The organism is Stenotrophomonas indicatrix (assembly GCF_050573115.1).
Taxonomy (GTDB): domain Bacteria; phylum Pseudomonadota; class Gammaproteobacteria; order Xanthomonadales; family Xanthomonadaceae; genus Stenotrophomonas; species Stenotrophomonas lactitubi_A.
The window spans coordinates 276,952-388,632 of the sequence record NZ_JBNYZT010000002.1 but is presented as its reverse complement, the minus strand read 5'-3'; the positions used below and the strand labels follow the sequence as shown (position 1 = coordinate 388,632).

The 111,681-nt window shown below is 66.2% G+C and carries 108 protein-coding genes and 1 pseudogene (2 of these 109 cut by a window edge); 56 read left to right on the top strand and 53 right to left on the bottom strand.

From position 1 onward, the window contains the following. From ACQ5SA_RS07775 to murJ, 6 genes are all read right to left on the bottom strand, one after another. Positions 1-922 carry the 5' portion of a M61 family metallopeptidase gene (locus ACQ5SA_RS07775; RefSeq protein ID WP_499313842.1) on the bottom strand. The gene continues 962 nt to the left of window position 1, outside the view, so only the first 922 of its 1,884 coding nucleotides appear in the window; its start codon is at positions 920-922; its stop codon lies beyond the left edge, outside the window. A 322-nt stretch (positions 923-1,244) separates the two neighbouring features. Next, positions 1,245-2,195 carry a 4-hydroxy-3-methylbut-2-enyl diphosphate reductase gene (gene ispH, locus ACQ5SA_RS07770; protein WP_499313840.1) on the bottom strand — a complete coding sequence of 317 codons (951 nt, stop codon included), beginning with the start codon at positions 2,193-2,195 and terminating at the stop codon, positions 1,245-1,247. A 27-nt stretch (positions 2,196-2,222) separates the two neighbouring features. Beyond that, positions 2,223-2,747 carry a signal peptidase II gene (gene lspA, locus ACQ5SA_RS07765; RefSeq protein WP_499313838.1) on the bottom strand — a complete coding sequence of 175 codons (525 nt, stop codon included), beginning with the start codon at positions 2,745-2,747 and terminating at the stop codon, positions 2,223-2,225. Further along, complete coding sequence (ileS, locus tag ACQ5SA_RS07760; RefSeq protein ID WP_499313837.1) at positions 2,747-5,578, bottom strand: isoleucine--tRNA ligase; 2,832 nt, start codon at positions 5,576-5,578, stop codon at positions 2,747-2,749. Before ileS ends, lspA begins: the two co-directional genes overlap by 1 nt. After that, the gene (locus tag ACQ5SA_RS07755) at positions 5,575-6,522 is read right to left on the bottom strand and encodes a bifunctional riboflavin kinase/FAD synthetase (RefSeq protein WP_089239580.1); all 948 of its coding nucleotides are present in this window, start codon (positions 6,520-6,522) and stop codon (positions 5,575-5,577) included. The genes ileS and ACQ5SA_RS07755 overlap by 4 nt, the downstream gene beginning before the upstream one ends. Positions 6,523-6,597: 75 nt before the next feature. Then, positions 6,598-8,202 carry a murein biosynthesis integral membrane protein MurJ gene (murJ, locus tag ACQ5SA_RS07750; RefSeq protein WP_100551857.1) on the bottom strand — a complete coding sequence of 535 codons (1,605 nt, stop codon included), beginning with the start codon at positions 8,200-8,202 and terminating at the stop codon, positions 6,598-6,600. Positions 8,203-8,318: 116 nt separating this feature from the next. Here murJ and rpsT point away from each other — a divergent pair, with 116 nt between their 5' ends. Next, entirely contained in the window at positions 8,319-8,588 is a 270-nt protein-coding gene (gene rpsT, locus ACQ5SA_RS07745) for a 30S ribosomal protein S20 (RefSeq protein WP_025873851.1), read from the top strand. Between the two features lie 219 nt (positions 8,589-8,807). On the opposite strand, the gene obgE is transcribed toward rpsT, so the two are convergent. Genes obgE through rplU form a run of 4 tightly spaced genes read right to left on the bottom strand, consistent with a single transcriptional unit; the run spans position 8,808 to position 10,633 of the window. Further along, positions 8,808-9,863, bottom strand: a complete 1,056-nt coding sequence (gene obgE / locus ACQ5SA_RS07740; protein WP_025873852.1) for a GTPase ObgE — start codon at positions 9,861-9,863, stop codon at positions 8,808-8,810. Continuing rightward, entirely contained in the window at positions 9,860-9,997 is a 138-nt protein-coding gene (locus tag ACQ5SA_RS07735; protein WP_157804331.1) for a hypothetical protein, read from the bottom strand. The genes obgE and ACQ5SA_RS07735 overlap by 4 nt, the downstream gene beginning before the upstream one ends. Positions 9,998-10,040: 43 nt before the next feature. Then, positions 10,041-10,304 (bottom strand): 50S ribosomal protein L27, encoded by a 264-nt coding sequence (gene rpmA, locus ACQ5SA_RS07730; protein ID WP_089239574.1) that lies wholly within the window; start codon positions 10,302-10,304, stop codon positions 10,041-10,043. 11 nt (positions 10,305-10,315) lie between these two features. Then, positions 10,316-10,633 carry a 50S ribosomal protein L21 gene (rplU, locus tag ACQ5SA_RS07725; RefSeq protein WP_004148331.1) on the bottom strand — a complete coding sequence of 106 codons (318 nt, stop codon included), beginning with the start codon at positions 10,631-10,633 and terminating at the stop codon, positions 10,316-10,318. Positions 10,634-10,952: 319 nt separating this feature from the next. Here rplU and uvrA point away from each other — a divergent pair, with 319 nt between their 5' ends. From uvrA to ACQ5SA_RS07710, 3 genes are all read left to right on the top strand, one after another. Continuing rightward, on the top strand, positions 10,953-13,946 hold the full coding sequence (gene uvrA, locus ACQ5SA_RS07720) for an excinuclease ABC subunit UvrA (protein ID WP_499313835.1): 2,994 nt from the start codon (positions 10,953-10,955) through the stop codon (positions 13,944-13,946). Next, on the top strand, positions 13,946-14,353 hold the full coding sequence (locus ACQ5SA_RS07715; protein ID WP_499313833.1) for an acyl-CoA thioesterase: 408 nt from the start codon (positions 13,946-13,948) through the stop codon (positions 14,351-14,353). The genes uvrA and ACQ5SA_RS07715 overlap by 1 nt, the downstream gene beginning before the upstream one ends. Positions 14,354-14,453: 100 nt before the next feature. Next, entirely contained in the window at positions 14,454-15,179 is a 726-nt protein-coding gene (locus ACQ5SA_RS07710) for an enolase (RefSeq protein ID WP_499313832.1), read from the top strand. 72 nt (positions 15,180-15,251) lie between these two features. On the opposite strand, the gene ACQ5SA_RS07705 is transcribed toward ACQ5SA_RS07710, so the two are convergent. Further along, entirely contained in the window at positions 15,252-15,701 is a 450-nt protein-coding gene (locus ACQ5SA_RS07705) for a copper chaperone PCu(A)C (protein WP_499313831.1), read from the bottom strand. Positions 15,702-15,736: 35 nt separating this feature from the next. Between ACQ5SA_RS07705 and ACQ5SA_RS07700 the strand changes: the two genes are divergently transcribed. The 4 genes from ACQ5SA_RS07700 (at position 15,737) to ACQ5SA_RS07685 (ending at position 19,479) form a co-directional block, all read left to right on the top strand. Next, a complete protein-coding gene (locus ACQ5SA_RS07700) occupies positions 15,737-16,513 on the top strand; it encodes an enoyl-CoA hydratase/isomerase family protein (protein WP_499313829.1) in 777 nt (258 codons plus the stop codon). A gap of 177 nt (positions 16,514-16,690) precedes the next feature. Next, complete coding sequence (gene tesB / locus ACQ5SA_RS07695) at positions 16,691-17,611, top strand: acyl-CoA thioesterase II (protein WP_406779147.1); 921 nt, start codon at positions 16,691-16,693, stop codon at positions 17,609-17,611. 4 nt (positions 17,612-17,615) lie between these two features. After that, positions 17,616-18,119, top strand: coding sequence for a pathogenicity-like protein (locus ACQ5SA_RS07690; protein WP_499313827.1), 504 nt, complete (start codon positions 17,616-17,618; stop codon positions 18,117-18,119). Positions 18,120-18,261: 142 nt separating this feature from the next. Next, positions 18,262-19,479, top strand: a complete 1,218-nt coding sequence (locus ACQ5SA_RS07685; RefSeq protein ID WP_499313825.1) for an RNA polymerase sigma factor — start codon at positions 18,262-18,264, stop codon at positions 19,477-19,479. 51 nt (positions 19,480-19,530) lie between these two features. Here the strand turns inward: ACQ5SA_RS07685 and ACQ5SA_RS07680 are convergent, their stop codons facing one another. Continuing rightward, positions 19,531-20,094: an EF-hand domain-containing protein gene (locus tag ACQ5SA_RS07680; RefSeq protein WP_499313823.1), complete on the bottom strand. Its 564-nt coding sequence runs from the start codon at positions 20,092-20,094 to the stop codon at positions 19,531-19,533. Between the two features lie 156 nt (positions 20,095-20,250). Between ACQ5SA_RS07680 and ACQ5SA_RS07675 the strand changes: the two genes are divergently transcribed. The 3 genes from ACQ5SA_RS07675 to ACQ5SA_RS07665 all read left to right on the top strand — a co-directional run bounded on the left by ACQ5SA_RS07675 (position 20,251) and on the right by ACQ5SA_RS07665 (position 22,607). Then, on the top strand, positions 20,251-21,006 hold the full coding sequence (locus tag ACQ5SA_RS07675; RefSeq protein WP_499313821.1) for an arginyltransferase: 756 nt from the start codon (positions 20,251-20,253) through the stop codon (positions 21,004-21,006). 38 nt (positions 21,007-21,044) lie between these two features. Then, a complete protein-coding gene (locus ACQ5SA_RS07670) occupies positions 21,045-22,250 on the top strand; it encodes an endonuclease/exonuclease/phosphatase family protein (RefSeq protein ID WP_499313819.1) in 1,206 nt (401 codons plus the stop codon). A 120-nt stretch (positions 22,251-22,370) separates the two neighbouring features. Next, positions 22,371-22,607, top strand: a complete 237-nt coding sequence (locus ACQ5SA_RS07665) for a hypothetical protein (protein WP_230110195.1) — start codon at positions 22,371-22,373, stop codon at positions 22,605-22,607. 67 nt (positions 22,608-22,674) lie between these two features. Here the strand turns inward: ACQ5SA_RS07665 and purT are convergent, their stop codons facing one another. Next, a complete protein-coding gene (purT, locus tag ACQ5SA_RS07660; protein WP_499313817.1) occupies positions 22,675-23,862 on the bottom strand; it encodes a formate-dependent phosphoribosylglycinamide formyltransferase in 1,188 nt (395 codons plus the stop codon). 145 nt (positions 23,863-24,007) lie between these two features. On the opposite strand from purT, the gene ACQ5SA_RS07655 reads away from it, so the two are divergent. The 6 genes from ACQ5SA_RS07655 to ACQ5SA_RS07630 are packed head-to-tail and all read left to right on the top strand — an operon-like array spanning position 24,008 to position 27,991. Then, on the top strand, positions 24,008-24,889 hold the full coding sequence (locus tag ACQ5SA_RS07655) for an SPFH domain-containing protein (RefSeq protein WP_099819375.1): 882 nt from the start codon (positions 24,008-24,010) through the stop codon (positions 24,887-24,889). A gap of 45 nt (positions 24,890-24,934) precedes the next feature. After that, positions 24,935-25,114 (top strand): type II toxin-antitoxin system antitoxin, encoded by a 180-nt coding sequence (locus ACQ5SA_RS07650; RefSeq protein WP_005412615.1) that lies wholly within the window; start codon positions 24,935-24,937, stop codon positions 25,112-25,114. Beyond that, positions 25,111-25,290 carry a DUF4177 domain-containing protein gene (locus ACQ5SA_RS07645; protein WP_353098654.1) on the top strand — a complete coding sequence of 60 codons (180 nt, stop codon included), beginning with the start codon at positions 25,111-25,113 and terminating at the stop codon, positions 25,288-25,290. Before ACQ5SA_RS07650 ends, ACQ5SA_RS07645 begins: the two co-directional genes overlap by 4 nt. 2 nt (positions 25,291-25,292) lie before the next feature. Then, on the top strand, positions 25,293-26,582 hold the full coding sequence (locus ACQ5SA_RS07640) for an alpha/beta hydrolase (protein ID WP_499313814.1): 1,290 nt from the start codon (positions 25,293-25,295) through the stop codon (positions 26,580-26,582). Beyond that, on the top strand, positions 26,579-27,172 hold the full coding sequence (locus ACQ5SA_RS07635; protein ID WP_230110190.1) for a PH domain-containing protein: 594 nt from the start codon (positions 26,579-26,581) through the stop codon (positions 27,170-27,172). Before ACQ5SA_RS07640 ends, ACQ5SA_RS07635 begins: the two co-directional genes overlap by 4 nt. A 9-nt stretch (positions 27,173-27,181) precedes the next feature. Then, the gene (locus tag ACQ5SA_RS07630) at positions 27,182-27,991 is read left to right on the top strand and encodes a M15 family metallopeptidase (protein ID WP_499313813.1); all 810 of its coding nucleotides are present in this window, start codon (positions 27,182-27,184) and stop codon (positions 27,989-27,991) included. Positions 27,992-28,250: 259 nt separating this feature from the next. Here ACQ5SA_RS07630 and ACQ5SA_RS07625 read toward each other — a convergent pair whose 3' ends face one another. From ACQ5SA_RS07625 to ACQ5SA_RS07610, 4 genes are all read right to left on the bottom strand, one after another. After that, positions 28,251-28,622 (bottom strand): DUF423 domain-containing protein, encoded by a 372-nt coding sequence (locus ACQ5SA_RS07625; protein WP_499313811.1) that lies wholly within the window; start codon positions 28,620-28,622, stop codon positions 28,251-28,253. Positions 28,623-28,727: 105 nt separating this feature from the next. Beyond that, entirely contained in the window at positions 28,728-29,801 is a 1,074-nt protein-coding gene (locus ACQ5SA_RS07620; RefSeq protein WP_089239534.1) for a polyketide cyclase, read from the bottom strand. Between the two features lie 245 nt (positions 29,802-30,046). Continuing rightward, positions 30,047-30,688 carry a response regulator gene (locus ACQ5SA_RS07615; protein WP_025873873.1) on the bottom strand — a complete coding sequence of 214 codons (642 nt, stop codon included), beginning with the start codon at positions 30,686-30,688 and terminating at the stop codon, positions 30,047-30,049. Then, positions 30,688-31,893, bottom strand: a complete 1,206-nt coding sequence (locus ACQ5SA_RS07610; RefSeq protein ID WP_025873874.1) for a sensor histidine kinase — start codon at positions 31,891-31,893, stop codon at positions 30,688-30,690. The genes ACQ5SA_RS07615 and ACQ5SA_RS07610 overlap by 1 nt, the downstream gene beginning before the upstream one ends. A 150-nt stretch (positions 31,894-32,043) precedes the next feature. On the opposite strand from ACQ5SA_RS07610, the gene ACQ5SA_RS07605 reads away from it, so the two are divergent. The 5 genes from ACQ5SA_RS07605 to ACQ5SA_RS07585 are packed head-to-tail and all read left to right on the top strand — an operon-like array spanning position 32,044 to position 35,081. Further along, positions 32,044-32,640: a GNAT family N-acetyltransferase gene (locus ACQ5SA_RS07605; RefSeq protein WP_100551840.1), complete on the top strand. Its 597-nt coding sequence runs from the start codon at positions 32,044-32,046 to the stop codon at positions 32,638-32,640. Between the two features lie 2 nt (positions 32,641-32,642). Further along, positions 32,643-33,446 carry a septum site-determining protein MinC gene (gene minC, locus ACQ5SA_RS07600; protein WP_499313808.1) on the top strand — a complete coding sequence of 268 codons (804 nt, stop codon included), beginning with the start codon at positions 32,643-32,645 and terminating at the stop codon, positions 33,444-33,446. 36 nt (positions 33,447-33,482) lie between these two features. Beyond that, positions 33,483-34,292 carry a septum site-determining protein MinD gene (minD, locus tag ACQ5SA_RS07595; RefSeq protein ID WP_165376541.1) on the top strand — a complete coding sequence of 270 codons (810 nt, stop codon included), beginning with the start codon at positions 33,483-33,485 and terminating at the stop codon, positions 34,290-34,292. A 2-nt stretch (positions 34,293-34,294) separates the two neighbouring features. Then, positions 34,295-34,555, top strand: a complete 261-nt coding sequence (minE, locus tag ACQ5SA_RS07590) for a cell division topological specificity factor MinE (RefSeq protein ID WP_005408532.1) — start codon at positions 34,295-34,297, stop codon at positions 34,553-34,555. A 46-nt stretch (positions 34,556-34,601) separates the two neighbouring features. Next, complete coding sequence (locus tag ACQ5SA_RS07585) at positions 34,602-35,081, top strand: hypothetical protein (RefSeq protein WP_353101792.1); 480 nt, start codon at positions 34,602-34,604, stop codon at positions 35,079-35,081. Positions 35,082-35,168: 87 nt separating this feature from the next. On the opposite strand, the gene ACQ5SA_RS07580 is transcribed toward ACQ5SA_RS07585, so the two are convergent. The 3 genes from ACQ5SA_RS07580 to ACQ5SA_RS07570 all read right to left on the bottom strand — a co-directional run bounded on the left by ACQ5SA_RS07580 (position 35,169) and on the right by ACQ5SA_RS07570 (position 40,819). After that, the gene (locus tag ACQ5SA_RS07580; protein WP_089239524.1) at positions 35,169-36,413 is read right to left on the bottom strand and encodes a DUF819 family protein; all 1,245 of its coding nucleotides are present in this window, start codon (positions 36,411-36,413) and stop codon (positions 35,169-35,171) included. Positions 36,414-36,543: 130 nt separating this feature from the next. Then, positions 36,544-38,622, bottom strand: a complete 2,079-nt coding sequence (locus tag ACQ5SA_RS07575) for a S9 family peptidase (RefSeq protein WP_499313806.1) — start codon at positions 38,620-38,622, stop codon at positions 36,544-36,546. Positions 38,623-38,854: 232 nt separating this feature from the next. After that, positions 38,855-40,819, bottom strand: coding sequence for an OPT family oligopeptide transporter (locus ACQ5SA_RS07570; protein ID WP_499313805.1), 1,965 nt, complete (start codon positions 40,817-40,819; stop codon positions 38,855-38,857). A 200-nt stretch (positions 40,820-41,019) separates the two neighbouring features. Here ACQ5SA_RS07570 and ACQ5SA_RS07565 point away from each other — a divergent pair, with 200 nt between their 5' ends. Together ACQ5SA_RS07565 and ACQ5SA_RS07560 are read left to right on the top strand one after the other, a co-directional pair. Next, the gene (locus ACQ5SA_RS07565) at positions 41,020-42,168 is read left to right on the top strand and encodes an acetyltransferase domain-containing protein (protein ID WP_499313803.1); all 1,149 of its coding nucleotides are present in this window, start codon (positions 41,020-41,022) and stop codon (positions 42,166-42,168) included. Between the two features lie 79 nt (positions 42,169-42,247). Continuing rightward, positions 42,248-44,002 carry a peptide MFS transporter gene (locus ACQ5SA_RS07560; RefSeq protein ID WP_499313801.1) on the top strand — a complete coding sequence of 585 codons (1,755 nt, stop codon included), beginning with the start codon at positions 42,248-42,250 and terminating at the stop codon, positions 44,000-44,002. A gap of 55 nt (positions 44,003-44,057) precedes the next feature. Here the strand turns inward: ACQ5SA_RS07560 and ACQ5SA_RS07555 are convergent, their stop codons facing one another. The 4 genes from ACQ5SA_RS07555 to ACQ5SA_RS07540 form a co-directional block, all read right to left on the bottom strand. Then, entirely contained in the window at positions 44,058-46,043 is a 1,986-nt protein-coding gene (locus tag ACQ5SA_RS07555; protein WP_499313799.1) for an alpha/beta hydrolase family protein, read from the bottom strand. A 66-nt stretch (positions 46,044-46,109) separates the two neighbouring features. Next, positions 46,110-48,095, bottom strand: coding sequence for an alpha/beta hydrolase family protein (locus ACQ5SA_RS07550; protein WP_499313797.1), 1,986 nt, complete (start codon positions 48,093-48,095; stop codon positions 46,110-46,112). A 94-nt stretch (positions 48,096-48,189) separates the two neighbouring features. Beyond that, a complete protein-coding gene (locus tag ACQ5SA_RS07545; RefSeq protein ID WP_499313795.1) occupies positions 48,190-50,157 on the bottom strand; it encodes an alpha/beta hydrolase family protein in 1,968 nt (655 codons plus the stop codon). A 166-nt stretch (positions 50,158-50,323) separates the two neighbouring features. Continuing rightward, positions 50,324-50,959: a LysE/ArgO family amino acid transporter gene (locus tag ACQ5SA_RS07540; RefSeq protein ID WP_165376533.1), complete on the bottom strand. Its 636-nt coding sequence runs from the start codon at positions 50,957-50,959 to the stop codon at positions 50,324-50,326. 141 nt (positions 50,960-51,100) lie between these two features. Between ACQ5SA_RS07540 and ACQ5SA_RS07535 the strand changes: the two genes are divergently transcribed. From ACQ5SA_RS07535 to ACQ5SA_RS07470, 14 genes are all read left to right on the top strand, one after another. Further along, entirely contained in the window at positions 51,101-52,006 is a 906-nt protein-coding gene (locus ACQ5SA_RS07535; protein WP_089239508.1) for a LysR family transcriptional regulator ArgP, read from the top strand. A 104-nt stretch (positions 52,007-52,110) separates the two neighbouring features. Continuing rightward, positions 52,111-52,695 carry a hypothetical protein gene (locus tag ACQ5SA_RS07530; protein WP_353098488.1) on the top strand — a complete coding sequence of 195 codons (585 nt, stop codon included), beginning with the start codon at positions 52,111-52,113 and terminating at the stop codon, positions 52,693-52,695. Positions 52,696-52,773: 78 nt separating this feature from the next. Next, a complete protein-coding gene (locus tag ACQ5SA_RS07525; protein WP_353098487.1) occupies positions 52,774-53,220 on the top strand; it encodes a GNAT family N-acetyltransferase in 447 nt (148 codons plus the stop codon). 159 nt (positions 53,221-53,379) lie between these two features. After that, the gene (gene mqo, locus ACQ5SA_RS07520) at positions 53,380-55,077 is read left to right on the top strand and encodes a malate dehydrogenase (quinone) (RefSeq protein ID WP_499313792.1); all 1,698 of its coding nucleotides are present in this window, start codon (positions 53,380-53,382) and stop codon (positions 55,075-55,077) included. Between the two features lie 353 nt (positions 55,078-55,430). Further along, positions 55,431-57,629, top strand: a complete 2,199-nt coding sequence (locus ACQ5SA_RS07515; protein WP_499313790.1) for a TonB-dependent siderophore receptor — start codon at positions 55,431-55,433, stop codon at positions 57,627-57,629. 283 nt (positions 57,630-57,912) lie between these two features. After that, positions 57,913-59,556, top strand: coding sequence for a malonate decarboxylase subunit alpha (gene mdcA, locus ACQ5SA_RS07510; RefSeq protein WP_499313788.1), 1,644 nt, complete (start codon positions 57,913-57,915; stop codon positions 59,554-59,556). Positions 59,557-59,566: 10 nt separating this feature from the next. Next, a complete protein-coding gene (mdcC, locus tag ACQ5SA_RS07505) occupies positions 59,567-59,887 on the top strand; it encodes a malonate decarboxylase acyl carrier protein (protein WP_312785601.1) in 321 nt (106 codons plus the stop codon). After that, the gene (locus ACQ5SA_RS07500) at positions 59,884-60,792 is read left to right on the top strand and encodes a biotin-independent malonate decarboxylase subunit beta (protein WP_499313786.1); all 909 of its coding nucleotides are present in this window, start codon (positions 59,884-59,886) and stop codon (positions 60,790-60,792) included. Before mdcC ends, ACQ5SA_RS07500 begins: the two co-directional genes overlap by 4 nt. Further along, entirely contained in the window at positions 60,789-61,499 is a 711-nt protein-coding gene (gene mdcE / locus ACQ5SA_RS07495) for a biotin-independent malonate decarboxylase subunit gamma (RefSeq protein ID WP_353098481.1), read from the top strand. The genes ACQ5SA_RS07500 and mdcE overlap by 4 nt, the downstream gene beginning before the upstream one ends. Beyond that, on the top strand, positions 61,492-62,142 hold the full coding sequence (gene mdcG / locus ACQ5SA_RS07490; protein ID WP_499313784.1) for a malonate decarboxylase holo-[acyl-carrier-protein] synthase: 651 nt from the start codon (positions 61,492-61,494) through the stop codon (positions 62,140-62,142). The genes mdcE and mdcG overlap by 8 nt, the downstream gene beginning before the upstream one ends. After that, the gene (gene mdcB, locus ACQ5SA_RS07485) at positions 62,139-62,996 is read left to right on the top strand and encodes a triphosphoribosyl-dephospho-CoA synthase MdcB (RefSeq protein WP_499313782.1); all 858 of its coding nucleotides are present in this window, start codon (positions 62,139-62,141) and stop codon (positions 62,994-62,996) included. Before mdcG ends, mdcB begins: the two co-directional genes overlap by 4 nt. Further along, positions 62,993-63,913 carry a malonate decarboxylase subunit epsilon gene (gene mdcH, locus ACQ5SA_RS07480; protein ID WP_499313780.1) on the top strand — a complete coding sequence of 307 codons (921 nt, stop codon included), beginning with the start codon at positions 62,993-62,995 and terminating at the stop codon, positions 63,911-63,913. The genes mdcB and mdcH overlap by 4 nt, the downstream gene beginning before the upstream one ends. Positions 63,914-64,014: 101 nt before the next feature. Beyond that, a complete protein-coding gene (locus ACQ5SA_RS07475; RefSeq protein WP_499313778.1) occupies positions 64,015-65,382 on the top strand; it encodes an SLC13 family permease in 1,368 nt (455 codons plus the stop codon). Between the two features lie 104 nt (positions 65,383-65,486). Continuing rightward, positions 65,487-66,206, top strand: a complete 720-nt coding sequence (locus tag ACQ5SA_RS07470) for a GntR family transcriptional regulator (protein WP_499313776.1) — start codon at positions 65,487-65,489, stop codon at positions 66,204-66,206. Between the two features lie 136 nt (positions 66,207-66,342). Here ACQ5SA_RS07470 and ACQ5SA_RS07465 read toward each other — a convergent pair whose 3' ends face one another. Beyond that, on the bottom strand, positions 66,343-66,681 hold the full coding sequence (locus ACQ5SA_RS07465; protein WP_353098475.1) for a hypothetical protein: 339 nt from the start codon (positions 66,679-66,681) through the stop codon (positions 66,343-66,345). A 25-nt stretch (positions 66,682-66,706) separates the two neighbouring features. Next, positions 66,707-67,174, bottom strand: a complete 468-nt coding sequence (locus ACQ5SA_RS07460; RefSeq protein WP_499313774.1) for a hypothetical protein — start codon at positions 67,172-67,174, stop codon at positions 66,707-66,709. A 145-nt stretch (positions 67,175-67,319) separates the two neighbouring features. Here ACQ5SA_RS07460 and ACQ5SA_RS07455 point away from each other — a divergent pair, with 145 nt between their 5' ends. Continuing rightward, complete coding sequence (locus ACQ5SA_RS07455) at positions 67,320-68,267, top strand: nucleoside hydrolase (RefSeq protein ID WP_499313773.1); 948 nt, start codon at positions 67,320-67,322, stop codon at positions 68,265-68,267. Positions 68,268-68,271: 4 nt separating this feature from the next. On the opposite strand, the gene ACQ5SA_RS07450 is transcribed toward ACQ5SA_RS07455, so the two are convergent. The 6 genes and pseudogenes from ACQ5SA_RS07450 to ACQ5SA_RS07425 form a co-directional block, all read right to left on the bottom strand. Further along, complete coding sequence (locus ACQ5SA_RS07450; protein ID WP_346586950.1) at positions 68,272-69,546, bottom strand: MFS transporter; 1,275 nt, start codon at positions 69,544-69,546, stop codon at positions 68,272-68,274. Positions 69,547-69,687: 141 nt separating this feature from the next. Then, positions 69,688-70,804: pseudogene (locus ACQ5SA_RS07445) on the bottom strand (metallophosphoesterase). Between the two features lie 82 nt (positions 70,805-70,886). Beyond that, the gene (locus ACQ5SA_RS07440) at positions 70,887-72,425 is read right to left on the bottom strand and encodes a TerC family protein (protein WP_499313770.1); all 1,539 of its coding nucleotides are present in this window, start codon (positions 72,423-72,425) and stop codon (positions 70,887-70,889) included. 62 nt (positions 72,426-72,487) lie between these two features. After that, a complete protein-coding gene (locus tag ACQ5SA_RS07435) occupies positions 72,488-72,712 on the bottom strand; it encodes a helix-turn-helix domain-containing protein (RefSeq protein WP_100551815.1) in 225 nt (74 codons plus the stop codon). Positions 72,713-72,725: 13 nt separating this feature from the next. Continuing rightward, the gene (locus ACQ5SA_RS07430; protein ID WP_230110206.1) at positions 72,726-73,193 is read right to left on the bottom strand and encodes a DUF2975 domain-containing protein; all 468 of its coding nucleotides are present in this window, start codon (positions 73,191-73,193) and stop codon (positions 72,726-72,728) included. A gap of 186 nt (positions 73,194-73,379) precedes the next feature. After that, complete coding sequence (locus tag ACQ5SA_RS07425; protein WP_353098470.1) at positions 73,380-73,973, bottom strand: NMCC_0638 family (lipo)protein; 594 nt, start codon at positions 73,971-73,973, stop codon at positions 73,380-73,382. A gap of 131 nt (positions 73,974-74,104) precedes the next feature. On the opposite strand from ACQ5SA_RS07425, the gene ACQ5SA_RS07420 reads away from it, so the two are divergent. Continuing rightward, positions 74,105-74,416 carry a metalloregulator ArsR/SmtB family transcription factor gene (locus tag ACQ5SA_RS07420; RefSeq protein ID WP_025873922.1) on the top strand — a complete coding sequence of 104 codons (312 nt, stop codon included), beginning with the start codon at positions 74,105-74,107 and terminating at the stop codon, positions 74,414-74,416. 11 nt (positions 74,417-74,427) lie between these two features. Continuing rightward, positions 74,428-75,813, top strand: a complete 1,386-nt coding sequence (locus ACQ5SA_RS07415; protein WP_499313766.1) for a DUF2867 domain-containing protein — start codon at positions 74,428-74,430, stop codon at positions 75,811-75,813. Positions 75,814-75,855: 42 nt separating this feature from the next. Here ACQ5SA_RS07415 and ACQ5SA_RS07410 read toward each other — a convergent pair whose 3' ends face one another. After that, positions 75,856-76,287, bottom strand: a complete 432-nt coding sequence (locus tag ACQ5SA_RS07410; protein WP_499313764.1) for a pyridoxamine 5'-phosphate oxidase family protein — start codon at positions 76,285-76,287, stop codon at positions 75,856-75,858. Positions 76,288-76,479: 192 nt separating this feature from the next. Between ACQ5SA_RS07410 and ACQ5SA_RS07405 the strand changes: the two genes are divergently transcribed. Then, on the top strand, positions 76,480-77,754 hold the full coding sequence (locus ACQ5SA_RS07405; protein ID WP_499313763.1) for a hypothetical protein: 1,275 nt from the start codon (positions 76,480-76,482) through the stop codon (positions 77,752-77,754). A 50-nt stretch (positions 77,755-77,804) separates the two neighbouring features. Here ACQ5SA_RS07405 and ACQ5SA_RS07400 read toward each other — a convergent pair whose 3' ends face one another. The 5 genes from ACQ5SA_RS07400 to ACQ5SA_RS07380 form a co-directional block, all read right to left on the bottom strand. Then, entirely contained in the window at positions 77,805-78,305 is a 501-nt protein-coding gene (locus ACQ5SA_RS07400; protein ID WP_230110148.1) for a GNAT family N-acetyltransferase, read from the bottom strand. 11 nt (positions 78,306-78,316) lie between these two features. Next, positions 78,317-78,760 carry a hypothetical protein gene (locus ACQ5SA_RS07395; protein WP_499313759.1) on the bottom strand — a complete coding sequence of 148 codons (444 nt, stop codon included), beginning with the start codon at positions 78,758-78,760 and terminating at the stop codon, positions 78,317-78,319. Positions 78,761-78,832: 72 nt separating this feature from the next. Next, a complete protein-coding gene (locus ACQ5SA_RS07390; protein ID WP_499313757.1) occupies positions 78,833-80,575 on the bottom strand; it encodes a GGDEF domain-containing protein in 1,743 nt (580 codons plus the stop codon). A gap of 55 nt (positions 80,576-80,630) precedes the next feature. Next, positions 80,631-81,596: an AI-2E family transporter gene (locus ACQ5SA_RS07385; protein ID WP_499314010.1), complete on the bottom strand. Its 966-nt coding sequence runs from the start codon at positions 81,594-81,596 to the stop codon at positions 80,631-80,633. A 220-nt stretch (positions 81,597-81,816) separates the two neighbouring features. After that, complete coding sequence (locus ACQ5SA_RS07380; protein ID WP_499313756.1) at positions 81,817-82,362, bottom strand: dihydrofolate reductase family protein; 546 nt, start codon at positions 82,360-82,362, stop codon at positions 81,817-81,819. Here ACQ5SA_RS07380 and ACQ5SA_RS07375 point away from each other — a divergent pair. Further along, positions 82,361-82,984, top strand: a complete 624-nt coding sequence (locus tag ACQ5SA_RS07375; protein ID WP_499313754.1) for a hypothetical protein — start codon at positions 82,361-82,363, stop codon at positions 82,982-82,984. The genes ACQ5SA_RS07380 and ACQ5SA_RS07375 overlap by 2 nt on opposite strands. On the opposite strand, the gene arsH is transcribed toward ACQ5SA_RS07375, so the two are convergent. After that, positions 82,973-83,704, bottom strand: coding sequence for an arsenical resistance protein ArsH (gene arsH / locus ACQ5SA_RS07370; RefSeq protein WP_499313752.1), 732 nt, complete (start codon positions 83,702-83,704; stop codon positions 82,973-82,975). The genes ACQ5SA_RS07375 and arsH overlap by 12 nt on opposite strands. 17 nt (positions 83,705-83,721) lie before the next feature. Between arsH and ACQ5SA_RS07365 the strand changes: the two genes are divergently transcribed. The 4 genes from ACQ5SA_RS07365 to ACQ5SA_RS07350 all read left to right on the top strand — a co-directional run bounded on the left by ACQ5SA_RS07365 (position 83,722) and on the right by ACQ5SA_RS07350 (position 86,194). Then, positions 83,722-84,051: an ArsR/SmtB family transcription factor gene (locus ACQ5SA_RS07365; protein ID WP_499313750.1), complete on the top strand. Its 330-nt coding sequence runs from the start codon at positions 83,722-83,724 to the stop codon at positions 84,049-84,051. Positions 84,052-84,066: 15 nt separating this feature from the next. Then, on the top strand, positions 84,067-84,573 hold the full coding sequence (locus ACQ5SA_RS07360) for an arsenate reductase ArsC (protein ID WP_499313748.1): 507 nt from the start codon (positions 84,067-84,069) through the stop codon (positions 84,571-84,573). Positions 84,574-84,587: 14 nt separating this feature from the next. Then, complete coding sequence (arsB, locus tag ACQ5SA_RS07355; RefSeq protein ID WP_499314009.1) at positions 84,588-85,610, top strand: ACR3 family arsenite efflux transporter; 1,023 nt, start codon at positions 84,588-84,590, stop codon at positions 85,608-85,610. A gap of 191 nt (positions 85,611-85,801) precedes the next feature. Beyond that, a complete protein-coding gene (locus ACQ5SA_RS07350) occupies positions 85,802-86,194 on the top strand; it encodes a DoxX family protein (protein ID WP_353098463.1) in 393 nt (130 codons plus the stop codon). 40 nt (positions 86,195-86,234) lie between these two features. Here the strand turns inward: ACQ5SA_RS07350 and ACQ5SA_RS07345 are convergent, their stop codons facing one another. Then, complete coding sequence (locus tag ACQ5SA_RS07345) at positions 86,235-87,242, bottom strand: LacI family DNA-binding transcriptional regulator (protein WP_353098462.1); 1,008 nt, start codon at positions 87,240-87,242, stop codon at positions 86,235-86,237. A 95-nt stretch (positions 87,243-87,337) separates the two neighbouring features. Here ACQ5SA_RS07345 and ACQ5SA_RS07340 point away from each other — a divergent pair, with 95 nt between their 5' ends. Genes ACQ5SA_RS07340 through ACQ5SA_RS07320 form a run of 5 tightly spaced genes read left to right on the top strand, consistent with a single transcriptional unit; the run spans position 87,338 to position 91,985 of the window. After that, on the top strand, positions 87,338-88,390 hold the full coding sequence (locus ACQ5SA_RS07340) for a sugar phosphate isomerase/epimerase family protein (protein WP_499313745.1): 1,053 nt from the start codon (positions 87,338-87,340) through the stop codon (positions 88,388-88,390). A 27-nt stretch (positions 88,391-88,417) separates the two neighbouring features. Beyond that, complete coding sequence (locus ACQ5SA_RS07335; RefSeq protein ID WP_499313742.1) at positions 88,418-89,635, top strand: nucleoside permease; 1,218 nt, start codon at positions 88,418-88,420, stop codon at positions 89,633-89,635. Positions 89,636-89,647: 12 nt separating this feature from the next. Continuing rightward, entirely contained in the window at positions 89,648-90,772 is a 1,125-nt protein-coding gene (locus ACQ5SA_RS07330) for a Gfo/Idh/MocA family protein (RefSeq protein WP_049468733.1), read from the top strand. A gap of 19 nt (positions 90,773-90,791) precedes the next feature. Further along, positions 90,792-91,658 (top strand): sugar phosphate isomerase/epimerase family protein, encoded by an 867-nt coding sequence (locus ACQ5SA_RS07325; RefSeq protein WP_499313738.1) that lies wholly within the window; start codon positions 90,792-90,794, stop codon positions 91,656-91,658. Positions 91,659-91,688: 30 nt separating this feature from the next. After that, positions 91,689-91,985, top strand: coding sequence for a c-type cytochrome (locus tag ACQ5SA_RS07320; protein ID WP_499313735.1), 297 nt, complete (start codon positions 91,689-91,691; stop codon positions 91,983-91,985). Positions 91,986-91,996: 11 nt separating this feature from the next. On the opposite strand, the gene ACQ5SA_RS07315 is transcribed toward ACQ5SA_RS07320, so the two are convergent. From ACQ5SA_RS07315 to ACQ5SA_RS07290, 6 genes are all read right to left on the bottom strand, one after another. Further along, positions 91,997-92,767: a 3-keto-disaccharide hydrolase gene (locus tag ACQ5SA_RS07315; RefSeq protein ID WP_499313733.1), complete on the bottom strand. Its 771-nt coding sequence runs from the start codon at positions 92,765-92,767 to the stop codon at positions 91,997-91,999. Then, positions 92,752-93,327 (bottom strand): gluconate 2-dehydrogenase subunit 3 family protein, encoded by a 576-nt coding sequence (locus ACQ5SA_RS07310; protein WP_499313730.1) that lies wholly within the window; start codon positions 93,325-93,327, stop codon positions 92,752-92,754. Before ACQ5SA_RS07310 ends, ACQ5SA_RS07315 begins: the two co-directional genes overlap by 16 nt. Further along, positions 93,327-95,012 (bottom strand): GMC oxidoreductase, encoded by a 1,686-nt coding sequence (locus ACQ5SA_RS07305; protein WP_499313728.1) that lies wholly within the window; start codon positions 95,010-95,012, stop codon positions 93,327-93,329. Before ACQ5SA_RS07305 ends, ACQ5SA_RS07310 begins: the two co-directional genes overlap by 1 nt. Positions 95,013-95,039: 27 nt before the next feature. Then, a complete protein-coding gene (locus ACQ5SA_RS07300; protein WP_499314008.1) occupies positions 95,040-95,930 on the bottom strand; it encodes a hydroxypyruvate isomerase family protein in 891 nt (296 codons plus the stop codon). A 205-nt stretch (positions 95,931-96,135) separates the two neighbouring features. Then, a complete protein-coding gene (locus ACQ5SA_RS07295; RefSeq protein ID WP_230110125.1) occupies positions 96,136-96,711 on the bottom strand; it encodes a single-stranded DNA-binding protein in 576 nt (191 codons plus the stop codon). 195 nt (positions 96,712-96,906) lie between these two features. Then, a complete protein-coding gene (locus ACQ5SA_RS07290) occupies positions 96,907-97,299 on the bottom strand; it encodes a hypothetical protein (protein ID WP_100551789.1) in 393 nt (130 codons plus the stop codon). 113 nt (positions 97,300-97,412) lie between these two features. On the opposite strand from ACQ5SA_RS07290, the gene ACQ5SA_RS07285 reads away from it, so the two are divergent. Next, on the top strand, positions 97,413-98,444 hold the full coding sequence (locus ACQ5SA_RS07285; protein ID WP_251471879.1) for a LacI family DNA-binding transcriptional regulator: 1,032 nt from the start codon (positions 97,413-97,415) through the stop codon (positions 98,442-98,444). A 94-nt stretch (positions 98,445-98,538) separates the two neighbouring features. On the opposite strand, the gene ACQ5SA_RS07280 is transcribed toward ACQ5SA_RS07285, so the two are convergent. After that, positions 98,539-100,593 (bottom strand): ATP-binding protein, encoded by a 2,055-nt coding sequence (locus ACQ5SA_RS07280; protein WP_499313723.1) that lies wholly within the window; start codon positions 100,591-100,593, stop codon positions 98,539-98,541. Continuing rightward, the gene (locus ACQ5SA_RS07275; RefSeq protein ID WP_230110121.1) at positions 100,583-102,079 is read right to left on the bottom strand and encodes an ATPase domain-containing protein; all 1,497 of its coding nucleotides are present in this window, start codon (positions 102,077-102,079) and stop codon (positions 100,583-100,585) included. The genes ACQ5SA_RS07280 and ACQ5SA_RS07275 overlap by 11 nt, the downstream gene beginning before the upstream one ends. A gap of 311 nt (positions 102,080-102,390) precedes the next feature. Here ACQ5SA_RS07275 and ACQ5SA_RS07270 point away from each other — a divergent pair, with 311 nt between their 5' ends. The 3 genes from ACQ5SA_RS07270 to ACQ5SA_RS07260 all read left to right on the top strand — a co-directional run bounded on the left by ACQ5SA_RS07270 (position 102,391) and on the right by ACQ5SA_RS07260 (position 107,419). After that, positions 102,391-102,855, top strand: coding sequence for a GNAT family N-acetyltransferase (locus ACQ5SA_RS07270; protein ID WP_499313721.1), 465 nt, complete (start codon positions 102,391-102,393; stop codon positions 102,853-102,855). A gap of 72 nt (positions 102,856-102,927) precedes the next feature. After that, a complete protein-coding gene (locus ACQ5SA_RS07265) occupies positions 102,928-103,827 on the top strand; it encodes an ABC transporter ATP-binding protein (RefSeq protein ID WP_499313718.1) in 900 nt (299 codons plus the stop codon). Positions 103,828-103,840: 13 nt separating this feature from the next. After that, positions 103,841-107,419: a M1 family aminopeptidase gene (locus ACQ5SA_RS07260; RefSeq protein WP_499313715.1), complete on the top strand. Its 3,579-nt coding sequence runs from the start codon at positions 103,841-103,843 to the stop codon at positions 107,417-107,419. 151 nt (positions 107,420-107,570) lie between these two features. Here the strand turns inward: ACQ5SA_RS07260 and ACQ5SA_RS07255 are convergent, their stop codons facing one another. From ACQ5SA_RS07255 to ACQ5SA_RS07235, 5 genes are all read right to left on the bottom strand, one after another. Next, a complete protein-coding gene (locus tag ACQ5SA_RS07255) occupies positions 107,571-107,876 on the bottom strand; it encodes a hypothetical protein (protein ID WP_499313713.1) in 306 nt (101 codons plus the stop codon). Then, the gene (locus ACQ5SA_RS07250) at positions 107,873-108,337 is read right to left on the bottom strand and encodes a GNAT family N-acetyltransferase (protein ID WP_088101569.1); all 465 of its coding nucleotides are present in this window, start codon (positions 108,335-108,337) and stop codon (positions 107,873-107,875) included. Before ACQ5SA_RS07250 ends, ACQ5SA_RS07255 begins: the two co-directional genes overlap by 4 nt. A 117-nt stretch (positions 108,338-108,454) precedes the next feature. Continuing rightward, positions 108,455-108,841 (bottom strand): SseB family protein, encoded by a 387-nt coding sequence (locus ACQ5SA_RS07245; protein ID WP_495211337.1) that lies wholly within the window; start codon positions 108,839-108,841, stop codon positions 108,455-108,457. Between the two features lie 153 nt (positions 108,842-108,994). Beyond that, positions 108,995-110,710: an alpha-amylase family glycosyl hydrolase gene (locus tag ACQ5SA_RS07240; RefSeq protein WP_499313710.1), complete on the bottom strand. Its 1,716-nt coding sequence runs from the start codon at positions 110,708-110,710 to the stop codon at positions 108,995-108,997. Beyond that, on the bottom strand, positions 110,710-111,681 hold the 3' portion of the coding sequence (locus tag ACQ5SA_RS07235; RefSeq protein ID WP_406779112.1) for an MFS transporter. Its footprint extends 516 nt past the window's final position; the window shows 972 of its 1,488 coding nt (coding positions 517-1,488); its start codon lies off the right edge, out of view; it ends in the stop codon at positions 110,710-110,712. Before ACQ5SA_RS07235 ends, ACQ5SA_RS07240 begins: the two co-directional genes overlap by 1 nt.

Sequence of the window (111,681 nt, the reverse complement as noted above, 5' to 3'; positions counted from 1 at the left end):
GCAGCAGATCGCGCATCCAGGCATTGCTGTCCCACTCGGTGAAATAGCCCGGATCGGCGCTGTTCTCGCTGGAACGATGGTGCTCCAGTCCAATGCCGCCGAGGCGATCGGTCAGGGCAAGCAGGAATTCGTAGTGATCGTAGTGACGCGCGCCGTACAGCTTGTCGGCCTGCTGCACCAACGCACGATGCAGCTTGATCTGCGCGTCGGTCGGCTTCAGCGATTTGGCATCATCGGCGAACACGTTCAGATGCACCGGCACCTTCGCGCCGGGGTCGAGGTCGATGCGCTGGTGATGTTCGCCGGCAAACAGCGGCGAGTCGACCAGGTGGTCATAGGAAATCGGCTTGAACACCACAGTGTCGCCATCGCGGCGCGCGGTCTCCAGCGCGGTGGCATAGGCCCAACCCTTGGGCAGGGTCACGCTGGCCTGCGCCTGCAGGTTGCGCGCGTCCGTGCCGGCCGGATACAGCGAGTTGGCATTCCACTGCAGGTTGAGCATTTCCGGGGTCATCACCACCCGGCCCTGGCTGCCCCCCTGCGAGGACAGGAAATCGAAGTGGGCGACGACCTCGCTCACGCCTGCCGGCACGTCCACCTTGAACGCGTACACGTTGAACTGGTCGCGATGCCAGGCCAACGGCTTGCCGTTGGCGGTCACCCGCAGGCCGGCCAGCTTGTCGATGGGGCCGGTGGGCGAATGGTTGCCGGGAATCCACTGCGGGTACAGCAGCGTCAGCGGGCCGGGCTTGGCCGGGACGGTGGCCGTCACCTTGAAGATGCGCCGGGCCAGGTCGCGTGCGTCGACGTCAATGCGCAGCAGGCCAGGGGCGGCGGCGTCACCTGGTGGCGGGGTCTGCGCCAGCGCGGGCGTGGCCGCCAGCGCGAACAGCACGGACATCACCAGGGCACGGGTTTTCATCAGGCGACTTCCAGCAGCAGAGGATTCCCCGATGCTAGGCCTGTGAGGTGCCCAGCCCCATGGCCGAAGGTCATGGTCGGTAGCGCACCGGCCTGATACAGCAAAGCCTTACCGAGCGAGGTCGAAGGCTGACAGCATCCACGCATGGCGTGGATCTACTGGAAAGCGGAGGAATACCGGGTAGATCCACGCCATGCGTGGATGGCGTGCACCCAGAAGTCGTGCGAACCAAGGTTCGCAACCACCGGTCGAAGGTTCGCCCGCACCGGTCCAGGGTTCGCACTACCAGACGCGGATCCGCGCCCAGCCGCAGCGCTGCCGGTCAGTCAACCAGACGCAGGCGCAGCTCCTTCGGCAGCGCGAACACCATCGATTCCGGTTCGCCATCCAGCTCGCCCACGCCGCTGGCACCCAGCTCGGCCAGACGCGCCAGCACGCCATCAACCAGAACCTGCGGCGCCGACGCACCGGCGGTCACGCCGATATGCTGCTTGCCGAGCACCCAGGCCGGGTCGATCTCGTGGGCACCGTCGATCAGGTAGCTCTCCACGCCCTCACGGCGGGCCAGCTCACTCAGACGGTTGGAATTGGAGCTGTTCGGCGAACCGACCACCAGCACCAGGTCGCAGCGCTTGGCCAGGTCGCGCACGGCGTCCTGGCGGTTCTGCGTGGCGTAGCAGATGTCGTCGTTCTTCGGCCCCTGCATCGCCGGGAAGCGCGCGCGCATGGCTTCGATGATGCCGCGCGTATCGTCCACCGACAGCGTGGTCTGGGTGGTGTACGCGAAGTTTTCCGGCTGGTTGATCTGCAGCGTGGCCACCTGCTCCACGTCCTCGACCAGGTAGATCTGGCCGGTGCCCGCCTCGCGGTTCCACTGGCCCATCGTGCCTTCCACTTCCGGATGACCAGCATGGCCGATCAGCACCACGTCACGGCCGGCACGGCAGTGACGGGCGACTTCGAAGTGGACCTTGGTCACCAGCGGACAGGTGGCGTCGAACACTTTCAGGCCACGACGCTCGGCTTCCAGGCGCACGGCCTGGGAAACACCATGGGCGCTGAAGATGACGGTGTTGTTGTCTGGCACTTCGTCGAGCTCTTCGACGAAGATCGCGCCGCGCTGCTTCAGGTCATCGACCACGAAGCGGTTGTGCACCACTTCATGGCGGACATAGATGGGCGCGCCCAGCGTTTCGATCGCGCGCTTGACGATCTCGATCGCACGATCGACACCAGCACAGAAACCACGCGGGTTGGCGAGCAGCACATCCATCAGTTCAGTCTCCCGGCAGCGGCCGGCTTACGGTTTCGGGTTGGCATTATCCGCCTTTTTGGCGGACTTGCCTTCGAACAGGCCGAACAGGGCGATGCCTACGGCACCCACCACGATGGCCGAATCGGCGATGTTGAACGACGGCCAGACATGCTCGCCGACGTACCACTGGATGAAATCCACCACGTGGCCATGCACCTGCCGGTCGATCACGTTGCCGATCGCACCGCCGATGATCAGCGCGTACGGCACCGCGGCCCTCCAGTTGCCACGGGCGGTAGCACGCAGCCACCAGGCCATCAGGCCGCTGATGGCGATCGCCAGCACAGTGAAGAAATGCTTCTGCCAGCCACCGGCATCGCTCAGGAAGCTGAACGCTGCACCGGTGTTGTAGGTGCGGTACCAGTTCCAGAAGCCGTCGATGACCACCACCGGCTGGAACTCCGGCAGGCTCGACAGCACCCAGGCCTTCGACCACTGGTCCAGGCCGATGATGACTGCCGACAGCAGCAGCCAGATCAGCGCATTGGGATGCGGGCGCGGGGCGGCCATCAGAACCAGCTCCGCACTTCGCCGGCACCGGCGATGTTGGTCACGCAGCGGCCGCACAGTTCCGGGTGGTCGGCATTGCTGCCAACGTCGGCACGATGGTGCCAGCAGCGCACGCACTTGGACTTCTGCGTCGGCTGGGCGCTGACAAATACCTCGTCGGTGGTCGCCGGGCGCACCTGCACGTCACCACTGATGAACAGGAAACGCAGTTCATCGGCCAGCGGCTGCCAGCGTGCAGCCTGCTCTTCGCTGGCGGCGATGGTGATCTCCGCTTCCAGCGCGGCACCGATCGCGCCATTGGCACGCATCGGCTCCAGCACCTTGGCCACCTGCTCGCGCACGGCCAGCAGCTGATCGAAGTCGGCAGCGTTGAGCTGTGCATCGTCCGGCAGCGGCGCCAGGCCCTCGTACCAGGTGGTGAACAGCACGTGGCCCGCACGATCGCCCGGCAGGTAGCCCCACAGCTCGTCGGCGGTGAAGGTCAGGATCGGCGCCACCCAGCGGGTGAACGCTTCGGCGATGTGGTACATCGCGCTCTGCGCCGAACGACGACCATCCGAATCGGTCGGCATCGTGTACAGGCGGTCCTTGGTCACGTCCAGGTACAGCGAACCGAGGTCCACGCTGCAGAAGTTCAGCAGCAGCTGCACGATCTCGGCCATGTCGTAGTTGTCATACGCCGCCTTGATCTTCTCCTGCAGCTCCCAGGCGCGGTGCACGATCCAGCGGTCCAGCGCGACCATCTCGTTGAGCGGGCGCAGGTGCTGGGCCGGATCGAAACCGTCCAGGTTGCCCAGCAGGAAGCGGGCGGTGTTGCGCAGGCGGCGGTAGGCGTCGGCGGTGCGCTTGAGGATTTCCTGCGACAGCGACATCTCGTTGCTGTAGTCGGCCGAGGCGATCCACAGGCGCAGGATGTCTGCGCCCAGCTTGTTCATGATTTCCTGCGGCTCGATGCCGTTGCCCAGCGACTTGGACATCTTGCGGCCGTGCTCGTCCACGGTGAAACCGTGGGTGAGGCACTGCTTGTATGGCGCGCGCTTGTCGATGGCCACGCCGGTCAGCAGCGAGGACTGGAACCAGCCACGATGCTGGTCCGAGCCTTCCAGGTACAGGTCGGCCGGCTTGCCGAAGCCACGTGCGGCCAACACCGCTTCATGGGTCACGCCGGAATCGAACCAGACGTCGAGGATGTCGGTGACCTTCTCGTAGTCGGCCGCTTCGGCGCCCAGCAGTTCGGCCGCATCCAGCGAGTACCACACGTCGATGCCTTCGGCTTCAACGCGGTCTGCCACCTGCTGCATCAGCTCCACCGAACGCGGGTGGATCTCGCCGGTCTGGCGGTGGGTGAACAGTGCGATCGGCACGCCCCAGGTGCGCTGGCGCGAGATCGTCCAGTCCGGGCGGCCGTCCACCATGCTCTGGATGCGCGCCTTGCCCCAGCTCGGGAACCAGCCGACGGTGTCGATGGCGGCCAGCGCATCGTTGCGCAGGTTGGCCTTGTCCATCGAAATGAACCATTGCGGGGTGGCGCGGAACACCACCGGCGTCTTGTGCCGCCAGCAGTGCGGGTAGCTGTGGCGGATCTCGACGAAGGCCAGCAGTGCGCCGCTGTCACGCAGCACCTGCACGATCGCCTCCTGCGCCTTCCACAGGTGCTGGCCCGCCAGCACCACGTCGCCAGCCGGCGGGGTCGATTCCAGGTAGACGCCACGGCCGTCGACCGGCGTGATCTGACCAGCGTTGTACTTGTCCAGCAGGCCGTATTTCTGGCTGACCACGTAGTCTTCCTGGCCGTGGCCGGGGGCGGTGTGCACCGCACCGGTACCGTCTTCGTCGGACACGTGTTCGCCGTTGAGCACGAGGATGTCGCGCTCCAGGTAGAACGGGTGCGCCAGCAGCTGGTTTTCCAGCGCCGAGCCTTCGGCTTCACCATGCAGCACCACCGCGTCCACGCCGTAGCGCTGCAGCGAGCGCTCGGCCAGCGCAGCGGCCAGCACCAGCCAACGGCGCTTGCCGTTGTGCGCCGGGCCTTCGGCCAGCACGTAGCGGATGTCCGCACCCAGCGACACCGCCAGCGAGGCCGGCAGCGTCCACGGGGTGGTGGTCCAGATCGGCACGGCCACTTCGACATCGGCCGGCAGTCTGACACCGAACGCCTGCGCCAGCGCCTGCGCATCACGCGCGGTGTAAGCCACGTCGATCGCCGGCGAGGTCTTCTCGTGGTACTCGATCTCGGCTTCGGCCAGTGCCGAGCCGCAGTCGAAGCACCAGTACACCGGTTTGGCGCCGCGCAGCAGGTGGCCGTTGGCCACGATCTTGGACAGCGCGCGGATCTCGTTGGCCTCGAAATCGAAGCTCAGGGTCTTGTACGGGTTGTCCCAGTCGCCAGTGACGCCCAGGCGCTTGAAGTCGGCACGCTGGATGTCGATCTGCTCCTCGGCGAACTCGCGGCACTTCTGCCGGAACTCGACCGCATCGAGCTTCACCCCGACCTTGCCCCACTTCTTTTCCACCGCGATTTCGATCGGCAGGCCATGGCAGTCCCAGCCCGGCACGTAGGGCGCATCGAAGCCGGCCAGGTAGCGCGACTTGACGATGATGTCCTTGAGGATCTTGTTGACCGCATGGCCCAGGTGGATGCGCGCATTGGCGTACGGCGGGCCGTCATGCAGCACGAACAGCGGGCGGCCGGCGGCGTTGTCGCGCAGCTGCTGGTAGAGCCCCTGCTCTTCCCAGCGCGCCAGAATGCCCGGCTCGCGCTTGGGCAGGTCGCCGCGCATCGGGAATTCGGTGGCCGGCAGGTTGAGGGTGGTCTTGTAGTCCTGGCTCACGCAGTGGCTCGCAATCTATGTTCGGAAAGGATGGCACGCGCCTGTTCGGCGTCGCGGTGCATCTGGTCGGTCAGCGCCGCCAGATCGTTGAATTTCTCTTCATCACGCAGCTTGGCGACGAATTCCACTTCGATGTGGCGCCCGTACAGGTCGCCCTGGAAATCGAACAGGTGCGCTTCCAGCAGCGGCTCCACGCCGTCCACGGTCGGCCGGGTACCGAAGCTGGACACCGACGGCCACGGCTGGTCGAACACCCCGTGCACCCAGGTCGCATAGATGCCCGACAGCGCCGGGGTCTTCGGGAACCGCAGGTTGGCGGTGGGGAAGCCCAGCGTACGGCCGAGCTGGCGCCCACGCACCACCCGCCCGCTGATCGAGTAGGGACGACCCAGCAGGTCGCCGACCCGGGCGAAGTCGCCTTCCTGCAGCAGCTGGCGGATACGGGTGCTGGAGATGCGATCACCATGCAGGTCGACCGCTTCGATTTCACCGGCGCTGAAACCTAGCTCGGCGCCCAGCGCCTGCAGCAGGGCCAGATCGCCACGGCGACGGTTGCCGAAACAGAACTCCGGCCCGATCCAGACCTCGCGGGCGTTCAGGCGCTGGGCCAGCAGCTGGCGCACGAACGCCTCAGCCGGCATCGCCGCCATCGCCGCGTCGAAGCGCAGCAGGCCGATTGCATCGACGCCCAGTTCGCGCAGGATCTCGACCTTGCTGCGGGCCAGGGTCAACCGCGGCGGCGGCGTGCCCTGGGCGAAGAACTCACGCGGCAAGGGCTCGAAGGCCACCGCCACCGCGGCCACACCCAAGGCGCGCGCGCGCGCGACCGCGTGCCGCACCAGCGCACGATGCCCCAGGTGGAGGCCGTCGAATGCACCGATGCAGACCACGCTTCCGTTGGGGAACAGCTCCCCGCCCTCGACGCTTCTGAACAGCCTGCTCATCAACTCTCGTTCCAGCCGGCCGAAGCCCGCCGTTTCAATGGTGTAACCCTGAAGTATAGCCGCCGGGAGCCACGATCAATGCCCACGCAGGTCGCGCGGACGGAAGCCCATCGCCACCATCGCCAGCAGGTAGGTCAGCCCGCCACCGCCGACCAGCAGACCGAGGGCGCCGATCCGCTCCCACACGCCCATCGACGAGAAGCCCGGCAGCCAGTACAGCAGGGCCAGCAGCACGCCGACCATCGCTGTGCACGCCAGCAACAGCCGCAGCAGGTAGCCGCCCCAGCCCGGACGCCGCTGGTAGACATCGGTCTTGCCCAGCCAGTACCAGAGCAGCCCCAGGTTCAGGTAACTGGACAGCGCGCTGGCAATGCCCAGCGCCAGGTGCAGGCCGGGCTGCTTGCCAAGGGCGGCCATCACCCCCTGCGCCTTCAGCTCATCGGGCACCATCACCTGGTACAGCACCGCCAGCAGGGCGAAGTTGAACACCATGTTGGCCACCAGCGCGGCGACACCGGCACGCACCGGCGTTCTGGTGTCCTGGCGCGCGTAGAAGGCCGGCAACACCACCTTCAGCAGCGCAAAGGCCGGTAGGCCGAAGCTCAGGCCGTACACCGACAGCGCCGTCATGCGGGTGTCGAAGGCGGTGAACTGGCCATGCTGGAAGATCGTCGAGATCAGCGGCTCTGCCAGCAGCAGCAGGCCCAGCATGGCCGGCACCGAAATCAGCAGGGTCATGCGCAGGCCCCAGTCCAGCGAGCGCGAGAAGCCTTCGCGGTCGGTGCTGACATGGTGGCGGGCCAGCGCCGGCAGGATCACCGTGCCCAAGGCCACGCCGAACACGCCCAACGGCAGTTCCAGAAAGCGATCGGCCAGCGACAGCCAGGACTGCGAACCATCGGTCAGCTTGGCGGCGATGACGGTATCCAGCAGCAGGTTGATCTGCGCCACCGATGAGCCGAACAGGGTCGGCACCATCAGCGTCATCACCTTGCGCACGCCCGGATGGTTCCAGCCCCAGCGCGGCAGGGTCAGCAGGTCGATGCCCTTCAACGAAGGCAGCTGGAACAGCAGCTGCAGCAGACCGGCGGCCAGCACGGCCCAGCCGAGGGCAAGAATCTGCTTTTCCGGCGTGCCACCCAGCCGCGGCGCCAGCCACAGCGCGCCGGCGATCATGCACAGGTTGAGAATGACCGGGGTCAGCGCCGGCATCGCGAAGCGCTGGAAACTGTTCAGCGCACCACCGGCCAGGGCGGTCAGCGAGACGAACAGCAGGAACGGGAAGGTCAGGCGGAACAGGTCGATCAGCAGGCCCTGCTTGGCAGGGTCGGTGTCGACGCCACTTGCGAAGACCGACGCCAGCTGCGGCGCGAAGATCAGCGCCAGCGCAGTGACCAGCATCAGCACGCCGCCCAGGGTGCCGGCGGTGCGGGCCATCAGTTCACGCAGTTCGGCGTGGCTGCGGGTTTCCTTCACCTCGGTGAACACCGGCACGAATGCGGTGGCAAAGGAGCCCTCGGCGAACAGCCGGCGCAGGAAATTGGGTATCCTGAAGGCGACCCAGAAAGCATCGGTGATGGCGTTGGTGCCGAAGGTCGAGGTCACCACCTGGTCCCGGACCAGGCCGAGAACCCGCGAGACCATGGTCATGCTGCTGAACGACAGCAGGCCCCGCAACATCTTGGGTGAACTCACTCAACGTCCCTCTTGACAATCGACTTGACGTACATTTCTTACGCCATCATACTAGCTAGCTTGCTGTTCCCATAACACCGATTTTTCAGGAAACCACCACCGTGGCCAATATCAAGTCCGCCAAGAAGCGCGCCAAGCAGACCGTCGTGCGCAACGCGCGCAACGTGGCTCAGCGCTCGATGCTGCGCACCGCTGTCAAGAAAGTGATCAAGGCGCTGGACGCCAACGATGCCGCCGGCGCTCAAGCCGCCTTCGCCGTTGCCCAGCCGATCCTGGATCGTTTCAGCGCGCGTGGCCTGATCCACAAGAACAAGGCTGCTCGCCACAAGAGCCGCCTGAACGACCGCATCAAGGCCCTCCAGGCCGCCTGATCCGGTTGGTTGCTGGGGCTTCGGCTCCGGCAGCACGCAAAAGCCCGGCTTCGGCCGGGTTTTTTGTTGCCTGCGGTTTGGGCGATCCCCGCGGTTCGCGCAACCGGTAGTGCCGGCCGCTGGCCGTCAGTTCACTGGGGTTGCCGGCCAGCGGCCGGCACTGCCGGAACGCAAAAACCCGGCCGAAGCCGGGTTTTTACGTGGGAACCACAACAGGCATTACTGCGCGTTGCGGGCCGCCTCGAGCTCGTCTTCCTTCTGGCGATCGAAGAACGCCATGATCCGGCTCATGATCGGGAAGGTGCCTTCGCGACCCAGTGCGGACACCAGGAACCACGGCTCCTTCCAGCCCAGCTCGGCCACGATCTTCTCGGCGGCGGCCTTGGCCTCGTCCTCGAACATCAGGTCGGCCTTGTTCAGCACCAGCCAGCGCGGCTTGGCCAGCAGCTCCGGATCGTGCTTTTCCAGTTCGCGCTCGATGGCACGCACCTGCTCGACCGGGGAAACACCTTCCACACCACCTTCCATCGGCGAGATGTCGACGAGGTGCAGCAGCAGGCGGGTGCGCTGCAGGTGGCGCAGGAACTGCGCGCCCAGGCCGGCACCGTCGGCAGCACCTTCGATCAGGCCCGGAATGTCGGCGATCACGAAGCTGCGGTAGTTCTCCACCTTCACCACACCCAGGTTCGGGTACAGCGTGGTGAACGGGTAATCGGCCACCTTCGGCGTCGCCGCCGAGACCGCACGGATCAGGGTGCTCTTGCCGGCATTGGGGAAGCCCAGCAGGCCGACGTCAGCCAGCAGCTTCAACTCCAGCTTCAGCGTGCGCTCTTCACCCGGCTCACCCGGCAGCGCCTGGCGCGGCGAGCGGTTGGTGGAGCTCTTGAAATGCATGTTGCCGAGGCCGCCGCGGCCGCCCTTGGCCACCAGCAGACGGTCGCCATGCTGGGTCAGGTCGCCGATGATTTCATCGGTGGCCACGTTGATGATCACGGTGCCGACCGGCACGGTAATGACCATGTCTTCGCCGCCCTTGCCATAGGCCTGGCGGCCCATGCCGTTCTCGCCGCGCTGCGCCTTGAAGATGCGGTCATGGCGGAAGTCGACCAGGGTGTTCAGGTTTTCGTCGGCGCGGATCCACACGCTGCCGCCCGCACCGCCGTCGCCGCCGTCCGGGCCGCCGAGCGGAATGAACTTCTCGCGACGGAAGCCAATGCAGCCGTTGCCGCCGTTGCCGGCGAACACTTCGATTTCTGCTTCGTCTACCAGTTTCATTGTTTCGATGCCTGCGATGGGCGCGGCATGCACGCCGCCACCTTGATGTAGTGCCGGCCGCTGGCCGACAACCGGGCGATGCCCGTTTTACCATTGATTCCAACGAAAAGCCCCGCCGAAGCGGGGCTCTTCATGCAGCGTCTCCATGCCGGGGCATGGGCGCCGGCCGTTGCCTTATCAGGCTTCGACCGAGACGACGCTGACGGTGCGACGCTTCTTCGGGCCCTTCACGGTGAACTCCACCTTGCCGTCCGTCAGGGCGAACAGGGTGTGGTCACGACCGAGGCCGACGCCGGAACCCGGGTGGAACTGGGTGCCGCGCTGACGCACGATGATGTTGCCGGCTTCGATGGCCTGGCCACCGAAGATCTTGACGCCGAGGTACTTCGGGTTGGAGTCGCGACCGTTGCGCGAAGAGCCTACGCCTTTTTTATGTGCCATGACCTATCTCCTTACTTGCTGCCACCGGCAATGCCGGTGATCTCGATTTCGGTGTAGTACTGACGGTGACCCTGGCGCTTCATGTGGTGCTTACGGCGACGGAACTTGATGATCCGGACCTTGTCGGCACGACCCTGGGACAGGACGGTGGCAGTGACCGCAGCGCCGCTCAGGGCGTCGCCGATCTTGATGCCATCGCTGTCGCCGAGCAGCAGGATGTTGTCGAACTTGATCTCGCTGCCGACTTCGACTTCGAGCTTTTCAATGCGGAGCTTTTCGCCCTGCGCCACGCGGTATTGCTTACCGCCGGTGACCAGTACTGCGTACATGACCAGACTTCCTCTGTAGTTATTGTGGTCTATGGACTGCCGCCGTCGAGGGCGGACAGGAGCGGAATTGTACGTGGACCACCGGGGACGGGTCAAGTCAACCCCTGAACGGCTGTGGAGGCCGGGCCGGAACGGGGTCAGATCCCTTTTCACCACGTGAAAAGGGATCTGACCCCTGTCTGTCGGCCGGTCTCACGAGGTGAGACACCGGGCTGGCATTGTCGCCCATTGCCCCCATCTGGTCACCTCGGTAGGCTGACCGATTGCCGCCCTTTCGCTGGCCCGGCGGCCCAGCCACGCCCCCACAACCGGATTTCCCATGGCGATGGATTTCATCCGCATCCGCGGCGCGCGGACGCACAATCTCAAGAACATCGACCTCGACCTGCCTCGCGACAAACTGATCGTGATCACCGGCCTGTCCGGTTCGGGCAAGTCGTCGCTGGCGTTCGACACCATCTATGCCGAGGGCCAGCGGCGTTACGTCGAGTCCCTGTCGGCGTATGCGCGGCAGTTCCTTAGCGTGATGGAAAAGCCGGACCTGGACCATATCGAAGGCCTGTCCCCGGCGATCTCGATCGAGCAGAAGTCGACCTCGCATAACCCGCGTTCGACGGTCGGCACGATCACCGAGATCTACGACTACCTGCGCCTGCTGTACGCACGTGTCGGCACCCCGCGCTGCCCCGACCACGGCTATCCGCTGGAAGCGCAGACGGTCAGCCAGATGGTCGACCACATGCTGACGCTGGACCCGGAACAGCGCTACATGCTGCTTGCGCCGGTGATCCGCGACCGCAAGGGCGAGCACGCACAGGTGTTCGACCAGCTGCGCGCGCAGGGTTTCGTGCGTGTGCGCGTCGATGGCGAGCTTTACGAAATCGATGCGGTGCCGCCGCTGGCACTGCGCCAGAAGCACACCATCGAAGCAGTGATCGATCGCTTCCGCCCGCGCGAAGACATCAAGCAGCGCCTGGCCGAGAGCTTCGAAACGGCCCTGAAACTGGGTGATGGCATGGCGTCGGTGCAGTCGCTGGACGACGCCAGCGCGACTCCTACCCTGTTCTCGTCCAAGTATTCCTGCCCGGTCTGCGACTACTCGCTGCCCGAACTGGAACCGCGTCTGTTCTCGTTCAACGCACCGATGGGCGCCTGCCCCGGCTGCGACGGGCTGGGCATGGCCGAGTTCTTCGATCCCTCGCGCGTGGTGGTGCATCCCGAGCTGTCGCTGGCTGCCGGTGCGGTGCGCGGCTGGGATCGCCGCAATGCCTATTACTTCCAGTTGATCGCCTCGCTGGCCAAGCACTACAAGTTCGACACCGACGCGGCGTGGAACTCGCTGCCGGCAAAGGTGCAGCAGGCCGTGCTGTACGGCAGTGGCGAGGAAGCGATCACCTTCACCTATTTCACCGAGGCCGGTGGCCGCACCCAGCGCAAGCATCGCTTCGAAGGCATCATTCCCAACCTCGAACGCCGCTACAAGGAAACCGAATCGGCGGCGGTGCAGGAAGAGCTGGGCAAGTACATCAGCGAGCATGCCTGCCCCGAGTGCAACGGCGCGCGCCTGAACAAGGCCGCGCGCAACGTGTTCGTGGCCGACCGCCCGCTGCCGGAACTGGTGGTGCTGCCGATCGATGAGGCTCTGAAGTTCTTCAGCGAACTGAGCCTGCCGGGCTGGCGTGGCGAAATCGCCACGAAGATCGTCAAGGAGATCGGCGAACGCCTCGGCTTCCTGGTCGACGTCGGTCTGGATTACCTGACCCTGGAGCGCAAGGCCGACACCCTCTCTGGCGGCGAAGCACAGCGCATCCGCCTGGCCAGCCAGATCGGTGCCGGTCTGGTGGGCGTGATGTACGTGCTCGATGAGCCGTCCATCGGCCTGCACCAGCGCGACAACGAACGCCTGCTGGGCACCCTCACCCGCCTGCGCGACCTCGGCAACACGGTGATCGTGGTCGAGCATGACGAAGATGCGATCCGCCTGGCCGACTACGTGCTGGACATCGGGCCAGGCGCGGGCGTGCATGGCGGCGAGATCGTCGGCCAGGGCAGCCTGCAGGACCTCCTCGATGCACCGCGTTCGCTGACCGGCCAATACCTGTCGGGCAAGCGCGCGATCAAGATCCCGGCGCGCCGGCACAAGCCGGACCCGAAGATGACGCTGCATCTGCGTGGCGCCACCGGCAACAATCTGAAAGGCGTGGACCTGGCGATTCCGGCGGGGCTGCTGACCTGCGTGACCGGCGTGTCCGGCTCGGGCAAGTCGACCCTGATCAACGACACCCTGTTCTCGCTGGCCGCCAACGAGATCAACGGCGCCTCGCACCCGATCGCGCCGTACAAGGAGATCGATGGCCTGGACCTGTTCGACAAGGTGGTGGACATCGACCAGTCGCCGATCGGCCGTACTCCGCGCTCGAACCCGGCCACCTATACCGGCCTGTTCACACCGCTGCGCGAACTGTTTGCACAGGTGCCTGAATCGCGTGCGCGCGGTTATTCGCCGGGACGCTTCAGTTTCAACGTGCGTGGTGGCCGCTGCGAAGCCTGCCAGGGCGATGGCCTGATCAAGGTCGAGATGCACTTCCTGCCGGACGTGTACGTGCCCTGCGATGTCTGCCATGGCAAGCGCTACAACCGCGAAACGCTGGAGATCCTGTACAAGGGCTTCAACATCAACGACGTGCTGGAAATGACCGTCGAAGATGCGTTGAAGCTGTTCGAGCCGGTACCGTCCATCGCCCGCAAGCTGGAAACCCTGGTCGATGTCGGCCTGAGCTACATCAAGCTGGGCCAGAGCGCGACCACGCTGTCCGGCGGTGAAGCACAGCGCGTGAAGCTGTCCAAGGAACTGTCGCGTCGCGATACCGGCCGCACCCTGTACATCCTCGACGAGCCGACCACCGGCCTGCATTTCCACGACATCGAGGCGCTGCTCGGCGTGCTGCACAAGCTGCGCGACGAGGGCAACACGGTGGTGGTGATCGAGCACAACCTGGACGTCATCAAGACCGCGGACTGGATCATCGACCTGGGTCCGGAAGGCGGTCATCGCGGCGGCACCATCCTGGTGACAGGTACGCCGGAAGACGTTGCCGCATGCCCGGATTCGTACACCGGCCAGTTCCTCGCCCGGATGCTGCCGTCCACCAGCGCGCGGCCTGACCAGCCCGCCGCCGTGGCCAACAAGCCCGATGCGCGCCCGCCGCGCAAGGTGAAGCCCGAGAAGCCGGCCAAGAAGGCCGCCGCCGCCAAGAGCACCGGCAAGGCCAGCAAAACCGCCACCGCCGGCACCAAGAAGAAGGACGTCTGATGAGCAGCGAACACAAGATCCTGGCCCGCATTCCGATCAGCGTGCGCTGGCGTGACATGGACAGCATGGGCCACGTCAACAACGCCAAGTACATCTCCTACCTGGAAGAGGCGCGCGTGCGCTGGATGCTGGGTGTGGACGGCGTGTCGATGACCGACCGCATCGCGCCGGTGGTCGCTGCCACCAACGTCAACTACCGGTTGCCGATCGTGTGGCCCAACGACATCCTGGTCGAGCTGTTCGTCGAACGCCTGGGCAACAGCAGCGTGACCATCGGTCATCGCATCGTCGACCAGCAGGACGAATCGAGGCTGTATTCGGACGGCAACGTGGTGGTGGTGTGGATGGATACGCAGACCGGCAAGAGCGCGCCACTGCCGGACGCGATCCGCAACGCTTCCACCTGAAGGTAGTGCCGGCCGCTGGCCGGCAACCTCATGCTCCCGAACGGATGTGCACGGTTGCCGGCCAGCGGTCGGCACTACCGACACCCTTCAAAGGACTGACATGATCCACCAGACTGAACTGCGCGACCTGCTGCCCGGCATGGTCCCCTTCCCCGGCGACGTGTTCCCCGATGACCAGGCATGGCTTGGACAGCACCTGCTGCCGCTGCTGAAGATCGATCTCGGCGTGTTGCGTCCGGAACTGGCCGGCCAGGTCGCGACCCTGCTGTGCCCCATCGAGCCTTATGAAGGCTGCATCGGCGAAACCACCGAAGAACACCACAACGCCTTCACCGGTACCAACTGGATCGCCTTTGCACTGACCGCCGACAACCGCATGCGTTTCCTCGGCGACGAGGGCTACTTCATCGGCGACCAGGTGCAGGACAAAGACGCACTGGAGCACATCACGGAGATGCGTGAGAGCTACAGCAAGGCACACGCGTACTTCCAGCAGCATGGACGCCTGGCCAGCTATTCGCGCTATGGCGATGGCGAGCCCGGCGAGCAGGCGTACCTTGATGTGCTGGGCGGGCAGATCTCAACCGGCAACTGGATTGAAACCGCAGAGATTCCCGCTGCCTTCGCGCTGGAGTTCACCGAGGCGGCCGACGACCGCCATGCGCCGGACGATGCCGAGTGCGCGATCATCACCCGCGATGGCAGGAAATTCTTCGCCGTGGCAGAAGTGGCCGGTTACAACTGGTGCGCAGCCGGCGCCGATGCGATCGTGATGCTGTACGAGCCGGAAAGCCGCACGGTGCTGTTCTCGTACGACTGGTCGTAAGCATCGTCGGTAGTGCCGGCCGCTGGCCGGCATTTCCTGTGCTGCCGGCCAGCGGCCGGCACTACCATCGCGTTACGGCGCCGCCCTGCGCGCATTCAACACCGTGCTGACTTCGGTGCCATCCTCCAGCTTCAGCTGCAGCCACACCGGCTGCCCCTCCTCCAGGGTGCGGTAGCCGTCCATCAGCATCAGGTGCAGGCCACCGGGTTTGAGTACGGCCCTAGCGCCGGGTGCCAATGGCAGGCGCCGGACCTCACGCATGCGGCTGACCCCATCGACGATCGTGGTCTCATGCAGCGACACATCGCCGAAGCTCGCACTGCGTGCACCGGTGATCGCCACCGCCGTGGCGCAGCCATTGCGGATAACCGCATAACCGGCAGTCATTGCCATCTTCGGGTTGGGCAACAACCGTACCCAGCCCTGCTCGACGGTGACGCACTTGGTCTCCTCGGCCGCCGACGCCGATGCTGCAAGCGCACACAGCACGAACAGTACGCCGACGCATGGTTTGGTTATCATCGTCCTGGTTCCTTCTTCGCAACGAGACCTGCAGCATGACGACGCTCATCGAGGTGATCAACCATGGCCCCATCCGCGAACTGCGCTTGGCGCGGCCGCCGGTCAATGCCCTGGACACCGAACTGTGCCGGCAGTTGATCCATGCCATCGAACTGGCCATGACCGAGGACGCGCACGGCATCGTGCTGTCCGGCAGCGAGCGCGTCTTCACCGGCGGAATGGACGTGCCGCACCTGCTCTCGCACGGCGATGACAAGCACAAGCTGCTGGACACCTGGAACGCCTTCTTCGGCGCGGTGCGTACGCTGGCCGAGAGTCGCATCCCGGTGGTTGCGGCGATCACCGGTCATGCACCGGCCGGCGGCTGCGTGCTGGCCCTGTGCTGCGACTACCGGGTGATGGCACGCAGTGCCGATCCGGCGCGCCCGTATGCCATCGGCCTGAACGAAGTGCAGGTCGGCCTGATCGCGCCGGAAGGCATCCAGCGCCTGCTGCGCCGTGCGGTGGGCGCGCACCGCTCCAGCGTCCTGCTGGCCACCGGCGCACTGGTACCCGCCGAACAGGCCCTGCAGATCGGCTTGGTCGATGAACTGGTTGATGGCGAGCTGGTGGTAGCCCGCGCGGTGGCCTGGCTGCAGGACCTGCTGAAGCAGCCGCGGCAGCCGATGCTGCTGACCCGTGCCATCGCCCGCGCCGAGCTGCACGACGCCCTGCACCCGGACCTGATCCAGCTCGACCGCTTCGTCGAGGCTTGGTTCGCCCCGGACGCGCAGAACGCGCTGCAGGCGCTGGCCGCCCGCCTCGGCAAGTAAACGGTAGTGCCGGCCGCTGGCCGGCAACCGCAGGCATCCCGGGAGGATCACGAGGCTGCCGGCCAGCGGCCGGCACTACCGAAAATCGGCCAGCGCGCGGCATCGGGGTCAGATCCCTTTCGCGATGCGAAAGGGATCTGACCCCTGACCGGTATAATCGGGCCCTCTTTCATCGCTGTGGCCGCCCCCTTGAACGACACGCCCGAACCCGTCGTCTCCGAGCTGATCGATCTGCTCACGCTGGAGCGGCTGGAGGACAACCTGTTCCGCGGCCAGAGCCGCGACATCGGCACCAAGTACGTGTTCGGCGGGCAGGTGCTGGGCCAAGCCTTGGCGGCCGCCCAGGCGACGGTCGACAACGGTCGCCATGTGCACTCGCTGCATGCCTATTTCCTGCGCGCCGGCAACATCGACCATCCGATCGTCTACGACGTGGACCGCACCCGCGACGGTGGCAGTTTCTCGGTGCGCCGGGTGACCGCGATCCAGCATGGCAAGGTGATCTTCTTCTGCGCGGCGTCGTTCCAGCAGGCCGAATCCGGTGCCGAGCATCAGCACAAGATGCCTGAAGTGCCGCAGCCGGAAGACATCGAACCGAACCGTCCGTTGCCTGCCGAAGTGCTGGAGCGCCTGCCGATCAAGGTCCAGCGCTGGCTGTCGCGCGGTGGTCCGTTCGAGTTCCGCCATGTGTATCCGCGCGATGAACTGAACCCGCCCAAGCGCCCGCCCTACCACCAGGTCTGGCTGCGCTTGAGCGAGCGTGTAGGCGATGCACCGGAGCTGCACCAGGCGCTGCTGGCCTACGCGTCGGACTTCCACCTGCTGGGCACGGCAACCTTCCCGCACGGCATCAGCTACTACCATCCGCACGTGCAGATGGCCTCGCTGGACCACGCGATCTGGTTCCATCGCCCGTTCCGCGCCGATGACTGGCTGCTGTACTCGCTGGACAGCCCCAGCGCGCAGGATTCGCGCGGCCTGGCCCGCGGCCAGTTCTTCACCCGTGATGGCGTGCTGGTTGCCAGCACCGCCCAGGAAGGCTTGATCCGCGTGGTTCCGGACCAGGCAGCAGCGGCCGCCGTGCCGGCCAAGGATTGATCCGATGCGTCAGATTTTCAGCAGCCAGCGCGTGGAAACCGTGGAAGGCGTGGCCGAGCTCCTGCGCAGCCACGACATCCAGGTAAAGGTCACCAACGGGCGCTCTTACAAGACCCGTCGCCGCGGCCAGTTCAGCTATACCGACCTGGGCAATGCCGGCGCCTATCCGGCGGTCTGGGTCGTGCGTGCCGACGATCAGCCGCGCGCGCGCGAAATCCTGCGCGACGCCCGCCTGCTCGACACCACCCGCCGTGACCACCCCACCGCCGAGTTCGCCTTCCGCGATGATGTGCAGGAAAGTGCCGGTGGTCGTGGCTGGGCCTGGCGCATCCGCATCGCGCTGCTGGTGGTGATCGCCGGCGTGGCGCTGGTGATCGGCCTGCGCCATCGCGGTGCTCCTGCAACCCCGGCGCCCGCCCCGCAGGTCCAACCGCAGCCGGCCAAACCGGTCGCGCCCGCACCGCCGGAAGAAGAGGAAGTGCGGGTCCGCATCCAGCCGGCGAAGTAGTGCCGGCCGCCGGCCGGCAACCACAACCTACCGAACGGCTCCAAGAGGATGCCGGCCAGCGGCCGGCACTACCTTGGGAAGGCGGGTCACATTCCGCACGCGCCTCCGTCATGGGACACAATCCCTGCAGGAGCCCGCCGCCATGACGACCTTCGCCGCAACCATCGACGACACACTGCACCGCGAACTGCCGGCCGCCAGCGGCGGTTGCCAGCATGCCTATGGGCGCATCGTGCTGGCCTGCCAGAACACGGTCACCGCCATCGCCCTGGCCATCACCGGCGACCGCCAGGCCAGCGAGGACATCGCCCAGGAAGCGTTCGTGAAGGGCTGGCAGCAGCTGCACCAGCTGCGCAGCGCGACCAGTTTCCTGCCTTGGCTGCGGCAGATCACCCGCAACCTCGCCCGTGACTGGCTGCGCGCGCAACGTGGCCGACCGCTGAGCGGCGAGGCTGCCGAAGTGGCTTTGACCATGGCCGCGGATCCGACCCCGGGTGCGGCCGATCGCCTGCAGCGGCTGGAGGAGGAAATCGCTGCCGAAGACATCATCTCCGCCCTGCCCGCCGACAGCCGCGAAGTACTGCTGCTGTACTACCGCGAGGGCCAGCATTCGCAGCAGGTCGCTGACCTGCTCGGGCTCAGTGACGCGGCAGTACGCAAGCGCTTGTCACGTGCCCGTGCGCAGGTGCGCGAAGGCCTGCTGCAGCGCTTCGGCGAATTCGCCCGCAGCAGCGCGCCCAGTGCCGCGTTTGCAACGACGGTGGTGTCGATGGTGATGATCGCCGCGCCCGGCACCGCCAGCGCAGCAATCCTGCTGGGTACCGGCGTCGGCATCGGCGGCAGCAAGCTAGGCCTGGGTGGCGTCAGCGCTGCGGGCGGCACCGCGATGGGCACGTTGACCGCGACGCTGGGCCAGCTGCACGTGCTGCCAGCCGAAAGCTGGAGTGCGATCGCCGGCGGTGTCATCGGCGGCGCGATCGGCAGCTATCTCGGTGCCCGCTTCCTGATGTCGTACACCGAGACCGAAAGCGAACGCACGCAGGTACGACGCTTTGTACGCCTGAACACCGGCACCGGCTTGGTCTGGTGCCTGCTGATCCTGCTGGCGGTGCTGCTGCAGGCACCGGTGTGGGGCCAGCTGCTGGCGCTGGCACTGGGCCTGGGCGTGGTCAACTACCAGTGCCTGGTGCCGCTGCAGCGGGTGATGGCACCAATGATCGCGCGCGATTCGGCACGACGCGGGCGCAGCGGAACCAACTGGAAATTCGAATCCATGTATGGCCGCACCGGCATCATCGGCGCGAACGTGTTCGTGATCGGCATGGTGGTGTATTCGTTGATGCAGAACGGGCGCCTGTAACGGACAACGCCGGCAGGACGCCGGCGTTGTCTTCGATCACTGCAGTGAAAATCAGCGCTGCGGCTTCGGCGCGGCGCCGTCACGCGGGCCGCCATGGCGCGGGCCACCATGCATCGGGCCCTTGGCGGCGTCGAACTCGGCCTTGCTCAGCTGGCCGTCCTTGTTGGTGTCAGCCGCGGCGAACCAGGCATCACGATGCTGCTTCATGCGCAGCTCGCGGTCGGCCTTGTCCAGGTAGCCATCCTTGTTGAGGTCGAGCTGGTCGAAACGCTCGGCCAGGCGCGGATCGGCCTTGGCTTCCTCACGGCTGATGCGGCCATCCTTGTTCGCGTCCAGCTTGGCCCAGCGCTCGCCGCCGCGACCACCGTGGCGGCCATGCTTCCAGCGCGGCAGCTCATCACGCGAGAGCTTGCCGTCCTTGTTCTTGTCCAGCTCATCGAATTTCGCGGCAAGGCGCGGGCTGGCCGCCGCTTCGCTGCGGTCGATGACGCCATCGCCATTGGTATCCAGCTTGGCCGGGCGCGGTGCCGGTGCAGCCGGGGTGTCGGCGGCCAAGGCGATACCGGTCGCGGAGGTGCCGAGCAGCAGGGCCAGCAGCAGGGGGGTACGGATCATGGGGTCACTCCTGGGAATGGGATTGGCGTCGGGGTGAACTCCTCACCCTCGGAGGACAACAACGCCTGACCACGACTTCGGTTGACGCAGCCACCCGCTCCATTCATCCGGCGGACAGTCGCCGCCATTGCGACAGGCTGGAGCTATGCTGTGCCCATGGCGAGACACGGCGACAGAGACGACGAACTGCGACTGTTCCAGACCGGCGAGCACCCCTGCGGGTACTGGCCGGACCGGGTCGCGCGCGATCTGGTGCTGGACCCGCAGGACCGTCGCCTCGGCGGGCTGTACCCGCTGGCCCTGAGCTGGGGCTTCCGCCGCAGCGGTGATCTGGTCTATCGCCCGCATTGTGCGAACTGCCACGCCTGCGTCGCCGTGCGCATTCCGGTGGCCCGCTTCGCTCCGGACCGCAGCCAGCGCCGCTGCGCCTCCCGCAATGCCGACCTGGAAGTACGCATCACCGCGGCCATGCCGCGAGAGGATCTGTTCGAGCTGTACCACCGCTACCTGGTACATCGTCACGCCAAGGGCGGCATGGACGACCATGGCCCGCACGAGTTCGAGCAGTTCCTGATCGGCAGCTGGTCGCACACACGCTTCATGGAAATGCGCCTGCCCGGCCACGACGGCCAGCCCAGCCAGCTGTTGGGTGTAGCGGTAACCGATGTGACCGAACACGGGCTGTCGGCGGTCTATACCTTCTTCGACCCCGCCCATGCCGCGCGCGGGCTGGGCACGTTCGCGATCCTGCAGCAGCTGGAATGGGCCCGCCGCGAGGGCCTGCCGCATCTGTACCTGGGCTACTGGATACGCGAGCACCAGAAGATGGATTACAAGCGGCGCTACCGCCCGCTGGAGGCCTACGACGGCCGCCGCTGGCATGATTTCGATGACGATCTGGACGGACGCTGACAAACCACTGACACCGGGCCGGGTGCACAATAAGGCCCATGAACGCCAAACCCCTGATCCTCGGCCTGGCCCTGCTCTGTGGCGCCACCGCTCCCGCCTTCGCAACGTCCCCCGCGATGACCGAAAAACCGTCTGCTGCGCTGCGCCTGGCCACCTACAACACCTCGCTGTATTCGGATGAAGCCGGCGGCCTGATCGCCGAGCTGGAAGGCGACAGCGAACACGCACGCAAGATCGCCGCGGTGCTGCAGCAGGCGCGCCCGGACCTGGTGCTGTTGAACGAATTCGATTTCGACGACGCCCATCGTGCCGCCGACCTGTTCCAGAAGCGCTACCTGGAAGTGGCCCAGCCCGGTGGCGGCAAGCCGCTGCACTTCGCCTACCGCTACCTGGCACCGGTGAACACCGGTGTACCCAGCGGCCTGGACCTGGACAACAACGGCGTGGTCGGCGGCGAAGGCCGTGGCCGCGGCAACGACGCCTGGGGCTACGGCCTGCACCCGGGCCAGTACGGCATGCTGGTGCTGTCGCGCTACCCGATCGACGAAGCCAAGGTGCGCAGCTTCCAGCTGCTGAAGTGGAGTGCGATGCCCGACGCGATCCGCCCGATCGATCCGCGTACCGGCAAGAGCTTCTACAACGACACCGTCTGGTCGCAGCTGCGGCTGTCGTCGAAGTCGCATTGGGACGTGCCGGTGAAGACCCCGGCCGGCGTGGTGCACGCGCTGGTCTCGCACCCGACACCGCCAGTGTTCGACGGCCCGGAAAAGCGCAATGCCGCGCGCAACCACGACGAACTGCGGCTGTGGCAGGAATACCTGTCCAAGGGTGACAAGCCGTGGCTGTGCGACGACAAGGGCCAGTGCGGCGGCCTGGCCCAGGATGCACGCTTTGTCATTCTTGGCGACCTCAACAACGATCCGGTCGATGGCGATGGCCGCCACGAGGCGATCGTCGAACTGATCGAGAACGCCCGCGTTCTGCGCTACCCCACCCCGCGCAGTGTCGGCGCCGAGCAGACCAGCCTGGCCTATGCGGCCAAGGGCATCACCCGCAAGGGCGCACCGTTCCATGCCACCGGTGATTTCGGCCCGAAGTCCGGCACCATGCGCCTGGACTACGTGCTGCCCTCGACCGGCTTCGAATACGTCGGCAGCGGCGTGTTCTGGCCGGCCAATGAAAGTGCCGAAGCGAAGATCGCCGACGGCAGCGACCACCACCTGGTGTGGGTGGACGTGCGGTAGAGGCAACTGTCAGTCGACTGAGGGTGCCGGTCAGGACGACCGGCATCGCCTTGCCGGGCATGCGCGCGCCTGCATTCTTGTTACAGTCCCGCAACGGAACGGCAGGGGGAGCCGCCGCACTTGAAAAGGAACCTGCTGATCATCGTTGGCGTCTTCGCCATGATCGCGCTGTTGGTGGTGGCCCGGCAGAACTGGGCCTTCAATTTCATTCCGTTCGTGCTGATCGGCCTGCTTCCTGCCGGCGTAGCCTGCTGGAAGGGCTACGCGGACCGCTTCGGCACCTGGTGGCTGTACGGCTCGGTGCTGGGCATCATCGCCATCATCCACGTCACCGTGCTGCCTTGGCGCCGCGCCTGACGGCATCGCCGCGCCGAGCGTGCGGGCGCGGCTGAACGGCCGCCGGGCATGGCCCGGCGCTACCGATTTACGGGCGCAGCTCGACGCCGATCGCTTCGGCGGCATCACGCGCGATGGCACGCGCCTCGTCGATGGTTTCCGCACGCGCCAGGGTCACGCCCACGCGGCGGTGGCCATGCACGCTGGGCTTGCCGAACAGGCGCACGGCGGTGTCCGGCACCTGCAGCGCGGCGGCCACGTTGTTGAAGTACGGTACGCCCTCGCCATGCGCCAACAACGCGCACGAGGCCGACGCGCCACTCTGGCGGATCACCGGGATCGGCAGGCCGAGGATGGCCCGCGCATGCAGCGCGAACTCGCTGAGTTCCTGCGATACCAGCGTCACCAGACCGGTGTCATGCGGTCGCGGCGATACTTCGCTGAACCAGACCTCGTCGCCCTTCACGAACAGCTCGACACCGAACAGGCCCCAGCCACCCAGGTCGTCGGTAATCGCGCGCGAGATCTCCTCGGCACGCGCCAGCGCCTTGTCCGACATCGGCTGCGGCTGCCAGCTTTCGCGATAGTCGCCATCCTTCTGCAGGTGGCCGATCGGTGCACAGAACGAGGTGCCACCTGCGTGGCGCACGGTCAGCAGGGTGATCTCGTAATCGAAGTCGATGAAACCCTCGACGATGCAGCGGCCGGCACCGGCACGGCCACCGGTCTGGGCGTATTCCCAGGCCGGGGCAATGTCCGCCTCGCTGCGCAGGGTGCTCTGGCCCTTGCCCGAGGACGACATCACCGGCTTGACCACGCACGGCAGGCCGATCGCGGCCACGGCGTCGCGGTACTCGGCCTCGGTATCCACAAAGCGGTACGGCGAGGTCGGCAGGCCCAGCGTTTCGGCCGCAAGGCGACGAATGCCCTCACGGTCCATGGTCAGGCGCGCCGCACGCGCAGTCGGAATCACCCGCAGGCCCTGCTCCTGTTCCAGCTGCACCAGGGTCTCGGTATGGATCGCCTCGATCTCCGGCACCACCAGGTGCGGCTGCTCCTGCGCGATCAACTGGCGCAGGGCCATCGCATCCAGCATGTCGATCACGTGCGAGCGGTGTGCCACCTGCATGGCCGGGGCATCGGCGTAGCGGTCGGCGGCAATCACTTCCACGCCCAGCCGCTGCAGCTCGATGGCCACCTCCTTGCCAAGCTCGCCCGAGCCCAGCAGCAGCACGCGGGTGGCGGAGGGGGACAGCGGGGTTCCAAGCTTGGCCATGGCGGGGTTCCAGCAGCAATGTGAAGGCGGGTGGGCATTCTATCCGGTCCGGCCGCAGCGCCTGAGCAAGCCCACCCGACGAACGGTAAGCCGAATGTGATATCACTTTGATATCTTCATTTCGAATCCTCAAGGACGTACCGCCATGAAAGAGAAGTCGCTGTCCTCCCTCAACGGCCTGGGCGCGCTCGCCGGGTCCCTGGTCGTGGCCCTCGCCGGTGGCGCCCTGTTCGTGGCCGGGGTCGCGGCGAAGGCCAGCACCGGCTCGCCCAACGTGCTGCTGCTCCTGGCCGGTCTGCTGATCGGCGCGCTGGCCCTGGTCGCGCTGGCCGGCCTGTACACCGTGCAGCCCAACCAGGCGGCGGTGGTCAGCCTGTTCGGCAAGTACGTAGGCACCGTCAAGGACAACGGCCTGCGCTGGAACAATCCCTTCTTCAGCAAGCGCCGCGTGAGCCAGCGCGTGCGTAATTTCGAAAGCGGCAAGCTGAAGGTCAACGAGCTGGACGGCAGCCCGATCGAGATCGCCGCGGTGATCGTCTGGCAGGTGGTCGACGCTTCCGAAGCGGTCTACAACGTGGACGACTACGAGAGCTTCGTGCACATCCAGTCCGAATCGGCACTTCGCGCGATGGCCACCAGCTACCCCTACGACCAGCATGAGGACGGCCAGCTGGCACTGCGCAGCCACGCCAGCGAGATCTCCCAGCACCTGAAGAACGAACTGGCCGAGCGCCTCGCCGATGCCGGTGTGCAGGTGATCGATGCGCGCATCAGCCACCTCGCTTACGCCGCCGAGATCGCCCAGGCGATGCTGCAGCGTCAACAGGCAAACGCGGTGATCGCCGCACGCACGCGCATCGTTGCAGGTGCGGTCGGCATGGTCGAGATGGCGCTGGCCGAACTGCAGAAGAACGGCGTGGTGCAGCTGGATGAGGAGCGCAAGGCGCACATGGTCAGCAACCTGTTGACCGTGCTGTGCTCGGACCGCGGCACGCAGCCGGTCGTCAACACCGGCTCGCTGTACTGAGCCACCCTCGCAACGGGGCGCCCCACCGCCCCGCCAGGAGTCTGCATGAGCGAGAAAAAAGCCTATCCGCTGCGCATCAACGCCGAGGTCCTGGCGGCCGCACAGCGCTGGGCGGACGATGAACTGCGCAGCCTCAACGCGCAGATCGAATACGTGCTGCGCGACGCACTGCGCAAGGCAGGACGCCTGCCGAAACCCAAGCCATCGCCGGAGGACAAGGAATGAGCAAGCGCTGGAGCTACCTGACCGTCGAGGTCAAGACCACCATGATGGGCCTGCAGAAAGCCGACGACATCCAGGCAGAACTCAGCCGCCAGGGCCAGCTGGGCTGGGAACTGGTCAACATCGTCATCCCGGCGCCGATGCGCCCGGCCTTGCTGGTCTTCAAGAAGGAGCTGTGACCATGAGCGCACGCCGTTCGTTGCTTGCTGTTTCCCTCGCCCTGTTGTCCGCCAGTGCAGCCGCTGGTGAACCGCAGCAGGTTGCAGCACGCCTGCTCGATCACCTGCAGGCGGGGCGGATCGCCGATGCCGAAGCCATGCTGACCCCGCAGATGGCCGCGGCCGTGCCTGCCGACAAGCTGCAGGGCCTGTGGCAGTCGCTGGGTGAACTGAAGCAGCGCGGCCCGGCGCACAGCAGCGAGCAGCAGGGCCTGCACCTGGTCGAAGTACCGCTGCAGTTCGCCGCTGGCGCGGTGATCGCGCAGGTGGCGGTGAACGCGCAAGACAAAGTGGCGGGTCTGCTGCTGCGCCCGGCACCGGCCGCCAAGGCACCGCCACCGCCGGCCGATGCGAACTACAGCGAAGCCGATTTCAGCGTGCCGCAGGCGCGCGGCGCACTGCCCGGCACGCTGTCCCTGCCCAAGGGTAAAGGACCGTTCCCGGCGGTGGTGCTGGTACACGGCTCCGGCCCGCAGGATCGCGACGAAACCATCGGTGGCAACCGCCCCTTCCTGGACATTGCCCGCGGCCTGGCTGCGCAGGGCATCGCAGTGCTGCGCTACGACAAGCGCACCCATGCCCGTCCCCAGGACTTCCAGAGCGGCAGCTTCAACGTTGATGACGAGACCACCGACGACGCCGTCGCGGCGTTGAGCGCGTTGGCGGCGGACCCACGCATCGACGGCAAGCGGATCTTCGTGCTCGGCCACAGCCAGGGCGGCATGCTCGCCCCGCGCATTGCCAGCCGATGGCCACAGGCACGCGGCGCGATCCTGTGGGCCGCACCGGCGCGCACATTGCTTGAGCTGCTGCCGGAGCAGAACCGCTATCTGCTGTCGCTGGACGGCTCGATCAGTGCCCCGGAACAAGCGTTCCTGGACAAGCTCGCCACGCAGATCGCCGTGGCCCGCAGCGACACGCCTGCACCCGCCAGCGAACTGCCGCTGGGCGTGCCGCAGGCGTTCTGGAAAAGCATCGAAGCAGTGAACGCTCGTGGCGATGCGGTGGCGCTGCACAAGCCACTGCTGATGCTGCACGGGGGCCGTGACTTCCAGGTACCGGAAACGGACTGGGCATTGTGGAGAAAAGCCTTGGCTGATCGCACGGACGTGCAATGGAAGGCCTACCCTGCCCTCAACCACATCGGCATTGCCGGCAGCGGCCCCAGTTCATTGAAGGAATACGCGCAGCCGGGCCCCGTCGATGGGCAGCTGATCGATGACGTCGCGCGTTGGGTGGAGTCGCAACGATGAGCGGCAGTGATGCACGCCCGTTCGACGTCGCCGAAAGCTCCTCGCTGCGGGTGCTCTGGGTGCTGCTGCCACTGCTGGCGGTACTGGGCGTCGGCATCTGGTCGCAGCTGCACGACAATCGCACCGACGCTCCCTGGATGGAGGTCACGCTATCCCCCCCGTTCTTCCTGATGGGCGGCAGCGCGGCCTGGAGCCTGGCGGTGATCGTGCTGATGGGCATCGGCCTGGGCTGGGCGTTTTTCCGCCGCCGGGTGGAGCTGGCAGACAACGTACTGGACGTGCGTTCGACGCTGTACCGTCGCCGCACTCCCATCGCGGACATGCTTCTGGACCAGGCCGAGGTGGTCGACCTCGGCCGTGATCGCCGCTACGGCATCCGTTTCAAGACCAACGGCTACAGCATGCCCGGCTTCTACTCCGGGCACTTCCGCCTGCAGGGCGGCGGCAAGGGCTTTGCCCTGGTTACCGACCGCGCACGCACGCTGGTGATTCCGGTGCGCGGCGGCAGCACGCTGCTGCTCAGCCTGGAGCGCCCGCAGGCGTTGCTGGAGGCTCTGCGCAAGGTGGCCGTCACGGCGCCACGGCAGTAAGCTGGATCGATGCATCGCACCACTCCGCTGTTGATCAATACCGAGACCGTCGAACTGTGGCCGGCACGGCTGCTGCGCGCGCGCAGCAATCTCGACGCCCGCCTGCTGGCGCGTGCGCAATGGGTATTGCGGCGCAAGCAGGATGGCCGTTACCTGGCGGCGGTACTGGCGCACGGCGTGCACTCGCTGGTGCCGCGCCTGCCACGCGAACCGGGTGTGGAGGAGGCGCTGGCGTTGCTGGATGGCGCACGGTCACGGCCGTTCGGCGCTGCACTGGAAGACCAGTGGCTGCCGCTGACCGGCCTGCAGCAACGCCTGCAGCAGTTGGGCCTGGATGCACAGCGCTACGCGCAGGACAGTGGACTGGCGCTGGAGGCAGAGCCCTGCCTGCTGCACTTCGCCGGACGTGATCGCTTCGCGCGCCCGTTGTGGCTGCGCCGCGGCGCCGCGCAGGGCTGGCGACGGATGCGGCTGCATGCCGCACGGGATGGCATTGCACTGGACGCGATCTCCGGCTTCCGCAGCCATGCGTATCAGCTCGGCATTTTCGAACGGAAGTTGGCGCGCGGGCAGAGTGTGCCGCAGATCCTGCAGGTCAATGCTGCGCCAGGATTCAGCGAGCATCACAGCGGTCACGCGCTGGACATCGGCACGCCGGGGGATGCGCCGGCAGAAGAGACCTTCGAGGCGACGGCCGCGTTTGCGTGGCTGCAGGCCAATGCGGGGGCACACGGGTTCCAGCTGAGTTATCCGCGCGACAACCCGTATGGGATCGTCTATGAGCCGTGGCACTGGTGCTGGAAACCGGCCAACGGCTGAGCCCCTCGTGGCGAAGGCCTCGAGCAGTCCGCGCATGGCCGCGGGCGGGATGAACTTGCGGGGGCCGCCGTAAATCCATCCCTGGAGGCTTGGGCGCCGCATCCATGCGGCTTACACCCCCGCAAGCTCACCCCGCCCGCGTCCCGGAATTGTTCCGCGTGCGTTCGCCACGGAATGAAACAAAAGAGCAAAGGCAGAAGCGGGTCGCTGCGCTCGCAGCCGGGCATGGCCCGGCGCTACCCGTGCTTGGGCGCTGCAGTCAGCGTCTCAACGCATTGATACCCAGCAGTACCCATCCGGCCATCAGCGTGGTGCCGCCTACCGGCGCCAGCCGCGTCGGCCACTGCCACAGCGCACCGCCCAGCAGGCTGCCGGAGAAGAGCAGCACGCCCAGCAGCAGCACGTACAACGCCAGATGGGCGATCGTGCCTTGGGCGCGGGGGCCGAGGGCTGCCAGTACCGCACCGTGGGCAAACGCGTACAACGCCGCCATGTTCAGGTGCTGCTGCGCCAGCGGATCGGACACGCCATGCGCGGCATAGGCGGACAGACCGATTGAGGCGGCCGCGAGCAGCGCCCCCAGGCAGGCCAGCAACGACGGTTTACGCGCGCGTCGTTCGGAATTGAACATGACAGCTCCTTGCGCAATGCCCGACACCGGGCTCGGGATGAAAAAAAAACGCGCCGCAGGAAGCGGCGCGTTTTAGTGTCCAACACTACATGGGCAAGCCGAGGCTTACTTGACGGCCCAGTAGATGTCGTACGTCGCTTCCGGGGTGAACGACTTGTCCACGCCGTCCTTCCAGGTTTCGTACGGACGGTCGATGACTTCGTTACCCGAAGTCACGGCCCAGGCGCGCAGGGCGCTGCGGGCAACGTCCAGACCTGCCATGTGGCCGGTGTAGGCCGCATGCGCCGAGCGGTGCGGAGCAACGCGGACATACTTGACCGGAGCGCCACCGTCGATCTTGACGGTCATCGCCTCGGCGGCCGGGGCTTCAGCACCCTTCTTCTTCACCGGCTGGGCGATGTCGAAGGCGTACTTCTCAGCACCGAAGTCGGTGGTGATGACGCGCAGCGGGCCAGCGGCTTCCAGGCCATTGGCCTCGATCACGCGCTTGATCCACTCCTGGTTGTCCTTGATGGACTTGCTGATGGAGTCCTGGCCACGATCGACGTTGCCGGCGGTGACGACCAGCAGGTCCTCGGCCGGGACGTCAACAATGCCCAGATCAGTCAGCGGAGCTTCGGAAGTGCGGTAGTCGACATTCGGCACGGTGGCCAGCATGTTCGCCATGCGCGACAGACCCATCTTGATGTCATCGCCGATCTGGCGGCTGACATACAGGCCTGCGTAGCGGCCGAACAGGTCGAAGCCATACTTCACCGAGTAGTCCTGGGTGATCTTGACGTTGCGACCGCCCTTGCCGGTCGGCTCCAGGGTGAAGGTGCTGACCTTGTCGTGACCCTTGGTGGCGTCGTCGATGGCGATAACAACACGCTTGTTCTCTTCGGCTTCGGTCACCTTCCAGGAACCGGTGCCCAGGTCCTTGGACGTGAAGTCGAGAGTGGCACCGACGCCGGAGACCGGGCCGGACAGCTTCAGTTCAACGGCGGGATCGCGCAGTACCAGCGGGTTCCAGTCCTTGAAGCGGCGCAGACTACTGACCGTGTCGTACACGATCGTCATCTTGCGGTTGGTCTCGATGCTTTCGGTGATGTGACGCTCGCCCGGCAGACAGACGCCAATGATGACGAACAGGCCAGCCACGATCCCCAAGGCGATCAGGAACTCGATAATACGGGTCATTCAGAGAGTCTCCGGGGCCGATCCCACGGCCGGGTTGATTGAAGCGAAGCGCCAATCCTAGCAGGCTTCGCGGGCATTGGTTATCGGGATTGGCGCACCGGTTTCCGTGCCGGCTGCGCATTTGTATGGACAAAGAATTCGAAGGGTAACGCATCCGCGTACCCGGCAAGTAGGGGGCAAACAGGGGACAACCCTGAATCCGGGCCCGGACTGTATGCCAAGTCTTTGTCGTTAAAGGATTTTCCTCACACCAACTGGAGTTCAAACGCTTTCAGGACCGCACGCGTACGGTCGCGAACGCCCAGTTTGGAGAGGATGTTGGACACATGGTTCTTGATCGTGCCCTCAGCGACCCCCAGCGAATTGGCGATCTCCTTGTTGGAGAAACCGCTGGCCATCAGCCGCAGGATCTCGGTCTCGCGGTCGGTCAGCGGGTCGGGACGGTCCAGGCTGACGAAGTCGTTGCGCATGTGCTCCAGCCCGGACAGCAGCCGCTGGGTCACCGCCGGCTGCACCAGCGAACCGCCATCGGCCACCGTGCGGATGGCACCGACCAGCTGCGCCAGGGTGACATCCTTGAGCAGGTAGCCCTTGGCACCGGCCTTGAGCCCGGCCAGCACCAGCTGGTCATCGTCGAAGGTGGTCAGGATGATGGTCGGCGGCAGCTGTTCCTGCCGTGACAGCACCTGCAGCGCCTCCAGCCCGGACATCACCGGCATGCGCATGTCCATCAGGACCACGTCCGGACGGATCTGCGGGATCAGCTCGACGGCCTGGCGGCCATCGGCGGCCTCGGCCACCACTTCGATGCCGTCGTCGAGCGCCAGCAGCGAGCGGATCCCCTGCCGCACCAGGGTTTGGTCGTCGACCAGGCAGACGCGAATCATCAACGCACTCCTTCAGGAACCTGGGTAAGGGCCGCCAGCACCGTTGCCGGTACCGTCGCCCGCAGCCGGAAGCCTTCGCCGGGGCGGGTCTCCACCTGCAGCTGGCCTCCACATTGTTGCAGGCGTTCGCGCATGCCGCGCAAACCATTGCCCACATTGACCGTTTCCGCCCCGACGCCGTCGTCGCGGGCCTCCACCACGACCTGGTCCGGGACCTCACGGTACACCCGCAACCACAGGTGGCGGGCGCCGGCATGGCGCACCGTGTTGGTGATGATCTCCTGGGTGCAGCGCAGCAGCACGTGGGCCCGCTGCGGGTCTTCCACGTTCAGCGGCTCCTCGATCTCCAGCTGGATGTCCAGCGAGGGCACGTGCTCGGTCAGCGGGCGCAGGGCCGCGGCCAGGTCGATGGCGCCGGTCTCGCGCAGCTGGCTGACCACCTCGCGCACGTTGCCCAGCAGCAGTTTGGCCAGGGCATGTGAGCGCTTCACGTGCTCCAGCGCCTGGCCCTCGGCCAGGTGGCCGGCCACTTCCAGGTTCAGGGTCAGCGCGGTCAGCTGATGACCCAGCAGGTCATGCAGTTCGCGCGAAATGCGGGTGCGCTCGTTCACCCGCGCGCTTTCGGCCAGCAGCGCACGGGTGGCGCGCAGCTCGGCATTCAGGCGGCGCTGCTCCTCGCGCGCCTCGGCCTGGCGGCGGGCCACCAGCGCGATCACGAACACGAAACTGGAGAAACCCATGTAGCCGACGGCCTGCAGCACGGCGATGACCGGCGGGAAGCCCAGTGGCTGGATGTAGACCGGCAGCACGGCCAGGTTGCTGGCCACCAGCCACACCACACCGATGCGCGGGCCCAGCAGCCAGGGCAGCAGGCCGGCCACCACCATCAGCAGGATGCTGCCCAGCGCGGTGCCGGAGAAATAGCTCACGCCGATCGCGCAGGCCGTCAGCAGGATCAGCGCGGCATGGTCGAAGAAGCCGGGCCGGCTCTCGCCCAGCGAGCGGGTCAGCACCCAGTACACGAAGCCGAAGGCCAGGTAGGCCGAGGCCCAGGGAATGATCCGGAAGCCGGCCTCGCCGTCCAGGCTCTCCAGCGTCAGCGACACCGGGTCGATCAGGTAGATCGCAAGCCAAAGGCCGACGGTGCCCCAGGTGAACAACCCGGAGTAGCGCAGCATCGCATTGTGGTTGAGTCGGGCCAGCATCACCCATCGTAGCCTGTGTGCGGCCGCTCCCAAGCGCCGAAAGTCATGCTTGGGCATATCCCCCTGTTCATGCCGCAGCCCACCCCGGGCATGCAATAATCGTGCGCAGGGTCTTGTAATGGACCAACCGCGTTACCCCACGGAGTCACAATGTCGATTGTCATCCGCGACGTGCGCGAGCACGAGCTCGATTCCGTCCTGGCTTTGAACAACAATGCTGGCCTGGCCATCCTTCCCCTGGATGCCGAGCGCCTGCGCCTGTTCTATGCAACCGCTGAGTATTTCCGCGTCGCCGAGCGCGACGGCAACCTGGCCGGCTTTTTGATCGGCTTCGGCAGCGACAGCCAGCACGACAGCAGCAATTTCGCCTGGTTCAAGCAGCAGCTGAACACCCCCTTCTTCTATATCGACCGCATCGTGGTCGCCAGCCGCCGCCGTGGTGGTGGCGTCGGCCGTGCGTTCTACGCCGATGCGCAGAGCTTCGCCGAACTGCGCTACCCGCAGATGACCTGCGAAGTGTTCCTGGACCACGGCGCTGATGCCGCCCTGCTCTTCCACGGCAGCTTCGGCTTCCGCGAGCTGGGCCAGAACACGATGCCGCAGGTGGACGTGCGGGCCAGCATGCTGGCCAAGGAACTGTGCAGCTTCCCGTGGGTGAACGAAACCTACGGCGGCAAGCTGCCCGATGTGGCGTGGGCACGCGACCGGCAGCTGCCGGCGCAGGCACAGCGGTCGACGGGGACTTGAGCGTGGCGGTGAATTTCGATTACGAACAGGCCGGTGAACTGAAGATCGGCCAGGTGGGCATCGCCAACCTGCGCATCCGCACCCTCGATGTTGAACGCCTCGTGCAGGAAATGCAGGAGCGGGTGAGCCGTGCGCCGAAGCTGTTCGGCCGGGCGGCGGTGATCCTCGACTTCGGCGGTCTCAGCCAGGTGCCCGACGTGTCCACGGCGCAGGCGCTGGTGGATGGCCTGCGTGGTGCCGGCGTACTGCCGGTGGCGCTGGCCTATGGCACCAGCGCAGTCGACCTGCTGTCGCAGCAGCTCGGCCTGCCGCTGCTGGCCAAGTTCCGCGCCCAGTACGAGCGCGCCGAGGCAGAGCCTGCCCCGCCGCCGGCACCCACACCGGAACCGCGGCGTACCGCGCGGGCCGAGGCGAAGGCCGCACCGGCAGCGGCTCCGGCCACGCCGATGGGCAAGGCGGCCGATGCCGCCGCGCCACAGCCGGGGCGCATGCAGCTGGGCAACGTGCGTTCGGGCCAGCAGCTGTATGCGGAAAACTGCGACCTGACCGTGATGGCCACCGTCGGCGCCGGCGCCGAGGTCATCGCCGATGGCAGCATCCATATCTACGGAACCCTGCGCGGCCGTGCGCTGGCAGGGGCCCAGGGCAACACCACGGCACGCATTTTCTGCCGTGATTTCCATGCGGAACTGGTCGCCATTGCAGGCCATTACAAGGTGCTGGACGATGTCCCGGAAACCCTGCGCGGCAAGGCCGTGCAGGTGTGGCTGGAACAGGACCAGATCAAGATCGCTGCGCTGGACTGACGCAGCACCTCAAACAGAATCATCAGGAGAAGTCCTTTGGCTGAAATCATCGTAGTCACTTCCGGCAAAGGCGGCGTCGGCAAGACCACTTCCAGCGCCAGCCTTGCGTGCGGCCTGGCAAAGCGTGGCAAGAAGGTGGCGGTGATCGACTTCGACGTCGGCCTGCGCAACCTCGACCTGATCATGGGCTGCGAACGCCGCGTGGTGTACGACTTCGTGAATGTCGTGCATGGCGAAGCCACCCTCAAGCAGGCCCTGATCAAGGACAAGCGCTTCGACAACCTGTTCGTGCTGGCTGCCTCGCAGACCCGCGACAAGGATGCGCTGACCCAGGAAGGCGTGGGCAAGGTCCTGAAGGACCTGGCCGCCGACGGCTTCGACTACATCATCTGCGACTCCCCGGCCGGCATCGAGAAGGGCGCTTTCCTGGCGATGTACTTCGCCGACCGTGCCGTGGTGGTGGTGAACCCGGAAGTGTCCTCGGTACGCGACTCGGACCGCATCATCGGCCTGCTCGATTCGAAGACCCACAAGGCCGAATCCGGACAGGACGTGCCGGCCTTCCTGCTGCTGACCCGCTACACCCCGGTGCGCGTGGAAAGCGGCGAGATGCTGAGCATCACCGACGTCGAGGAGGTCCTCGGCCTGAAGGCGATCGGCGTGATCCCCGAATCGGGCGACGTGCTCAATGCCTCCAACAAGGGCGAGCCGGTCATCCTGGATGGCGAATCCGCTGCCGGCCAGGCCTATGACGACGCCGTCGCACGCATCCTCGGCGAAGAACGCCCGATGCGCTTCACCAACGTCGAGAAGAAGGGCTTCTTCAGCAAGCTGTTCGGAGGGTAAGCATGGGCCTGTTTGATTTCCTCAAAGCGAAGAAGACCACCGCCGAAACCGCCAAGAATCGCCTGCAGATCATCATCGCGCAGGAGCGCAGCCACCGTGGCGGTCCCGACTATCTGCCGCTGCTGCAGCGCGAGCTGCTGGAAGTGATCAAGAAGTACGTCAACATCGACGTCGATGCAGTGAAGGTGGATCTGGTCAAGGATGGCCAGCATGACGTGCTGGACATCTCCGTGGCGCTGCCTGAAGGCCCGGACAAACCCTGACCCCCTGCCCCGCCCGTGCCTGCATGGGCGGGGCTGCCTGACCCGCATGACTGATACCACGCCCGAACCGAACGTTACCCGCGTCGGCGACATCGCCTTCGCCGATGCCCAGCGCCTGCTCGCTGCACATGAGCTGCGGCTGCACCACGTTGCGGCCGGCGAGCCGATCCCCGGCAGTTACTGGGGCGAGCCCGAGGCCGGCATCATCGCCAGCGACGTGTACGTGCGCGATGACACCCCAGTGCACTCGATGCTGCACGAAGCCTGCCACCTGATCGTGCTGCCGCCGGAGCGGCGCGCGCAGGTGCATACCGACGCTACCGACTCGGTGCCCGAAGAAGACGCCACCTGCTACCTGCAGATCGTGCTGGCCGGGCACCTGCCTGGCGTCGGCAGCGAACGGCTGATGGCCGACATGGATGCGTGGGGGTATACGTATCGATTGGGGTCGACGAAGGCGTGGTTCGAGCAGGATGCGGAAGACGCCAGAGCGTGGCTGATCGAACGCGGTTTGCCGGTGGCATAGATCACCGGTAGTGCCGGCCGCTGGCCGGCAAACGCTTGAACCGTTGAAATATCGCGTGGTTGCCGGCCAGCGGCCGGCACTACCCAATCAGCCCTGCCCTGCCAGCGCGCGCAGGGTGATACCGACCACATACGCCAGATAGGTTCCGGTGGCGTACCCCATCGTGCCCAGCAGCACGCCCACCGGCGCCAGCGCCGGATGGAACGCGGCGGCCACCACCGGCGCCGAGGCCGGGCCACCGATGTTCGACTGCGAACCGATGGCGAAGTAGAAGAACGGCACCTTCAGCAGCTTGCCCAGGCACCACAGCAGCGCGATGTGCACGCTGATCCAGATGATGCCGAGCAGGAACAGCCACGGGCGATCCAGCAGCGCCAGCAGATCCATCTGCATGCCGATGCAGGCAATCAGGAAGTACAGCAGCAGCGAGCCCAGTCGTGAGGCGCCCGCACCTTCCAGGTTGCGAGCCCGGGTAAAGCTCAGCCCCAGGCCGAGCGTGGTCGACAGCACCACCACCCACACGAACGGCGCGTCCAGGCTGAACTGCGACGCCCAGCTGACATTGACCTTGAACCACGCCGCCAGCGGCGCGCCGATGGCGTGGGCAAGACCGACGCCACCAAAGGCCACGGCCACGATCAGCATCAGGTCAGTCAGGCTGGGAATGCGCTCGTGTTCGGCCTGGAAGCGGGTGATGCGCTCCTTCAGTTCGTCGATGGCCGACGTGTCGGCGCCACTGCGTGCATCGATCTTCGCCGCGCGCCCGGCGAGGAAGATCAGCGCCGCCATCCACACGTAGCCAACACCCACATCGACCACTGCGAACTGGCCGAAGGTGGTCGCGTTGACGTCGAACACTTCGCGCATGGCCAGCATGTTGGCACCACCACCGATCCAGCTGCCGGCCAGTGCGGCCATGCCGGCCCACGTATCGCCAGCGACGGTATCGGGATGGATCGCACGCATCACCAGGAAGGCAACCACCGCACCCAGCATGATGCTGGCCGAGGCGCCCAGGTACATCAGCACCAGCTTCGGCCCCAGCCGCAGGATGCCCTTGATGTCCACCGCCAGGGTCAACAGGATCAGCGCCGCCGGCAGCAGGATGTCACGCGCGACCGGGTTGTAGAGCTTGGTGTTCTGCCCGTCGATCAGGCCGAACGTGTTGTAGATGCCCGGCAGCAGGTAACACAGCAGCAGCGCCGGCACGAAGGTATAGAAGCGCTTCCACAGGCCCTGCTCGCGCGAGGCGGTCCAGAACACGGCGCCGAGGGTAGCGGCGATCAAACCGAAGACGACGATGTCGTTCTGGATCAGGGCAGTCGAGGGCATGCAGGCATCCTGGTAGTGCCGGCCGCTGGCCGGCAACCCCATGTAGGTAGGTCGCAACGTGCAGTTGCCGGCCAGCGACCGGCACTACCGGAAAGCCGGGCGCCGCCCCGAAGGGCAGCGCCGGTATCGCTTATTCGCCGATGTGCTGCTTCAGCCAGGCGTTGACGGTGTCATGCCACAGGATGCTGTTGTTCGGCTTCAGCACCCAATGGTTTTCGTCCGGGAAGTACAGGAACTTCGATTCGATGCCCTGACGCTGGGCGGCGGTGAACGCGGCCAGGCCCTGCTCGACCGGAATACGGAAGTCCTGCTGGCCATGGATCACCAGGATCGGCTTCTTCCAGTCCGCCACGTGGTTGACCGGGTTGAACTTCTCGTAGTTCGCCGCCTTCTGGTACGGCGTACCGCCCTGCTCCCACTCGGTGAACCACAGTTCTTCGGTGGCGTAACCCATCATGCGCTGGTCGAACACGCCGTCATGGTTGACCAGGCACTTGAACGGGCTGTTCCAGTTGCCAGCGATCCAGTTGACCATGAAGCCGCCGTAGCTGGCGCCCAGTGCACAAGCCTTCTCACCATTGAGGAAGTCGTACTTCTTCAGCGCCGCGCTCCAGCCCTTCTGCAGGTCTTCCAGCGGACGGTCGCCCCAGTGCTGGCTGATCGCATCGGTGAAGGCCTGGCCGTAACCGGTGGAGCCATGGAAGTCGATCATCACCACGGCGTAGCCCTGGCCCGCATATGTCTGCGGATTCCAGCGGTAGCTCCAGCCGTTGCCGAAGCTGCCCTGCGGGCCGCCATGGATCAGGAACGCGACCGGGTAGGACTTGCCTTCCTGGTAGTTGTGCGGCTTGACCACATAGCCATGCACGGTGTCGTTGTTCCAGCCCTTGAACTCGAACTGCTCGTAGTCACCGAAGGACACGTCCTTCAGCACCTCGCCAGCGGCCGGGGTCAGCGCCCGCAGCTCTCCGATGGCTTCGCCAGCGGCCGGCAGCAGGCCGACCAGCACTTGGTCGTTGCTCTTCAGGCTGTTGCGGGTGATCGCTACGCTGTTGCCGGCCACGTCGACAGCGGTGACGCTGCCGTCGCCGATCAGCTTGGTCGCCTTGCCGCTGGCCACGTCGATCTGGAACAGCGGGTGCTCGCCGAGGTCATCGGCAGTGGTGTAGATGCTGGCGCCGTCAGCGGACAGGGCGATGCCACCGGCCGAACGGTCCCACTGCGGAGCGATCTCGCGCGTCTTGCCGCTGGCCAGGTCCATCGCCATCAGGCCGAAGCGATCGGCTTCGAAGCCCGGGCGCTTCATCGCGCGGTAGAACAGGGTCTTGCCGTCGGCGCTGAACACCGGGCCGGCATCCCAGGCCGGGTTGGCCGCGGTCAGGTTGACCGGCGCCTGCTTGCCGGCAGCGTCGAAGCGGTACAGGTCGAAGTTGGTCGACCACGATTCCTGCTTGCCGGCCACGCGGATGCTGGCGACCACGCTGCTGCCATCCGGCGACCACGCGAAATCGTCATTGCCACCGAACGGCTTGGATGGTGCATCACCATCGATGGTCGCGCTCAGCGCCGAAGCGCCTTTGACCGCACCGGCCTTGGCTGCCGGCAGCGGCGCCACGAACAGGGTGTTGCGGCGGCCGTCGTTCCAGGTATCCCAGTGGCGCACGAACAGCGAATCGAAGACCTTGCCGCTGGCCTTGGCGCCTTCCACGTCCTTGAGCTTCTTTTCGGTGCACGCCAGGTCCGAGGCACAGGCCTGGAACACGCCGGCGCTGAACAGCACGCGGTCGTCCTGCGGCGACACGTGGTAGCTGTCAACGTCCACCGGGAAGTCGGTCAGCTGGTGCGGAGCACCGCCAGTGATCGGCAGCGAGTACAGCTGCTGGCTGCCGTTCTTGGCGCTCAGGAAGTACACGGTCTGGCCATTGGCCGACAGCGAGGCCGAGTTGACGTTCCAGCCAGCCGGGGTAATCTGCTTCGGCGGCGCCGCATCGCGGGTGCGCAGGTTGCGCGCGAACAGGGCGGTGCTGGCCTTGAGGTTGGCATCGGTGCTGCGCTTGGCGAACACCACGGTGCCGCCGTCAGCGGTCAGTACCGGCGCGGAGACGCGGTCCATGGCCACCATGTCGCGGACTTCCAGGCCACGGGCAGCGGCGACGCTGGGCAGGGCAGCCAGCAGGCTCAGTGGAAGCAGGGCATGACGCAGTTTCATCGGGGTCTCCGCAGGACGGCAAAACACCGATGGTAGGCCTGCGCGGCCGGGCCTGCCAAGGCCATCGGTCATGGCCGGGGCCGAGCTGTCGCCAGAAAAAGCAAACCCCGCCGGGGCGGGGTCTGTCAGACCAGGGTCGGATCCGATTCTGCAGGAATCGGCTCTGACCCCAAACGCTGTCAGCATGGGGTCAGAGCCCTTCCCTGCGGGAAGGGATCCGACCCCGCGGGCGTCATGCCACGGCGCGCTTGCCGGTGCGGTAGATCAACCAGCCGACCAGGAACAGCACGGCCAGGCCGATCCACTGCGCGGCCGGCAGGTGGAACGGCACGGCCAGTACGTCGGCGCGGCTGCTGACCACGATCGGCACGGCGATGGCGATACCCATCAGCGCCTCACCGGTGATCAGGCCGGCAGCGAACAGCACGCCCGGCTTGTGCACGCGGTCGCGGCCCTCTTCGTCATCGGCGCGCACCTTGTGGAAGCGCTCGACCAGGTAGGAGATCAGGCCACCCAGGAAGATCGGCACCATCAGTTCCAGGGGCAGGTAGATGCCGATCGCCGCGGCGAGCACCGGCACGCGGAAGCGCGAGTCGCGCGACTTCAGCCAGCTGTCGAACGCGATGATGGCGGCACCGACCACGGCACCGATGCCGATGAAGGTCCACGGCAGCTCACCACCGAACAGGCCCTTGGCCACCGAGGCCATCAGGTTCGCCTGCGGTGCGGCCAGCGCATTCGGATGCAGCTCCGACTTGACGCCGATACCGTAGGCGGTAGCCAGCAGGTTCAGCACCGGGGCCATGATCAGCGCGCACGAGAACGCACCGATGCCCAGCATCAGCTGCTGCTTCCACGGGGTGGCACCGACGATGTAGCCGGCCTTGAGGTCCTGCAGGTTGTCGCCACCAACGGCGGCGGCACAGCACACCACCGCGCCGATCATGATCGCGGCCACCGCACCCAGCGGCGCACCGAAGGCGCCGACCGGCTGCAGACCGTCCTTGCCCAGCAGCAGCACCAGCACCGCCGACGCGAACAGGATGGTGGAGATGGTGATGCCCGAGACCGGGTTGTTGGACGAGCCGATCAGGCCGGCCAGGTAGGCCGACACCGACACGAACAGGAAGCCGGCGACGATCATGATGAGGGTCATCGGGATCGACACGTGCCACTGGCCGACGATGGCCTGGTACAGCGCCAGCAGCGGCAGGGTGAACACCACCAGGGCCACCAGCATCCACTTCATCGGCAGGTCGCGCTCGGTGTGCGCCAGTACCGGGCCACCGCTCTTGCGCGCGGCGGCGAAGCCACTCTTGACGCCGTTGAGCAGCGACTTGCGCAGCGAGATCAGGGTCCAGATGCCACCGATCAGCATCGCGCCGACACCCAGGTAGCGCATCTTCGCGCCCCAGATGGCGAAAGCCGCTTCGGTGGACGAGGCGGAGGCGATCGAGGCGGCCAGCGCCGGATCGGTGTTCATGAAGAACGCCTGGTAGATCGGAATGGCGATGTGCCAGGTCAGGATCGAGCCGGACACCACCACGATGCCGACGTTGAGGCCGACGATGTAGCCCACGCCCAGCAGCGCCGGCGACAGGTTGGTACCGATGAACGCGGTGATCTTGGAACTGCCGACATAGGCCGAGGTGGCCCAGGCGTCGGGGATCAGGCGCATGCCGCTTTCCGCGGCCAGCTTCACGAACGCACCGATCACCGCCGACAGGCCGAGGATCTTCAGACCCGGGCCGGGGTTTTCGCCGGCCTTGAGCACTTCAGCCGCAGCCTTGCCTTCCGGGAACGGAAGCGGGTCTTCGACGATCATCGAACGCCGCAGCGGCACCGAGAACAGCACGCCCAGCAGGCCGCCGAGACCGGCGATGCCCAGCACCCACCAGTACTTGAAGTCCGGCCAGTAGCCCATGATCACCAGCGCGGGGATGGTGAAGATCACACCGGCGGCGATCGACGAACCGGCCGAAGCACCGGTCTGCACGATGTTGTTCTCAAGGATGGAACCGCCACCCAGCAGGCGCAGCACGCCCATGGAAATGACCGCGGCGGGAATCGCGGTGGCGATGGTCAGGCCTGCGAACAGACCGAGGTAGGCGTTTGCGGCCGACAGCACCACCGCCAGCACGATGGCAAGGACCACCGCGCGGAAAGTGAGCTGCTTGGGCGCAGCGTCATGGTTCATGAAAGCCCCTGCTGGCAAAAAATCCCTGCCACGCTAGCGTTCAGGGGACAGCAAGTCCAGCGTGCCAAAGGATGGGGGCCGAGCATGGAAGGGGCAGAGGCCCGCACCGGCACCGCCAGCCAACCGATGCGGCAAAGCCTGAGTGGGCACACGGCAAACGCTATGTTATAACTTTCCATTGCCCCGCATCCACTCACCGCATGCCCTCCTCTGCTTCCCCCCGGCTGGCCTCCATCGACCAGCTGCGCGGCACCGTGATGCTGCTCATGTTGCTCGACCACGTCCGCGAGACGTTCTTCCTGCAGTACCAGGTGAGCGACCCGATGGACGCGGCCAGCGTGTCCCCTGCCCTGTTCGTCTGCCGCCTGCTGGCCCACCTGTGCGCACCGGTGTTCGTGCTGCTCACCGGGCTGTCGGCCTGGCTGTACGGCCAGCGCCAGGCTGACCCGCGCCGCGCCATCGCCGCCTTCCTGCTCAAGCGCGGCCTGTTTCTGGTGGTGCTGGAACTGACGCTGGTCAACTTCGCTTGGACCTTCCAGTGGCCGCCGGACACGGTGTACCTGCAGGTGATCTGGGCCATCGGCTTGAGCATGATCGCGCTGGCCGGCCTGCTGTGGCTGCCGCGGCCGGTGCTGGCGGGACTGGCGATTGCGCTGGTGGTTGGCCACAACCTGCTGGATGGCGTACGCGTGCAGGGCGACGGTGTGGTGGCGGTGCTGTGGAAAGTGCTGCACCAGCGCGACTGGATCGATGCAGGGGTGCTGCGACTGCGCACCTCTTACCCGGTGCTGCCGTGGATCGGGGTGATCGCGCTGGGCTACTTGATGGCGCCGTGGTTCGCTGCCGGCAGCGACCCGGAACAGCGCCGGCAACGCTTGCTGTGGGCCGGGCTGGGCGCGCTGGCCGCTTTCGCCCTGCTGCGCTTCGCCAACGACTATGGCGACGCGCCCTGGCAGTTCCAGCAGACCACGCTGCGCACGTGGATGAGCGTGTTCAACATCACCAAGTACCCGCCTTCGCTGCAGTTCCTGCTGCTGACCCTGGGCGTGGGCCTGCTGCTGTTGCGGCTGTACGAGTGGCCACCGCTGGCGCGTGCGCTGCGGCCGCTGGCCGATATCGGCGCAGCGCCGATGTTCTTCTACCTGCTGCACCTGTACGTGCTGAAGCTGCTGTACCTGGCCGCGCTGAAGACCTGGGGCCCGACCCACGGTTCCCTGTATGCACTGGACTCGGTGGCCGGCCTGCTGCTGGTGGCCTGCGCGCTGGCGGTAGTGCTGTATCCGCCTACGCGGGCGTTCGCGCGGTTCAAGGCGCGGCGGCGCGACCTGGCCTGGTTGCGGTATCTGTAATCGCCGAAGCCGGGCCGGCAATCCACGCATGGCGTGGATCTACTGAAAGCGGGTCGGGCCACAGGCCTATAATTCCGCGATGAATTCCACTGCTATCGCTTCCGACGACTTCCTGGGTCATCCCAAGGGCGTCTACGTCTGCTTCTTCACCGAAATGTGGGAGCGCTTCTCCTTCTACGGCATGAAGGCGCTGCTGCTGCTGTATCTCACCAAATACCACCTGTTCGGCGACAAGGCCGGGCTGGATCTGCTCGGTGCTTACGGCGGCCTGGTGTACTGCATCCCGGTGTTCGGCGGCATGCTGGCCGACCGCTGGCTGGGCATGCGCCGGGCGGTGCTGTTCGGCGGCATCCTGCTGGTGCTCGGCCACCTGGGCATGGCCTTCGAAGGCCACGCGGCGTACCGGGTCAACGGCGAAGTGGTGCGCGACACCTCGGCGCTGGCAGTGACCTACCTGTCGCTGGCCCTGATCATCATGGGCGTCGGCTTCCTCAAGCCGAACATCTCCACCATCGTCGGCAAGCTCTACCCGCAGGACGATCCGCGCCGCGACTCAGGCTTCTCGCTGTTCTATGCCGGCATCAACCTGGGCGCCCTGTTCTCTTCGCTGGTGTGCGGGTTCCTCGGCGAGGTCTACGGCTGGAAATACGGTTTCGGTGCGGCCGGCATCGGCATGATCGCCGGCCTGGCGATGTTCCTGTGGGGCCAGAAATACCTGCAGGGCCACGCCGAACCGCCGCAGCCGGCCACGTTGAAGCAGAAGGTGCTGGGCCTGCCGCGCGAATGGCTGATCTACCTGTGCGCGGTGATCGGCGTGCTGCCGGTGGCCTGGCTGATGTGGGCGGCCGGCAACGGCGCCTTCGCGCTCGGCGGTGAAATCAGCCTGGCACTGATGCTGATGCTGGTGGTACTGGGCGGCGTTCTGGTCTGGTTCGCCTGGTTCACCGGCACGAAGTGCACGCCGGTGCAGCGCCAGCAGATGATCGCGCTGATGGTGCTGATCTTCATGGCACTGGTGTTCTTCACGATGTACGAGCAGTCGTATGGCTCGTGGGTGACCTTTACTGATCGCCTGCTGACCAAGGACATCGTGCCGGCACTGGTGATCCGCGAAGGCTCGCCGTTGCCGTGGTCGATCATCTCGCTGCTGCTGGCACCGCTGGGCTTCGTGGTCAGCGCGCGCCTGTCCGAACGCCGCCCCGGTTCGTCCGCGCCGCGTATGTTCTTCATCGCCATCGTCGCGCTGATGCTGGTGCTGCTGGTGCGCGACTGCCTGGTGATCCCGCAGACCGCCGGTTCGCTGACCTACCTGGGCGGCCTGTTCCTGGTGCTGCTGGCACCCGCGTTCGCCGCGCTGTGGACGTGGATGGACCGCCGTGGCTGGGAGCCGGGCAAGCCGGTCAAGTCGGCCTGGGGCCTGGTGATCGGTGCGTTGTCGTTCGTGCCGCTGGCGCTGGCCGCGCAGCAGGTCGGAGCCACCGGCGAGATGGCCAGCGTGTGGTGGCTGGTATTGGCCTACTTCCTGTTGGCCAGCGGCGAGATGTGCCTGTCGCCGGTCGGCCTGTCGGCGGTGACCCAGCTGGCGGTACCACGGGTGATGAGCCTGATGATGGGCACCTGGTTCCTCGCGACAGCCTTCTCGGAAACACTGGCTGCGCTGTTCGGCAAACTGGCGGCGATTGATGTGCCCGAAGGCGAGACGCTGGACATGGCCGCTGCCGCTGGCGCCTATGCGCACCTGTTCTGGCTGCTGATGTGGATCGGCCTGGGCTGCGCGGTGCTGGCCTTCATCGCTGCGCCGCTGTTGAAGCGGATGATGCATGGGGTGAAGTAACACTCATTGGCAGGTCACTGCGGTGGCAACCACGATGGTTGCCGCCGCGTCTGTATCAGGGCGCCTTGGCCTTGCCCGAAGCCGTCGCGGCTGATGCCGTACCACCACCCAGGCTTCGCGACAGGAAGGCAAGCAATCGGGTGTAGTAGTCGCGCTGGTTGGCTTCGCTGTACAGGCCATGCCCCTCGCGCGGGTAGTAGACCGCCTCCACCGGTACGCCGGCCTGCTTCAATGCGGCCTCCATGCGCTCGGTGTGCTGCACGGGCGCACGCAGGTCTTCGCGACCGGCAGCCAGCAGCACCGGCACCTTGATGCCCGCCGCCAGATTGACCGGCGACACCGCATCCAGCGTGGCCGGGTCGCCCAGCCACTGCTGCAGATAGGTCACGCCCGACGCACGATCCTGGATATCGCCACGTTTGAACATCAACGGCAGGTCGTACACGCCGACATAGCCCGCCGCACACCGGTACAGCCCGGGCTCGCGCACGGCGCCCATCATCGCCGAGTACGCACCGTAGCTGGCGCCGTAGATGCAGATGCGTCCACTGTCGGCGATGCCTTGGCTGATCGCCCAACGGGTGGCGTCGGTCACATCGTCCTGCATCGCACGGCCCCATTGCTGGGCAGCCGCCTGGGTATGTGCACGGCCGTAGTTGCCCGAGCCACGGAAGTTGACCTGCAGCACTGCGTAGCCGGCGTCGGCCAACAACTGGTTCTCGCGCTCGAAACCCCCGTCATCGAACACGCCGATCGGGCCACCGTGCGGGACCACCACCATCGGCAGGTTGCGGCCATCGCTGCCTTTGGGCAGGGTCAGGAAGCCGTGCAGCGGCAGGCCATCGCGCGCAGCCAAGGTAACCGGGCGCACGCTGGCGCCGCCTTCGCGATCAAACCAGCGATGGCGGCTGGTGAGAAAGGCGGCGTTGCGGGTGGCCGTGGTGTACAGGAAATAGTCGCCGGGATTGGTTGCCGAGCTCACTTTCACCAGCAGACGCGTGTTGTCGCGGGTGCCAGAGACCAGGCTCACCGCCTGCCCTGGAAACGCCTTTTCAAGCTTGCGCTGGATGCCGGCGGTCGGCGACTGCTCATCGAAGAAGGCCGTGCGCGTGGCAGCGCCGACGAACTGGATGCCCACCGGCACGCGCGTGCCAGGCTGGTAGACCACATGGGTAGGGTCAACGGTATCGTCCTGCAGCAGCGTACGCCGCTCTCCGCTGACCGGGTCCCAGCTGACCACCGCGTCCGGGCCGCGGGCCTGCTCCACCACCAGGTAAGCCAGGCGGTTGTCGGCAGAGAAGCCGATCGGGCGTTCGATGCGGCGGCTGTTGCCTTCGTCGTTGACCAGCGTCCAATGATCGCGACCTTCGCGGTAGTAGAGCTTGTTGACGTTGTCGGCGGCGGCACCATGGGCGAAGCGCAGTTCCCCTTGATTGTCGGTGGTGAACGTCGCGCGCTGCACCGGTGAACGCGATACCGGGATGCGACGCCCGGTGATCACGTCCATCCGTTCCAGACGCGTATTGGTGTCGTTGGCAAATGGCCACAGCGAGATCAACACGTTGCGCTCGTCGGCAGGCAGCGGATCGGCAAGGAAGGCGGCGACCGGCTCGACCACGCGCCCGGTCACGAAGCCGGGCTCATCCGGGCGGGCGCGATAGCCGACCAGAAGATCACCGCGTTTGCCATTGGCGTCGATGGCATACAGTTCGCCCGTCGGCCGCGGTTGGTCCAACGGCCCCCATTTTTCGGCCAGACCGATGAGCAGGCGGCTGTCACTCACCCAGTCGACCTCGGCGGCATGATTGTTGCGTGGCGGCCGGAAATTGCCGACCAGCTCCATCGTGTCGGTACGCAGCACCGCCACGGCGGTCGCGCCCTCCAGCGGCAAGGTCATGGCAATGTATTCGCCGGTGGGCGAGAGCTGGATGTCATTGAACTCCGCACGACGCACATAGCCGTCCAGCGAAACTTCCGCAGCCTCCACCCCAGCGGCGCCGCAGATGGCCATCAATGCGGCCAGCACCTTTGCATGCTTCATCACTTCCTCCTTGAAGCCGGGCATCCCCTGCCCGGCATCGGGTCCGCTGGCTGCGGCTGGATTTCCTTACGGCGCCTTGTCAGCACCTGCGGTGGCGCTGGCGCTGGCGGTGTTGCCGCCCAGACTGCGTGACAGGAAGGCGAGCAGCCTGCTGTAGTACTCGCGCTGGTGCTCGGGCCGGTAGAAGCCATGGCCTTCGGTGCGGTAATACAGGCTTTCCACCGGCGCGCCGGCCGCCTTCAGTGCGGCCTCCATGCGCTCGGTGTGTTTGATCGGCGCGCGACGGTCTTCGCCTCCGGCGGCCAGGAATACAGGCACCTTCAGTTGCGCGGCCAGATTCACCGGCGAACGGGTACCCAGCGTCTTCGGATCACCCACCCAATCGCGCTGCCAAAGCATGGCCGAATCGCTCAACTGCGCCTCCCCAGTGAACATCAGCGGCAGGTCATACACGCCGACATAGCCGGCCGCGCACTGGTACAGCCCCGGCTCGCGTACCGGCCCCATCATCGCCGCGTACGCACCGTAACTGGCGCCATAGATGCAGATGCGCTTGCTGTCGGCGATGCCCTCGGCGATGGCCCAGCGCGTGGCGTCGGTCACATCGTCCTGCATCGCCGCGCCCCACTGCTTGGCACCCGCCTGGGCGAAGGCGCGCCCATAATTGGACGAACCACGGAAATTGACCTGCAGCACCGCATACCCTGCGGCGGCCAGCATCTGCGGCTCGCTGGTGTAGCTGCCTTCATCGAACACGCCGAAGGGGCCGCCGTGCGGCAACACGACCATTGGCAGATTGCGACCATCACTGCCCTGCGGCAATGTCAGGAATCCATGCAGCGACACGCCGTCGCGGGCCTTCAATGCAAACGGGCGAACCGTGGCGGCCAGTTTCGGGTCGATCCATTCGCTGCGGCTGAGCAGATGCTCTGCCGCCTTCGCGCGGGTGTCGAACAGGTAGAAATCCCCGGGGTTGCTGCCCGACCACGTCTGCACCACCACCTTGCCGCCATCGCGGGTACTGGAGGTGATGAGCACCGGGCCGCCGAACGCCGCCTCAAGGCTGCGGTACTGACGGGCATCGGCCCCCTTCTCATCGAAGAACCGGGTGCGCGGTGCATCGCCGACATACAGCGCGCCCACCGGCACGCGGGTGCCCGGGCGGAAGATGATCGCGTAAGGATCGACCACGCCATCGCGCAGCACCTCGCGCCGTTCGCCGGTCTGCGGGTTCCAGCTGAGGATGGCATCGGGCCCGGTGGGCTGCTCGACCTGCAGATAGGCCAGTGCACCATCTTCGGAGAAGCCGATGGCCCCTTCCACCCGGTGGCTCAGCGATTCGTCATTGACCAGTGACCACTGCGCATTGGTCCCAGCGCGGTAGTAGAGCTTGTTGACGTTGTCCGAGGTAGCGCCGTGAGCAAAGCGCACTTCGCCCTGATGATCGGTGGTGAAGCTGGCGCGCTGCACCGGCGAGCCGGAAACGCGCACGCGGCGCCCGCTGACCACATCCAGCCGCTCCACGCGGGTATAGGGATCATCGGCAAAGGGCCACACCGCGATCAGTACATTGCGGTCATCGCCGGGCAGCTCGTCGGTGAGGAAAGCCGCGACGTCCTCCACCTTCTTCGGCTGGATGCGCGTGCCCAGCCCACGGCCCTGCACGCGGTAGCCGACCAGCAGTTCGCCGCCCTTGCCATCGACATTGACGCCGTAGAGTTCACCGGTCGGTTGCGGGGTATCCAGCGCGCCAAGCTTCTCGGCCAGGCCGACCAGCAGGCGGTCATTGCTCACCCATTCAAAGGTGTTTGCGTGGTTCTTGTCCTGTGGCCGGAACACACCCGCGGGTTTGCGGTCGGACGTGCGCAGGATGATCAGCGCGGTGGAATCGTCCAGCGGTACGGTGCCGGCGACGTATTCGCCGCCCGGCGAGAGTTTGACGTCCGAGAACGACTCCGGCTTCAGGTACTTCTCCAGGTCCACCCCGCCGGTACCCGCCGACGTCCCGCCCACCACCGCGCACAGCAGCGCGGCAAATACAGTCCTGCGCATCCTTCCCCCTCCCTGCCGGACACCCTGTCCAGATTTGCCGATTCTAGGCAGGCCGACGATGGCTGCGCCAGTGACGAGCGCGCCATCGCCAGACTCAGGGCGCCTTCTCCGCATCACCGGTGGCCTGCGTTTGTGCGGTGGCTCCCCCCAGGCTGCGCGACAGGAACGCCAGCAGGCGTCCGTAGTACTCGCTGCGATGCGCCTGGGTGTAGAAGCCGTGGCCTTCGGTGCGGAAGTACAGGGCTTCCACCGGGGTACCAGCCCGTTCCAGCGCGGCCTGCAGCCGCTTGCTGTGCAGGATGGGCGCACGCGCATCCTCACCACCAGCGGCCAGGAATACCGGCACCCTGATGCGATCCGCCAACGCAACTGGCGACACCTCACCCAGCGAGGCCGGATCGCCCAGCCACTCCTGCAGATAGGCCACGCCGGAACGGCTGTCGCCCACATCGCCACGGGTGTACATCAACGGCAGGTCATAGACGCCCACGTAGCCTGCCGCGCACTGGTACAGCCCCGGCTCGCGCACCGGCCCCATCATCGCCGCGTAGGCGCCATAGCTGGCACCGTAGATGCAGATGCGTTTGCTGTCGGCGATGCCCTCGGCGATGGCCCAGCGCGTTGCATCGGTCACGTCATCCTGCATGGCACGACCCCATTGCCGCACAGCCGCACGCATGTGGGCACGGCCGAAGTTGCCGGATCCGCGGAAATTCACCTGCAGCACAGCATAGCCGGCCGCTGCCAGCAACTGCGTCTCGTGCGCGAAACGGCCGTCGTCGAACTCGCCGATGGGGCCCCCATGCGGCAGCACCACCATCGGCAGGTCGCGGCCTGTACTGCCGTGCGGCACGGTCAGGAACCCATGCAGGTCCAGTCCATCGCGTGCCTTCACTCTGATGGACCGCACCGATGCGGTCGTAGCCGGATCGATCCATTCGCTGCGCGCCAGCAGGAAGCGCGCCTGTCTGCGGTCGACGTCATAAAGGTAGAACTCGCCCGGATTGGCGCCTGACCAGGTTTCCAGAAGCAGCTTTCGTCCATCACGGGTGCTGGAGGTGATGAACACCGCCCGCCTGGGAAATGCCGCCTCCAGGCTGCGGTACTGCTGCGCTTCGGCCGATGCTTCATCGAAGAAGCGGGTGCGCGGGGTATCGCCCAGGAACAGTGCGCCGATCGGCACCCTGCTGCCTGGACGGCGGATCACCCGTGCCGGATCGACCACATCGTCGCGCAGAACAACCCTGCGTTCCTGCGTGATCGGGTTCCAGCTGACGATGGCATCAGGCCCACTGGCCTGCTCGCTCTGCAGGTAGGCCAGCTGGCCATCGGCGGAAAAACCGAGTGCCGCCTCGATGCGGCCACTGGCCGTTTCATCATTCACCAGCGCCCATTCGCCACCGTTGCGGTGGTAGAGACGGCTGCCGTTGTCGCTGCCGGTGCCACGCACGAAACGCACGTCACCCTTGGGGTCGATCGTGTAGGAAGACGCCGGCACCGGCGCACGGGCCAGGATGCGCTGTTTGCCCGTAGCGAGATCGAGCCGGGCTGCATAGCCATTGGCGTCCAGGCGCGACCCGCCCATTGCAATGACCACCTGGCCATCGTCGCCCGGCAGGGCGTCACTGAGGAACGCCGCTGCCTCGCTGTGGTACCTGGGCCGCAGGCGCAGTCCCAGGCTGCGGTAGCCGACCAGCACGTCCGTACGCCCGGTACGCGCGTCGAGCGCCAGCAGTTCGCCGGTGGCCCAGGGCGCATCACGGGTGCCGAACTTCTGGGCCAAGCCGAACATCACCTGATCGTTGTTGACCCAGTGCATGTCGAAGACATGGGAATTGCGTGGCGGCCGCAGGCTACCCACCGGCGTGTTGTCGTCCGTACGCAGGATGATCAACGCGGTGAAGCCATCACCGGGCACGGTCGCGGCCAGGTAGTCGCCGCTGGGCGACAGGATCACATCCTCGAACTTGTCCGGTCGCACGTAAGCGTCCAGATCAACCGCAGCAGCGGTCCCCCACGACATCCCTGCCACGATGATGGCGGCCAACCCATACCTGCGCATCCTTCCCCCCTTGCGCCTGGACGCCTTGTCCCGGCTGGCCGATTCTAGGCAGGCCAGCGGCCGCCCCGCCAGTGGGCACAAAAAACAACGGCACCGTTGCCGGTGCCGTTGTTACCACTACCTTGGAGAGAGAGTCAGGACGTGGGTTCGGGGGGCGTGCGCCGGGTCAATGGACCCCGCGCACGGCCAGAGTGAGGGCGAGGATGCTGAGGATCACCGCAATGGTGCCGTCCAGCACGCGCCAGGTGCTGGGCTTGGTGAACAGCGGTGCCAGCAGGCGCGCGCCGAGTCCCTGCGCGGTCAGCCACAGGCAGCTGGCAGTGACCACGCCGGCCGCGAAGGCCATGCGTGCATTGCCGAAGTTCTCGGCGATCGAGCCGATCACCATCATGTCCAGCCAGAAGTGCGGGTTGATCAGCGAGAAGCCGACCGCGGCCAGCAGCACCGAGCGACGGCTGCCGTCATCGCTGTCGGCCTCACCCATACCGCCGCCACCGGCGATCGCACGGCGCGCCGACTTCATCGCATACCAGGCCAGGAAGGCCACGCCGGTCCAGAGGACGGCCGTGGTCAGCCACGGCAGCGCCGTGGTGAGCGTACGCAGGCCGGCCACGCTGGCGAAGATGAAGATCGCATCGATGGCCGCACAGGTGGCGACCACCGGCACGATGTGCTTGCGCAGGATGCCCTGGCGCAGGATGAAGGCGCTCTGGGCGCCGACCACGGCAAACAGGCCGACGCCGGTAGCCGCACCACTGAACCAGGCACCGAGGCCGGTGCTGGCGGAGATGACCGAGAACATGGGATTCACTACCTTGTCTTGCTTTGGGGGGAGCGGTGCCTCGCGAAGGCGGACAGCACCGGAACGGGCGCCATTGTCGCGCCGCAACATAGAAAAGACGAGCTAAACTTACTAAACCAACATTAGCGGAGCTTAATTGCCATGCGCATCGACCATGCCCAGCTGCGGGCCCTGGCTGCGGTGATCCGCGAAGGCAGCTTCGACCGTGCCGCGCAGTCGCTCAACGTTACCCCCTCGGCCATCTCGCAGCGGGTCAAGGCGCTGGAAGACCGCATCGGCCGCCTGCTGGTCAAACGGGGCACCCCGGCAACCGCTACCGCAGAGGGCCAGCTGCTGGTGCAGCTGGCCGAGCAGACCGCCCTGCTGGAGCACGATGCCCTGCACCGCATGGGCTTGGCCGACGAGGACCTGCCACAGGCGAGCATCCCGGTGGCGGTCAACCACGACAGCCTGGAGACCTGGTTCCCGCAGGCCGCGCAGCAGTTCGCGCAGAGCACCGGCACCACCTTGGACCTGCGGGTGGAAGACCAGGATCACACGGTCGAGCTGCTGCGCCAGGGCACCGTGCTGGGTGCGGTGACCACCCTGGACGAGCCGGTGCAGGGCTGCCAGATCCACGCACTGGGCAGCATCCGCTACGCCGCGACCTGCACGCCGGAGTTCCGCGAGCGCCACTTCGCCAAGGGCGTGACCGCACAGGCGCTGGCGCAGGCTCCGGTGCTGGTGTTCAACCGCAAGGACGACATGCAGTCGCGCTTTGCCCGGCGCATGGCCGGCGCCGACCTGCCCAGCACGGCCCCCACCTGGTGGATTCCCTCCACCCGCGCTTTCGTCCAAGCCAATCTCGGCGGGCTGGGCTGGACGATGAATCCGTTGCCGCTGGTCAAGCGCCACCTGGATGCCGGGCGCTTGGTGTACGTGCGGCAGCGCGCGTGGGAGGACGTGCCGCTGTACTGGCAGCACTGGAAGGGTGACGTGCAGACCATGGCGCTGCTGACCCGGGCGGTGCTGGATGCCGCCTCGGCGCTGGTGCAGCGCAGGCGTTGAGAAAAGGGGACGGAGGGGCTCACGTCTTTTTTGCCACAAACGACTTGATCCCCTCCGTCCCGTTTTCATGCAAGCATCGGCGCAACCGACGATGGGGCTGGCCGATGGACACCGAACCGGTATTCCTGCATATCCGCGTGGTGATGGGGATCATCCTCGGCCTGTCCATCACCACCCTGCTGAAGGGGTTGGCGCAGATCATCGAACACCCGCAGCGGCGTGGCTGTTCGGCGCTGCACCTGTGCTGGGTGATGTGGACGCTGGTGTCGCTGGTCACCTTCTGGTGGTGGGAATTCCGCCTCATCGAAGTGCACCGCTGGACGTTTGAAACCTATCTGTTCGTGATCACCTACTGCGCAACCTGGTTCCTGCTGTGCGCGCTGCTGTTTCCCGACGATCTGCGCGACTACGGCAGTTACGGCCACTACCTGATGCAGCGGCGACGCTGGATCTTCGGGGTGATCGCGATATTGACGCTACTGGACCTTGTGGACACCGCGATCAAGGGGGGAAGCCGATGGCGGCTGCTGGGGGATGCCTACCCGTTGCACACGGCGCTGATGCTCATCGTTGCCGCGCTGGGATGGCATCTGCGCAGCGCGCGCACGCAGCTGGTACTGGCTGCAGCGACGCTGGCCTATCAACTGGGCTACTTCGCGGCGGAGTACTTCACCATCGGCAGTGATTGAAGACCGCCGCCGTCTCCATCCAATCTCCATCCGAGTCGTCCACACTCATCTGGTTCCGTTCGACCACAGGTCTCCCAGATGACGATCCATTACCGCGATGCCCTCCCCGATGATGCCGCTGCCTGCATCGACCTGCGCGGGCGCACCCGCGAAAATGCCTTCAGCGCCGCGCAACTGGCCGAACTGGGCATCAACGAAGAGAGCTGGGCCGCCGGCATCGCCGATGGCGATTCGATTGGCCGCGTTGCCTGCGAGGGCCAGCAGATGGCCGGCTACTGCTTTGCCGACCGCGAAAGCGGCGAGGTGCTGGTACTGGCCCTGCTGCCGGAATTCGAGAACCGCGGCATCGGCCGGCAACTGCTGCAGGACGTCGTCAGCCTGACCCGCGATGCCGGCCACACCCGCCTGTTCCTGGCCTGCTCGGCGGACCCGCATTCGCGCTCGTATGGCTTCTATCGGCATCTGGGCTGGAAGGCGACCGGCGAGATCGACGAGGCCGGTGACGAGATTCTTGCGCTGGTCTAGAGCCAGCGGCGGACGACGGGCCGGATGCTGCGTTGCATCAAAATCGGACCAGAAGCGGTTAAAATTGACCCTGGAATGCTGCAAGGCGTTGTTTCTTCACGCTCTTTCCCTGCTTCTTGCGCATCCTGACCCCTTCCCCCCGCCAACGATTCCGCCCCCATGAAGAAATTTGGCAAGGCCCTCCTCGCCCTGCTCGTGCTGCTGTTGCTGGTCGCCGCACTGTTCCTGTACTGGCCGCTGACCAAGCGCTCGGTGCCCGCCGCGAGCAACGACAAGCCCGTCGATGTCGTGCTGGTCGGCGCCGGCATCATGAGCATCACCCTGGCTACCTACCTGCAGGAACTGCAGCCGGACTGGAACATCCAGGTCTACGAGCGCCTCGACGGCGTCGCCGGTGAAAGCTCGGATGGCTGGAACAACGCCGGCACCGGCCACTCGGCATTCGCCGAACTGAACTACACCCCGGAACTGCCTGATGGCAGCATCGAGACCAAGCGCGCGGTCGGCATCGCCGAATCGTTCGAGGTCTCGCGCCAGTTCTGGTCGCACCAGGTGAAGGAAGGCCGGCTGAGCCAGCCCAGCGACTTCATCAACCCGACCCCGCACATGAGCTTCGTCTGGGGCGATGACAACATCGCCTACCTGCACAAGCGTCAGCAGGCGCTGGTGAAGAACCCGCTGTTCTACGGCATGCAGTACTCCGAGGACCCGGCGCAGATCAAGCAGTGGGCACCGCTGCTGATGGAAGGCCGCGACCCGAAGCAGAAGGTCGCCGCGACCTGGATGCCGTTGGGCACCGACGTCAACTTCGGTGTCATCACCCGCCAGCTGACCGCCGGCCTGCAGCACAGCCCGAACTTCGGCCTGCACCTCAACCATGAGGTCAGCGCCCTGCGGCAGAACGTGGACAAGAGCTGGAACGTGACGGTGAAGGATCTCAAGGCCGGCACCGAATCCACCACCCACGCCCGCTTCGTGTTCATCGGTGCCGGTGGCGCCGCGCTGAAGCTGCTGCAGATGTCGGGCATCCCGGAATCGAAGGACTACGCCGGCTTCCCGGTGGGCGGCCAGTTCCTCGCCTTCCAGGGCCAGGACGTGACCTCGCGCCATGGCGTGAAGGCCTACGGCATGGCCGAAACCGGTTCGCCGCCGATGTCGGTGCCGCACCTGGATGCGCGCAAGCTGGATGGCAAGCCGGTGGTCCTGTTCGGGCCGTTCGCGCTGTACAGCACCAAGTTCCTCAAGCACGGCTCGTGGTGGGACCTGTATTCGTCGGTCAACCACAACAACGTCGGCCCGATGCTGGAAGTGGGCAAGGACAACCTGGACCTGGTTCAGTACCTGATGGGCCAAGCGCGCCTCAACGACGCCGATCGCCAGGCCGAACTGGTCAAGTACTTCCCCAACGCCAAGCCGGGCGACTGGAAGCTGGTCACCGCTGGCCAGCGCGTGCAGATCATCAAGCGTGATCCGCTGAAGGGCGCGGTGCTGCAGTTCGGTACCGAGATCGTGACCGACAAGGACCACACCCTCGCCGCGCTGCTGGGTGCCTCGCCGGGCGCCTCGACCTCACCGCCGATCATGCTCGACCTGATGGCCAAGGCCTTCCCGGAACAGATGAAGGCCGGTTGGGAAGCCCGCCTGCGCGAGATCGTGCCGTCGTACGGCCGCAAGCTCAACGACAGTGCCGCGCTGACCAACGAGATCCGCACGCTGACCAGCCAGACCCTGCACCTGCCCTACCTGGACGTTCCAGTGGAAGCTGGCGCGACGCCGGCCCTGGCACCGACGGCCGCGCCGGCCCCGGCGCCGGCCAAGGAAAAGCGCAACGCCAACGAGGAACTGCAGGCGCTGTAAGCCTGCGGTTTACGGATGCAAACGGACGGCCACCCTCGGGTGGCCGTCTGCGTTTGTGCGGTTGAGGGTCGAATCCCTCCCGGAAGGGAGGGCTCTGACCCGCCGTGGATTGGCACCTACTGGGTCGGAGCCCATCGCCTGCGGCAACGGCATCCGACCCCGCCCCAGCCCCTGCCAGGCGCCGACAAGCCAGTGCGCAATGACGCGAATTGTAATGTTGTTAAGAATTATTTACATTTGCATCCTGCGCAGTGACCGCGCCACTCCCAGATGGACCTGATGTGCCCGAAGCCGCCGCCCGGGTGCTGGACGACTGTTTCCGCCCTTCCCCGCCTCCACGCTTCGAGCCCACCATGTCCCCGACCTTCCGTACCCGCCTGCCCCGCCGTGCGCTGCTGCCCGCCGCGCTGCTGTCCTCCCTCGCGCTGGCTGCACCGTCGGCGTTTGCCGATGTCGCTGCCGACGCGGCCGACGCCAAGACCCTGGACCGGGTGAGCGTGCGTGCCGAACAGTCAGCGCCGCCGTCCAGCACCACCCGCCTGCCGATCACCCTGCAGGAAACGCCGCAGTCGTCCACGGTGATCGGCCTGCAGCGCCTGCAGGACGAATCGTTGTTCAGCCTCAACGACGTGATGCGCAATGTCACCGGCGTCAGCGTGTCCTTCTATGACACCCAGCGCCCGCTGTACTACGCGCGCGGCTTTGCCATCACCGATTTCCAGGTGGACGGCATTCCCACCTACAGCGGCTCGACCAACCAGGAATACGACACCGCGTTCTACGACCGGGTGGAAGTGATCCGCGGCGCCAACGGCCTGCTCAGCGGCGCCGGCGTGCCGTCGGCCACGGTGAACCTGCTGCGCAAGCGCCCGGGCAAGGAGTTCGACGCCTCGTTCTCGGTCAGCGCCGGCAGCTGGGACTACCGCCGCATGGAAGCGGACGTGACCGCGCCGCTGACCGCCGACGGCCGCTTCCGCAGCCGCGTGGTCGCCGCCTACACCGACCGCGATTTCTATTACGACCGCTACAGAGAGAACAAGATGGCCGGCATGGCCGTGCTGGAAGGCGATGTGACCGATAGCACCACGGTCACCGTCGGCTACCAGACCCAGGACAACAACCCGGTGGGTTCGACCTGGGGCACCGTGCCGTTCTTCGACAGCAAGGGCAACTTCGCGCATCTGCCGCGCTCGACCAACCTGGCACCGAAGTGGAGCTACTGGCAGCGCGAGACCAGCACGGTATTCGCCAACCTGGAACAGCGCTTCGGTGAGAACTGGCTGCTGAAGATCAACACCGCCTACACCCGCGGCAATGTGCAGAACATGCGCCTGTATGGCACCGGCAATCCCGACCCGGTGACCGGCGCGGGCATCTACCTGCGCACCGCCGCCGGCGATTCGGAAGACACCCGCCGCAACGTCGACGCCTACCTGACCGGCACCTTCAACCTGTGGGGCCAGGAGCACGACGTGACCCTGGGCGCACAGTGGGCCGACCTGGAAGGCACCACCAATACCCTGGCGCTGAACTACCCGCGCGATTGGGCGACCTGTGGCCGTGAGCGCTGCTACTACATCCCCAACGTGCACACCTGGGATGGCGACATCTCCGAAGTGACGTACACCCTCACCGGCGCACGCCGCGTGGCCAAGACCACGCAGAGCGGTTTCTATCTTGCCACCCGCCTGCGCTTGGCTGATCCGCTGGCGCTGATCGCCGGCGCACGCCTGAGTCGCTGGCAGACCCAGACCCGTGCCTACAACGCCGCCGGCGCCTACACCGCCACCAGCGGCGCGTACAAGGTGAGCGATGAAGTCACCCCGTACGTGGGCCTGGTATACGACATCACCCCGAACGTGGCGGCCTATGCCAGCTACACCGAGATCTTCAACCCGCAGAACAACAAGGACCGCAACGAGAACCTGCTGGCTCCCGTGCAGGGCTCCAACCTGGAGGCGGGCCTGAAGACGCAGTGGTTCGACGGCCGTTTGACCGCCAACGCGGCGATCTTCGAAGCCAAGCAGGACAACTACGCGGTACGTGACATGGGCGTGCCGGAAGGCTCGCTCAGCGATGGCAGCTCGGCCTTCATCGGTGTCAACGGCACCAAGGCGCGCGGCTGGGAGGTGGACGTCAACGGCGAGATCCTGCCGGGCTGGACGGTCAACGCTGGCTATACCCACGTCAAGGTGACCCGTGCGGCCACCGATCTGCTGTACGCCAATCCGGCCGAAAACCTGCTGCAGCTCAATACCCAGCTGCAGCTGCGCGGCGCGCTGGAGCGCCTGAGCATCGGCGGTGGCGTGCAGTGGCAGAGCAAGGTGCAGGGCTACAACATCCCCTACCCGGTGGGTGTGGGCACCACGGTGACGGTGAACCAGCCGGCGTATGCGCTGGTGCAGTTCAACGCCAACTACCGCATCAGCGACAACTGGACGGCGACGCTGAGCGTGCGCAACGCGCTGGACAAGACCTACTGGGCCAACCTGGACTACAACAACTACGGCGAGCCGCGCTTCGTGGCGGCCAGCCTGCGCTGGAAGTTCTGAGGTAGCTGCGAGAGGTTGCTGGGCTGCGCCCGGCAACCTCAACAACAACTGCGGGCTCGCTGGGGGATGGCGGGTCACTGTTTGCCAGTAGATCCACGCCATGCGTGGATGACCACGAATCCCTAATGGGCCCGCCTCTACGCGGGCCCTTTCGTTTGCAAGACCATCCACGCGCGGCGTGGATCTACTGAATACGCCAGGCGGTCAGATTTGCTGCGCTGCGGGTTGCACACCCCTCCATAATTATGGCGTAATTATTCCAACACCATTCGGAAGTCCGTCGATGAACCCGAGCTGGGACACGCTGGAGCGGGGCCGCCAGGCGCGGCTGGAACGCGCCGCGCCATGGGCCAAAGGCCACGAGGTGGCGGCCGGCGATGTCGCCGAACTGCTGCACTCGCTGCTGGAACCGGGCGACAAGGTCTGCTTGGAAGGCAACAACCAGAAGCAGGCCGACTTTCTCGCCCAGGCCCTGGCCGACCTCGACCCGGCGCGGGTGCATGACCTGCACATGGTGCAGTCGGTGCTGTCGCTGCCCTCGCACCTGGATGTGTTCGAGCGCGGCATTGCCTCGAAGCTGGACTTCTCCTTCTCCGGGCCGCAGTCGGTACGGCTGGCAAACCTGGTGGCCGAGGGCCGCATCCAGATCGGCGCCATCCACACCTACCTGGAACTGTTCGGCCGCTACTTCATCGACCTGACCCCGCGCGTGGCGCTGGTCGCGGCGCACGCCGCCGACCGCCACGGCAATCTCTACACCGGCCCCAACACCGAAGACACGCCGGTGATCGTGGAGGCCACCGCATTTGGTGGCGGCATCGTCATCGCCCAGGTCAACGAGATCGTCGACACCCTCCCCCGCGTCGACATTCCTGCCGACTGGGTCAACTTCGTGGTGCAGGCGCCGCGCCCGAATCACATCGAACCGCTGTTCACCCGCGACCCGGCGCAGATCTCCGAGATCCAGGTGCTGATGGCCATGATGGCGATCAAGGGCATCTACGCCGAGTACGGGGTGAACCGGCTCAACCACGGCATCGGTTTCGATACCGCAGCCATCGAACTGCTGCTGCCCACCTACGCCGAATCGTTGGGGCTGAAGGGAAAGATCTGCCAGCACTGGGCGCTGAATCCGCACCCGGCGCTGATTCCCGCCATCGAATCGGGTTTCGTCAAATCGGTGCACTCGTTCGGCTCGGAACTGGGCATGGAGAAGTACATCGCTGCGCGTGGGGATGTGTTCTTCACCGGCGCCGACGGTTCGATGCGCTCCAACCGTGCGTTCTCGCAGACTGCAGGACTGTATGCCTGCGACATGTTCATCGGCTCCACCCTGCAGATCGACCTGCAAGGCAACAGCTCCACCGCCACCCGCGACCGCATCGCCGGCTTTGGTGGTGCACCCAACATGGGTTCTGATGCACGCGGCCGCCGCCATGCCAGCGACGCCTGGATCAAAGCGGGCCAGCAGGCCGCGCGGCCGGGCGAGATGCCGCGTGGGCGCAAGTTGGTGGTGCAGATGGTGGAAACCTTCCGCGAGCACATGGCACCGGCCTTCGTCGACCGCTTGGATGCCTGGGAGCTGGCCGAACGCGCGGCCATGCCGCTGCCGCCGGTGATGATCTACGGCGACGACGTCAGCCATGTGCTGACCGAGGAAGGCATCGCCAACCTGCTGCTGTGCCGCAGCCCGGAAGAGCGCGAGCAGGCGATCCGCGGCGTGGCCGGCTACACCGCCGTGGGCAGGGGACGGGACCGCGCCATGGTGGAAAACCTGCGCGACCGCGGAGTGATCCGCCGCCCGGACGATCTCGGCATCAACGTGCGCGATGCCAGCCGCGATCTTCTTGCCGCGCGCTCGGTGAAAGACCTGGTGCGCTGGTCCGGCGGTCTGTACGACCCGCCCAAGCGCTTCCGCAACTGGTAAGGGGCACGCCATGGAAACCCTCGACTATCGATTCGACGGCACGACGCCTGTGCGCTTCCCCACCGATACGGTGCTGGTGGGCGTGCTGGCCTCGGGCAACCTGGAAATCCTGCTGGAACCGGCCGACCTGGACGGTGCGATGACGGTGCGCATCATCACCGCCGCGCGTGGCTTCGGCACGGTATGGCAGGCGGTGATCGCCGACTTCGCCCAGCGTCACCCCCTGCGCGATGTACGCGTGTCGATCAACGATGCCGGCGCCACACCGGCGGTGGTCAGCCTGCGCCTGGACCAGGCGGTAGAGACCCTGCGTGCCGGAGGCCAGCCATGACGCTCGCACAGCGCAACAGTTATTACGAAGCCGATGCCCGCGCACGCATCGCCGGACTGCTCGATGCAGGATCGTTCCGCGAATTTCTCGGCCCAGCCCAGCGCGCCATCAGCCCGCACTTGGCGCAGCTGGACCAACCGGCCGCCTTCGACGATGGCATCGTCGTCGGCGAAGGACGCCTGCGCGGCAAACACGTGCTGGTGGCCGCGCAGCAGGGTGAATTCATGGGCGGCGGCGTGGGCGAGGTGCATGGCGCCAAGCTGACCGGCCTGCTGCGCCGCGCTGCAGTCACCCATCCCGATGGCGTGCTGCTGCTGCTCGATACCGGTGGTGTGCGCCTGCATGAAGCCAACGCCGGCCTGATCGCCATTTCCGAAATCATGCGTGCCGCCCTGGATGCGCGTGCGGCGGGGGTACCGGTAGTCGCGCTGATTGGCAGTGGCAACGGCGCCTTCGGTGGCATGGGCATTGTCGCCCGCTGCTGCACCACGGTGATCATGTCCGAGGAGGGGCGGCTGTCGCTGTCCGGTCCGGAAGTGATCGAGACCGTGCGCGGCGTGGAGGAATTCGATTCGCGCGACCGCGCATTGGTGTGGCGGGTGACCGGCGGCAAGCACCGCTACCTGATCGACCAGGCGCAGGTGCTGGTACCCGATGCGATCGGCGCGTTTGCGCAGGCGGCCTTTGATGCACTGCAGCCAGACACCGCCAGCGCCGATACCGACGCGGCGCTGGCCGCGTTGCAGGCACGCCACGCCGCATTGAAAGCGCGCGTGGCAGCGTGGGGCGACTGCAACGATGGTCTGCAGATCTGGGCGCGCCAGGGCATTGCAGATCCAGAACGTCTGGCGTTGCTGGAAACCGATGCCTTCCTTGCCGCCACCGCGCACAGGAGCCTGCCATGAGCACGCCATTGAATACGCTGCTGGATGCGCTGTTTACCCGTGGCCATGCAATCGCCGTGAACGATTCGGTACTGACCGGTACAGCGACCACCGACGACGGCGAGGTGACGGTGATCGGCACCACCGACAGGATCGAAGTAGGCGTGGACCACGCCCTTGTGTTGGCCGACACCGTGCTGGCCAGCACCGCTGCACATCCGCAGCGTCCCATCGTGATGCTGGTCGATACCGCCGGCCAGCGGCTGGCGCGCCGCGATGAACTGCTGGGCATCAACGGCTACTTCGCCCACCTCGCACAGACCCTGGACCTTGCCCGCCGCCGCGGTGCGCGCCTGGTCACGCTGGTCTATGGCGAATCAGTCAGCGGCGGCTTCCTGTCGTTCGGGCTGATGGCCGACCACATCCATGCCCTGCCCGATGCGCAGGTGCGGGTGATGGACCTGCGCGCGATGGCACGGGTAACCAAGCAGCCGCTGGAGAAACTGCAGGCGCTGAGCCTGACCTCGCCGGTGTTCGCGCCGGGCGTGGAGAACTACGTGGCGATGGGCGCGGTGCAATCGCTGTGGGAGGGCGATCTCGCGCATCATCTGCTGGACGCGCTGCGCGCACCCGCCGACGGTGACCATCGCGCCGCGCTTGGCGCCGAACGGGGTGGCCGTACATTGGCCGCGCAGGTGGCCGCTGCAGTGAGCCAGGGCAATGCCTGAGCGGCCTGCCCGGCACACGCTGGTCTGGCTGTCGGCCGATGCCGATTGGCGGGCAGACGTGCCCACGCACGAGCCGCGCCTTGCCGCGTGGTTGGCGCAGGGCTTGCCTGCGGTAGTGGCGCGTCGTGCAGCGGATGATCCCGATCCGCGCCTGCGACTGGGCGTTCCACTGCCACCGGCCGAAGGCAAGCAGCGCCTGTCGTTGCGCGTACCGCTGCGCGACGTCGCTCGCATGCATGCACCGCCGACATTGAGTGAGCTGCTGGCAGCAGGCGACGCCGCTGTGCCGCAGGCATGGCAGGAATCACTTCACGACCTGCTGGCACTGGCCCCGGCCCGTGTGTTCGGCGCCTTCGCCTGGCAATGGCTGACTGCCCTGCCCTATGTACATGAGCGTTCGGACATCGACCTGCTATGGCAGGTGACCGATGCCGCGCAGGCCGAGGCGCTGATCGCGCAGTTGCTGGCATGGGAGAGCCGCCATCCGCAACGTCTCGATGGCGAGCTGTGCCTGCCCGATGGCGGCGCGGTGAACTGGCGCGAACTTGCCGGCCGCAGTCGCCAGGTGCTGGTGAAACGTCTGGATGGAGCCGCATTGGAAGCACGCGATGCGCTGTTCAACACGCGCGAGGTGACCGCATGATCGCCGCTCTGAAGCAGTTGCCCGCATACGGCGCGATGGTCGACAGCGCACGCTTGGGACGGCTGGCCATTGCCAGCCTGCATGCCGAGCTGGCCTGTGCCCCGAAACCGGGCCTGGTCACACCGTTCAACAGCGGCAGCCATGACGACATGGATGCCAGCACCTTCCTGCGCAGTCTGTTCGCGCTACGTCACTACTTCACTGCGCTGGCAAGGGCCGGTGCAGCGGGTGCCTCCTTCACGGTGCTGCGCGATCACGGTATTGCCGCCGAAGTGGCCATGCTGGCGGCCACCGGCGGTATCAACACCCATCGCGGTGCGATCTTCAGCCTTGGCCTGCTGGTGGCCGCCGCTGCTGAGCGCAGGCGCGTGCATGGCCATGCCGTATCAGGCGAGCAGGTGTGTCTGGCGGTCCAGCAGTGGAACGACGCGCTCATCGCTGCGCCACTGGACCCGCACAGCCCGGGACAGCGCGCGCGTGCACGCCACGGGGTCTGCGGTGTGCGCGAACAGGCTGCCGCCGGCTACCCGGTGCTGCGTGAGTTGGCCCTGCCTACCCTGCGCCACGCGCTGGACAGCGGCCTGCCGCGCGACGCCGCGCTGTGCCATACGCTGATGCAGCTGGTGGCACAGGTGGACGATCTGAACCTGCTGCACCGTGGTGGCGCCGAGGGCCTGTACTGGGCGCAACAACAAGCGACCACATTCCTTTCCTCGGGTGGCGCCTTCGCACCGGACTGGCGCGCGCGCCTGCAGTCCATGGGCGATGCGTTCGTGATGCGCCGGCTCAGCCCGGGTGGCAGTGCCGATCTGCTGGCCTGCGCCTGGTTCCTGCTGCAGCAGGAGGGTGCATGAGCTTGGCCCTGCTCTGCCCCGGACAAGGTGCGCAGCATCCGGCGATGTTCGACCGCGTGCGGGGCATCGCCGCTGCACGCGCGGTACTGGACGCGGCGGCCGACGTGCTGGGACGCGACGTGTTCGCTGCCGCAACCGCCGATGACCGCTTCGACAATGCGCAGGCGCAACCGCTGCTGTGCGCTGCCAGCATCGCGCAATGGCATGTCCTGCGCGACACCCTGCCGAGCCCGATCCTGCTGGCCGGATACAGCGTCGGCGAACTGGCGGCGCACGCCATTGCTGGTAGTTTCGATGCCACCACCTGCCTTTCGCTGTCGGCCCAGCGCGCGCGTTTTATGGATGCTGCCAGCCCCGCTGGTGCGGGGATGCAGGCCGTGCTGGGGCTGGATCGACAGACTGTGCAGACGCTGTGCGAAACCCATGGCGTACACGTGGCCATCGCCAACGGCGCAGATCATTTCATCGTTGGCGGCACGTTGCCGGCCCTGCAGGCGCTGGCCGCTGCCGCGCACGCGCAGGGCGCGGAGGTGCGGCTGGTGCCGGTGCATGTGCCGGCGCACACGCCACTGCTGTCGGCGGCAGTCGAACCGTTTGCTGCAGCGCTGCAGGCGACCACCCTGCATGCCCCTCGCCTGCCGCTGTTGGCTGGCATCGATGCACGGCCGGTGCGCGACACCACGGCGACGGTGCATACGCTGTCCGCGCAGCTGGCGCAGACCATCGAATGGGCACAGGTGATGCGACAGGCCTTCGAGCGCGGCGCGCGGGTGTTCCTGCAGTTGGGTCCGGGCAACGCATTGGCACGCATGATCGCGCCGGCCTATCCGTGCTGCGAGGTGCGCGCGATCGAGGAATTCCAGAGCCTGGACGGCGCGGCGGCGTGGGTCCGCAGCGCGCTGCAGCGGCTGCAGTAACGGGTTTGAGCAGTACGTAACGCGCAGTACGTAACAGGCCATACCCCGGGATGGCGGGCTTCCATCCGTGCTGTACGCGAATCAGGTGTCTGGGAGGGCGCATGACTCCACAAATTGCAACGATCATCGGTCTGGTGATCATGTTCATCGTCGCCACCGCGATGCCGATCAACATGGGTGCCGTCGCCTTCGCGCTGGCCTTCATCATCGGCGGGCTGTGGGTCGACATGGGAGGCAAGGAGGTCCTCGCCGGCTTCCCGGGCGACCTGTTCCTCACCCTGGTCGGCATCACCTACCTGTTCGCCATCGCGCAGAAGAACGGCACCATCGACCTGCTGGTGCACTGGGCGGTGAAAGCAGTGCGCGGCCATATCGTGGCCATCCCGTGGGTGATGTTTGTGATCACCGCCGTGCTGACCGCCTTCGGCGCGCTGGGCCCGGCCGCGGTGGCGATCATCGGCCCGGTCGCGCTGCGCTTTGCCAAGCAGTACAACATCAACCCGTTGATGATGGGCCTGCTGGTGATCCACGGCGCGCAGGCGGGTGGCTTCTCGCCGATCAGCGTGTACGGCAGCATCACCAATGGCGTTGTGCAGAAGGCCGGGCTGGAAGTCACCGAGATGGCGGTGTTCCTGACCAGCCTCGGCTTCAACTTCATGATGGCCACGATCTGCTTCTTCGCCTTCGGCGGCATCGCGCTGCTGCGTCGCGGTTCGATCACTGCTGCGGGCACGGTCGGCACGCCGGAACTGGCGATGGCCGGTGGTCCGCAGGCTTCGTCGCGGCAGTTCGCCATTGAAGGCCACGGTGCGATGGTCGCGGCCGGTGGTGGCACCCTGTCCAACGATCCGGTGGCACTGGATGCGGTGGGCCTGACCCGCGAGCGCCTGTTCACCCTGATCGGCCTGCTCGGCCTGGGCGTGGCCGCGCTGATCTACAACCTCAACGTCGGCCTGGTCTCGATCACCGTTGCGGTGGTGCTGGCACTGCTGTCGCCGCAGAGCCAGAAGGGTGCGGTGGATGGCATCAGCTGGTCCACCGTGCTGCTGATCTGCGGCGTGGTCACCTACATCGGCGTGCTGGAACATGCTGGCGCCGTGGACTTCATCGGCCACGGTGTTTCCAGCATCGGCATCCCGCTGCTGGGCGCGCTGCTGGTCTGCTACGTGGGCGGCATCGTCTCCGCGTTCGCCTCGTCGGCAGCGGTGCTGGGTGCCACCATTCCGCTGGCCGTGCCGTTCCTGATGCAGGGCCATCTCAGTGCAGCTGGTGTGATCTGCGCGCTGGCGGTCTCCTCCACCATCGTCGATGTCAGTCCGTTCTCGACCAACGGCGCACTGGTGGTGGCCTCTGCCGCGAAGGAAGAGCGCGAAACGCTGTTCCGCCGCTTCCTGGTCTACAGCGGCCTGGTGGTGGCATTCGGCCCCCTGCTGGCCTGGCTGGTGTTCGTGGTGCCGGGCTGGATGTAAATGCCTGCGGTACTGCCGGTCGCTGGCCGGCAACCTCGTGGATCCGTCCAACGATCACGGGTTGCCGGCCAGCGGCCGGCACTACCTGGCGTTACACTTTGTGCATGGCCATCGCCCCCGCTCCGCGTACTCCGAAGAAGCGCGCCCCTCTGTACGAAGAGGTGGCCGAGCACGTGCGCGAGCGGATCTATGACTACCGCCTGCCCCCGGGCGAGTGGATCGACGAACCGGCGTTGTGCGAGGAGCTGGGCATCAGCCGCACGCCGCTGCGTGAAGCGCTGAAGCTGCTCGCCGCTGAAGGCCTGGTGCAGATCGATGCGGGCCGCGGTGCGCGGGTCACCCGGCTCACGCTGGAAGATCTCAACCAGCTGTTCCCGGTGATGGCGATGCTGGAAGGCCGCTGCGCGCACGAAGCGGTCAAGCACATCGACGACGTCGGCGTGCAGCAGCTGGAAGACCTGCACACGGCGATGGAAACGGCGGCCGCAGACGGCAACATCGCCGAGTACTACCGCAACAACTACCTCATCCACGAAACGGTGCAGCATTACGCCGGCAACCCTTGGCTGATCCGCATCACCCACGACCTGCACCGCATCCTGAAGATGCACCGTGGCCGCCAGCTGCTGGCGCCGGGGCGCACCGCGCAGTCGTTGGCCGAACACCGCGAACTGATGGACTGCTTCCGCCGGCGCGATGCCGTAGCCGCCGAACGCACGATGGAGCGCCACCTGCTCAGCCAGGGCCAGGCCTTGGCCGCGTATGTGGCCAGCGGTGGATTGTTGAATGTTCCGGCGCCGTTGCCGACCGAGGGCGGAACCTGAGTTCATGGGGTTGCCGGCAAGCGGCCGGCACTACCCGGACGTGACCTATCGATGTTGCCGGCCAGCGGCCGGCACTACCGTGACCTGGCCTCGCCGGGGTAGTGCCGGCCGCTTGCCGGCAACCTGGAACCTCGCGTCAATCGCCGCCGCCGCAGCTGCCTCCGTCACCGCCCCCACCGCTGTCGCCGCCGCCGCAGTCCGAACTGCTGTAGCTGTGGCTGCTGTGGCTGTCGCCGGAGGAACCACCGGAAGAATCATAGGCGCCACCGCCACTGCCATCGGCGCGCGCGGGTGAGCCGTCTGCGGTAGCCATCGCCATGCACAGGATCGCGCCGACCAGCGGCAGCAGCCACACCACCAGCAGCTGCCCGGCGCGGCTGCTGATGGGAAGGTCGTCGCGCCCCAGCACCACGAAGCTGGCTACCAGGTTCAGCCCCAGCACCAGGGCAATCAGGACGAGGGTCACAGCCAGCATGGCGCAGCTCCTTGCATTGGGATCTTCAGGGTGACGCCATCAGCGCCTGGATCCGGCCGCGTTCCTGCAGCGGCCACTGGAAATCAATCGGGTATACGGGTTGGTGACCATCACGCTTGAGCAGGAAGATCCATTCCCGCCCCGTTTCGCGATCGCGGGCTGCCGCCAGGGAATCGTGCCACATGGTCCACAAGGGCACCCGCAGAGTCCCGCGCAGCCCACCCTTCTCCGGTCGCAGGACCTCATTGACCTGAAGCACCAGATGGATCTGGTTGTTCAGACCCGGCCCGGTGAGCGCCTTGACGTCGGTCACTGGCCGGCCAGCACCGTCGACCATCTCCACCTCCAGCACCTTGGCTACAACGATTTCCTCGGCCTCTGCCACCAGCGCCTGCAATGGTCTGGGCGCCACGGACGTTGCCGATGCCGGCGATGCTCCAGCCAGATACCCCAACGCCAGCCCCCCGACAAGCAACAGCGGTCGTAACGTCATCGGCTCTCCGTCCTTGGGCCCGCAGACGATACCACCGCCGCCGGCTCGCCCTGCCTGTCATGAAGATGGGACAATGTAGGGCGCGCCGGCCTGCCCTCGAGGCCGCCGGCCCCCCTGCACCACACGGAAGAAGAAGAACAACAACATGTTGAAAGTCATTTTCGATACCGACCCGGGCGTCGACGACGCGCTGGCGCTGCTGTACCTGCACAAGCACCCGCAGATCGACCTGATCGGGGTCACCACCACCTTCGGCAATGCCTCGGTGGAGTCGACCACCCACAACGCGCTGTACCTGAAGCAGACCTGGGGTTTCACCGCTCCGGTCGCGCGCGGCGCTGAAGGCCCGCTGCAGCCCGAAGCGACCCCGGAAGCCTGGCCGGTGCACATCCATGGCCACAACGGTCTGGGCAACCACCCGGTGCCGGAGGCCCTGGATGTGGCCGCCGACAGCCGTCCGGCCCACCAGCTGATCATCGACCTGGTTCGCGCCCATCCGGGCGAAGTGACCCTGGTGGCGGTCGGCCGCATGACCAACCTGGCGCTGGCCCTGCAGCAGGCCCCGGACATCGCCGGCCTGGTGCGTGGCGTGGTGCTGATGGGCGGTGCGTTCCATGTCAACGGCAACATCACCCCGGCGGCCGAAGCCAACATCTGGGGCGACGCCGAAGCGGCTGACATCGTGTTCACCGCCAAGTGGCCGGTGACCGCCATCGGCCTGGACGTGACCACCCGCGTGGAAATGGACCGTGACGGCCTGGACAAACTGGCCGCCATCGGTGGCGCCGATGCCGAACTGGTTCGCGCCCTGTCGCAGGACTACGTCGACTTCTATCTGCAGGCCGGCCACAAGGGCATGGTCGTGCACGACTGCTGCGCCTGCATCGCCCTGACCCGCCCGGAGCTGTTCCAGTTCGAGCGCGCCAGCGTGCGCGTGGCCACCGACGGCGTCGCCCGCGGCATGACCATTCCCAAGCCGGAAGGCATGGGCTTCGGCCCCAGCGTGTGGGATGGCCACGTGCTGCAGTCGATTGCCATTGGCGTTGATGCAGCCGCAGTGCTGGCCGACATCGAGCAGACCCTGAAGGTCTAAGCGCTCACTGCCCGCCCCGGGACACGGGGCGGGTCTTCGGCGCGGTCTCCGGCAGCGTCCACAGCACCGGCAGCACCAGCACCGCCACCAGCGCGATCATCGCGCCCGGCGCTGCTGCCCAGCCGCTGCGTTCCACCCACCATTGCGCCAGCCACGGCGTCGCCCCGCCAAACACCGCGGTAGCCATGGTGACCCCCAACGCCAGTCCACTGACCCGGCCCTCGCCCGGGAACTGTTCTGCCGTGGCCGGTGCCGCCACGGCACTGATGCCGCCGGCCACGCAGGCCAGCACCACCGCTGCCAGCACGATGCCCAGCGGCGCGGCAGACGCCATCCAGCCGAACATCGACAGCGGCAGCAGCGCCGCCAGTACCGTCAGCCCCAGCAGCAGTGGGCGCCGCCCGAAGCGATCGGACAACGCGCCGCACAGCGGAGTGATTGCGATCACCGCCACCGCTGCAATGGTCGACAGCCACAGCGCATCGCCTTCGTCGTGTCCCTGCGCGTGCAGGAACGCCGGCACATAGGTGATGCCTACGTAGTAAGTGATCGATCCCAGCGCGGAAATCGCAAACGTGCGCGCCACCGCACCAGGGTGGTTGCGCAGCACATGCCGCAGCGGCGTGGCCGGAATGCTGCCCTCGCGTCGCTGCCGTTCGAATTCCGGCGATTCGTGCATGCCCGAACGGGCGATCAGGATCACCAGTGCCAGCGCCGCGCCGAAGAAGAACGGGATCCGCCAGCCCCAGCTGTCCAGCTGCGGCGCAGGCAACAGCGCCACGGTGAGTGCGGAGATCGCCACTGCCAGCAAAGCGCCCACTTCACTGGCCGCGGAGGCCAATGAAGTGACCAGGCCACGTCGTCGCGCCGGTGCGCTTTCCAGCAGATAGGCGACCACGCCGGTGTATTCGCCGCCCACGGAAAACGCCATCACGCAGCGCAGGATCAACAGCAGCACGCCAGCAGTCGCGCCGGCGGTCGCCGCCGTCGGCAGCAAGGCGGTGGCCAGCATCGCAGCCGCCATCAGCGCCATCGAGGCCAGCAGCATCCAGCGCCGGCCGAGCCGGTCGCCCAGGTGGCCGAAGCACAGCGCACCCAGCGGACGCATCAGGTAGGACACCGCGAAGCCGGCCAGGGTGACCAGCATCGCCTCTTGGCCACCGCCGAAGAACACCCGCGACAGCACCGTGGCGAAGTACAGGTACAGCGTGAAGTCGTACCACTCCACCACCGTGGACAGGCCGGCCACCCACATCGAGCGCTGCCGTCCTGCGGTCATTGCGTGCTTTCCTTCATGGCCAAAGGGTGTCATGGCGGCAGTGACGATGCAGTAGATCCACGCCATGTGTGGATGCCCGCCCTCCGTGGCGAACGGGGTCGGAGCCCTTTGCCCTTGGCAAAGGGATCCGACCCCGCTCTGTCACGGCGCCCGGCGCAGGGTGATCAACGTGATCTCCGACGGCACGCCGATGCGCGCCGGAAACCCGGCCCACAGCCCGGCCCCGTTGCTCACGTACAGCGTCATGCCGTCCACCGTGTAACGGCCGGAAACGAAGCCACCGTTGGCGCGCTTCACCAGCTGGTTCATGCCGATGATCTGGCCACCATGGGTGTGCCCGGAAAGCTGCAGCTTCACCCCGCGTGCAGCCGCTTCGCGTGCATTGCGTGGCCGATGGTCGAGCAGGATCACCGGTGCGGCCGGGGCGGCACCGGCCAGCGCGGCCTCGAGGTCGGGCAGTGGCAGGCCATAGCGCGAGGCTACGGGGTCAGTCACGCCGGCGATGGTCAGCGCAGCATCGCCACGGCGCACCTGGGTGTGGCTGTTTTCCAGCACCTGCATGTGCAGCGCGCGGAACGCCTGCATCCATTCGCTGTACTGCGCGTAGTACTCGTGGTTGCCGGTGATGGCGATCACCCCATCCGGCGCTCGCAGGTCCGCCAGTGGCGTGTAATCGTTGCGGCGCGCCTGCACCGTGCCGTCGATCAGGTCGCCGGTGATCACCACCAGATCGGGCGACAGCGCATTGCTTTCAGCCACGACCTGTCGTACCCAGTCGCCGGTGAGCAGACGGCTGGCATGGATGTCGGTGAGCTGCAGCACGCGGTAGCCATCGAAGGCCTGCGGCAGGCCGGCGATGGCCACCTCGATCTGCCGCGGCTTGGGTACGGCCATGCCCTGGCTGACACCGATGGCACTGAGCAGCAGCGCCAACACCGCCGCCGATGGGCGTAGCGCCCTGCTGCGCAATGTAGAGAGGGCGCGCGGCCAACAGTCCGGCGTCCAGCACCAGCAGCGCCAGGGCCAGCAACAGCACCGCGGTGGAGCCGGTGGCCAGCGTGGCGATGGCCATCTTCGGAATTTCCGGCGAGGCCATCGTGCCCCAGAAGCTGGCGACGATGCGCAGCTGCACGGCAATCCCGACCAGCAGCACGGACAGCACCACCTTCGACCAGACGGGCAGGCGCAGTGGCCAGAACAGACGCCAGGCCACATACAGGCCCATCAGAAAACCAATCGTACTCAGCACTACGACAATCCAGAACGGCAAACAGGCCCGCCATGGTGACGGCAGAAGATGGCAATGGATAGAGCCGAGCATGGGCTCGGCCCTGCCGTCGTCACGCCTCCGGCAAGCGCTCCACCCGCAACCGCGTGATGCGGCGCTTCTCCATCGCCAGCACGGTGATGCGGATACCGGCCACCTCCAGCGTGTCGCCGATGTCCGGCAGGCGCCCCAGCTGTTCCAGCACCAGCCCGGAGATGGTCATGTAGTCCGCACTGCGCGGCAGCGACACGCCGGCCAGCCGCTGCAGGTCGTCCAGGGTCAGCGCGCCGTCGGCGTCCCAGCAGTCCTCACCCTGTGCGATCACGCCATAGCGCTCGTCCTGGGTGTCGGCCAGGTCACCGGCGATGGCCGCCAGCAGGTCATTGGCAGTCACCAGGCCTTCCACGCTGCCGTACTCGTCCACCGCCACCGCCAGCGGCACCGGGTGCTGGCGGATCAGCTCCAGGGCCTGCAATGCACTGGCGCTGGACAGCACGTACTGCGGCTCGCGCAGGTTGCCTTCCAGCTGCAGTGGCTTGCCCTGCAGCAGGTCGGCCAGCAGGTCGCGGCTCTGCACCACGCCACGCAGGCTGTCCAGGTCACCGTCGCCCACCAGCATCCGCGTATGTGGCGACGCCACCAGGCGTGCGACCACGTCGTCGTCACCGCGCGCCATGTCGATCCACTGCACGTCGGCACGCACGGTCATCACGCTCGAAACCGGGCGGTCAGCCAGGCCCAGCACGCTGCGGATCATCTCGTGCTCGGCCGGCTGCAGGCGTTCTTCGATACTGCCGCGTTCATCGGCTTCTTCTTCATCGTGGCCATTGGCCTGGCGCGCGCCCAGCAGGCGCAGCACTGCATCGGCGGTACGCTGGCGGAACGGCTGGCGCTGCTCGTTGCGCTCGCGGTTGAAACGTATCCACTGGTTGAACGCTTCCACCAGGATCGAGAACGCGATGGCCGCGTACAGGTACCCCTTCGGAATCTTGTAGCCCAGGCCCTCGGCCACCAGGCTGAAACCGATCATCAGCAGGAAGCCCAGGCACAGCACCACCACGGTCGGGTGCTTGTTGACGAAGCGGGTCAGCGGCTTGCTGGCCAGCAGCATCAGCACCATCGCGATGGTCACCGCCGCATACATCACGCCGAGGTTGTCGACCATGCCGACGGCGGTGATCACCGAGTCCAGCGAGAACACCGCATCGAGCACCACGATCTGCGCCACCACCATTCCGAAGCTGGCATAGACCTTCTTGCCATCTTCATGCTGCTCGCCGCCTTCCAGCCGCTCGTGCAGTTCCATCGTGCCCTTGAACAGCAGGAACAAGCCGCCGCCCAGCAGGATCAGATCACGCCCGGAGAAGCTGTGCTCGAACAGGGTGACCAGCGGTTCGGTCAGTTTCATGATCCAGGCCAGCGCGGCCAGCAGCACCAGCCGCATCAGCAGCGCCAGTGCCAGGCCGATCACCCGCGCGCGGTCGCGCTGGTGCGGCGGCAGCTTGTCGGCCAGGATCGCGATGAACACCAGGTTGTCGATGCCGAGAACGATCTCCAGCACGACCAGGGTTGCAAGGCCCATCCATATCGAGGGGTCAGCCAACCATTCCATTTCAGGTCCGTTTCGTCAGTAAGGGGAAGGTGATGCGGCGCAGGCGTGCGGCGCAGCGAAGGTCAATCTGCATCCTGCGCCTGCGTGGGGTCATGCCCGAGCAGGTCGCCGGGGCTGCATTGCAGTTCGCGGCAGATCGCATCGAGCGTGGAAAAGCGGATCGCACGCGCCTTGCCGGTCTTCAGGATCGACAGGTTGGCCAGGGTGATGTCGATGCGCCCGGCCAGCTCGGACAGGGTCATGCCACGTTGCTGCAGCATACGGTCGAGGGTGATGATGATCGCCATCAGATCATGCTCATCAAATCACGCTGTCCAGATCGTCGCGCATCGCTGCGCCGACGGTGAACACGCGCGCCAGCACGAACAGCATCAGCACCGCGACCAGGCCGGTGATCGACATGCCGCCGCCCACCTCCATCCACGCGAAGTCAGGCCCCATCCAACTGGCGTAGAGGCCGATCACGATCGACAGCACCTCCATCGCCAACATCAGCCAGGCCATGCGTTGCAGGCGCACGGCATTGGCATGGGTAAAGGGGCGTTCGTTGGCCGCGGACCGCAGCAGCCGCGCCAGGTGGCGCAGGAACACCAGGCACAGCACCAGCAGCGCGACGATGGCGGCAAGGCCCACGCAGAAATGCAGGAAAAGATGCGAACCGTGCACCGCCGCCGCCTGCGCGTCATGCACGCTGTCCAGCAGCCAGCTGCGGTCGTAGGCCACCAGCGGCACTGCCAGCAGCGCGGCCAGGATGCCCAGCCAGCACATCGCGCGCACCGCCTGCACGGCGGTCTGGGCCAGGGTGAACAAGCCGCGCGCAGGAAGGGCGCGGGCAGGACGAACGGTCAAGCAGCCTCCGATGTGGAGCGGCCCTGCCGCCCCGGGGTGGATTTATCGATAAACGATATATCACATCCGCAGGCTGTTGGCTGAATCGACTCTGCTCCCGCGCTGTTACCGGGCAGGTGTGGATGCGGGCGGCGCGGCCTGTTCGCGCATCGCTTCGCCCGGCGTAGCCGAGGCCATCGCCTGCACTCCCGCTTCGGCGGCCTGCCGGGTAACCAGCCGGAAGCGCACGCGCAGCTTGCTCTCGCCCGGCGTTGCCCAGCCGTACTGGATCGCCACCTGATCGCCGGACAACGGACCGCGTGAGGGCAGCGAGCGGATCTGCAGCGGTTTCGGTGCAGCCTGCATCAGCCGCGCGAAGCCCTTCTGCACCACCGCCGGATCAGCCTTCTCGGCATACACGGTGCAGGTGCCATCGTCGGCCCAGCTGACTGCATAGCGGCCACTGGCCAACGGCACCATCCACGCCATGCCCGGCTGGCCCTGCAGCAGCGTGGCGGCCTCGGCGGGCTGCAGCGGCGTCAGGCCGTTGGCATCCATCAGCGACTGCAGCCGCGCTGGCGCACCGATGTGCTGCATGCAGGCGGTGTCGAACAGTTCGCTGAAGGGATCCTGCGCCGGTGCCTTCGGCGCTCGCGCAGGCTGGGCCATCACCACGATCGGCAGCAGCAGGCCAGCGATCAGCCAGGGCGCAGGGCGCATCGGAACTCCAGGGAACGGAAAACAGCGAGGAGGATGGCAAAGCCGGGTGGCAGAACGCAACGGGTACGCCCGCGCTTGACATCACTCGACACCAGGGGGAACATCAGTTAACGAATTAGTTAACTAACCCCATGGACCGCATCTTCGAAGCCCTGGCCTCCACCGCACGCCGGCAGATCCTGGCCTACCTCAGCGCCGGCGAGCTCAGCGCGGGCGAACTGGCCGAGCGCTTCGATTTCAGCAAGCCGGCACTGTCCAGCCACCTGCGCATCCTGGAAGACGCCGGCCTGATCGAACGCGAGAAGCGCGGCCAGTTCGTGTACTTCCGGCAGGTGCCCGACCGCTTGGCCAACACGCTGTTTTCCTGGGCCGCCGAAGTCTGTCCAGTCGGCGGGCCGCTGAAGCGCGAAGCGCGCGCACGCCGCAAGACACCCGCCCGCTGAGGAGCACTGCGATGCCCGGTTCGACCCGCACCAGCCGTTCGTTCCCGAGTATCCAGCTTCCGGCACAGGATGGCGGTGGCCCAGTGGAAGTCACCCTGATCGCGCAGCTCGGCATTGGTGCCGGCGACGCGCTGGTGAGCGATGCCAGCCAGCGCCAGCGCCACCACCCCGCTTTCATCGATGCGCTGGACGAGCCTTCGGCGCGTTTGGGTGGCATGCACCTGCAGCACGGCGATGCGTCGTCGCTGTACAGCTTCGTGGTGGGTGCCGGCGGCCATCCCTTCCATCGCCATGCGGGGCCGCGCATGTTCACCGCCATCGCCGGCAGTGCGGGTGCCGAACTGCGGTTTGCCAGCGCATCCGATGGGCAGTTGGCGGACGATCCCGCACACTTCCTGCGGTCGCTGCGTCGTGTACGCATCCCACCGGATTGCCTGTTCACCGTGCGCTTTGGCGGCGGCACCTGGCATCAGTTCGCCTCGAACAGCCCCGCACACCCTGCCCTGTTCGCGCTCTCGTGCCACAGCAATGAGCTGGCGGGGGCAATGAGCGATCAGGCGCGCGCGCAGGCACAGGCCAACGCCGCAGACATCCCCAGCCTGACCGACGTGCTGCCTGCAGCGCATTGGCCCAGCGCAGCCACACTGGCGGCCACCCCGTTGGTCCAGCTGTCACTGCAGGCGGCGGCACCCAGCCTGCGCGCGCGCCTGTGCGCGCAGACGCGCACGCTGCTCGGGCCGCTGCGCCGCATCAGCGTTGAGCCACTGCGCGGCTTCGTGGAACGGGCGACGCCGGCGTACCCCGTCTGCAGCAGCGCGGCGCCGACGCTGGGGATGCTCGCCAGCGCACTGCCGCACAGTCACTACAACGACACGACCACGCTGGCGATGCACGGCGGGCAGAGCAGCCATCGCTCCGCCTCCGCCCTGCTGGCCGACGTACTGGACGGATTCCTTCGCAACCCACCAGCGGGTGTCGGCCGCTTGATGGCCCTGCGCAATCGTCTGGTCGCGCCGCTGCGTCTGCGCACCTCCCCGCTGGGCTGCCCGGTGTCGTCACTGCTGTCCACCGACCGCAGCCGCGTCTTCGGCGGGCGTTTCCCGGTGCTGGATACGCAGGTCGATGCGGAAGACCGGTGTGCCGAAGTGCTGCTCGGTGCCGATGACCGCCATCTGCGCTTCCGCAGCAGCGTGCGCGTGCAGTTCAACGAGGACGGCCAGGTCGAGATCAGTCTGGGCTCGCGCGTGCAGACGCTCAATGCGTTCGGCCGCTTCTACATGGCGATGATCGACAGCGCACATCGGCACTACGTGGCCCCGGCACTGCTGCGCCGCGCAGTGGAACATGCGCTGGCGCCGGAGCTCGCAGCATGGTGCGGCGAGCCTGCGCATCCCTGATCCACGAAAGCCATGCGCCGGGGCCATGCGCGCCGCCCGCGATCAGACCACGATTTCGCCCTCGTCCTCGCCATCCCAGTAGTGGATGCGGCTGGCGTGCACATGGATCAGCACCAGCCCCGGCGTGTCCACGCCCTGTTCGAACCACCGCTCCAGATCCTTCACCCAGTGCTGGGCCATCGTGCCGCGATCGCGCACCAGCACTGCCCTGCCCTGCACGTGCACGAACAGCGGCGGCTTGCCCAGCAGCGACTTGCTGCCGGTAAGGCCCAGCGCCACGTTCGGGTCGGCGCTGATCTCGCGCACCATGTCGGTGTCTTCCATGGTGAAGAACCAGCTGTCGCCGTCGTAGTCCACATCGCCGTTGTTGCTCATCGGCCGGCCAGCGATCTGGCCACCGGCATGGGTCTGCAGCATGGTGAAATCGATGCCGGCCATCTTCTTGGCCAGTTCGGGCAGGGTGAGCGTGGTCATGCGCAGTTCCTTCAACAGGTGGGCGCCCAGCGTCTGCCCAGTGCGGTGAGCAGGAAGTGGACGGCCTCTGCTGGATTCTTCACACCTCGGAGTTCGGCAGTGTCCCAGCCGGGCATCAAGTTCTACGGTCCAGGGTCGACATGACTCTGACAACGACGACACAGACAGTCCTCTAACAGCCCGAGGATCGACATGGATTCCGAACATGCAGTTGCACTGGTTGGTCACGCCACCTCGCCGCAGGAGGCCTTCGAGTTGTTCCAGCAGTGCACCTCGCTGCTGCAGGACTACAAATTCGTCATCCGCGGCGCGCTAGGAACTCAGCCGTCGCATGCATTCGACCGCACCTTCCCACATGGTGCAGGTGTGCATACCTTGTTTGCGGGAATGCCGGCACTCGTACTGGACCAGCGGATCGCGCGGGAAATGCTCGATGGACAAGCACAGTTCCACTTCGACTACTCCATCGCACTGGATACGCAGGCGGTCAGCTACCTTCATCCCTGCACCCGCGGCCGCGACCCTGCGATCAGCAATCCCGATCTAAAGGAGGTGTTCGAACTCATTGCAAGACCTGATGTCAGCGTCGATCCACTCCCCTATCTGCTGGAAAATGTCGACCAGATCGGCATCTCACCGAAGATCGACGCCAAGATCCTGGAGAAACTCAGGGCTTATGAAGTCCTGAAGACGATCGACTCATCCGCCTTGGAAAATGGTGATATCAGATCGATCCATCCAGATGCCGAAGTCGGTCAGCGTGCCGCCAAGCTGATGGAATCAATGAAATCGATGACAACGCCAGCGGGCGGAATCAAATCCCTGGCGATGCAATATCAATACTTCCACTCATGCCTCTTGGCGATTGTTGACGCCCACTTTGACAGCAGCCTCGATCCACACGGGAAGCTGCTTTCGTTTGCCGCATTCTGCGACCACGAACTTTCTTCGATGGCGGGAAGAGAGATGCAGTTGGCGCACTGGCTCTTCAACAGGCGTGAGCTGCCGGAGTTCTTTAGGAAACTCAAGGATATGGACATCAAGTCAATCCGGAACATGTCATGGGATCTATTTCATCTCAGGCAGATGGAGCAGCGTTACACATTGACGCAAACTCCAGGCGCAGACTTCTTTTTCCCAGCGATCCTGACCTTCGACAAAGCGCTGCGTGAAGTGATCGATCTGCACCCGCTCCGCGCCATCGCATGGAGCACACGGGATCGCGAGCCCATCCCATTCTATGACAGGGATCCACTGCAGCTGATGTTCGTAACCCCCCAAGAAGCCGCAGACTTCGCTGATCGCTTCTACAGTGATCCAGCTCGCCAACTGCGCGCTTCACGGATAGCCGAAAGCCGGAACGGCATATCGGCCACTGTTCGACGGTGGGAGCGACGGTTGCACGAGCGCTATGGGTTCAGTCCAGGCCGGGAGCGCGCCTTGGCGACCTATCCTTTCGGCTGGTGAACCAAATCTGGCCATAACAACAGGAGCCTGGTTGCTCCAGCGGGCGAGCGTCAACGCGGATAGCGGAACACCAGATCGTCCGGATCGCTGCGCACCGCCTGCGCATCCAGTACCCCGCCAAGGCGAACCGCCACACCCTGCGAGGCGTGGTTGTCCGGCGCCATGTAGCTGACCAGCGTCGGCAGGCCACGCACCACGAACGCCCAGTCACGCAGCGCCGCCGCAGCTTCGCTGGCGAACCCCTGCCCTTCCTGCCCGGCATACAGCAACCAGCCCAGTTCCTGTTCCGGGAACAGCGGGCCGTGGTTGATGCCCACCTGGCCGATGCACTCGCCCGTGTCGCGGCGCTCGATCATCAAGGCACCGTGTCCGAACAGATGCCAGCTGGCCAGGTCGTGACAGAACTGTCCCCACGCGGCGACCTCGCCGAACGGCCCGCCCATGCCGCGTGCACGGGGTGAGGCCAGGAACGCGGCATATACCGGGAAATCGTCCAGGCGCTGCGCGCGCAGGCGCAGGCGCGGTGTTTCCAGCAACGGGATGTCGATCATGCGTGCATCGGTCAGTACACGGCCAGGAAGCCACAGCCCCGGCGTTGTGGTTGGCCTTCAACCGTCACCTGCACGCTGGCCGATGTATCCACGCCTTCGGCATTGCGGCAGGACTCGCGCTTGATCTCAACAATGGTCGGCTGCTTGCCCAGCTCACCGTTGAGCACCGTCAGCGAACTGGGCGCACCGGCCGGTTGGCCGAGGTAGCGCAGTGTTCCAGCGCTGCTGCGGCCAGCAACGGTGAGCGTGGCATCGTGATTGCCCTTGCCGGTGGAGGCGATTTCGATGGACCAGCCCTCACCGCCGCCGGTAAAGGCTGGCACCGGGCTGGCATCGCCGGCGATCGAAGGATGACGCGGCGCATCGGCGCCCGCATCGGGTTGCGGTGCGCTGCTGGCGCAGCCAGCGAACAGGCCCGCCACCAGCGTGGCAGTCACAACGGAACGCAAGGTCATGGCGTACTCCTCCGGCAGACGAGCGGTCAGTCTAGGCAGACGCGCGTGCGCTGGCGATGAACAAGACCGCCCTCAGCGCGGCGCACGCCCCCCCGAAGCCACCTGTACCCGGTCGCGGCCAAGCGATTTTGCCGCGTACATGGCCGTGTCGGCGGCACGTACCAGCGCGTGCCACCCAATCGGATCAAGCGTGCCCTGGGCAACACCGAAACTGGCGGTGACCCGCAGGATGTCGCTGCTGCTCAGCACGATGTCTTTCCCGCGCAATGCCGCCCGCAGCGACTCGGCCAGCTGCCGGCCACTGGCCAGATCGCCGTCGGCCAGCAGCACCAGGAATTCCTCGCCGCCGTAGCGGGCAATGCTGTCGTTGCGGCGCAGGTGGCTGCGCAGCAACTGCGCCACCTGCACCAGCACATCGTCACCGGCCGCATGGCCCTGCCCATCGTTGATCGACTTGAAATGATCAACATCCAGCAGAATCACCACCGCCTGCGTGCTTCCATCGGCATGCCGCTGTCGCACCAGTTCCTCCAGCGAGCGCCGGTTCAACAGGCCGGTCAGCTGATCGGTATCGGCCAGCTCGCGCAGCTCACGGGTCAATGCCGAACGCTGGTGCGACTTCGCCCGCAGCACCTCGATGGCATCGAACAGGCGCTGCATTTCCGCCATCGGGTGGGTGGCATGCTGCTCGGCGCCCGGCGCATCCGAGGCGATCTGGATCACCTGCGCCTGCGCCTGCAGCAATGGCCGCAGGATCTGCACATGGGCGATGCGCAGTGCCAGCGCAAGCAGCAGCAACGTCCCCAATGCAGTGGCGGCGAGTACCGCCAGGCGTACCGCTGCCTTGTTGCGGGTGTGCTCGAAGCGTGCAATGGAAACGCCGAGGTAGCCATCGCGCAGCGCTTCCAGCGATTGCAGGGTGGGCACGTAGCGTGCGGTGAACTCGGCTGCCGACCAGGGTGGCGATACGCCGCGCCGGCCATCTTCGATCAGCTGTTCCACCATCGGCAGCGACTGGCCGAAGAACTGCCGTCGCGCCATGTCCCAATGCCAGGACAGCGTCGGCTCACTGCGAAATACCGACTCGTGGCTGGCGGCCAACCGCCACAGCTCCAGCAGGCGGCCTTCGGTCTGCTGCGCGGCGCGCACCTGTGGCTCCCGCCACGCACCAGGCACGGCCAGCGGCGCCATCACGTTCGATGCCAAGCGGCCACCATGTTCGCGCAGGTCGATCAGGATCTGCCCCTGCATGGCCGGAATCGCGGCTTCGCGATCGGCGGCGACCAGATCGCTGATCTGCACCGAGGTCAGCGCCTGCAGCCGGTCGTACACCGCGAACATGCTGTTGATCGCGCGCTCTACATCCTCCGCCGAGCGCTCGCCTCTGGGCAACCCGACCACCCGGTCCACTGCAGCGCGCGCGGTCTGCAGCCGACGCCGCGCTTCATGCAGGCGCGGTGTTTCGTCCACCACCCGCGGGTCGGTCTGGAACACGCCCTGCAGATGCTGCGTCGCTGCGTCCACCCGCTGCCGGGCTACCACCAGCTGTGCGGCCAGGCGACGCTGCTCCTGCGCATCAGTGCTGTCGGCGCCGAGCAGGCTGTTGGCCGGCCCACGCTCGGCCGATACCAGATTGGCCAGCTCGAAGGTCTGCCGCAGCTGCCGCAGGCTGACCAGGTTGGCCTCGGCTTCGGTGTAGCGCTGCGTGCCCTGCACCAGCGCAATGGCCATCAGCGGCAGCGTGCACAGCACGAACAGGCCAGCGAGGATCCAGAGCCAGGTCTGCAGTCCGTTTGGCGATGCCCTGCGGCCCATCGATGTACCCCCTGGCGTGCGGATCAGTGTAGCGCTGCACCCGCGTGAAGGTGGGTCAAATCCAGCGCTGGTCCACCAGTTCGCGCTTCACGTAGGCGTAGAACACCGGCGCAGCCACCAACCCGGGCAGGCCGAAGGCCGCTTCCATCACCAGCATGGCCAGCAGCAGTTCCCAGGCGCGTGCCTGGATCTCACCGCCGACAATGCGCGCGTTGAGGAAGTACTCCAGCTTGTGGATCACCACCAGGTACAGCAGCGCAGCCACGGCCACATAGAACGACACCGACAGCGCGACGATGGCGATGATGGTGTTGGAGATGATGTTGCCCACCACCGGCAGCAGGCCAGCCAGGAAGGTGATCAGCACCAGCGTCTTCGACAGTGGCAGGTGCACGCCGAACAACGGCAGCACGCCCAGCAGGAAAACAGCGGTGAACACGGTATTGAGCAGCGAGATCTTGACCTGGGCGAACACCACCTGGCGGAACGCGGTGGCCAGGCGGCTGGTCCGTCCGATCAGCTCCTGCGCCAGCGGCCCCATCTTCGGCAGCGGCAGTTCGTCGTACAGCGCGATCATCGCGCCCAGCACCATGCCGATCAGCACGCGCACGCCTACCTGCACCACTGATGTACCGGCCACGCCCAGCTGACGCTGATGCTCTGCGGCCCATTCGTTCACGGCCGCACGCAGCGCCGTCAGGTCTTCAGGGATGTAAGGCTGCAGCAGGGCCGGTACCTGATGCCGCGAGGTGTTGAGGATATCCATCAACCGCGCCAGCAACACGTCCGGTCCACCGGTCTCGGTGCGGAAGAACGAGGCCACGCCGATGCCGGCCAGCACCAGTGCGCTGATGATCACCGCCGACAACACGATTACTGCGATCGCCCGTGCCCGCCCGGGGCGCAGCTTGCCTTCCACGGTGGAGGCCAGCACATGGGTCAGCTGGAACACCAGCAGGCCGGAAAGCAGGGTCACCACCAGGCCAAGTTTCAGTGCCAGCCACATGCCCAGCAGCATCATCAACCAGGCGGCGATGCGTGCGGCGGGAGGCTTGGGCAGGGTCGGGATGACGAGGGACATCGGGGCACATCCTGGAGGGGTGGCCCATGGTAGTGGATTGAGGTGATGCGCCCGCGCACGCGGATGGCGCTCGATATGCGCCAATGCTGGACACCGACGCCATCACCGCCCTCACAGCGCTCCTTCAGCGGCGGCATATGGCAGCGCACTGTCGGCCCGGTCAACCGGCGGCGGCATTCTGCGCGAATGCGTAGTGCAGGCGCGCGCAGCCCCGGTCGAGGGCCTTCGCACTGAGCAATGCCGGGCTGCTGTGGAAGCCCGTGGGTGGGAACAACGGACTGCCACCACCCAACAGTTCGGGCATCACGTAGACCTCGATCTCGTCGAGCGCTCCGCGTTCCATGAAGGCCATCTGCAACTGCCCGCCCCCCAGCATCCAGACGTCACCGTCGGCGAGAGCGCGCAGTTCGGCGATCAAACCGTCGATGTCGTTGCGCGTTTGCAGCGGCCCCTTGGGTACAGGGATGGCGCGCGAAGTCACTACGATCACCCGCTGCTGCGTGTAAGGCCAGGGCGAGGCATCGCGCTCCAGGAAATCGTAGGTCGCACGTCCCATGACCACCGTGCGGATGCCTTGCAGGAACACGCCGTAATCGTGCTCGCCAAGATCCATTCCTGCGTATCGGAAGAGCCACTCCAGGCTGTGGTTGGGACCGGCGATGAAACCGTCGAGACTGCTAGCGATGTAACCACGTATGCGAGCCATGGTGCTCCTTGAATATAAACGAACGTTCGCTTATGTTAAGCGCATGGCGCGAATGAAGACAATCTCTGACACCGCATTGCTCGACCTGCTGCTGGCCACGGTGCAGGTGCACGGCCCCTCTGGACTTTCCTTCGCGAAGGCTGCCGCTGCGTCCGGCCTCGCTGCGGCAACACTCGTACAACGCTTCGGCAACCGCGACGGCATGCTGGAAGCGATCCTGTTGCGTGCCTGGGACCTGTTGGACGAAGCAACGGAAACGGCGATGGCAGAGGCCGGCCCAGGCCCCGCCGGAGCAGTCGACGTGCTGCTGCGTTTGACCCACGAGCAGGCGTCCGATCAGAGCTTCGGCGACGGCCTCCTGCTGCTGCGGGAAGACTTCAGCAATCCCGTGCTGCGCGCACGGGGCACGCGTTGGGGCACCCGCCTGGCTGAAGCACTCGGCAATCGTCTATCTCCGGATGCAGCCCACGCTGTCCGCCTCGGCTGGCAGATGGCCAGTCTCTGGCAGGGAACCTTGTTGTGGTGGGGCTTCAGTCGGGAAGAAAGCCCGCGGGAACGGGTCAAGCAGGTTCTGCTGGAGTGGTGTGATGGTCAACAGCGCGGCGACCACTCAACCTGCTGAGACCGCCCCGGCCGAGCGCGCCAGTGCGGCCGCTTCCTGATCACCCTTGCGCTCGCTGTAGCGATCCACCAGGTAGTCCGAACGATCCCGCGTCAGCAGGGTGAACTTGACCAGCTCCTCCATCACATCCACCACCCGGTCGTAGTACGCCGAGGGTTTCATCCGCCCGCTCTCATCGAACTCCTGCCATGCCTTGGCCACCGAAGACTGGTTGGGGATGGTCAGCATGCGCATCCACCGCCCCAGCACGCGCAGTGTGTTGACCGTGTTGAACGACTGCGAACCGCCACTGACCTGCATTACTGCCAGCGTCCTGCCCTGCGTCGGGCGCACGCTGCCATCTTCCAGCGGCAGCCAGTCGATCTGGTTCTTGAACACGCCGGTGACCGTGCCGTGGCGCTCCGGGCTGATCCAGACCTGGCCTTCGGACCATTGCGACCACGCGCGCAGGCGCTGCACTTCAGGGTGATCGGCGCCGACGCTGTCGAGCATGGGCAACGCATGTGGATCGAACACCCGGGTCTCGCAGCCGAGGTGGCGCAGCAGGTGCTCGGCCTCCAGCGCCAGCTTGCGGCTGAACGACTGCGGGCGCAGCGAGCCATACAGCAGCAGGATCCGCGGCGGGTGCGCGCGGCCGGCGCCCAGCAGGGACAGGTCGGGCTGGGGAAGCGAGGCTTCGGCCAGATTCGGGAGGGCGGGACTTGCGATGGATTCATTCATTCGACTATTCTAGAAATATGGAAACGAAAAATGCAATCGCCGCCCTCACCGCCCTTGGCCATGCCACCCGCCTGGCCGCTTTCCGGTTGCTGGTGGAAGCCGGCCCGGCCGGACGTATGGCCGGCGACATCGGCGGCGCCCTGCAGGTGCCGCCGGCCACGCTCAGCTTCCACTTGAAGGAGCTGCTGCAGGCCGGGCTGGTCGAGAGCGAGAGCCAAGGCCGCAACGTCTGCTACCGCGCCAACTTCAGCGCCATGACCGGCCTGATCGATTACCTCACCCACAACTGCTGCGCAGGCTCGCCCGACCCGGCCTGCAGCCCGACGTCCCCCGATTGCGCCTGCTGACTGGAGATCCGCTTCGTGACCACCCAACGCGTCCTGTTCCTGTGCACGGGCAATTCCGCCCGCAGTGTCCTTGCCGAAGCCACGCTGCGGGCGTGGGCCGGCCATCGCTTCGAGGTGTTCAGCGCTGGCAGCCAGCCGGCCGGCGCGGTCAATCCATTCGCCCTTGCCCAGCTGCAGGCCGAGGGCGTCGCCACCGCTGGCCTGCGCAGCAAATCGTGGGACGAGTTCGCCGACGGCGCACCGATGGACTTGGTGATCACCGTCTGCGATGCCGCAGCCGCCGAGGCGTGCCCGGTGGTGTTCGGCGACTTCGTGCGTACGCACTGGGGCTTGCCCGATCCAGCCGCCGTCGAGGGCAGCGCGGATGACAAGGCGGCCGCGTTCGCGCAGGCACACGCCATCGTCAAGGCACGGTTGCTGGCCCTGCTGGCATTGCCCGCAGCCACCTGGTCCGACCGACAGCACTTGAAGGACGCGCTGGATCGCATCGGTTTCGTGCAACCCGAGGACGGCCAGGCGTGAGCGCGCCGGCACCGATGGGGTTGTTCGAGCGCTACCTGACACTGTGGGTGGCGCTGTGCATCGTGGCCGGCACCCTGCTCGGCCACGCGCTGCCGCAGCCCTTCGCTGCGCTGGCGTCGGCGGAGGTGGCCAAGGTCAACCTGCCCATCGCCGTGCTGATCTGGCTGATGATCATCCCGATGCTGTTGCGGGTGGATTTCAGTGCGATGCGCCAGCTTGGCCAGCACTGGAAAGGCATCGGCGTAACGTTGTTCATCAACTGGGCGGTCAAGCCGTTCTCGATGGCGTTGCTGGGCTGGTTCTTCCTGCGCCACGTGTTCGCCGATGCGCTGCCTGCCGCACAGGTCGACAGCTACATCGCCGGGCTGATCCTGCTGGCGGCGGCGCCCTGCACCGCCATGGTGTTCGTGTGGAGCAACCTGTGCCGTGGTGATGCCAATTTCACCCTCAGCCAGGTGGCGTTGAACGACGCGATCATGGTGGTGGCGTATGCACCGGTAGTGGCGCTGCTGCTGGGCCTGTCGGCGATCAGCGTGCCGTGGGACACGCTGCTGCTGTCGGTGTCGCTGTACATCATCGCGCCGGTGCTGGTGGCCGCACTGCTGCGGCGCTGGCTGCTGGCCCGCAGCGGGGAAGCTGGCCTGCAGTCCGCGCTGCGAATGCTGGGGCCGGTTTCGCTGCTGGCGCTGCTGCTGACGCTGGTGCTGCTGTTCGGCTTCCAGGGCGAGCAGATCGTGCGGCAGCCGCTGGTCATCGCCATTCTGGCGGTACCGATCCTGATCCAGGTCTACTTCAACTCAGGGCTGGCCTACCTGCTGAACCGACGCCTGGGGGTCGCCCATTGCGTGGCAGGCCCCTCGGCGCTGATTGGTGCCAGCAACTTCTTCGAGCTGGCCGTGGCCACCGCCGTGGGCCTGTTCGGCGTGCATTCCGGTGCGGCGCTGGCGACGGTGGTCGGCGTGTTGATCGAAGTGCCGGTGATGTTGTCGGTGGTGCGCATCGTCAATGCGTCGCGCGGCTGGTATGAGCGACGCTGAGGCAGGGCCGCGCCGTGCGCATGTCCGCAGGCTCTCGGCGCCATCGGTGTCAACACCGACTTCACCCGCGATGGGCTTCGATGGCCGCACAGGAGATTCTGCCGCTACGCCCGGGTGGTGATGGGCAGGCGCATACCGCCCTCTACATCTTCTGGACCATCCACCCGCCCCGCCACCCTGAGGACGTTGCCGTGAACACATCACTTCACTCTCTTGCGAAGCTGGCCGCCCGCGTGTTGCTGATGCTGCTGTTCCTGGTATCCGGCCTGGGCAAGTTGTCCGACCCGGCGGCAACACAAGGCTACATGGCGGCGATGGGTCTTCCCGGCATCCTGCTGTGGCCGACCATCGTGTTCGAGATCGGCACGGCCCTGTGCATCCTGCTCGGCTTCCAGACCCGGGCAGTGGCAGCAGTGCTTGCCGCCTTCAGCCTGGTCACGGCCTTCATCTTCCACCACCAGCTCGCAGACCAAGTGCAGCAGATCATGTTCCTGAAGAATCTGGCCATCGCCGGCGGCTTCCTGCTACTGGCGTGCAGCGGGCCAGGACGCTACAGCGTGGACGCGAAGCGCGGCAAGCCCTGAGGCGGGGAAGGCGCGGAATCACGACACCCCGCCGTTGCGCTCAGCAGCGTCTCGGCGCAGCCGTCGAGCCCCGCACCATCAGGCTGAACTCCAGCGTCTGCTGACGCGGCACATCGACCTGTTCGATGATGGCGAGCAGCAGGTTGACTGCGCGCTCGCCGATCTCCCGCATTGGCTGCCTGATCGTCGTCAACGGAGGCGTCAGGTAATGCGATGACGCCAGGTCGTCGAAGCCGACGATGGAGACGTCATCCGGTACGCGGATGCCCAGATCCCGGCAGGCTGCCAGGGTGCCCAGCGCCATCTGGTCGCTGAAGCAGAAGATCGCGGTGGGCGCCGGCGCGACGGCCAGCAGCGCCATCGCGGCCGCATGGCCGGACTCAACGGAAAAGTCACCCGGCACGACGCTGAGGTGGCGCAGACGGCCACGCGCCCTGCCGGCGGCGCGAACCCCTTCCAGCCGTTGCGTGTGCAGGGGATTGTCGGGCGGCCCGCCTACCACGGCGATCCGCTCGTGCCCCAGGCCGTACAGGTGCTCCATCACCGCGCGCGCGGCGGCGGCGTTGTCGATGTGGACGCTGGGAATGCCAAGCGCGGGATCGAATTCGCATCCGTTGACCACCGGCGCGGCGACACCCCGTTGCTCGACGATATCGCGCGCCGTCGGCGGCAGGCGATGCCCCAGCACGATCAGGCCATCGGCCTCGTTGCGCCGGAGCATCTGCGCGTAACGCTCCTCGCGCTCGGGCAGGTTCTGGGTATCGCCCAGCAGGACGGCGTAGCCGACGGCCTGCGCCGCGTCCTCCGCACCCTGCAGGATCTGGGCGAAGAATGGATTGGCAATGTCCGGGACGGTGACCAGGATCTTGCCACTGCGCTGGGTCTTGAGCGTCCTGGCCACCGTGTTGGGCACATAGCCCAGCGCCGCAGCGGCCTGTTCGATGCGCGTACGCGTGGCCGGCAGGACTTTGTCCGGTCGGGACAGTGCGCGCGACACCGTCCCGGCAGAGACGCCGACGTGCTTTGCGATGTCGTAGATGGTGGCCATGGCGTTAGTTCTCCTGTCCGCTGTGCAGTGCACAACAGGTCCTGCGTGAGCCCCTGCTAGGATAATGCAATCGATTGCATCGAGGGCGAATCACGTTGAAGACGCTCAAGGGTCCAGCGCTGTTCCTGGCGCAGTTCATCGGCGACACAGCTCCTTTTGATCGGCTGGACACGCTGGCCGGATGGGCCGCGGGCCTGGGCTATTCTGGCCTACAAGTGCCGACCAGCGCGCCCCACCTGTTCGATCTGGCCGAGGCGGCGCACAGCCAGGCGTACTGCGATGACATCGCCGGCATGCTGACCGGACATGGCCTGCAGATCACCGAACTGTCCACCCACCTGCAAGGGCAACTGGTCGCCGTCCATCCCGCCTATGACAGCCTGTTCGACGGCTTCGCGCCGCCGGACAAACGCGGTGATCCTGCCGCCCGCCAAGCCTGGGCGGTGGAGCAGCTGCTGCTGGCCGCCAAAGCCAGCAAACGCTTGGGGCTGACGGCGCATGCCACGTTCTCCGGCGCGCTGGCCTGGCCGTATTTCTATCCGTGGCCGCAACGACCGCCCGGTCTTGTGGAAGAAGCCTTCGCCGAACTCGGCCGCCGCTGGCGTCCCATCCTGGATGCGTTCGACGCCTGCGGCGTGGACCTGTGCTTCGAGATCCATCCGGGCGAGGACCTACATGACGGCGCGACCTTCGAGCGCTTCCTCGACGTGGTGGACCACCATCCCCGCGCGAAAATCCTGTACGACCCCAGCCACCTGCTGCTGCAGCAGATGGACTACCTCGGCTTCATCGACCGTTACCACGATCGCATCGGCATCTTCCACGTCAAGGACGCGGAATATCACCCCAGTGCCAGCAGTGGCGTGTATGGCGGCTACCAGGACTGGATCGATCGTCCGGGGCGGTTCCGATCACTCGGCGATGGGCAGATCGACTTCAAGGCGATCTTCTCGAAATTCGCCCAGTACGACTTCCCCGGCTGGGCAGTGCTGGAATGGGAGTGCTGCCTGAAGCACCCCGAAGACGGCGCGCGCGAGGGGGCCATCTTCATCCGCGACCACATCATCCGCGTGACCGAACGCGCCTTCGATGACTTTGCCGACAGCGGCACAGACGCCGCATCACTGCGCCGCATGCTGGGAATCTGAGCCGATACCGCCCCGGGAGGGCAAGCCATGACGCACACCATGTCGCGCTTGGGCGTGATGATGTTTCTGCAGTTCTTCATCTGGGGGGCATGGTTCGTCACCCTGGGAACCTATCTGGTGCAGGGCCCGCTGCAGGCCAGCGCAAGCCAGGTGGCGACGGCCTTCCTCAGCCAGTCCATCGGTGCCATCGTCGCGCCCTTCCTGGTTGGCCTGATCGCTGACCGCTACTTCGCGGCGCAGCGCATCCTCGCGGTCCTGCACCTGGCTGGCGCAGTGCTGATGTGGCTGGCGTCCACCGCAACCAGCTTCAGCATGTTCTCCGCCTGCGTCATGGGCTACATGCTGCTGTTCATGCCGACGCTGGCACTGGCCAACAGCGTGGCGATGCGGCACATGCAGTCGCCCGAGAAGCAATTCCCGCTGGTGCGGGTGGCCGGCAGCGTCGGCTGGATCGTGGCAGGCGTGCTGATCGGCTGGCTGGGCTGGGAACAGGCGCACCGGCTCGAGCTGACCTTCCGGATGGCGGCGATGGCGTCGCTGGCGCTGGGCCTGTATGCGTTCACCCTGCCGCACACCCCGCCGCTGGCACAGCAGCGCGATGCCGGGCTGGGGCAGATCCTGGGGCTGGATTCGCTGCGCCTGCTGAAGTCACGCTCGTACCTGGTGTTCTTCCTGGCGTCCATCGCGATCTGCATCCCGCTGGCGTTCTACTACAACTTCACCAACCCGTATCTCAACGACCTGGGCGTGCGCGGCGCGGCGGGCCTGCAGTCGCTGGGACAGGTCTCCGAAGTCCTGCTGATGCTGGCCATGCCGTTCCTGTTCGTGCGGCTGGGGGTGAAGACGATGCTGGCGGTAGGCATGGCCGCATGGGTCGTGCGTTACGTCATGTTCGCCTTTGGCGATGCGGGCGGCGGCTTCTCGCTGCTGGTGATCGGCATCGTGCTGCACGGCATCTGCTACGACTTCTTCTTCGTCACCGGCCAGATCTACACCGATGCGCATGCCGGCCCGGCCGCGCGCAGCAGCGCGCAGGGATTCATCACCCTGGCCACATATGGCGTGGGCATGCTGATCGGCACGTTCCTGTCCGGCGCGGTGGTGGAGCACTTCACCACTGCAGCCGGTCCGGACTGGCAGCAGATCTGGCTGTTCCCGGCAGGGGTCGCGCTGCTCGTGCTGATCGCCTTCCTGCTGCTGTTCCGCGACCGGCCAGTGGTTGCGGCCGCACCTTCCACGCCCTGAGGACCCTACCTGATGCCAAAGCCTGGAATCGCCATCGTAGGCACGGGAATGATCGGTGCCGTGCACCGTCGCGCGGCGCTGCTGGCGGGTGCCGACATCCGTGGCGTGGCCGCCTCTTCTCCGCAGCGCGCACGCGACGTGGCGCAGGCGTGGGGTGTCCCGCGTGCCTATCGGGACATCGAGGAGGTGGTCGCCGATCCACAGGTCCAGGTCGTGCACGTATGCACGCCCAACCACCTGCACCGTCCCATGGCACAGGCCGCACTGGAAGCCGGCAAGCACGTGGTCTGCGAGAAGCCGCTGGCCACCACGCTGGAGGACGCCCGGGCGCTGGCAGCATTGGCGGCCGCCAACGCGCTGGTCGCCACGGTGCCCTTCGTCTACCGCTACCACCCGGTGGTCCGCGAGGCGCGCGCACGCATCGCCCATGGCGAACTGGGGCCGCTGCACCTGATTCACGGCAGCTACCTGCAGGACTGGCTGCTGGACCCGGCCAGCAACAACTGGCGCGTGGACCCGGCGCTGGGCGGCGCGTCGCGCGTGTTCGCCGACATCGGCTCGCACTGGTGCGACCTGGTGGAATGGGTCAGCGGCGAGCGCTTCACCGAGGTCAGCGCGGCGTTCGACACGGTGATCGCCGAACGCAGCACCGACACCGGGCAAAGCTTCACCACAGCAGCGGCCGGTGGCGCGATGCAGGCGGTCACCAGCGAGGACGTGGCCGCGGCGATGTTCCGTACCGGCGCCGGGACGCTGGCATCGTTGACGGTCAGCCAGGTATCGGCCGGACGCCACAACCGTCTCTGGTTCGAGATTGATGGCGCCAGGGCCAGCGTGGCGTTCAACCAGGAAGATGCCGAGCGGCTGTGGATCGGCAAGCCCGACCAGCGCGAGGAAGTCTTCGTGCGCGGACCGGGCGCCGGCAGTGCCGAACAGCGCCGGCTGTCGCTGTTGCCGGCCGGGCACGCGCAGGGCTACGGCCACTGCTTCGAGGCATTCGTCGCCGACACCTATCGCGCCATCGAAGGCGAGCGACCGGATGGCCTGCCCACCTTCGAAGACGGCGTGCGCTCGGCGCTGATCGTCGACCGCGTCATCACCTCGGCCAGGACCCGTGCCTGGACCGCCATCGGTTGAACCCCGGGAGCATCTCATGATGAACACGCCTGCCCGCAGAACTGCCACCCTCGCCCTGCTGCTGTTCGCTGCCCTGCCCGTCCTGGCACACGAAGCCGCCAGCCCGCACAAGCCCATCGCCGTGCAGATGTACACGCTGCGCAACGCCGGCCCGCTCGACCAGCAGTTGAAGATCGTCCACGACGCGGGCGTGCACGCGGTGGAAACGGTGGGCACGCAGGGCGTCAGTGCCACCGAACTCAAGCAGTTGCTGGACAGATATTCGATCAAGGCAGTTTCCTCGCACGTGCCATTGACCGAGCTGCGCAAGGACCTGGAAGGCGTGGTGGCCTTCAACCGGTCGATCGGCAACACCACGCTGGTGGTGCCTTACCTGGATGCGAAGGATCGGCCGACAGACGCCGCAGGCTGGACCGCACTGGGCCAGGAGCTGGGCAGGATCGCCAAACAGGTGCGCGCCAAGGGCATGCGCCTGGCCTACCACAACCACGATTTCGAGCTGGTCGACTTCAATGGCACGACCGGTCTGGAACTGCTGTTCGCAGCCGCCGGACCCGACCTGCAGACCGAGCTGGACCTGGCCTGGGTCGCCCGCGCAGGCCTGGACCCGGCGGTGATGCTGGCGAAATTCCGCGGTCGACTGTTCGCGGTACACGCCAAGGACAACGCCCCCAAAGGCCAGGCCGAAGACGAGGGTGGCTTCGCCGCCGTAGGTCAGGGGGTGCTGGACTGGAACGCGATCCTGCCGGCTGCGGCAGCGGCCGGCGTGCAGTGGTACATCGTCGAGCACGACCAGCCACGCGACCCTGCCAAGGTCATCCAAACCGGTGCGGACTACCTGCGTGAACACCTGACCGTCACCCTGCCCGCCAGCGCACAGCGCTGACGCCCGAAGGAGACCCGCTTGGACACTCGCTTGAAACAGATCCTCACAGTGGCCGCAGTTCTGTACTGCACCACACTCGCGAACAGCGCGTGGTCCAAGGACGACCCTGCCGCCGGTGCGAAGCTCTACACCGCGAACTGCACGGCCTGCCATGGTGCCGACCGTGCGGGCATGCCGGGCGCGTTCCCAGCATTGACCGACATCAACAAGCGTCTGGATGCTGCGCAGATCAAGGACAAGATAAGGAAGGGCGGCGGATTGATGCCGCCCTTCTCTCAGCTGTCACAACAGGAGATCGACGACATCACCAGCTTCCTGGCGAAGTAGAACGCCAGCGGCTAAAGCTCGCGCACCCAGATATTGCGGTAGCTGACCTTGGAATCATGCTCCTGCAGATAGATCGGCGCGCACGCATGTGGCGAGTACGAAGGCGCACCGATGTACTCGGTCTTGCCCGCCAGCACGGTGTCGTCCTGCACCAGAACACCGTTGTGCAGCACGGTGATGCGCGCGGGCGAGATGAGCCCGCCACCCGGCGAGAAGCGCGGGGCCTTCCAGACGATGTCGTACGCCTGCCACTGGCCCGGTGCACGCGAGGCGTTTACCCGCGGCATGGCCTGCTTGTAGATCGAGCCCGCCTGGCCGTTGGCATAGGTGGGGTTGTTGTAGCTGTCTAGCACCTGCAGCTCATACAGTTCCTGCAGGAAGATGCCGCTGTTGCCCCGGTTCTGGCCGTCGAAGCCCTTGGTTGCGACAGGCGTGCGCCACTCGACATGCAGCTGGATGTCGCAGAAGCGCTGTTTGCTGCGAATACCCTTGCTACCCGGAACGACGGTCAGGGCGCCGTCGGCTATGGTCCAAGGCACGCGTCCACCCTGCTCCGACTCCCAGGCAGAGACATCCCTGCCATCGAACAGCACGATCGCATCGGAGGGCGCTCCGCCCGGGGGCGTGGCCACGATCGCAGGCACCGGCTTCCACACCTCGGTTTTCGTCGGATCGCGCGCGGGGTCATCGGCCTGTGCGAACGCGGGCGCCGTGGCCAGCAGGCCGGCAGCGATCAGCAGAGAGCCGATCATCATGGTGTTATCCATCAGCTGGTCCCCCATGCAGGGGTGCCGGGAACATAGGCGAGGTCGCCGTCGTAGCGCCCCGGCACGGCGACGTAATGCAGCACTTCGGTTGCGCCGACCTTCGAGGTGAAGAAGCCGAAGATGGCCAACTGCTTGAACATCGTGAAGTAGTGCGGCATCGCTTCTCCTTCCTCGGCGGTGCCGGTTTCGGTCACCTCGACCGCGTGTTTCCTGGCCTCGGCGTCCAGCGCGCGCAGCAGTTCGGTGCGGGCCTGCGGCGCGAGCGACACGAAGCGGCCACCGGCACGCTTGTCGATATCGGCCAGGCCGGCGCGGAACGTCGCCTGCTGCCGCGCGGTGTAGCAGTCGCTGACGAACGTCGCCATGAACGCACCGGCGCCGGCGTCCTTCGCCCCCGGCGTCTTCGTCCGCGGCAGGATGGTCTCGGCGATCTCGTCCAGCGTGCCGACTTCGGCGTCGGAGAAGTAAGGCTTCGTACCGGCAGCCGGCGCCTGCCCATGAACAAGCGCAGGCAGGCCGACCATGGCCGCGCCGGTGGCGGCGACAATCATCTTCAGCAGTTCGCGGCGATCCATCAGAGATTCCCCGCTTTCAGTTCGCGCACGGCATGGTCGGCAGCCCGTGCGGTCAGCGCCATGTAGGTCAGTGAGGGATTCACGCAGGCGCTGGAGGTCATGCAGGCACCGTCGGTCACATAGACATTGGGCGCATCCCACACCTGATTGTGCTGGTTCAGCACGGAGGTTCTGCGGTCACGCCCCATGCGCGCGGTCCCCATCTCGTGGATGCCCTTGCCCGGGGCGTAGTCGCTGTCGTGCATCTTCACGTCCTTGACGCCAGCCGCCTCCAGCATCTCGGCGGCATCGGCAGCCATGTCCTTGCGCATCGCCAGTTCGTTGGCACGCATGGCTACGTCCATCGCCAGCACCGGCAGGCCCCATTTGTCTTTGCGGTCCCGGTCCAGGCGGATCGTATTGTCGTGGTGCGGCAGCATTTCACCGAAGCCGGTCATGCCGATGCGCCAGTCACCCGGCACGGTCAGCGCCTCCTTCAGATCGGCTCCGATGTTGAGCTCGGCGATCTCGCGAGACCAGCCGGTGCGGCTGGCACCGCCCTGGTAGCCGAACCCGCGCAGGTAGCCGCGCTTGTCGGCAGCGACGTTGCGGAACCGCGGAATGTAGAAACCGCAGGGGCGGCGGCCGAAGTAGTACTTGTCCTCGTAGCCCTCGACCCGGCCGGAGGCACCAGCACCGAAATGATGGTCCATCACGTTGTGCCCCAGCTCGCCGGATGAAGAGCCCAGCCCGCCGTCCCACACATCGGTGGCCGAGTTCATCAGCAGCCAGGTCGAATTGAAGGACGACGCATTGAGGAAGATGACCTTGGCCGTGTACTGGTAGGTCTGGCCGGTCTCGGCGTCGATGACCTCCACGCCGCGCGCACGCTTTCGGTCCTTGTCATAGAGCACTTCCTTGACGATCGAAAACGGCCGCAACGTCAGGTTGCCGGTCTTCATCGCCGCCGGCAGCGTCGCCGACTGGGTGGAAAAATAGGCGCCAAAGGGGCAGCCCAGGATGCACTTGTTGCGGTACTGGCAGTTGACCCGGCCCTGTTCGGGCATGGGCTGGGTGATGTTGGCGGTGCGCGAGTGGATCATATGGCGCGTTCCGCCAAAGGCTTTCCGGATCCGCGCGGCCACGTCCTTCTCGACGATGTTCAACGGGATCGGCGGCAGGAACTCGCCGTCCGGCAACACGTCCAACCCTTCACGCGTGCCAGCGATGCCGGCGAACTTCTCCACATGGTCGTACCAGGGTGCGATGTCGGCGTAGCGAATCGGCCAGTCGGCGGCGATGCCGTCCTTGAGGTTCGCTTCGAAATCCAGGTCAGAGAAGCGATAGCTCTGCCGCCCCCACATCAGCGAACGGCCGCCCACGTGGTAGCCGCGGAACCAGTCGAATCGCTTCGTCTCGATGTAGGGCGATTCCTGTTCGTCGGCCCACATGCCCTGCAGGTTCTCGGCCAGGGCGTAGTCGCGCATCAACACCGGGAAATCGGCCTTCATCGCCTGGGTTGGCCGATTGCGATGCGGGAAATCCCACGCCTCCTTCATCGCATTGACGTAGTCCTTGACGTGCTCGATGTTGCGTCCGCGTTCCAGCATCAGGACCTTCAGGCCCTTCTCGGTTAGTTCCTTTGCCGCCCAACCGCCACTGATTCCCGAGCCAACAACAATGGCGTCGTAATGATTATCTGCCATGGGTCTATCACCTGGGTGGATATCGTTTCAGACGTCGCAGAGGCGGATCGCCTCGCGCAGCGAGCCGACGGCATCAGGCGCTGCAGGCATGAATTCCTGCGCCAGATAACCATCGAAACCGGTGTCGCGGATCGCGCGACAGATGGCGGGGTAATTGAGCTCCTGCTGATCCCCGATCTCATGCCGTCCAGGCACGCCAGCGGTGTGGTAGTGCTTGAAACAGGCGTGGTGCTTGCCGATGGTGGCAATGATGTCGCCTTCCATGATCTGCATGTGATAGATGTCGTACAGCAGGCCGAAGTTGTCCGAGCCGAGCCTCTGGCACAGCTCCACGCCCCAGGCGGAGTGGTCGCACAGGTAGTCATGGTGATCGACCCTGGAGTTGAGCAGCTCCATCACCAGCACCACGCCGCGTTTCTCGGCATGCCCGAGGATGCGCTTGAGGCCCGCCTCGGCATTGGCCATGCCGTCCTGCGGATCCATGCCGTTGCGGTTGCCGGAAAAGCAGATGAGATTGCGATAGCCGGCATCGGCCACCAGATCGATGTGCCGCGTGTAGCGCTCCACCAGTTGATCGTGGAACTCGCGGCCGGCAAAGCCCTTGGTGAGGCCCAGCTCGGCGCCGTTGCACATCGAGCTATATACGCCATGGGTCTTGAGCGCGGGCCAGTCCTCCGGGCCCACCAGATCGATCGCGGCAAACCCGATGCCCTTCACCGTCTGGCAAAGCTGGGCAATCGACTGCTCAGGAAAGGTCCAGCGGGCGACGGAATGCTTCAGGTTGCCCTTGAGTGGCGCGGTGGCTGCGAACGCAGGCAGAACGACCGCTGCGCCAAGGCCAAGACTGCCGGCAACTGCGATGCGCAGCGCATCGCGCCGCGTGAGCCCCGGGCCCGGTCTGATCGAATGGATGGACATCCACTTTCCGGCCTCCCAACCGGTATCAACCGCTGACGATTTCGCCGCAATGCAATCGATTGCACCATAGGGGAGGAAATTGTTTCTTTGCAAGACGCAGTGCAAGAAAGTGGATGCTGCGGGGCACAACGTCGACAGGAATTTTCGGAAAAAGAAAAGCCCCGCATGAGCGGGGCTTTCGTTCTTCCTGCTGACAAGCGTTCGATCAGAACGGGATATCGTCGTCAGCGAAGTCATCCATCGGCGGCGCCGACTGCTGCGGCTGCTGCTGCTGCGGACGCTGCTGGCCGTAGCCGCCGCCCTGGTTGCCGCCCTGGTTGTAACCACCGCCCTGGCCGCCACGCGCGTTGCCACCGCCGCCGCCGTACTCCTGGCGTGGGGCCTGCTGGCGCTGCGGACGCTCGCCGCCGCTGAAGTTGCCACCGCCGCCGCCACCGCCGCCTTCACCGCGGCCGCCCAGCATCTGCATTTCGTCAGCGATGATGTCGGTGGAGTACTTCTCCACGCCGTCCTGGCCGGTGTACTTGTCGTAACGCAGGCTGCCTTCGACGTAAACCGAGCTGCCCTTGCGCAGGTACTCACCAGCAATTTCGCCGAGCTTGCCGAAGAACACCACGCGGTGCCACTCGGTACGCTCCTGCTGGTTGCCATCCTTGTCCTTGCGGACGCTGGTGGTGGCCAGGCTGATGCGGGTGATCGCCATACCGCCCTGGGTGTACTTCACGTCCGGGTCGTTGCCGAGGTTGCCGACCAGGATGACTTTGTTGATGCCGCGCGCCATAGATGGGTTCTTCCGTTGTCCGGGGCTGCTCCAGTGATAGCACACCCAGCGGGGTGCCGATACGCTGGACCGCCCACGGTTGAGAATGGGGGATATCGGAACGGGTCATCTTACCATTCCTGCCAGCCCCACCCCGTCGGGAAATCGCTGGATCCGCGTCGGATCCAGCCGCGATCGAGGTCCGGCAGGCGCGGCTCAGGCGCCGGCAGGCCGCGCCCGATCCAGGCCGGTGATGCGGGTGACCTCCCCCACCGCGACCACCTTCGGCCCCTCATGGCAGTGGAAGCGCAAGCCAGGCCGGATCCGTGGCCGATGGACCTGTAGCCGCAGCGTGTCATTCAGCACCGACATCCTCGCCAGCAGCATCTGGTCAACCGGCAGCGGCACATCGCAGGCCCAGCTGTCGCCGCTGGGCAGCACGAAGTCGGGCCAGATCATGAACAGCTCCAGCTCGCCAGATCGCTCGGCGTAGGCGAAATCCCAGCGGATGCCGTTCCTGGGCGGGCTGAGGCGACCGCCTTCATCAGCTCGCAGGATCCGGATGCGGGCCTCGAAGTCATCGGCAACCGGGTACAGGCGATACGTCACAGCGCAGCTCCAACGGTGATGCCACCCAGTGTGGCAGCCGGGGCCAAGCGCCGGCCAGCAGCACCGCCGTCCACCCATGGCATCATTCCCCGATCATCCCCCTTCCGGCCCTCATGACCATCAAAGGCAAAGCCACCTCCCTGGACATCGCCCACCTGGCCGGGGTCTCCCAGCCCACGGTGTCGCGGGCCCTGCGCGGCAGCCCGATGGTCAACGCCGAGACCCGCGAGCGCATCCTGCGCATCGCCCGCGAGCTGAACTACAAGGTCGACAAGAACGCCTCCAGCCTGCGCCTGCGCAATGCCGGCACCCTGGCCCTGCTGTTCTTCGAGGACCCGACCAATGACGACTCGCTGATCAACCCCTTCTTCCACTCGATGCTGGGCTCGATCACCCGTGCCTGCGCGCTGCACGGGCAGGACCTGCTGGTGTCCTTCCAGCAGCTCTCCACCGACTGGCAGGCCGATTACGAGGACAGCAACAAGGCCGATGGCATCATCCTGCTCGGCTATGGCGACTACCACGAGTCGCGCGACCGCCTGCAGCGGCTGGTCGAACAGGGTACCCACTTCGTGCGCTGGGGCGCGGCCCTGCCCGGCCAGCCGGGCGTGTCCATCGGCAGCGACAACTTCCAGGGCGGGCATGACATCACCGCCCACCTGCTGGAGCAGGGCTGCCGCCGCATCGCCTTCCTCGGCCATGCCTCCAGCCATTACCCGGAATTCGAAGAGCGCTATCGCGGCCACGTCGAAGCGCTGCGTGCGCATGGCCTGGCCGCCGACCCGGCGCTGCAGCACGATGCGATCACCACCGAGGCGTCCGGACATGAGGCCTGCCTGGCGCTGCTGGCCCAGGACCGCTCCATCGACGCGGTCTGTGCAGCCAGCGACCTGATTGCCATCGGTGCGGTGCGCGCCCTGCGCGAGCAGGGCCTGCGGGTGCCGCAGGACGTGGCGGTGACCGGCTTCGATGACATTCCGCTGGCGGCCTCGGTGTCGCCGCCACTGACCACCGTGCAGCAGGACACCAAGCAGGCCGGACAGCTGCTGGTGGAAAAGCTGCTGGCGCTGATCGGCCGGCAGCCGGTGGAAGGCCAGAGCATTCCGGTGAAGCTGGTGGTGCGCGAGTCGTCGCTACGCACCTAGCACTTTTGTAGTGCCGAGCCATGCTCGGCAACATGCGTGAGACGCTAGTCCGACGACAGCCGAGCATGAGCTCGACTCTACAGGACCTACGGCGCTATGCGCCGCCCGGCATCGCCGTGCGTACCGCCATGCTGAACTCATCCAGCAGGAAAGGCTTGGCGATCATCGCCATGCCTTCATCGAGGAAGGCCGCGCGCTCCTGCGCCTTTTCCGCATAGCCGGTCATGAACAGGATCGGCAGCGCTGGCCGCGATTGCCGCGCGATTTCCGCCAGCTGGCGGCCGTTGAGTCCCGGCAGCCCGACATCGGTGACCAGCAGGTCGATGTTCTGCGCCGACGCCAGGATCGGGATGGCTGCATCGGCATCACCCACCACCTGGGCCTGATACCCCAGGTCCTCCAGCACCACCGTCACCAGCATCCGTACCTGCTCGTCATCCTCCACCACCAGGATGGACTGACCGGCGCCCCGCCGGATCGGCTGCGAGACTGCAGGCTCGTCCTCCACCACGGCTTCCGACAACGGAATGAACAACAGCACCGTCGTGCCCTGGCCCAGATTGGACTGGATGGCGATGTGGCCACCGGACTGCTGCATGAAGCCGTACACCATCGACATGCCCAGGCCCGTTCCCTTGCCGATCGGCTTGGTGGTGAAGAAAGGCTCGAACGCACGCTCGACCACTTCCGGCGCCATGCCGGCACCGGTATCGGCCACCTCCACCATCGCGTAGTCGCCTGCGGGCACGGCCGTGTATTGACCCTCGCGAACGCTGACCGCCGATGCGCGCAGGGTCAGATCACCACCGTGCGGCATCGCATCGCGCGCGTTGATGGCCAGGTTCAACAGCGCGCTCTCGAACTGGTTGGCATCCAGCGTGGCGTGCAACGGCAGCGGTGAGGGCTCGGCGCGGATACGCACGGCCTCGCCCAGCGTGCTGTGCAGCAGGTGCTGTACCGAAACCAGCAATGTGTTGATCTCCACCGGCCGCGCATCCAACGACTGCCGCCGGGAGAACGCCAGCAGGCGCTGGGTCAGTGCCGCCGCACGCTGGGCCGAGGCGGTGGCGGTGTCGAGGAAACGTTCGAGGTCGTCGACCCGGCCCATGTCCAGGCGCAGGCGCACGATGTCCAACGCGGACAGGATGCCGGTGAGCATGTTGTTGAAGTCGTGGGCGATGCCGCCGGTCAGCTGGCCGATCGCTTCCATCTTCTGCGACTGCCGCAGTGCGGCGTCGCTGGCCTCGCGCGCCGCCATCTGCGCTTGCAGTTCACGGGTACGCTCGGCCACCATCGCCTCCAGCGCGTGCGCGTGCTGTTGGCTGCTGGCAAGCGCCAGCTTGGCGGCAGTGATATCGGTGATGAACACATGGAAGCCGTCGATGCGACCATCAGCATTACGGCGCGGCGAGTAACGCACTTCGCAGTCCCGACGTCCGTGTACGCGATGTGGCCAGACGATTTCGAACACCGCCTCGCGGCCGGCCAATGCGGCTTCCATCGCCGGCCGACGCTGCTGCCACACCGCTTCGCCGATGACCTCGCGCACATGCCTGCCGATCACGTCGCCGGTGGCCAGTTCAAACCAGCTTTCGTAGGCCTTGTTGGCGAAGCGGAAACACAGCGCGCGATCGACGAACGCGATCAGCACCGGCATCGCGTCGGCGATCAGGCGCAGTTCGGACTCGCTGCGTGCCAGCGCCGCGCGGCCATCAGCCAATGCGGTGACCTGGTCGCGCACCACGAACTGCTTCGCGCGTGCACGCAGCGCACCCTGCACTGCGCTGAGCAGCGACATGCTGCCCAGCGGCCGGTCCATCTCCACCACGTTGATCGAGCCGGGCAGCAGCGGTTCGCGGGTGGAACGCCGATAGGAACGCGCCGAGCGCAGCAGGATGAACGGAATGTCCGACCAGGCCGGCTGCAGCTGCAGCGCCTGCTGTAATACATCGCTGCCGCGTGCCACCGCTTCCTGGGTCACCACCACCAGCCCGGTGCAGTCATCGAGCTGGCTGGCCAATACCTCCAGATCGGGTGCGATGTGTGTTTTCAAACCCGCGCTGGCCAGCACCGCAGCGATGCTGTCGGCATCGCGACCGAAGGGAGCTACGATGCGGACAACTGTGCCGCCATCATCGCTATCGGACATCGGACTGGCCCAGCAGCGCCGCGCTGTCGCCGACGAATTCGGGCGTGCCGGTGAGGATGCCCTGGAAGTCAGCCAATGCGGCGCTGACCGTGATGCCGCGGCCGTCGATCTTCAGTTCGCGGATGGTGTCTTCGTGCGCACCGCCGCGGTTCTTGATCACCGAGATTGCTTTGCGGATGCGTCCCTTCGCCTCGAAGAAGCGGAACAGCACCACTGCATCAGCGATGTAGGACACGTTGAGGCTGCCGGTGGACATGGTGCCGACCAGCCCGTGCTGCGGGTTGATCAGGAAGGTCGCCACGCCCTTCTGGTTCAGATAGGACAGCATCTCGTGCAGCTGCAGCATCAGCTGCTTTTCCTGCGGCATGGCGGTCACATAGCCGTTGAGGCTGTCGATCACCAGCACGCTGCAGTTGCGCTCTTCCACGGCCTTGCGCAGGTTCCAGGAGAATTCACCCGGCGACACTTCGGCCGGGTCCATCTGCAGGATCTCCAGCAGACCCGACTGCAGGTGCTTGTCCAGGTCGATATCCAGCGCGGAAGCGCGCGCCAGCAACGTGCCGACCCGCTCGTCGAATTCGAAGATACAGCTGCGCTCACCGCGCTCGCAGGCCGCCCACACGTACTGCAGTGCCACGTTGGTCTTGCCGCTGCCGGCCGGGCCGGTCAGCAGCGTGGAGGTGCCTCGCAGCGGCCCACCACCCAACAGCCGGTCGATCTCCGCTACCCCGCTGCTGATGGGCGTTCCGACGAACCGGCCATGATGCTCGGAGGCGATCAGGCGCGGGAAGATCTGCACCCCACCACTACGGATCACCATGTCGTGGTAACCGGCAACGAAATCGACACCCCGCAGCTTCTGCACCTGCATCCGGCGGCGGGCCGGGCCAAAGTCCAGAGTAAGACGTTCCAGCGACAGCACACCGTGGCACAGGCTGTGCAGCTGGCCATCGCGTTCATCGCCGGTGGACGTCAGGTCATCCACCAGGATCACCGTGGCACTCTTGGGCGCGAAGAACTGCTTGAGCGCGAGGATCTGCCGGCGATAGCGCAGCGAATCCTGGGCCAGCAGGCGCAGTTCGGACAGCGAGTCGAACACCACGCGGGTCGGCCCGACGCTGTCCACCTTCGACATGATCAGATTGACCGTCTCGTCCAGCTCCATTTCCCACGAGTGCAGCACCGACTGCAGGCGGCCATTGCCCATGGCCCCCTCGGCCGAGCCCAGCTCGAACAGGTGCAGGCCATCCAGTGACCAGCCATGGGCAGCGGCGACTTCGCGCAGTTCCTCGGCCGTTTCCGAGAGCGTGATGTACAGGCAGCGTTCGCCGCGTTGCAGCCCCTCCAGCAGGAACTGCAGCGACAAGGTGGTCTTGCCGGAGCCGGGCGGGCCTTCCAACAGGTACAGGCGCGCCTGCGGCAACCCGCCGCCCAGAATGCTGTCCAGCCCCTCTACTCCGGTTACGATCCGCATGTGCGCCTGCATGGCAATGACAAAAGAGGGTCAGAGCCTAGCGACGCCGCTGTGGACGGATTGTGTGATCCAGCGCACCAACGCCAACGCATTCAGGAATATTTCACGGCCGTCGCTTCAATGCGCTGGCGATCCGCAGTTCCGCTATGCGGGCGCAGTTCGCGCAGCACTCCCTCCCGCCAGGAGAAGGCCTTTGTCCTCCGCCAGCAGTTCCCACACCGCACCGGTGACGGCGGCGAACGGCGTGCTGCACCTGGGCTGAGGCCCACGCCCTGCCCTCGCACCGGCAATGCCCTTCCGGGCAACTCCCTGTCGAGGTTCCCATGCTCATTCCCGCGTCCGCACACGACGTGCGCGCTCTGCTGTCCCGCACCGATATCGCTGAAGACGCTGTCGCGCCACCCGAAGTGATCGCCATGCTGGCCGACCTCACCGCCGCCATCGAGGCGCAGTTTGCTCCGGCCGCATGGCGGATCGTCGAGGCGGCACGCACGGTGGGCCTGCTGTCGCTGACCTGCGCGCCGCAGGCCGGTGTTCTCACCCTCGGCTATGGCATCGCTCCGGCCCACCAGGGACGTGGCCTGGCCGGCGCCGCGCTGGCCGAGTTCGTGCAATGGGCGTGGACGGAGCCACGCATCCACGTGCTGACGGCCGAAACGGCGGTGGACAACCTGCCCTCGCAGGCGGTGCTGCGCCGGAACGGTTTCTGCGTGGTCGGCCAGCGCGTGGATGCCGAGGACGGCGTGCTGCTGTGCTGGCAGCTGGACCGCTGGCCAAAGGCACCATGACCAAAGGGGCATGACGCCGCCCCCGTTCAGCGCGATAAACAGCAGATCAACACACGGAAAGGTGTACGTCGCATGCTGAAGATCGATTCGCTGTCCAAGACGTACGCCAACGGCGTGCATGCGTTGAACGGGGTCACCCTGGATATTCCCCGCGGCATGTTCGGCCTGCTCGGGCCCAACGGCGCGGGGAAATCCTCGCTGATGCGCACCCTGGCCACCCTGCAGGAGGCCGACAGCGGCAGTGCCACCCTGAGCATTCCCGGTGAATCACCCATCGACGTGCTGCGCGACAAGGACGCCGTGCGCCGCCGCCTGGGCTACCTGCCGCAGGATTTCGGGGTCTATCCAAAGGTCAGCGCGCTGGATCTACTGGAGCACTTCGCCGTGCTGAAGGGCCTGACCCAGCGTGGCCAGCGTCGCGAGGTGGTCGATGGCCTGCTGCAGCAGGTGAACCTGTGGGATGCACGCAAGCGCAAGCTGGGCACCTACTCCGGCGGCATGCGCCAGCGCTTCGGCATCGCCCAGGCGCTGCTGGGCGACCCGCGCCTGGTGATCGTCGACGAACCTACCGCCGGGCTCGACCCGGAAGAGCGCAACCGCTTCCTCAACCTGCTGGCGGCCATCGGCGAGAACGTGGCGGTGATCCTGTCCACCCACATCGTCGAGGACGTGACCGACCTGTGCCCGACCATGGCGATCATGAACAAGGGTCAGGTGCTGCTGACCGGGCGCCCCACCGACGCGATCGAGGCGTTGCAGCAGCAGGTCTGGCGCAAGCAGGTGGACCCGTCCGAACTGGCCGACCACGAGGCGCGCTACACGGTGCTGTCCTCGCGCCTGGTGGGTGGCCGTCCGGTCATCCACGTGCACAGTGCCAGCGACCCGGGTGACGGCTTCGCGCCGGTCGCACCCGATCTCGAGGATGTGTACTTCCAGCGCCTGCGCCTGCAGGCGCGTGCCTGCGCAGCCTGAGCGGAGCACATCGATGATTCTCACCTTCTTCCGCTTCGAGCTGCGCGAGCAGCTGCGTTCGCCACTGCTGTGGCTGCTGGCTTTCCTGTTCGCTGCGCTGGCCTTCGCTGCCGCCTCCTCCGAAGCCGTACAGATCGGCGGCGGCGTCAACAACGTGCACAGCAATGCCCCGATCGTCATCGCGCGCTTCATGGGCATCTTCACCATGATGGGCATGCTGGTGTCGACGATGTTCGTCAGCAACGCGCTGCTGCGCGACTTCGAACTTGGCACCGCCGAGCTGATCTTCGCAAGCCCGATCAAGCGCCGCGACTACCTGGCCGGACGTATCCTGGCAGCGATCTGCGCCAGCCTGGTGGTCTACCTGATCATCGCGTTGGGCATTTTCCTGGGGCCGTTCATGCCCTGGGTGGACAAGGCGCGCGTCGGCCCGGTTTCGCTGGCCAGCTACGCCTGGACCTTCACCTGGATCGTGCTGCCCAACGTGCTGTTCACCACGGCCCTGCTCTCGCTGCTGGCGGCGCTGACGCGCTCGATCCTGTGGGTCTACATCGGCCTGGTCGGCTACTTCGTGCTGTATGGCGTGAGTGCCTCGCTGCTGAGCGATATCGACAACGTCTGGATCGCCACGCTGACCGAGCCACTGGGCATGCGCGCGCTGGGCCGCGCGGTGCGCTACTGGGCGGCCGAGCAGAGCAACACCCGCCTGCCCGAGGTGGCGGGCTACCTGTTGGCCAACCGTGCCCTGTGGCTGGGCGTGGCCGCCGTACTGTTCGCCGCCACGTTCGCTCTGTTCCGCACCGAGCGTACCGGCAGTGGGCGCAGGCGTTGGGGCCGTCGCCAGGCCTTGGCAAGTGCCGATGCGCCCCGGCCGGCACCGATCGCCGCTCCGCGGGTGCGCCCCCGCTTCAGCGCAGCAACCGGCTGGCACCAGTTCGTGCGCCAGGTGCGCTTTGACACCCTCGGTGTCCTGCGCGGGGTGCCGTTCATCGTGCTGCTGGTGCTGGGCCTGGCCAACTTCATCCCCGGCGCGCTGCACCAGAGCGCGATCTACGGCACGCCGATCTGGCCGGTCACCAGCGAAATGCTGACGGCGCTGCAGGGGGCTTACAGCTGGCTGCTGGTGATCATCGTGCTGTTCTATTCCGGCGAACTGGTCTGGAAGGAGCGCGCGGTCCGCTTGAACGAAGTCAACGACGCCATGCCCGTACCCAACTGGGTACCGCTGCTGGCCCGGCTGACCACGCTGGTGGTGATCGTCGCCTGCTTCCAGGCCATCGGTGCCGTGGTGTCGATGGCGATGCAGCTGGCGCAGGGCTATACCCACCTGGAACCGCTGCTGTACCTGAAGGCGCTGACCCTCGGTTCGGTGTTCTACGTATTGATGGGCGGCATGGCGCTGGTGCTGCAGGTCCTGACCAACAACAAGTTCTTCGGCTACGCGCTGTTGATCGTGGTGATGATCGCGCAGGTCGCGCTGGGCCTGCTGGACTTCACCCAGAACCTGTACAACTTCGGCAACTGGCCCAACGCCCCGTATTCGGACATGAACGGCTACGGCCACTTCCTGCCCGGGCAGCTGGTTTTCCAAGCCTACTGGGGCCTGCTGCTGGCCGCACTGCTGTTCCTCGCGTCCGCGTTCTGGGTGCGCGGCGTCGGCGCCAGTGCGCGGGATCGGTTGAAGCTGGCGGCACATCGCCTGCGCGGCCCGGCCGGCGCGGGGTTTGCCGTATCCCTGCTCGGCTTCGTTGCACTGGGCGGCTGGCTGTACTGGAGCACCAACATCCGTAACGAATTCCTGTCTCCCGACCAGCAGCGTGACCTGCAGGTGCGCTACGAGCGTGAGCTGTCGAAGTACAGGAACCTGCCGCAACCCCGCATCATCGCCGTCGACAACCGCGTGGACCTGCACCCGGAAACCCAGTCGATGGTCATCGATGCCGACTGGACGGTGCGCAACACCCACCCTGCCCCGATCAGTGACATCCACATCGCGATGGGCGATGACCGCACGCTGGTCAAGGTAGACCTGGGCGGGCAGACCCTGGCCTTCCACGATGTCGACCTGGGTTACCGCATCTACCGCCTGGCCACGCCGCTGCAGCCCGGCGAGCAGCGCCAGGTGCATTTCCGCGTCGAACAACAACCCAAGGGCATCACCGCCGGCCAAGCACCCAGCAACATCGTGGACAACGGCGCGTTCTTCAACAGCACCCTGCTGCCGTCATTCGGCTACGACCCGGGCAGCGAGCTGGAGGACCGCAACGAGCGGCGCAAGCGCGGGCTGGGTGAGCCGACCCGCATGCCGAAGCTGGAGGATGAAGCGGCACGCGCCAACACCTACATCTCCAACGACGCCGACTGGCTGGACTTCCGTACCACCATCTGCACCGCACCGGACCAGGTTGCGCTGGCCCCAGGCTATCTGCGGCACGAGACGACGGTGAACGGCCGCCGCTGCTTCAGCTATGCGATGGACCGGCCCATGCTCAACTTCTACGCCTATCTGTCGGCGCGCTGGCAGGTGAAGAAGGGCATGTACAAGGACATCCCGATCGAGGTGTACTTCGACCCGGCCCATGCCTACAACGTGGACCGCATGATCGAGGCAGTGCAGAAGTCGCTGGCCTATTACGAGGCGAACTTCACCCCCTACCAGCACCGTCAGGTGCGCATCATCGAGTTCCCCGGCTACCAGAGCTTTGCCCAGTCCTTCGCCAACACCATCCCCTACTCCGAGTCGATCGGTTTCATCGCCGACCTTCGCGATCCGGACAAGGTGGACTACGTGTTCTACGTCACCGCGCACGAGATCGCCCACCAGTGGTGGGCACACCAGGTGATCGGCGCCAACATGCAGGGCGCCACGGTGTTGTCCGAATCGCTGGCCCAGTACTCGGCGCTGATGGTGATGGAGCAGGAGTACGGCCGTGCGCACATGCGCCAGTTCCTGAAGACCGAACTGGACCGTTACCTGGCCGGCCGTGGCGGCGAGCGCATCGAGGAACTGCCGCTGGAGCGGGTGGAGAACCAGCAGTACATCCACTACCGCAAGGGTTCGCTGGTGTTCTACCGCCTGCGTGAGGAAATCGGCGAACAGGCGCTGAACCGCGCCCTGCAGCGCTTCCTGCAGGACAAGGGCTACCAGCAGCCGCCGTACACCACCTCGCGGGAGCTGCTGGACTACCTGCGTGCGGAGACCCCGGCCGACCGACAGCAGCTGCTGACCGATCTGTTCGAGAAGATCACGCTGTACGACAACCGGCTGGAGACCGCCAGCGCGCGCAAGCGTGCCGATGGCCGCTACGACGTCACCCTGAAGCTGCACGCCGCCAAGGTCCATGCCGATGGCCAGGGCAAGGAAACGCCGGCCGCGCTGGACGACTGGGTCGAGATCGGCGTGTTCGCCAACGGTCCCTCGGGCAAGGAACGCGACCAGAAGGTGGTGTACCTGCAGCGCCATCACATCACCACGGCAGCGCCGACGATCACGGTGACGGTGGATGCCAAGCCGGACGAGGCCGGTTTCGATCCGTACAACAAGCTGATCGACCGGGTGAGCGAAGACAACCGGCGCAAGGTGACGATGTGATGTGGCGGTGCCGGCCTTCGGGCCGGCACCGACCTCCTACGGCATCCACGCATGGCGCGGATCTACGGGGATGCATCCACGCATGGCGTGGATCTACTGGAATGCATCCATGCGCGGCGTGGATGCCGTACTGCCCGGTTGACGCCCTGGGCTACGCTGCGGGGCCCTGCGAACCGGCCTTCGGCCCCAGCACCGCCAGCAGCACGTAGATCACGATCGACGCTACGGTGCCGAGTGCAGCCAGCAACATGAAGGCAAACTCCGGACGGCCCTGCAGCCCTGCCCAAACGCCCAGATGCCAGGCCGCGCCAAGATTGATCAGCCAGGCGATGACGAACACCGGCCACTGCACGATGCCGACCGCGCTCAGCAATGGCGCGGCGATGAGGGCTGCGACGATGGCGCCGATCAGGAAGACCAGGGCAAGACGGGAATGGCGGGCCGAGGCGGTGCTCATGCGCTCAACCCGCGGACCATCACCAGCACCGGGAAGCCACGCGTGTTGGACTCGACGACGGGCTTCCACCCCAATCGCGCATACAGACCACCGTCCAGCGACTCGGTCTGCAGGTAGAGCTGCGATATGCCCATCGACCGGGCGTGCTTCACTGCGCGTTCGACAAGCGTGCTGGCCAACCCTCGTCCGCGTTGGCTGTCGGCCACATACACACTTCCCAGCCAGTGCTCATACTCGGGAAAACCGGGCATCTCACCGCGCTTGAGCTGCGCGGCGCCGACCACCTGCCCATCGTCGATTGCCGCCAGCAGATGCGGGAATCCCTGCGCGTCCTTGGGCTTGCGCAGCCGCAGACGCTCATCTTCCAGAGTGAAGCCTGCATCCTTTCCCCACTGCGCGTGATACCACTGCGCCAGCTGCTCGCACTCCGGCGCCGCTGGCGCCAGCATCCTGAACTCCATGGGTAACCTCGCTGTCCTGATCGTCCTTCAGGAAAGCATGCTTCACGTCTGCAGTCACTGCAAATTGTTGCAATCAACCAAGCCGTGCATGGGATCGGCTCCGCGGCGATCTGCACCTCAGCCCTGCGCGAAGTCCTTCAGGATCTCGCCGACGCCGCTGGGCGAGATCTCGAAGCCCAGCGTAGTACCCGGGTTGATCACCACGCCGTAGCCGCCCGGCACGCGGCGCAGCACGTCCAGCATCAGCCAGCGGACCTGATGCTCGGCCTGCTGGCTGTAGATGCCCACCCGCGCCGGATCGGTGAACACGGCCACGTGCAGGGTGCCCTGCTTGTCGAACAGCAGCGGATCGAAGCCACTCCCATCGGGCGTGACCAGGCTGCCCGTCAGCAGCACCACCTGGGAAGCAACGAAGGCCTCCATGAATGCCCGGATCGGCACTGTTCCATCCATCGCGGCCTTGAGCAGGGTTTCGATCGGGGTCTGCGGGGCAAGGTTGGTCATGGCAGTACAGGCGCGGCATCAGGGGATGCCTATTGTGCCGGATGCCGCCTCACCGGGTAGTGCCGGCCGCTGGCCGGCAACTGCATTGGCTCCAACGACACGGAGGTTGCCGGCCAGCGGCCAGCATCACCGTTTGCGAGGCCCCGTGGGCGGTCAGCGCTTCAGTCGCTGATCGCGCGCCTGCTGGTCGGCCACGGCCTTGTCCAGTTCGGCCTGCAGGGCCGGCTGCTGCACGTCCGCATCCAGCACAAACACCTTCACCCCGTGCGCCGGCACCTCCGCCTTCAGGCTGCCCTTCACCGTCACCTGGCCGCCGTCCAGCGCGTCGCGCCAGAGGCCGGACTGCAGGTAGCGGTCCACGCTGAAGGTCTTCGCGGCATCGGCCTTGTTCAGCAGCACCAGCGCGGTCTGCGCCACGTCGCCGTGCTGCAGCACGCGGAAGAACACCGCTTCATCGCCCTGCAGACGTTCGTTCACCTGCAGGCCGCGCTGCAACGCAGGCGTACTCTCGCGCAGCTTGGCGATGCGCTGCAGCGGGGCGAAGATCGGGCTCTGCGGGGCTGCATCCACCCGCGGCTGGCCGAAGTAGGCACGGTTGCCGGCGTGCTCGGCGCGGCCGCGCATGAAGCCGGTTTCCGATCCGTAATAGACCACCGGAATACCACGTGCGGTGAACAGCCAGTTATGCGCGTCGATGAAGCCGTTGTCGTTGGCCTGCAGACGCGGCATGTCGTGGTTGTCGTAGAAGCTCATCAGCTCGTACGGGTTGGCGTACGGGCCACCGGTCAGGTGCAGCGGCTCAGCCAGCGTTTCAAAGCCCTTGCCGGCGCTGCCGAAGGCCTGCTCCAGCGCGCCGCGCAGCGGGAAGTCGAGCACGCTGACATTGGCGTTGGCCGGCCAGGTGTGTTCGGCGATGCTGGCGGCGTTGTAGTCGAACGCTTCGCCGAACATGAACATGCCCGGGTGCTGCGCGCGGATGCGGTTGACGAACTCGTGCCACCACGGATGCGGCAGCCAGCCGATGGTATCGATGCGCAGCGCGTCCACGCCCTGCGCGGTCCACTGCAGGTAGGCCCCCACCAGGTAGTCCATCACCGCCGGGTTGTCCTGGTTGAAGTCGCTCAGCTCCGCCAGGTTGCCATCGAAGATCGAGCCGTCCTTGCTGTCGACTGGGCCGATGTTGTTGTAGAACGCGTGCAGCGGATTGTGCTTCGGGTCCAGCTTCTGTGGCGGCAGGTTCTGGTGGTCGGCAATCAGCCTCCCGTCCTTGTCGAAGATCTGGCCGAACTGCGGCTGCCGCTTGGGCATGGTCCAGGCCGGCGAACCATGGTTGCCGACGATGTCCAGCACCACCTTCAGGCCAGCGCCGTGCAGGCCCTTGGTCAACCCTGCAAAGTCCAGGTCCTTGCTTGGCAGGTGTTCGTCAAGTTTGTAGAAGTTGATGCCCCAATAGCCGTGGTAGCCGGTCTTGCCACGGTCGGTCAGGGTACTGGTGCAGCTGATCGGCTTGCTGCCGGTGAAGGCTTCATCCGGGTTGTCGACGATGGGCGTGATCCACACCGCGCCGAAGCCGAGGTTGCGGATGTAGTCGGCATTGTCGAGCACGCCGCGGAAATCGCCACCGAGATAACCGATGTTGCCGTCCACCTTGTCCGGGCACGGCACCGGGATATCGAACGTGCGGCGCTTGCCGCCCTGGTCGCGGTGATCGTTGGACGGATCGCCGTTGACGAAGCGGTCGGTGACTACGAAGTACACCGCGTCGCCGGCGAACGGTTCGGTGGTGCCGACATAGGCAGGGCGTGGCGCAGCCGCAGCGTGGCCAGCGAACAGCACAAGGGATACAGCAACAGACAAGACACCACGCATCACACCACCTCCGGACGGGACGGAACCCGCAACACGCACAGACCCGCAATCAACAGACTGCAGCCACCCAGCACCAGTACATGCATCGGCTGGCCTCCCAGCCATGCGCGCAGGGCGAAACCGAGCGCGCTGGCCGCGACCAGCTGCGGGATCACGATGAAGAAATTGAAGATGCCCATGTACACGCCCATCTTCGCCGCCGGAACGCTGTCCGACAGCAGCGCATAGGGCAATGAAAGGATCGAGGCCCAGGCAAAACCCACGCCGACCATCGACAGCAGCAGCCACTGCGGATCGTCGATGAACATCATCGAGATCAGCCCTGCCCCGCCCAGCCACAGGTTGACCAGGTGGCTCCAACGCAGGCCGATCGCCCGCACCATCGGTGGGATCAGCAGCGCGGCCAGTGCGGCGAAGCCGTTGTAGGCACCGAACAGCACGCCCACCCAGTTGGCGCCTTCGTTGTAGGCCGCCGATTCGACGTCGGTGGAGCCGAAGTGCATGCCGGCCACTGCACGCGTGGTGAAGATCCACATCGCGAACAGGGCGAACCACGAGAAGAACTGCACCCAGGCCAGCCGGCGCATGGTGATCGGCATCGCACGCAGGTCGCCGACGATGGCGGCCAGCATGTGCGTGCCCGGCAGTACCCGTGCCGCCGCCAGCAGTGCACCGTAGCCCGCGCACAGGCCGGCCAGCACATACAGCATCTTGTCGCCCTGGCGCCACGCGATCAGCGCCGCCAGCAGCACGCCGAGCCCCAGCCACAGCGCAACCTGCGCCCACGGCGCAGGGCCGGTGACCGCAGTGCCGGCGTGGTGCGCCGGTGGTTCGGCGTCATCGAAGCTGGCCAGCTCGTCGGGCGAATACTCACGTGTGCTGACCACCGTCCAGGTGATCGCCGCCAGCAGCACCACCGCGCCGAAGTAGAACGCATAGCGCACAGTGTCGGGCACCTCGCCCGCCGCTGC

Excerpts from the sequence above, each read along its gene's own strand:
- ispH (WP_499313840.1), bottom strand. The coding sequence starts at position 2,195 with ATGGATGTGCTGCTCGCCAACCCGCGTGGTTTCTGTGCTGGTGTCGAT.
- lspA (WP_499313838.1), bottom strand. The coding sequence starts at position 2,747 with ATGGCCGCCCCGCGCCCGCATCCCAATGCGCTGATCTGGCTGCTGCTG.
- ACQ5SA_RS07755 (WP_089239580.1), bottom strand. The coding sequence starts at position 6,522 with ATGAGCAGGCTGTTCAGAAGCGTCGAGGGCGGGGAGCTGTTCCCCAAC.
- murJ (WP_100551857.1), bottom strand. The coding sequence starts at position 8,202 with ATGTTGCGGGGCCTGCTGTCGTTCAGCAGCATGACCATGGTCTCGCGG.
- obgE (WP_025873852.1), bottom strand. The coding sequence starts at position 9,863 with ATGAAACTGGTAGACGAAGCAGAAATCGAAGTGTTCGCCGGCAACGGC.
- ACQ5SA_RS07735 (WP_157804331.1), bottom strand. The coding sequence starts at position 9,997 with ATGAAGAGCCCCGCTTCGGCGGGGCTTTTCGTTGGAATCAATGGTAAA.
- rpmA (WP_089239574.1), bottom strand. The coding sequence starts at position 10,304 with ATGGCACATAAAAAAGGCGTAGGCTCTTCGCGCAACGGTCGCGACTCC.
- rplU (WP_004148331.1), bottom strand. The coding sequence starts at position 10,633 with ATGTACGCAGTACTGGTCACCGGCGGTAAGCAATACCGCGTGGCGCAG.
- uvrA (WP_499313835.1), top strand. The coding sequence starts at position 10,953 with ATGGCGATGGATTTCATCCGCATCCGCGGCGCGCGGACGCACAATCTC.
- ACQ5SA_RS07715 (WP_499313833.1), top strand. The coding sequence starts at position 13,946 with ATGAGCAGCGAACACAAGATCCTGGCCCGCATTCCGATCAGCGTGCGC.
- ACQ5SA_RS07710 (WP_499313832.1), top strand. The coding sequence starts at position 14,454 with ATGATCCACCAGACTGAACTGCGCGACCTGCTGCCCGGCATGGTCCCC.
- ACQ5SA_RS07705 (WP_499313831.1), bottom strand. The coding sequence starts at position 15,701 with ATGATAACCAAACCATGCGTCGGCGTACTGTTCGTGCTGTGTGCGCTT.
- ACQ5SA_RS07700 (WP_499313829.1), top strand. The coding sequence starts at position 15,737 with ATGACGACGCTCATCGAGGTGATCAACCATGGCCCCATCCGCGAACTG.
- ACQ5SA_RS07690 (WP_499313827.1), top strand. The coding sequence starts at position 17,616 with ATGCGTCAGATTTTCAGCAGCCAGCGCGTGGAAACCGTGGAAGGCGTG.
- ACQ5SA_RS07685 (WP_499313825.1), top strand. The coding sequence starts at position 18,262 with ATGACGACCTTCGCCGCAACCATCGACGACACACTGCACCGCGAACTG.
- ACQ5SA_RS07680 (WP_499313823.1), bottom strand. The coding sequence starts at position 20,094 with ATGATCCGTACCCCCCTGCTGCTGGCCCTGCTGCTCGGCACCTCCGCG.
- ACQ5SA_RS07675 (WP_499313821.1), top strand. The coding sequence starts at position 20,251 with ATGGCGAGACACGGCGACAGAGACGACGAACTGCGACTGTTCCAGACC.
- ACQ5SA_RS07670 (WP_499313819.1), top strand. The coding sequence starts at position 21,045 with ATGAACGCCAAACCCCTGATCCTCGGCCTGGCCCTGCTCTGTGGCGCC.
- purT (WP_499313817.1), bottom strand. The coding sequence starts at position 23,862 with ATGGCCAAGCTTGGAACCCCGCTGTCCCCCTCCGCCACCCGCGTGCTG.
- ACQ5SA_RS07655 (WP_099819375.1), top strand. The coding sequence starts at position 24,008 with ATGAAAGAGAAGTCGCTGTCCTCCCTCAACGGCCTGGGCGCGCTCGCC.
- ACQ5SA_RS07650 (WP_005412615.1), top strand. The coding sequence starts at position 24,935 with ATGAGCGAGAAAAAAGCCTATCCGCTGCGCATCAACGCCGAGGTCCTG.
- ACQ5SA_RS07645 (WP_353098654.1), top strand. The coding sequence starts at position 25,111 with ATGAGCAAGCGCTGGAGCTACCTGACCGTCGAGGTCAAGACCACCATG.
- ACQ5SA_RS07640 (WP_499313814.1), top strand. The coding sequence starts at position 25,293 with ATGAGCGCACGCCGTTCGTTGCTTGCTGTTTCCCTCGCCCTGTTGTCC.
- ACQ5SA_RS07635 (WP_230110190.1), top strand. The coding sequence starts at position 26,579 with ATGAGCGGCAGTGATGCACGCCCGTTCGACGTCGCCGAAAGCTCCTCG.
- ACQ5SA_RS07630 (WP_499313813.1), top strand. The coding sequence starts at position 27,182 with ATGCATCGCACCACTCCGCTGTTGATCAATACCGAGACCGTCGAACTG.
- ACQ5SA_RS07625 (WP_499313811.1), bottom strand. The coding sequence starts at position 28,622 with ATGTTCAATTCCGAACGACGCGCGCGTAAACCGTCGTTGCTGGCCTGC.
- ACQ5SA_RS07620 (WP_089239534.1), bottom strand. The coding sequence starts at position 29,801 with ATGACCCGTATTATCGAGTTCCTGATCGCCTTGGGGATCGTGGCTGGC.
- ACQ5SA_RS07615 (WP_025873873.1), bottom strand. The coding sequence starts at position 30,688 with ATGATTCGCGTCTGCCTGGTCGACGACCAAACCCTGGTGCGGCAGGGG.
- ACQ5SA_RS07610 (WP_025873874.1), bottom strand. The coding sequence starts at position 31,893 with ATGCTGGCCCGACTCAACCACAATGCGATGCTGCGCTACTCCGGGTTG.
- ACQ5SA_RS07605 (WP_100551840.1), top strand. The coding sequence starts at position 32,044 with ATGTCGATTGTCATCCGCGACGTGCGCGAGCACGAGCTCGATTCCGTC.
- minE (WP_005408532.1), top strand. The coding sequence starts at position 34,295 with ATGGGCCTGTTTGATTTCCTCAAAGCGAAGAAGACCACCGCCGAAACC.
- ACQ5SA_RS07585 (WP_353101792.1), top strand. The coding sequence starts at position 34,602 with ATGACTGATACCACGCCCGAACCGAACGTTACCCGCGTCGGCGACATC.
- ACQ5SA_RS07580 (WP_089239524.1), bottom strand. The coding sequence starts at position 36,413 with ATGCCCTCGACTGCCCTGATCCAGAACGACATCGTCGTCTTCGGTTTG.
- ACQ5SA_RS07575 (WP_499313806.1), bottom strand. The coding sequence starts at position 38,622 with ATGAAACTGCGTCATGCCCTGCTTCCACTGAGCCTGCTGGCTGCCCTG.
- ACQ5SA_RS07570 (WP_499313805.1), bottom strand. The coding sequence starts at position 40,819 with ATGAACCATGACGCTGCGCCCAAGCAGCTCACTTTCCGCGCGGTGGTC.
- ACQ5SA_RS07565 (WP_499313803.1), top strand. The coding sequence starts at position 41,020 with ATGCCCTCCTCTGCTTCCCCCCGGCTGGCCTCCATCGACCAGCTGCGC.
- ACQ5SA_RS07560 (WP_499313801.1), top strand. The coding sequence starts at position 42,248 with ATGAATTCCACTGCTATCGCTTCCGACGACTTCCTGGGTCATCCCAAG.
- ACQ5SA_RS07555 (WP_499313799.1), bottom strand. The coding sequence starts at position 46,043 with ATGAAGCATGCAAAGGTGCTGGCCGCATTGATGGCCATCTGCGGCGCC.
- ACQ5SA_RS07550 (WP_499313797.1), bottom strand. The coding sequence starts at position 48,095 with ATGCGCAGGACTGTATTTGCCGCGCTGCTGTGCGCGGTGGTGGGCGGG.
- ACQ5SA_RS07545 (WP_499313795.1), bottom strand. The coding sequence starts at position 50,157 with ATGCGCAGGTATGGGTTGGCCGCCATCATCGTGGCAGGGATGTCGTGG.
- ACQ5SA_RS07540 (WP_165376533.1), bottom strand. The coding sequence starts at position 50,959 with ATGTTCTCGGTCATCTCCGCCAGCACCGGCCTCGGTGCCTGGTTCAGT.
- ACQ5SA_RS07535 (WP_089239508.1), top strand. The coding sequence starts at position 51,101 with ATGCGCATCGACCATGCCCAGCTGCGGGCCCTGGCTGCGGTGATCCGC.
- ACQ5SA_RS07530 (WP_353098488.1), top strand. The coding sequence starts at position 52,111 with ATGGACACCGAACCGGTATTCCTGCATATCCGCGTGGTGATGGGGATC.
- ACQ5SA_RS07525 (WP_353098487.1), top strand. The coding sequence starts at position 52,774 with ATGACGATCCATTACCGCGATGCCCTCCCCGATGATGCCGCTGCCTGC.
- mqo (WP_499313792.1), top strand. The coding sequence starts at position 53,380 with ATGAAGAAATTTGGCAAGGCCCTCCTCGCCCTGCTCGTGCTGCTGTTG.
- ACQ5SA_RS07515 (WP_499313790.1), top strand. The coding sequence starts at position 55,431 with ATGTCCCCGACCTTCCGTACCCGCCTGCCCCGCCGTGCGCTGCTGCCC.
- mdcA (WP_499313788.1), top strand. The coding sequence starts at position 57,913 with ATGAACCCGAGCTGGGACACGCTGGAGCGGGGCCGCCAGGCGCGGCTG.
- mdcC (WP_312785601.1), top strand. The coding sequence starts at position 59,567 with ATGGAAACCCTCGACTATCGATTCGACGGCACGACGCCTGTGCGCTTC.
- ACQ5SA_RS07500 (WP_499313786.1), top strand. The coding sequence starts at position 59,884 with ATGACGCTCGCACAGCGCAACAGTTATTACGAAGCCGATGCCCGCGCA.
- mdcE (WP_353098481.1), top strand. The coding sequence starts at position 60,789 with ATGAGCACGCCATTGAATACGCTGCTGGATGCGCTGTTTACCCGTGGC.
- mdcG (WP_499313784.1), top strand. The coding sequence starts at position 61,492 with ATGCCTGAGCGGCCTGCCCGGCACACGCTGGTCTGGCTGTCGGCCGAT.
- mdcB (WP_499313782.1), top strand. The coding sequence starts at position 62,139 with ATGATCGCCGCTCTGAAGCAGTTGCCCGCATACGGCGCGATGGTCGAC.
- mdcH (WP_499313780.1), top strand. The coding sequence starts at position 62,993 with ATGAGCTTGGCCCTGCTCTGCCCCGGACAAGGTGCGCAGCATCCGGCG.
- ACQ5SA_RS07475 (WP_499313778.1), top strand. The coding sequence starts at position 64,015 with ATGACTCCACAAATTGCAACGATCATCGGTCTGGTGATCATGTTCATC.
- ACQ5SA_RS07470 (WP_499313776.1), top strand. The coding sequence starts at position 65,487 with ATGGCCATCGCCCCCGCTCCGCGTACTCCGAAGAAGCGCGCCCCTCTG.
- ACQ5SA_RS07465 (WP_353098475.1), bottom strand. The coding sequence starts at position 66,681 with ATGCTGGCTGTGACCCTCGTCCTGATTGCCCTGGTGCTGGGGCTGAAC.
- ACQ5SA_RS07460 (WP_499313774.1), bottom strand. The coding sequence starts at position 67,174 with ATGACGTTACGACCGCTGTTGCTTGTCGGGGGGCTGGCGTTGGGGTAT.
- ACQ5SA_RS07455 (WP_499313773.1), top strand. The coding sequence starts at position 67,320 with ATGTTGAAAGTCATTTTCGATACCGACCCGGGCGTCGACGACGCGCTG.
- ACQ5SA_RS07450 (WP_346586950.1), bottom strand. The coding sequence starts at position 69,546 with ATGACCGCAGGACGGCAGCGCTCGATGTGGGTGGCCGGCCTGTCCACG.
- ACQ5SA_RS07440 (WP_499313770.1), bottom strand. The coding sequence starts at position 72,425 with ATGGAATGGTTGGCTGACCCCTCGATATGGATGGGCCTTGCAACCCTG.
- ACQ5SA_RS07435 (WP_100551815.1), bottom strand. The coding sequence starts at position 72,712 with ATGGCGATCATCATCACCCTCGACCGTATGCTGCAGCAACGTGGCATG.
- ACQ5SA_RS07430 (WP_230110206.1), bottom strand. The coding sequence starts at position 73,193 with ATGTGCTGGCTGGGCATCCTGGCCGCGCTGCTGGCAGTGCCGCTGGTG.
- ACQ5SA_RS07425 (WP_353098470.1), bottom strand. The coding sequence starts at position 73,973 with ATGCGCCCTGCGCCCTGGCTGATCGCTGGCCTGCTGCTGCCGATCGTG.
- ACQ5SA_RS07420 (WP_025873922.1), top strand. The coding sequence starts at position 74,105 with ATGGACCGCATCTTCGAAGCCCTGGCCTCCACCGCACGCCGGCAGATC.
- ACQ5SA_RS07415 (WP_499313766.1), top strand. The coding sequence starts at position 74,428 with ATGCCCGGTTCGACCCGCACCAGCCGTTCGTTCCCGAGTATCCAGCTT.
- ACQ5SA_RS07410 (WP_499313764.1), bottom strand. The coding sequence starts at position 76,287 with ATGACCACGCTCACCCTGCCCGAACTGGCCAAGAAGATGGCCGGCATC.
- ACQ5SA_RS07405 (WP_499313763.1), top strand. The coding sequence starts at position 76,480 with ATGGATTCCGAACATGCAGTTGCACTGGTTGGTCACGCCACCTCGCCG.
- ACQ5SA_RS07400 (WP_230110148.1), bottom strand. The coding sequence starts at position 78,305 with ATGATCGACATCCCGTTGCTGGAAACACCGCGCCTGCGCCTGCGCGCG.
- ACQ5SA_RS07395 (WP_499313759.1), bottom strand. The coding sequence starts at position 78,760 with ATGACCTTGCGTTCCGTTGTGACTGCCACGCTGGTGGCGGGCCTGTTC.
- ACQ5SA_RS07390 (WP_499313757.1), bottom strand. The coding sequence starts at position 80,575 with ATGGGCCGCAGGGCATCGCCAAACGGACTGCAGACCTGGCTCTGGATC.
- ACQ5SA_RS07385 (WP_499314010.1), bottom strand. The coding sequence starts at position 81,596 with ATGATGCTGCTGGGCATGTGGCTGGCACTGAAACTTGGCCTGGTGGTG.
- ACQ5SA_RS07375 (WP_499313754.1), top strand. The coding sequence starts at position 82,361 with ATGGTGCTCCTTGAATATAAACGAACGTTCGCTTATGTTAAGCGCATG.
- ACQ5SA_RS07380 (WP_499313756.1), bottom strand. The coding sequence starts at position 82,362 with ATGGCTCGCATACGTGGTTACATCGCTAGCAGTCTCGACGGTTTCATC.
- arsH (WP_499313752.1), bottom strand. The coding sequence starts at position 83,704 with ATGAATGAATCCATCGCAAGTCCCGCCCTCCCGAATCTGGCCGAAGCC.
- ACQ5SA_RS07365 (WP_499313750.1), top strand. The coding sequence starts at position 83,722 with ATGGAAACGAAAAATGCAATCGCCGCCCTCACCGCCCTTGGCCATGCC.
- arsB (WP_499314009.1), top strand. The coding sequence starts at position 84,588 with ATGGGGTTGTTCGAGCGCTACCTGACACTGTGGGTGGCGCTGTGCATC.
- ACQ5SA_RS07345 (WP_353098462.1), bottom strand. The coding sequence starts at position 87,242 with ATGGCCACCATCTACGACATCGCAAAGCACGTCGGCGTCTCTGCCGGG.
- ACQ5SA_RS07335 (WP_499313742.1), top strand. The coding sequence starts at position 88,418 with ATGACGCACACCATGTCGCGCTTGGGCGTGATGATGTTTCTGCAGTTC.
- ACQ5SA_RS07330 (WP_049468733.1), top strand. The coding sequence starts at position 89,648 with ATGCCAAAGCCTGGAATCGCCATCGTAGGCACGGGAATGATCGGTGCC.
- ACQ5SA_RS07325 (WP_499313738.1), top strand. The coding sequence starts at position 90,792 with ATGAACACGCCTGCCCGCAGAACTGCCACCCTCGCCCTGCTGCTGTTC.
- ACQ5SA_RS07315 (WP_499313733.1), bottom strand. The coding sequence starts at position 92,767 with ATGGGGGACCAGCTGATGGATAACACCATGATGATCGGCTCTCTGCTG.
- ACQ5SA_RS07310 (WP_499313730.1), bottom strand. The coding sequence starts at position 93,327 with ATGGATCGCCGCGAACTGCTGAAGATGATTGTCGCCGCCACCGGCGCG.
- ACQ5SA_RS07305 (WP_499313728.1), bottom strand. The coding sequence starts at position 95,012 with ATGGCAGATAATCATTACGACGCCATTGTTGTTGGCTCGGGAATCAGT.
- ACQ5SA_RS07300 (WP_499314008.1), bottom strand. The coding sequence starts at position 95,930 with ATGTCCATCCATTCGATCAGACCGGGCCCGGGGCTCACGCGGCGCGAT.
- ACQ5SA_RS07295 (WP_230110125.1), bottom strand. The coding sequence starts at position 96,711 with ATGGCGCGCGGCATCAACAAAGTCATCCTGGTCGGCAACCTCGGCAAC.
- ACQ5SA_RS07285 (WP_251471879.1), top strand. The coding sequence starts at position 97,413 with ATGACCATCAAAGGCAAAGCCACCTCCCTGGACATCGCCCACCTGGCC.
- ACQ5SA_RS07280 (WP_499313723.1), bottom strand. The coding sequence starts at position 100,593 with ATGTCCGATAGCGATGATGGCGGCACAGTTGTCCGCATCGTAGCTCCC.
- ACQ5SA_RS07275 (WP_230110121.1), bottom strand. The coding sequence starts at position 102,079 with ATGCAGGCGCACATGCGGATCGTAACCGGAGTAGAGGGGCTGGACAGC.
- ACQ5SA_RS07270 (WP_499313721.1), top strand. The coding sequence starts at position 102,391 with ATGCTCATTCCCGCGTCCGCACACGACGTGCGCGCTCTGCTGTCCCGC.
- ACQ5SA_RS07265 (WP_499313718.1), top strand. The coding sequence starts at position 102,928 with ATGCTGAAGATCGATTCGCTGTCCAAGACGTACGCCAACGGCGTGCAT.
- ACQ5SA_RS07260 (WP_499313715.1), top strand. The coding sequence starts at position 103,841 with ATGATTCTCACCTTCTTCCGCTTCGAGCTGCGCGAGCAGCTGCGTTCG.
- ACQ5SA_RS07255 (WP_499313713.1), bottom strand. The coding sequence starts at position 107,876 with ATGAGCACCGCCTCGGCCCGCCATTCCCGTCTTGCCCTGGTCTTCCTG.
- ACQ5SA_RS07250 (WP_088101569.1), bottom strand. The coding sequence starts at position 108,337 with ATGGAGTTCAGGATGCTGGCGCCAGCGGCGCCGGAGTGCGAGCAGCTG.
- ACQ5SA_RS07245 (WP_495211337.1), bottom strand. The coding sequence starts at position 108,841 with ATGACCAACCTTGCCCCGCAGACCCCGATCGAAACCCTGCTCAAGGCC.
- ACQ5SA_RS07240 (WP_499313710.1), bottom strand. The coding sequence starts at position 110,710 with ATGCGTGGTGTCTTGTCTGTTGCTGTATCCCTTGTGCTGTTCGCTGGC.